Source organism: uncultured Maribacter sp. (genome assembly GCF_963975365.1).
In the GTDB taxonomy this organism is placed as follows: Bacteria; Bacteroidota; Bacteroidia; order Flavobacteriales; family Flavobacteriaceae; genus Maribacter.
Window position 1 is genome coordinate 173,014 of the sequence record NZ_CAXBGF010000004.1, and the last position, 115,343, is coordinate 288,356.

Annotated in this window: 104 protein-coding genes and 2 pseudogenes (1 of these 106 running past the window's edge); 48 read left to right on the forward strand and 58 right to left on the reverse strand. The window is 35.2% G+C overall.

The window, feature by feature from the left end:
• Positions 1 to 12: 12 nt before the first annotated feature.
• The 6 genes and pseudogenes from AACZ49_RS06930 to AACZ49_RS06955 all read left to right on the forward strand — a co-directional run.
• Positions 13 to 402, forward strand: coding sequence for a DUF2721 domain-containing protein (locus AACZ49_RS06930; RefSeq protein ID WP_339652914.1), 390 nt, complete (start codon positions 13 to 15; stop codon positions 400 to 402).
• 488 nt (positions 403 to 890) lie between these two features.
• Positions 891 to 1,568: a succinate dehydrogenase cytochrome b subunit gene (locus tag AACZ49_RS06935; RefSeq protein WP_339652916.1), complete on the forward strand. Its 678-nt coding sequence runs from the start codon at positions 891 to 893 to the stop codon at positions 1,566 to 1,568.
• Positions 1,569 to 1,580: 12 nt separating this feature from the next.
• Positions 1,581 to 3,596: a fumarate reductase/succinate dehydrogenase flavoprotein subunit gene (locus tag AACZ49_RS06940; RefSeq protein WP_339652918.1), complete on the forward strand. Its 2,016-nt coding sequence runs from the start codon at positions 1,581 to 1,583 to the stop codon at positions 3,594 to 3,596.
• A 71-nt stretch (positions 3,597 to 3,667) separates the two neighbouring features.
• Complete coding sequence (locus AACZ49_RS06945; RefSeq protein ID WP_339652920.1) at positions 3,668 to 4,414, forward strand: succinate dehydrogenase/fumarate reductase iron-sulfur subunit; 747 nt, start codon at positions 3,668 to 3,670, stop codon at positions 4,412 to 4,414.
• Between the two features lie 97 nt (positions 4,415 to 4,511).
• A complete protein-coding gene (locus AACZ49_RS06950) occupies positions 4,512 to 4,961 on the forward strand; it encodes a very short patch repair endonuclease (protein WP_339652922.1) in 450 nt (149 codons plus the stop codon).
• A gap of 176 nt (positions 4,962 to 5,137) precedes the next feature.
• A pseudogene (locus AACZ49_RS06955) lies at positions 5,138 to 5,464 on the forward strand (DJ-1/PfpI family protein); the annotation flags it as partial.
• Positions 5,465 to 5,513: 49 nt separating this feature from the next.
• On the opposite strand, the pseudogene AACZ49_RS06960 reads toward AACZ49_RS06955, so the two are convergent.
• Positions 5,514 to 5,878 (reverse strand): annotated as a pseudogene (locus AACZ49_RS06960) (integrase core domain-containing protein); the annotation flags it as partial.
• Positions 5,879 to 6,087: 209 nt separating this feature from the next.
• On the opposite strand from AACZ49_RS06960, the gene AACZ49_RS06965 reads away from it, so the two are divergent.
• Together AACZ49_RS06965 and AACZ49_RS06970 are read left to right on the forward strand one after the other, a co-directional pair.
• The gene (locus AACZ49_RS06965; RefSeq protein ID WP_339652924.1) at positions 6,088 to 6,213 is read left to right on the forward strand and encodes a hypothetical protein; all 126 of its coding nucleotides are present in this window, start codon (positions 6,088 to 6,090) and stop codon (positions 6,211 to 6,213) included.
• 35 nt (positions 6,214 to 6,248) lie between these two features.
• A complete protein-coding gene (locus AACZ49_RS06970; protein WP_339653092.1) occupies positions 6,249 to 7,085 on the forward strand; it encodes an IS3 family transposase in 837 nt (278 codons plus the stop codon).
• A gap of 45 nt (positions 7,086 to 7,130) precedes the next feature.
• On the opposite strand, the gene AACZ49_RS06975 is transcribed toward AACZ49_RS06970, so the two are convergent.
• From AACZ49_RS06975 to hflX, 3 genes are all read right to left on the reverse strand, one after another.
• Complete coding sequence (locus tag AACZ49_RS06975; RefSeq protein ID WP_339652926.1) at positions 7,131 to 7,268, reverse strand: hypothetical protein; 138 nt, start codon at positions 7,266 to 7,268, stop codon at positions 7,131 to 7,133.
• Positions 7,269 to 7,580: 312 nt separating this feature from the next.
• Positions 7,581 to 7,973 (reverse strand): hypothetical protein, encoded by a 393-nt coding sequence (locus AACZ49_RS06980; RefSeq protein ID WP_339652928.1) that lies wholly within the window; start codon positions 7,971 to 7,973, stop codon positions 7,581 to 7,583.
• Positions 7,974 to 8,272: 299 nt separating this feature from the next.
• Positions 8,273 to 9,484, reverse strand: a complete 1,212-nt coding sequence (hflX, locus tag AACZ49_RS06985; RefSeq protein WP_339652930.1) for a GTPase HflX — start codon at positions 9,482 to 9,484, stop codon at positions 8,273 to 8,275.
• A 73-nt stretch (positions 9,485 to 9,557) separates the two neighbouring features.
• On the opposite strand from hflX, the gene AACZ49_RS06990 reads away from it, so the two are divergent.
• Positions 9,558 to 10,535: an endonuclease/exonuclease/phosphatase family protein gene (locus tag AACZ49_RS06990; RefSeq protein WP_339652932.1), complete on the forward strand. Its 978-nt coding sequence runs from the start codon at positions 9,558 to 9,560 to the stop codon at positions 10,533 to 10,535.
• A gap of 166 nt (positions 10,536 to 10,701) precedes the next feature.
• Complete coding sequence (locus tag AACZ49_RS06995; RefSeq protein ID WP_339652933.1) at positions 10,702 to 12,903, forward strand: S8 family serine peptidase; 2,202 nt, start codon at positions 10,702 to 10,704, stop codon at positions 12,901 to 12,903.
• 2 nt (positions 12,904 to 12,905) lie between these two features.
• On the opposite strand, the gene AACZ49_RS07000 is transcribed toward AACZ49_RS06995, so the two are convergent.
• Together AACZ49_RS07000 and AACZ49_RS07005 are read right to left on the reverse strand one after the other, a co-directional pair.
• Entirely contained in the window at positions 12,906 to 13,364 is a 459-nt protein-coding gene (locus AACZ49_RS07000) for a DUF3124 domain-containing protein (protein ID WP_339652934.1), read from the reverse strand.
• A gap of 165 nt (positions 13,365 to 13,529) precedes the next feature.
• Positions 13,530 to 14,249, reverse strand: coding sequence for a 3'-5' exonuclease (locus AACZ49_RS07005; RefSeq protein WP_339652936.1), 720 nt, complete (start codon positions 14,247 to 14,249; stop codon positions 13,530 to 13,532).
• Between the two features lie 169 nt (positions 14,250 to 14,418).
• On the opposite strand from AACZ49_RS07005, the gene AACZ49_RS07010 reads away from it, so the two are divergent.
• Complete coding sequence (locus tag AACZ49_RS07010) at positions 14,419 to 15,549, forward strand: hypothetical protein (RefSeq protein WP_339652938.1); 1,131 nt, start codon at positions 14,419 to 14,421, stop codon at positions 15,547 to 15,549.
• Between the two features lie 176 nt (positions 15,550 to 15,725).
• Here AACZ49_RS07010 and AACZ49_RS07015 read toward each other — a convergent pair whose 3' ends face one another.
• The 5 genes from AACZ49_RS07015 to AACZ49_RS07035 are packed head-to-tail and all read right to left on the reverse strand — an operon-like array spanning position 15,726 to position 19,904.
• Positions 15,726 to 16,202 (reverse strand): methylated-DNA--[protein]-cysteine S-methyltransferase, encoded by a 477-nt coding sequence (locus AACZ49_RS07015; RefSeq protein ID WP_339652939.1) that lies wholly within the window; start codon positions 16,200 to 16,202, stop codon positions 15,726 to 15,728.
• A 15-nt stretch (positions 16,203 to 16,217) separates the two neighbouring features.
• Entirely contained in the window at positions 16,218 to 17,345 is a 1,128-nt protein-coding gene (locus tag AACZ49_RS07020; RefSeq protein WP_339652941.1) for a hemolysin family protein, read from the reverse strand.
• 37 nt (positions 17,346 to 17,382) lie between these two features.
• Positions 17,383 to 18,726, reverse strand: coding sequence for a serine hydrolase (locus tag AACZ49_RS07025; RefSeq protein WP_339652942.1), 1,344 nt, complete (start codon positions 18,724 to 18,726; stop codon positions 17,383 to 17,385).
• Between the two features lie 15 nt (positions 18,727 to 18,741).
• Complete coding sequence (gene hemB, locus AACZ49_RS07030; protein ID WP_339652943.1) at positions 18,742 to 19,731, reverse strand: porphobilinogen synthase; 990 nt, start codon at positions 19,729 to 19,731, stop codon at positions 18,742 to 18,744.
• A 20-nt stretch (positions 19,732 to 19,751) separates the two neighbouring features.
• On the reverse strand, positions 19,752 to 19,904 hold the full coding sequence (locus tag AACZ49_RS07035) for a hypothetical protein (protein ID WP_339652944.1): 153 nt from the start codon (positions 19,902 to 19,904) through the stop codon (positions 19,752 to 19,754).
• Between the two features lie 157 nt (positions 19,905 to 20,061).
• Between AACZ49_RS07035 and AACZ49_RS07040 the strand changes: the two genes are divergently transcribed.
• From AACZ49_RS07040 to AACZ49_RS07055, 4 genes are all read left to right on the forward strand, one after another.
• Positions 20,062 to 20,505, forward strand: a complete 444-nt coding sequence (locus AACZ49_RS07040) for a DEAD/DEAH box helicase family protein (RefSeq protein ID WP_339652945.1) — start codon at positions 20,062 to 20,064, stop codon at positions 20,503 to 20,505.
• A 48-nt stretch (positions 20,506 to 20,553) separates the two neighbouring features.
• Positions 20,554 to 21,000: a hypothetical protein gene (locus tag AACZ49_RS07045; RefSeq protein ID WP_339652947.1), complete on the forward strand. Its 447-nt coding sequence runs from the start codon at positions 20,554 to 20,556 to the stop codon at positions 20,998 to 21,000.
• Positions 21,001 to 21,033: 33 nt separating this feature from the next.
• Entirely contained in the window at positions 21,034 to 21,342 is a 309-nt protein-coding gene (locus AACZ49_RS07050; RefSeq protein ID WP_339652948.1) for a hypothetical protein, read from the forward strand.
• Between the two features lie 86 nt (positions 21,343 to 21,428).
• On the forward strand, positions 21,429 to 21,596 hold the full coding sequence (locus AACZ49_RS07055) for a hypothetical protein (RefSeq protein ID WP_339652949.1): 168 nt from the start codon (positions 21,429 to 21,431) through the stop codon (positions 21,594 to 21,596).
• 76 nt (positions 21,597 to 21,672) lie between these two features.
• On the opposite strand, the gene AACZ49_RS07060 is transcribed toward AACZ49_RS07055, so the two are convergent.
• The 8 genes from AACZ49_RS07060 to hemA all read right to left on the reverse strand — a co-directional run bounded on the left by AACZ49_RS07060 (position 21,673) and on the right by hemA (position 29,206).
• Entirely contained in the window at positions 21,673 to 22,461 is a 789-nt protein-coding gene (locus tag AACZ49_RS07060) for a PhzF family phenazine biosynthesis protein (RefSeq protein ID WP_339652951.1), read from the reverse strand.
• Between the two features lie 12 nt (positions 22,462 to 22,473).
• Positions 22,474 to 23,388 (reverse strand): DUF4421 family protein, encoded by a 915-nt coding sequence (locus AACZ49_RS07065; protein ID WP_339652952.1) that lies wholly within the window; start codon positions 23,386 to 23,388, stop codon positions 22,474 to 22,476.
• 20 nt (positions 23,389 to 23,408) lie between these two features.
• Positions 23,409 to 24,311, reverse strand: coding sequence for an oxygen-dependent coproporphyrinogen oxidase (gene hemF, locus AACZ49_RS07070; protein WP_339652953.1), 903 nt, complete (start codon positions 24,309 to 24,311; stop codon positions 23,409 to 23,411).
• Entirely contained in the window at positions 24,301 to 24,843 is a 543-nt protein-coding gene (locus tag AACZ49_RS07075) for a GNAT family protein (protein WP_339652955.1), read from the reverse strand. The genes hemF and AACZ49_RS07075 overlap by 11 nt, the downstream gene beginning before the upstream one ends.
• Positions 24,844 to 24,898: 55 nt before the next feature.
• Positions 24,899 to 25,930 (reverse strand): uroporphyrinogen decarboxylase, encoded by a 1,032-nt coding sequence (gene hemE / locus AACZ49_RS07080; RefSeq protein ID WP_339652956.1) that lies wholly within the window; start codon positions 25,928 to 25,930, stop codon positions 24,899 to 24,901.
• A 138-nt stretch (positions 25,931 to 26,068) separates the two neighbouring features.
• A complete protein-coding gene (locus AACZ49_RS07085) occupies positions 26,069 to 26,323 on the reverse strand; it encodes a four helix bundle protein (RefSeq protein ID WP_339652957.1) in 255 nt (84 codons plus the stop codon).
• Positions 26,324 to 26,372: 49 nt separating this feature from the next.
• A complete protein-coding gene (gene hemC, locus AACZ49_RS07090) occupies positions 26,373 to 27,953 on the reverse strand; it encodes a hydroxymethylbilane synthase (protein ID WP_339652958.1) in 1,581 nt (526 codons plus the stop codon).
• Entirely contained in the window at positions 27,950 to 29,206 is a 1,257-nt protein-coding gene (gene hemA / locus AACZ49_RS07095; RefSeq protein WP_339652960.1) for a glutamyl-tRNA reductase, read from the reverse strand. The genes hemC and hemA overlap by 4 nt, the downstream gene beginning before the upstream one ends.
• Before the next feature lie 191 nt (positions 29,207 to 29,397).
• Here hemA and AACZ49_RS07100 point away from each other — a divergent pair, with 191 nt between their 5' ends.
• Positions 29,398 to 30,288, forward strand: coding sequence for an AraC family transcriptional regulator (locus tag AACZ49_RS07100; protein WP_339652962.1), 891 nt, complete (start codon positions 29,398 to 29,400; stop codon positions 30,286 to 30,288).
• An 8-nt stretch (positions 30,289 to 30,296) separates the two neighbouring features.
• On the opposite strand, the gene AACZ49_RS07105 is transcribed toward AACZ49_RS07100, so the two are convergent.
• Together AACZ49_RS07105 and AACZ49_RS07110 are read right to left on the reverse strand one after the other, a co-directional pair.
• Positions 30,297 to 31,139: an N-acetylmuramoyl-L-alanine amidase-like domain-containing protein gene (locus AACZ49_RS07105; protein ID WP_339652963.1), complete on the reverse strand. Its 843-nt coding sequence runs from the start codon at positions 31,137 to 31,139 to the stop codon at positions 30,297 to 30,299.
• A 9-nt stretch (positions 31,140 to 31,148) separates the two neighbouring features.
• A complete protein-coding gene (locus tag AACZ49_RS07110) occupies positions 31,149 to 32,213 on the reverse strand; it encodes a mechanosensitive ion channel domain-containing protein (RefSeq protein ID WP_339652965.1) in 1,065 nt (354 codons plus the stop codon).
• 167 nt (positions 32,214 to 32,380) lie between these two features.
• Here AACZ49_RS07110 and hemH point away from each other — a divergent pair, with 167 nt between their 5' ends.
• From hemH to AACZ49_RS07125, 3 genes are read left to right on the forward strand one after another with little or no spacing between them, the layout of a single operon-like run.
• Positions 32,381 to 33,424: a ferrochelatase gene (hemH, locus tag AACZ49_RS07115; RefSeq protein ID WP_339652966.1), complete on the forward strand. Its 1,044-nt coding sequence runs from the start codon at positions 32,381 to 32,383 to the stop codon at positions 33,422 to 33,424.
• Positions 33,425 to 33,460: 36 nt separating this feature from the next.
• The gene (locus AACZ49_RS07120; RefSeq protein WP_339652967.1) at positions 33,461 to 34,234 is read left to right on the forward strand and encodes a DUF3050 domain-containing protein; all 774 of its coding nucleotides are present in this window, start codon (positions 33,461 to 33,463) and stop codon (positions 34,232 to 34,234) included.
• A 44-nt stretch (positions 34,235 to 34,278) separates the two neighbouring features.
• Positions 34,279 to 35,667: an MATE family efflux transporter gene (locus tag AACZ49_RS07125; protein WP_339652968.1), complete on the forward strand. Its 1,389-nt coding sequence runs from the start codon at positions 34,279 to 34,281 to the stop codon at positions 35,665 to 35,667.
• Between the two features lie 82 nt (positions 35,668 to 35,749).
• Here AACZ49_RS07125 and AACZ49_RS07130 read toward each other — a convergent pair whose 3' ends face one another.
• The gene (locus AACZ49_RS07130; protein WP_339652969.1) at positions 35,750 to 37,054 is read right to left on the reverse strand and encodes a dienelactone hydrolase; all 1,305 of its coding nucleotides are present in this window, start codon (positions 37,052 to 37,054) and stop codon (positions 35,750 to 35,752) included.
• A gap of 349 nt (positions 37,055 to 37,403) precedes the next feature.
• Here AACZ49_RS07130 and AACZ49_RS07135 point away from each other — a divergent pair, with 349 nt between their 5' ends.
• The 7 genes from AACZ49_RS07135 (at position 37,404) to AACZ49_RS07165 (ending at position 49,356) form a co-directional block, all read left to right on the forward strand.
• Positions 37,404 to 40,514: a glycosyl hydrolase gene (locus AACZ49_RS07135; protein WP_339653094.1), complete on the forward strand. Its 3,111-nt coding sequence runs from the start codon at positions 37,404 to 37,406 to the stop codon at positions 40,512 to 40,514.
• 74 nt (positions 40,515 to 40,588) lie between these two features.
• Positions 40,589 to 43,714 carry a glycosyl hydrolase gene (locus AACZ49_RS07140; protein WP_339652970.1) on the forward strand — a complete coding sequence of 1,042 codons (3,126 nt, stop codon included), beginning with the start codon at positions 40,589 to 40,591 and terminating at the stop codon, positions 43,712 to 43,714.
• Between the two features lie 49 nt (positions 43,715 to 43,763).
• Complete coding sequence (locus AACZ49_RS07145) at positions 43,764 to 44,315, forward strand: CopD family protein (RefSeq protein WP_339652971.1); 552 nt, start codon at positions 43,764 to 43,766, stop codon at positions 44,313 to 44,315.
• Between the two features lie 137 nt (positions 44,316 to 44,452).
• Positions 44,453 to 45,865 carry an ATP-binding protein gene (locus AACZ49_RS07150; protein ID WP_339652972.1) on the forward strand — a complete coding sequence of 471 codons (1,413 nt, stop codon included), beginning with the start codon at positions 44,453 to 44,455 and terminating at the stop codon, positions 45,863 to 45,865.
• Positions 45,866 to 45,885: 20 nt separating this feature from the next.
• Positions 45,886 to 46,668: an enoyl-CoA hydratase-related protein gene (locus tag AACZ49_RS07155; RefSeq protein WP_339652973.1), complete on the forward strand. Its 783-nt coding sequence runs from the start codon at positions 45,886 to 45,888 to the stop codon at positions 46,666 to 46,668.
• Between the two features lie 17 nt (positions 46,669 to 46,685).
• Positions 46,686 to 48,248: a hypothetical protein gene (locus AACZ49_RS07160; protein WP_339652974.1), complete on the forward strand. Its 1,563-nt coding sequence runs from the start codon at positions 46,686 to 46,688 to the stop codon at positions 48,246 to 48,248.
• Positions 48,249 to 48,282: 34 nt separating this feature from the next.
• Positions 48,283 to 49,356: a PA0069 family radical SAM protein gene (locus AACZ49_RS07165; protein ID WP_339652975.1), complete on the forward strand. Its 1,074-nt coding sequence runs from the start codon at positions 48,283 to 48,285 to the stop codon at positions 49,354 to 49,356.
• Between the two features lie 60 nt (positions 49,357 to 49,416).
• Here the strand turns inward: AACZ49_RS07165 and AACZ49_RS07170 are convergent, their stop codons facing one another.
• The 7 genes from AACZ49_RS07170 to AACZ49_RS07200 all read right to left on the reverse strand — a co-directional run bounded on the left by AACZ49_RS07170 (position 49,417) and on the right by AACZ49_RS07200 (position 55,006).
• Positions 49,417 to 50,448, reverse strand: a complete 1,032-nt coding sequence (locus AACZ49_RS07170; protein WP_339652976.1) for an alpha/beta hydrolase-fold protein — start codon at positions 50,446 to 50,448, stop codon at positions 49,417 to 49,419.
• A gap of 11 nt (positions 50,449 to 50,459) precedes the next feature.
• A complete protein-coding gene (locus AACZ49_RS07175; protein ID WP_339652978.1) occupies positions 50,460 to 50,684 on the reverse strand; it encodes a hypothetical protein in 225 nt (74 codons plus the stop codon).
• Between the two features lie 81 nt (positions 50,685 to 50,765).
• Positions 50,766 to 52,103 carry an acyclic terpene utilization AtuA family protein gene (locus AACZ49_RS07180; protein WP_339652980.1) on the reverse strand — a complete coding sequence of 446 codons (1,338 nt, stop codon included), beginning with the start codon at positions 52,101 to 52,103 and terminating at the stop codon, positions 50,766 to 50,768.
• Positions 52,104 to 52,105: 2 nt separating this feature from the next.
• Positions 52,106 to 53,437: a citrate:proton symporter gene (locus AACZ49_RS07185; RefSeq protein WP_339653095.1), complete on the reverse strand. Its 1,332-nt coding sequence runs from the start codon at positions 53,435 to 53,437 to the stop codon at positions 52,106 to 52,108.
• Between the two features lie 146 nt (positions 53,438 to 53,583).
• Positions 53,584 to 53,721, reverse strand: a complete 138-nt coding sequence (locus AACZ49_RS07190) for a hypothetical protein (RefSeq protein ID WP_339652981.1) — start codon at positions 53,719 to 53,721, stop codon at positions 53,584 to 53,586.
• A 7-nt stretch (positions 53,722 to 53,728) separates the two neighbouring features.
• The gene (locus tag AACZ49_RS07195; protein WP_339652982.1) at positions 53,729 to 53,893 is read right to left on the reverse strand and encodes a hypothetical protein; all 165 of its coding nucleotides are present in this window, start codon (positions 53,891 to 53,893) and stop codon (positions 53,729 to 53,731) included.
• A gap of 3 nt (positions 53,894 to 53,896) precedes the next feature.
• Entirely contained in the window at positions 53,897 to 55,006 is a 1,110-nt protein-coding gene (locus AACZ49_RS07200; protein ID WP_339652984.1) for a glycoside hydrolase family 2 TIM barrel-domain containing protein, read from the reverse strand.
• A gap of 375 nt (positions 55,007 to 55,381) precedes the next feature.
• Between AACZ49_RS07200 and AACZ49_RS07205 the strand changes: the two genes are divergently transcribed.
• Entirely contained in the window at positions 55,382 to 56,815 is a 1,434-nt protein-coding gene (locus AACZ49_RS07205) for a glycosyltransferase family 2 protein (RefSeq protein ID WP_339652986.1), read from the forward strand.
• Positions 56,816 to 56,906: 91 nt separating this feature from the next.
• On the opposite strand, the gene AACZ49_RS07210 is transcribed toward AACZ49_RS07205, so the two are convergent.
• From AACZ49_RS07210 to AACZ49_RS07220, 3 genes are all read right to left on the reverse strand, one after another.
• Positions 56,907 to 57,596, reverse strand: a complete 690-nt coding sequence (locus AACZ49_RS07210; RefSeq protein WP_339652987.1) for an HD domain-containing protein — start codon at positions 57,594 to 57,596, stop codon at positions 56,907 to 56,909.
• Positions 57,593 to 58,177 carry a lysophospholipid acyltransferase family protein gene (locus AACZ49_RS07215; protein WP_339652989.1) on the reverse strand — a complete coding sequence of 195 codons (585 nt, stop codon included), beginning with the start codon at positions 58,175 to 58,177 and terminating at the stop codon, positions 57,593 to 57,595. The genes AACZ49_RS07210 and AACZ49_RS07215 overlap by 4 nt, the downstream gene beginning before the upstream one ends.
• A gap of 222 nt (positions 58,178 to 58,399) precedes the next feature.
• A complete protein-coding gene (locus tag AACZ49_RS07220) occupies positions 58,400 to 58,810 on the reverse strand; it encodes a BrxA/BrxB family bacilliredoxin (protein WP_339652991.1) in 411 nt (136 codons plus the stop codon).
• Between the two features lie 129 nt (positions 58,811 to 58,939).
• Between AACZ49_RS07220 and AACZ49_RS07225 the strand changes: the two genes are divergently transcribed.
• The 4 genes from AACZ49_RS07225 to AACZ49_RS07240 all read left to right on the forward strand — a co-directional run bounded on the left by AACZ49_RS07225 (position 58,940) and on the right by AACZ49_RS07240 (position 62,451).
• On the forward strand, positions 58,940 to 59,680 hold the full coding sequence (locus AACZ49_RS07225) for a TerB family tellurite resistance protein (protein WP_339652992.1): 741 nt from the start codon (positions 58,940 to 58,942) through the stop codon (positions 59,678 to 59,680).
• Between the two features lie 24 nt (positions 59,681 to 59,704).
• Positions 59,705 to 60,289 carry a HupE/UreJ family protein gene (locus AACZ49_RS07230; protein ID WP_339652993.1) on the forward strand — a complete coding sequence of 195 codons (585 nt, stop codon included), beginning with the start codon at positions 59,705 to 59,707 and terminating at the stop codon, positions 60,287 to 60,289.
• 84 nt (positions 60,290 to 60,373) lie between these two features.
• Complete coding sequence (locus AACZ49_RS07235; RefSeq protein WP_339652995.1) at positions 60,374 to 60,811, forward strand: dCMP deaminase family protein; 438 nt, start codon at positions 60,374 to 60,376, stop codon at positions 60,809 to 60,811.
• A 14-nt stretch (positions 60,812 to 60,825) separates the two neighbouring features.
• The gene (locus tag AACZ49_RS07240) at positions 60,826 to 62,451 is read left to right on the forward strand and encodes a S41 family peptidase (protein WP_339653097.1); all 1,626 of its coding nucleotides are present in this window, start codon (positions 60,826 to 60,828) and stop codon (positions 62,449 to 62,451) included.
• On the opposite strand, the gene AACZ49_RS07245 is transcribed toward AACZ49_RS07240, so the two are convergent.
• Together AACZ49_RS07245 and AACZ49_RS07250 are read right to left on the reverse strand one after the other, a co-directional pair.
• A complete protein-coding gene (locus AACZ49_RS07245) occupies positions 62,448 to 62,651 on the reverse strand; it encodes a hypothetical protein (protein WP_339652997.1) in 204 nt (67 codons plus the stop codon). The two genes, AACZ49_RS07240 and AACZ49_RS07245, sit on opposite strands and share 4 nt — an antisense overlap.
• Before the next feature lie 37 nt (positions 62,652 to 62,688).
• Positions 62,689 to 63,267 (reverse strand): MarC family protein, encoded by a 579-nt coding sequence (locus AACZ49_RS07250; RefSeq protein ID WP_339652998.1) that lies wholly within the window; start codon positions 63,265 to 63,267, stop codon positions 62,689 to 62,691.
• Between the two features lie 114 nt (positions 63,268 to 63,381).
• Here AACZ49_RS07250 and AACZ49_RS07255 point away from each other — a divergent pair, with 114 nt between their 5' ends.
• Positions 63,382 to 63,951 (forward strand): DUF3109 family protein, encoded by a 570-nt coding sequence (locus AACZ49_RS07255; RefSeq protein ID WP_339653000.1) that lies wholly within the window; start codon positions 63,382 to 63,384, stop codon positions 63,949 to 63,951.
• On the opposite strand, the gene AACZ49_RS07260 is transcribed toward AACZ49_RS07255, so the two are convergent.
• Together AACZ49_RS07260 and AACZ49_RS07265 are read right to left on the reverse strand one after the other, a co-directional pair.
• Complete coding sequence (locus AACZ49_RS07260; RefSeq protein WP_339653001.1) at positions 63,944 to 65,917, reverse strand: tetratricopeptide repeat protein; 1,974 nt, start codon at positions 65,915 to 65,917, stop codon at positions 63,944 to 63,946. The genes AACZ49_RS07255 and AACZ49_RS07260 overlap by 8 nt on opposite strands.
• A gap of 8 nt (positions 65,918 to 65,925) precedes the next feature.
• Positions 65,926 to 66,660 (reverse strand): LytTR family DNA-binding domain-containing protein, encoded by a 735-nt coding sequence (locus AACZ49_RS07265; protein ID WP_339653003.1) that lies wholly within the window; start codon positions 66,658 to 66,660, stop codon positions 65,926 to 65,928.
• A 528-nt stretch (positions 66,661 to 67,188) separates the two neighbouring features.
• Here AACZ49_RS07265 and AACZ49_RS07270 point away from each other — a divergent pair.
• The 3 genes from AACZ49_RS07270 (at position 67,189) to AACZ49_RS07280 (ending at position 71,818) form a co-directional block, all read left to right on the forward strand.
• Complete coding sequence (locus AACZ49_RS07270; protein WP_339653005.1) at positions 67,189 to 67,554, forward strand: hypothetical protein; 366 nt, start codon at positions 67,189 to 67,191, stop codon at positions 67,552 to 67,554.
• Between the two features lie 628 nt (positions 67,555 to 68,182).
• Positions 68,183 to 69,163 (forward strand): ribonucleotide-diphosphate reductase subunit beta, encoded by a 981-nt coding sequence (locus AACZ49_RS07275; protein WP_335635663.1) that lies wholly within the window; start codon positions 68,183 to 68,185, stop codon positions 69,161 to 69,163.
• A 171-nt stretch (positions 69,164 to 69,334) separates the two neighbouring features.
• Entirely contained in the window at positions 69,335 to 71,818 is a 2,484-nt protein-coding gene (locus AACZ49_RS07280) for a ribonucleoside-diphosphate reductase subunit alpha (RefSeq protein WP_339653009.1), read from the forward strand.
• Between the two features lie 577 nt (positions 71,819 to 72,395).
• Here AACZ49_RS07280 and AACZ49_RS07285 read toward each other — a convergent pair.
• The 3 genes from AACZ49_RS07285 to AACZ49_RS07295 form a co-directional block, all read right to left on the reverse strand.
• On the reverse strand, positions 72,396 to 73,313 hold the full coding sequence (locus tag AACZ49_RS07285; RefSeq protein WP_339653010.1) for a TIM barrel protein: 918 nt from the start codon (positions 73,311 to 73,313) through the stop codon (positions 72,396 to 72,398).
• An 83-nt stretch (positions 73,314 to 73,396) separates the two neighbouring features.
• Positions 73,397 to 74,044 (reverse strand): gluconate 2-dehydrogenase subunit 3 family protein, encoded by a 648-nt coding sequence (locus AACZ49_RS07290; protein ID WP_339653012.1) that lies wholly within the window; start codon positions 74,042 to 74,044, stop codon positions 73,397 to 73,399.
• Positions 74,044 to 75,756 carry a GMC family oxidoreductase gene (locus AACZ49_RS07295; RefSeq protein ID WP_339653013.1) on the reverse strand — a complete coding sequence of 571 codons (1,713 nt, stop codon included), beginning with the start codon at positions 75,754 to 75,756 and terminating at the stop codon, positions 74,044 to 74,046. Before AACZ49_RS07295 ends, AACZ49_RS07290 begins: the two co-directional genes overlap by 1 nt.
• A 171-nt stretch (positions 75,757 to 75,927) precedes the next feature.
• On the opposite strand from AACZ49_RS07295, the gene AACZ49_RS07300 reads away from it, so the two are divergent.
• The 4 genes from AACZ49_RS07300 to AACZ49_RS07315 all read left to right on the forward strand — a co-directional run bounded on the left by AACZ49_RS07300 (position 75,928) and on the right by AACZ49_RS07315 (position 79,899).
• The gene (locus tag AACZ49_RS07300; RefSeq protein ID WP_339653015.1) at positions 75,928 to 76,920 is read left to right on the forward strand and encodes a sugar phosphate isomerase/epimerase family protein; all 993 of its coding nucleotides are present in this window, start codon (positions 75,928 to 75,930) and stop codon (positions 76,918 to 76,920) included.
• A gap of 17 nt (positions 76,921 to 76,937) precedes the next feature.
• Positions 76,938 to 77,381, forward strand: a complete 444-nt coding sequence (locus tag AACZ49_RS07305) for a DinB family protein (RefSeq protein ID WP_339653017.1) — start codon at positions 76,938 to 76,940, stop codon at positions 77,379 to 77,381.
• Positions 77,382 to 78,611: a nucleoside permease gene (locus AACZ49_RS07310; RefSeq protein ID WP_339653019.1), complete on the forward strand. Its 1,230-nt coding sequence runs from the start codon at positions 77,382 to 77,384 to the stop codon at positions 78,609 to 78,611. It abuts the gene before it with no gap.
• A 148-nt stretch (positions 78,612 to 78,759) separates the two neighbouring features.
• Positions 78,760 to 79,899 carry a Gfo/Idh/MocA family oxidoreductase gene (locus tag AACZ49_RS07315; RefSeq protein WP_339653021.1) on the forward strand — a complete coding sequence of 380 codons (1,140 nt, stop codon included), beginning with the start codon at positions 78,760 to 78,762 and terminating at the stop codon, positions 79,897 to 79,899.
• A 70-nt stretch (positions 79,900 to 79,969) separates the two neighbouring features.
• Here the strand turns inward: AACZ49_RS07315 and AACZ49_RS07320 are convergent, their stop codons facing one another.
• Together AACZ49_RS07320 and AACZ49_RS07325 are read right to left on the reverse strand one after the other, a co-directional pair.
• A complete protein-coding gene (locus tag AACZ49_RS07320) occupies positions 79,970 to 80,428 on the reverse strand; it encodes an ASCH domain-containing protein (RefSeq protein ID WP_339653023.1) in 459 nt (152 codons plus the stop codon).
• 57 nt (positions 80,429 to 80,485) lie between these two features.
• A complete protein-coding gene (locus AACZ49_RS07325) occupies positions 80,486 to 82,189 on the reverse strand; it encodes a GMC family oxidoreductase (RefSeq protein ID WP_339653025.1) in 1,704 nt (567 codons plus the stop codon).
• Between the two features lie 159 nt (positions 82,190 to 82,348).
• On the opposite strand from AACZ49_RS07325, the gene AACZ49_RS07330 reads away from it, so the two are divergent.
• From AACZ49_RS07330 to nadD, 6 genes are all read left to right on the forward strand, one after another.
• Entirely contained in the window at positions 82,349 to 83,401 is a 1,053-nt protein-coding gene (locus tag AACZ49_RS07330) for a sugar phosphate isomerase/epimerase (protein WP_339653027.1), read from the forward strand.
• 11 nt (positions 83,402 to 83,412) lie between these two features.
• Complete coding sequence (locus AACZ49_RS07335; protein ID WP_339653029.1) at positions 83,413 to 84,150, forward strand: DUF1080 domain-containing protein; 738 nt, start codon at positions 83,413 to 83,415, stop codon at positions 84,148 to 84,150.
• 14 nt (positions 84,151 to 84,164) lie between these two features.
• Positions 84,165 to 84,986 carry a DUF1080 domain-containing protein gene (locus tag AACZ49_RS07340; RefSeq protein ID WP_339653031.1) on the forward strand — a complete coding sequence of 274 codons (822 nt, stop codon included), beginning with the start codon at positions 84,165 to 84,167 and terminating at the stop codon, positions 84,984 to 84,986.
• A 136-nt stretch (positions 84,987 to 85,122) separates the two neighbouring features.
• Positions 85,123 to 85,980, forward strand: coding sequence for a YicC/YloC family endoribonuclease (locus AACZ49_RS07345; RefSeq protein ID WP_339653032.1), 858 nt, complete (start codon positions 85,123 to 85,125; stop codon positions 85,978 to 85,980).
• Positions 85,981 to 86,562: a guanylate kinase gene (gene gmk / locus AACZ49_RS07350; RefSeq protein ID WP_339653033.1), complete on the forward strand. Its 582-nt coding sequence runs from the start codon at positions 85,981 to 85,983 to the stop codon at positions 86,560 to 86,562.
• A gap of 6 nt (positions 86,563 to 86,568) precedes the next feature.
• Positions 86,569 to 87,153, forward strand: coding sequence for a nicotinate (nicotinamide) nucleotide adenylyltransferase (nadD, locus tag AACZ49_RS07355; protein WP_339653034.1), 585 nt, complete (start codon positions 86,569 to 86,571; stop codon positions 87,151 to 87,153).
• Here the strand turns inward: nadD and AACZ49_RS07360 are convergent.
• From AACZ49_RS07360 to AACZ49_RS07370, 3 genes are all read right to left on the reverse strand, one after another.
• A complete protein-coding gene (locus AACZ49_RS07360; protein WP_339653036.1) occupies positions 87,150 to 87,869 on the reverse strand; it encodes a DUF6503 family protein in 720 nt (239 codons plus the stop codon). The two genes, nadD and AACZ49_RS07360, sit on opposite strands and share 4 nt — an antisense overlap.
• 36 nt (positions 87,870 to 87,905) lie before the next feature.
• The gene (locus AACZ49_RS07365; protein ID WP_339653038.1) at positions 87,906 to 90,173 is read right to left on the reverse strand and encodes an inorganic phosphate transporter; all 2,268 of its coding nucleotides are present in this window, start codon (positions 90,171 to 90,173) and stop codon (positions 87,906 to 87,908) included.
• 241 nt (positions 90,174 to 90,414) lie between these two features.
• A complete protein-coding gene (locus AACZ49_RS07370) occupies positions 90,415 to 90,813 on the reverse strand; it encodes a carboxypeptidase-like regulatory domain-containing protein (protein WP_339653039.1) in 399 nt (132 codons plus the stop codon).
• 176 nt (positions 90,814 to 90,989) lie between these two features.
• On the opposite strand from AACZ49_RS07370, the gene AACZ49_RS07375 reads away from it, so the two are divergent.
• Positions 90,990 to 92,333 (forward strand): deoxyguanosinetriphosphate triphosphohydrolase, encoded by a 1,344-nt coding sequence (locus AACZ49_RS07375; RefSeq protein ID WP_339653041.1) that lies wholly within the window; start codon positions 90,990 to 90,992, stop codon positions 92,331 to 92,333.
• Here AACZ49_RS07375 and AACZ49_RS07380 read toward each other — a convergent pair.
• Together AACZ49_RS07380 and AACZ49_RS07385 are read right to left on the reverse strand one after the other, a co-directional pair.
• On the reverse strand, positions 92,330 to 93,448 hold the full coding sequence (locus AACZ49_RS07380; protein ID WP_339653042.1) for a DUF3078 domain-containing protein: 1,119 nt from the start codon (positions 93,446 to 93,448) through the stop codon (positions 92,330 to 92,332). The two genes, AACZ49_RS07375 and AACZ49_RS07380, sit on opposite strands and share 4 nt — an antisense overlap.
• Positions 93,449 to 93,453: 5 nt before the next feature.
• On the reverse strand, positions 93,454 to 95,220 hold the full coding sequence (locus AACZ49_RS07385; protein ID WP_339653044.1) for a 1-deoxy-D-xylulose-5-phosphate synthase: 1,767 nt from the start codon (positions 95,218 to 95,220) through the stop codon (positions 93,454 to 93,456).
• 64 nt (positions 95,221 to 95,284) lie between these two features.
• Between AACZ49_RS07385 and AACZ49_RS07390 the strand changes: the two genes are divergently transcribed.
• Complete coding sequence (locus tag AACZ49_RS07390) at positions 95,285 to 95,728, forward strand: nucleoside deaminase (protein ID WP_339653045.1); 444 nt, start codon at positions 95,285 to 95,287, stop codon at positions 95,726 to 95,728.
• A gap of 70 nt (positions 95,729 to 95,798) precedes the next feature.
• Here the strand turns inward: AACZ49_RS07390 and AACZ49_RS07395 are convergent, their stop codons facing one another.
• The 4 genes from AACZ49_RS07395 to aspS form a co-directional block, all read right to left on the reverse strand.
• Positions 95,799 to 95,990, reverse strand: a complete 192-nt coding sequence (locus AACZ49_RS07395) for a cold-shock protein (protein WP_339653046.1) — start codon at positions 95,988 to 95,990, stop codon at positions 95,799 to 95,801.
• 95 nt (positions 95,991 to 96,085) lie between these two features.
• Positions 96,086 to 96,328 (reverse strand): hypothetical protein, encoded by a 243-nt coding sequence (locus AACZ49_RS07400; RefSeq protein WP_339653047.1) that lies wholly within the window; start codon positions 96,326 to 96,328, stop codon positions 96,086 to 96,088.
• Positions 96,328 to 98,112, reverse strand: a complete 1,785-nt coding sequence (locus AACZ49_RS07405) for a chloride channel protein (RefSeq protein WP_339653048.1) — start codon at positions 98,110 to 98,112, stop codon at positions 96,328 to 96,330. Before AACZ49_RS07405 ends, AACZ49_RS07400 begins: the two co-directional genes overlap by 1 nt.
• A gap of 248 nt (positions 98,113 to 98,360) precedes the next feature.
• A complete protein-coding gene (gene aspS, locus AACZ49_RS07410) occupies positions 98,361 to 100,112 on the reverse strand; it encodes an aspartate--tRNA ligase (protein ID WP_339653049.1) in 1,752 nt (583 codons plus the stop codon).
• A 257-nt stretch (positions 100,113 to 100,369) separates the two neighbouring features.
• Here aspS and AACZ49_RS07415 point away from each other — a divergent pair, with 257 nt between their 5' ends.
• The gene (locus tag AACZ49_RS07415; RefSeq protein ID WP_339653050.1) at positions 100,370 to 100,717 is read left to right on the forward strand and encodes a nicotinic acid mononucleotide adenyltransferase; all 348 of its coding nucleotides are present in this window, start codon (positions 100,370 to 100,372) and stop codon (positions 100,715 to 100,717) included.
• 70 nt (positions 100,718 to 100,787) lie between these two features.
• Here AACZ49_RS07415 and AACZ49_RS07420 read toward each other — a convergent pair whose 3' ends face one another.
• The 8 genes from AACZ49_RS07420 to AACZ49_RS07455 form a co-directional block, all read right to left on the reverse strand.
• On the reverse strand, positions 100,788 to 104,288 hold the full coding sequence (locus AACZ49_RS07420; protein WP_339653051.1) for an efflux RND transporter permease subunit: 3,501 nt from the start codon (positions 104,286 to 104,288) through the stop codon (positions 100,788 to 100,790).
• A 6-nt stretch (positions 104,289 to 104,294) separates the two neighbouring features.
• On the reverse strand, positions 104,295 to 105,461 hold the full coding sequence (locus AACZ49_RS07425; RefSeq protein ID WP_339653053.1) for an efflux RND transporter periplasmic adaptor subunit: 1,167 nt from the start codon (positions 105,459 to 105,461) through the stop codon (positions 104,295 to 104,297).
• Positions 105,462 to 105,486: 25 nt separating this feature from the next.
• A complete protein-coding gene (locus AACZ49_RS07430; protein ID WP_339653055.1) occupies positions 105,487 to 106,827 on the reverse strand; it encodes a TolC family protein in 1,341 nt (446 codons plus the stop codon).
• Positions 106,828 to 107,433 carry a TetR/AcrR family transcriptional regulator gene (locus AACZ49_RS07435; protein WP_339653057.1) on the reverse strand — a complete coding sequence of 202 codons (606 nt, stop codon included), beginning with the start codon at positions 107,431 to 107,433 and terminating at the stop codon, positions 106,828 to 106,830.
• Positions 107,434 to 107,895: 462 nt separating this feature from the next.
• Positions 107,896 to 109,599, reverse strand: a complete 1,704-nt coding sequence (locus AACZ49_RS07440) for a CRTAC1 family protein (RefSeq protein WP_339653059.1) — start codon at positions 109,597 to 109,599, stop codon at positions 107,896 to 107,898.
• Positions 109,589 to 110,857: a phosphatase PAP2 family protein gene (locus AACZ49_RS07445; RefSeq protein ID WP_339653061.1), complete on the reverse strand. Its 1,269-nt coding sequence runs from the start codon at positions 110,855 to 110,857 to the stop codon at positions 109,589 to 109,591. Before AACZ49_RS07445 ends, AACZ49_RS07440 begins: the two co-directional genes overlap by 11 nt.
• Positions 110,858 to 110,964: 107 nt before the next feature.
• Positions 110,965 to 114,225, reverse strand: a complete 3,261-nt coding sequence (locus tag AACZ49_RS07450; RefSeq protein ID WP_339653062.1) for a VCBS repeat-containing protein — start codon at positions 114,223 to 114,225, stop codon at positions 110,965 to 110,967.
• Positions 114,226 to 114,390: 165 nt separating this feature from the next.
• Positions 114,391 to 115,343, reverse strand: the 3' portion of a protein-coding gene (locus tag AACZ49_RS07455; protein ID WP_339653064.1) for a RagB/SusD family nutrient uptake outer membrane protein. Its footprint extends 925 nt past the window's final position; only the last 953 of its 1,878 coding nucleotides appear in the window; its start codon lies off the right edge, out of view; its stop codon occupies positions 114,391 to 114,393.

Genomic DNA, 115,343 nt, shown 5'->3' on the forward strand with positions numbered 1-115,343 from the left:
CTATAAAAACATATGGAACTTACTTTAGGAATACCTGCTTTACTATTCCCCGCAATTTCTTTGACCATGTTAGCCTATAATGCTCGATACCTAGCCATTGCGGCTCTAATTCGTCAATTGCACCAAAAATATCAAGAAACAGCTTCACCATCTATTGGCTTACAAGTTCAAAAATTACGCAAAAGACTTACCATTATAAAGAACATGCAAGCAACCGCTATATTCAGTTTTTTACTTGCTGTAATTACAATGTCGCTCCTATTTTTTGAATATGTGATTTTAGCCAAAATAGTATTTGGTATTAGTCTATTTGCTTTGATCCTTTCTTTAATTTTAAGTTTAATTGAAGTTCAACTTTCCACCAAAGCACTATCAATTCAATTAAAGGATATGGAAAAATAAAGCGTGTAAAAGAGCTTGAGTTACAAAAGGAGATTAGGGAATTTGATTTTGGTATTTTCTGTTTTTAAAAAAGGAATTATTATTTCAGAAATGGGCAAAGGAGCTCTTTTCAGATGTTTAGACGCTTCGAAAGTTGTTACAGAAGCTTAAAACAGACATAAAATATCCTTTAATGGGTGATGGGACAAACTACTGGTAGTAGGGCACGTTTACTCTTAGATCTATTTTTCCTTTAAAACTCTTTTGTCCAATTCAAAAATTTAGATGAAGGTGTACTTTGGGCCTTAGAAAAATCACAATTAAAAACTTATCAATTATCACATTAGATTTTTGTTCAAGATATTTAATCCTTTTAGCAGAATAATGTAATAATTCTTCAACACTATAAAATTGATTCTTAAAATGAATCTAAATTGATATACTAAAGCTCTTGAAAACTTGTTAATAACTGGCGTGTGATGTAAATTCGCGTATAAAATTAACAACTAATGAGCGGATTTTTTAAATCTTCGATTGGTAGAAAGTACGCAATGGCCCTTTCTGCTTTCTTTTTAATGTTTTTTCTACTTCAACATTTTGCAATTAATATTTTATCGATTTTCAGTCCTAATGCGTTCAATGAAGCTTCGCATTTCATGGGTACTTTTTGGGCGGTACAATATCTTTTGCAACCTGTTTTAATCTTTGGTGTTATCTATCATTTTGTAATGGGTTTCATTCTTGAAATTAAAAACAGAAATGCTAGAGCGGTGAATTACGCTAAAAACAATGGTTCAGCTAATTCTAGCTGGATGAGTAGAAACATGATTTACAGCGGATTGGCAATTTTAGCCTTTTTAGTGCTGCATTTTATTGATTTCTGGTTACCAGAAATCAATACCAAATTTATTCAAGGCGATATGTCTGGTTTATTAGCAGAGGGTGAAGGTTTTCGCTACTATGAAGAATTGACGCATAAATTTGTAAATCCGATTAGAGTTGCTGCTTACGTATTGGCCTTTGTGTTTTTATCATTACACCTTATGCACGGATTTAGTTCTGCTTTTCAGTCTGCTGGTGTAACATCAATGAGAAAGAAAAAGCTTCAAACTTTTGGTAAGGCATATGCTATCATAATTCCATTAGGCTTTATTTTCATTGCCCTTTATCATCATTTTAATCATTAATACCTTTTACTTATGTCTGTATTAGACTCAAAAGTACCTAAAGGTCCATTGAAAACGAAGTGGACCGATTATAAGAACCATATAGATTTGGTAAACCCTGCCAATAAACGAAACATTGATGTTATTGTTGTTGGAACAGGATTAGCTGGTGGTTCTGCTGCGGCTACCTTGGCAGAATTAGGGTATAACGTGAAAACGTTTTGTTACCAAGATTCACCAAGAAGAGCGCACTCTATTGCAGCACAAGGTGGTATCAATGCTGCTAAAAACTATCAAGGCGATGGTGATTCTACTTACCGTTTATTTTATGATACGGTAAAAGGTGGTGATTACCGCTCAAGAGAGGCGAACGTTTATCGTTTGGCTGAAGTTTCTGGAAATATAATTGATCAATGTGTTGCCCAAGGCGTACCCTTTGCACGTGATTATGGCGGACTATTAGACAACCGATCATTCGGTGGTGTTTTAGTTTCGCGTACTTTTTATGCAAAAGGTCAAACAGGACAACAACTATTATTAGGGGCATATTCTGCAATGAACAGACAAATCGCTCGTGGTAAAATTACCCCGTTCAACCGTCATGAAATGCTAGATGTTGTAAAAGTAAATGGCAAGGCAAGAGGAATTATTGCCCGTAACCTGATAACAGGAGAAATTGAGCGTCATTCTGCTCACGCAGTCGTAATTGCTTCTGGTGGATATGGAAATGTATATTTCCTTTCAACCAACGCCATGGGCTCTAATACTACCGCTGCTTGGAAAATTCACAAGAAAGGGGCATTTTTCGCAAACCCTTGTTATACTCAAATTCACCCAACATGTATACCTCGCTCAGGAGATTATCAATCTAAATTAACCTTGATGTCAGAATCATTACGCAATGATGGTCGTATTTGGGTTCCTAAGAATATGGATGATGTAATCGCAATACGTGAAGGCAAGAAAAAGCCGACCGATTTGTCTGAAGATGAAAGAGATTACTACTTAGAAAGAAGATACCCTGCATTCGGTAACTTAGTGCCACGTGATGTTGCATCAAGAGCTGCAAAAGAACGATGTGATGCTGGTTACGGAGTAAATGCTACCGGTGAAGCTGTTTATTTAGATTTTGCCTCTGCCATAGAACGTTATGGTATAGAACAAGCTAAGATTCATAATATTGAAAATGCATCTAAAGAAAAAATATACGATTTAGGTAAGGCTATAGTCGAAGCTAAATACGGGAACCTTTTTCAGATGTATGAGAAAATTGTAGATCAGAACCCTTACAAAACCCCAATGATGATTTATCCGGCGGTGCACTATACCATGGGTGGTGTTTGGGTAGATTACAATTTAATGACCACGGTTGAAGGTTTATACTGTATCGGTGAAGCCAATTTCTCTGATCACGGTGCTAACAGACTTGGAGCCTCTGCTTTAATGCAAGGTTTAGCTGATGGATATTTTGTATTGCCTTATACTATTGGCGATTACTTATCACAAGAAATTAGAACAGGAAAAATTCCGACGAATACGCCTGAGTTTGATGAAGCTGAAAAATCTGTAAACGATAAAATTAATTTCTTTATCAATAATAAAGGTTCGCACTCCGTTGATTATTACCATAAAAAATTGGGTAAAATCATGTGGGATAAATGTGGAATGTCTCGTAATGCCGAAGGTTTAAAAGAAGCAATGGCTGAAATTAAAGCACTACGTGAAGATTTCTACAAGAACGTTAGTGTTCCTGGAACTGCAAATGAACTTAATGCCGAACTTGAAAAAGCAGGTCGTGTGGCCGACTTTTTAGAATTGGGAGAATTATTTGCTAAAGATGCATTAGAAAGAGCAGAATCTTGTGGAGGCCACTTTAGAGAAGAGTCCGTAGAAATTGGAGGGGAGCAAGAAGGTGAAGCAAAACGTAATGATGTAGATTTTGCATTCGTTTCTGCTTGGGAATATAAAGGTGAACCTGCTGATGCTGTTTTACATAAAGAACAGTTAGAGTTCAACGAAATCGAATTAAAACAAAGAAGTTACAAATAGTTGATGGTTGCTAGTTGCTGGTCTTTAGTATAAACCATCAACGAACAACGAACAACCAAAAACTAAAAAATATGAATCTTACATTAAAAATCTGGAGACAAAAAGACTCAAAATCCAAGGGTCAAATGGTCGAATATAAAGTAACTGAAATATCTGAACATATGTCTTTCTTAGAAATGATGGATGTTCTAAACGAACAGTTAATTAACAAAGGTGATGAGCCAGTCGCCTTTGACCACGATTGTCGAGAAGGTATTTGTGGCATGTGCTCAATGTTTATTAATGGTGAGGCACACGGCCCAGATAGAGGCGTTACGACATGTCAATTGCATATGCGTATGTTCAAGGATGGCGACACTATTACTATCGAGCCATTTAGAGCAAAGGCTTTTCCTGTATTAAAAGATTTAGTAGTTGACAGAAGTTCTTTTGATCGTATTCAACATGCCGGTGGTTATATTTCTGTAAATACTTCAGGAAATACTCAAGATGCCAACGCAACACTTATTTCCAAGCATGCTGCAGATGAAGCAATGGATGCTGCTACTTGTATTGGTTGTGGTGCTTGTGTCGCAAGTTGTAAAAATGCCTCTGCAATGTTATTTGTAGGTGCAAAAGTTTCACAATATGCTTTATTACCACAAGGCCAAATTGAAGCCGTAGACCGTGTTAAAAATATGGTTGCCCAAATGGATCTAGAAGGATTTGGAAATTGCACAAACACTGGTGCTTGTGAGATTGAATGTCCAAAAGGCATTTCTTTAGAAAATATTGCTCGTATGAACCGCGAGTATTTAAGTGCCAATGTAAAAGGATAATCTCCATTTATAATAAATATTAAAAATCCCATGCCTTAGAGCATGGGATTTTTTATTTTAGTACATTCCCGAAAATTACAAAGAAGAACGAATAAAAGTGCCACGATTCAACGAGGAATCTGGTTTCTATACTACACCACAGCGCTCAAAAATTATGAGCAAAATACGCGGGAAGAATACCAAACCTGAACTTGCATTTCGTAAAGCACTATATGCGGCAGGTTATCGATACCGAATCGATTATAAAAAATTAATTGGAAAGCCAGATATAGCATTACCAAAATATAAAACCGTCATATTTATAGATGGGGAATACTGGCATGGTAAAAATTGGGAAGAAAGAAAACTTAAAATAAAAACCAATAGAGAATTTTGGATTGCAAAAATTGAACGTAATATACAACGCGATAAAGAAGTAAATACAGAATTAGCAAGACTTGGTTATACCGTAATTAGATTTTGGGAAACTGAAATCAAAAAGAATTTGTCGATATGTTTAGAAAAGACAACTACACATCTAAACTCGGTGCATTTGAGCACAAAATGAAATTTACAATGTCTATTTATTAAATTTTATCCCTTGCAAACCCTTATTTAATAGACCTTTAACGAAAATAGTTTTCTATGATTTGTAATTTAATGTCAAACAAAATTATTTAGCTTAAAACTAAATATTTGAAGAGGATAGCAATATTAGCTACGAATGTATTTGAGATTACCACAGGGGGCGTTATTAATCCGGATCTATTAAGAAGAGAAGTAGATGCATTAAATGTTGTACGAGATTTCTTTAAGATGAAAAAACCTGTAGCAGCTATATGCTACGCTCCTTGCACTTTAATTAGTGCAGGTGTTGTAAAAGGCAGAAAAATGACATCGTTTAAATCTATTAAGGATGATTTAGTAAATGCAGGAGCCAATTGGGTAGACCAAGAGGTGGTAGTGGATGAAGGATTCGTTACCAGTAGAAATCCAAATCATATACCAGCCTTTAATTCCAAATTGATTGAAGAGATCAAAGAGGGTAAACATGAAATGCAATATGCATAATTTAATTCCTTTATTTTAGTCGTCCTAAAATAGGTTGAGAGTTTTTAAATTATTGAATCAATCCTGTGAAGCTAGCTTCACAGGATTTTTTGTTATGTATAAAGTTAGGTGTTTCATAGTTAAGACTCAAGTGTGGTCTTTTGTTGTTATATGTGTTTATTGATTCTTTTATTAGTTTTTTGAGCTCCATTCCCGTGTTGCATCTATGAAAGAGGAACTCCCCTTTTAGATACCGTTTATACGTTCCGCCAGGGCATTTTGATAACAGTCGTACCCATCGGTCATCGACGGTATTGTACCAAACCTCCGAAGTTCGCTCTGGTAAACCGAAGAACAATATTGAAGGCCTCGATCGGAATGGTGAATAAGTTCGTTTGAGGTCATCCTGTTTTTATTCGCCATTTTCATTGCTTCTGTAGGCTTCCCCAAAAATAGGACAGTTTAAAATTCGAATTTATTAACTTTAAATTCAAACTGTCACAATGAAAAGCAGCAAGTTTAGTGAGAGCCAGATTATCAAGGCTCTAAAGGAAATCGAACAGGGGCGTAGTGTTCCTGAAGTATCAAGGGAATTGGGAATCGACAAGAGCACCATCTATTATTGGCGCAAGAAGTATTGAGGTATGGAACAGCAACAGTTAAAACGTTTAAAGGAACTTGAAGAAGAAAACGTTAGGCTCAAGCAAATGTATGCTGATGTGAGTCTTGATAATAAGATGCTAAAAGACGTACTTTCAAAAAAGTTCTAAGGCCTTCCGACAAGAGAGTTCGGGCAAAGTATCTCATCAAAGAATATGTAATCCCGATCGTTCGTGCTTGTGACGTTGTAGGATTGAGCAGGTCGATGTGGTATTACCAGAGCAAAAGGGACGATAGTGAGGTTGTGGATAAGCTGACTGAATTGGCCGAAGCCTATCCTACCCGAGGTTTTGATGAGTATTATTGCAAGATCCGTCGTGAAGGCCTAAAATGGAACAGAAAACGTGTGTTGAGAGTATATCGTGATATGAAGCTTAGGCGTAAGCATAAAAAACGCTTGGTAAAGCGTGTTAAACAACCTTTAGAGACCCCATCGCCACTCAATGAATGTTGGAGCATGGATTTTATGAGCGACACATTGGCCGATGGAAGAAAGCTACGTGTATTAAATGTTATGGACGATTGCAACCGCGAAGCTATTGCCATTGAGGCGGGACTCACTTATCCGGCAAGGGCAGTAGTGGAAACACTGGAGAACTTAAAAGAGGAAATAGGAATTCCTAAATATATTAGATGCGATAATGGCCCTGAGTTTACCTCTAGGACATTTATGAACTGGTGCAAGAAAAACTATATAGAAATTAAATATACCCAACCGGGAAAACCAATGCAGAACGGTTACATAGAACGCTTCAATAGATTCTTCAGAGAGGATATATTGGACGCTTATTACTTTAATGATATATACCAGCTTCAAAAGATAAGCGATAACTGGCGAGAGGATTATAACTTTAACCATCCGCATAAATCCCTAGGCAAGAAATCGCCTAAAGAGTTTATGCCCAGGTTTGATGAAGAATTTAAATTCTTCATCAAACCTGACCTAAATAATAATTATTTATCGAATTTAGAGGTGTCCTAAAAAAGGGAAGCCTACACTTCCACTACATTTTCGGCCGACATATCGTCACTTAAATGATACCCCTATTATTTTTCTGCTAAAAGCATCCGTTACCAATGAGAGGTAATGGGTTCTTTCGCTACTCTTTATGTAGGTGATGTCGCTTACAAAGTACTGCTGCGGACTTACCGTTACGTCCTTCATCAGGTTCGGGTATTTCCTTAGCCAATGTTTGGAGTCAGTGGTCTTCAATATTTTTCTTCGGTCTTATCAGCATTGATTCGGATCGCAGGTAATCAAATAGGGCATCCCTACCTATTTTGGCCTCAAGTCTTTCAAATTCTATTTTAAGAAGGTAATATAATTTACGTGTACCGAGCCGGGGCATGTCCTGTCGTATTCCCAAGATCAGGGGCTTGACCAAGGCAAGTTCGTCAGATTTCTGTTTTCCTCACTTTTCCGCTTGATAAATAGCCTGTCTGCTTATCCCAAACAATCTACGGCAACGGGACAGGCTCAGCCCTTGTTGTTGTCGGATCCGTTGGATCGATTGGGCAAATACTTTTTTCTGATGGAAGTTCCATATTGCCGATCGGATATGTCGATCATAGTGTTGAGAACTTTATTCTTTAATTTCTCATTGGACAGCTCTCGTTCCAAACGTTTGAACTTCTGCGCCGGGGTCTCTTTTGGTTTAGGCATTTGGTAGTCGATAGGATTTGTCCAATCTAAGGTACCATGTTTTCCCAACCATACCAAAACGGTGCTCCTTCCTAGGATACCATAAGCTTTTTCAGCCTGTTTATAGGTCACCTCGCTCTTTTCTACCTGAGATACCACAGAAAGCTTAAAGCCTAGATTGTAATCGCGTTGGGTACGATACTTCCTTGGTTTTCCTGAATGATTCATAAATAAGTCGAATTTGTGTCAACTTATTTCAGGACGGGACAGTTTTAAAAATAAAAAAGCCCTCTATATAGAGGGCTTTTTTCGGTTAAGTAATTATCGTAAAATTTGGGATTTTTCTTTTAGTCTTTATAAGTTAAATATCGATTTGTGGTCAACACTTATACTTGAACACATGGTAAAATTAGCCCAATACCTTTGTTTTTGATAATTTATGTTGTGAACACAACTTAAAATGTGGTGAGATTTATCAATGGTTTAAATTCATCGATGAACTACACATTTTACATTATAATTAGTAATCAATATTCGTCTAAATGTTCTGGATATAGAAAATTATTATACGGAAAACGGGTCACATGAATATCTCTAACCTCGTCATAAACGCGTTTTCTAAATTCATCTAGATTCTCTTTGTTCAAGGCAGAAATAAAAAGCGCTCTGTCTCCCACTTTTTCCATCCATGTATTTTTCCAGTCAGCAATGGTAAAATGTCTTCCGGTGCGCTCAGTAATTAAATCATCTTCATCAATAGTTTCATGTTCGTATTGATCGATTTTATTGAATACCATAATCACTTTTTTATCCGAACTTTTGATTTCGGACAAAATTTGGTTTACAGATTCGATATGCTCCTCGAATTGAGGGTGAGAAATATCTACAACATGCAATAGTAAGTCTGCTTCGCGCACTTCATCTAAAGTACTCTTAAAGCTTTCTACCAGTTGGGTAGGTAACTTTCTAATAAATCCTACTGTATCACTTAAAAGAAATGGAAGATTGCCGATAACTACTTTTCTTACCGTGGTATCTAAGGTTGCAAAAAGCTTATTTTCTGCGAAAACATCACTTTTGCTAATTACATTCATTAAGGTAGACTTGCCAACATTCGTATACCCAACAAGTGCCACTCTTACCAAAGCCCCTCGGTTACCTCTTTGGGTTTCCATCTGACGGTCAATCTTGGTCAATTTCTTTTTAAGTAATGTAATACGATCACGAACTATACGCCTATCTGTTTCAATTTCCGTTTCCCCAGGCCCACGCATACCAATACCACCTTTTTGACGCTCTAAGTGAGTCCAAAGCCCGGTTAGTCTTGGTAGTAGATATTCATATTGTGCTAGTTCTACTTGAGTACGAGCATAGCTAGTCTGTGCCCGTTGTGCAAAAATGTCAAGAATTAAACTGGTTCTATCAATTATCTTGCAGCGCAGTTGCTTTTCTATGTTCCTTTGTTGGCCAGGGGTAAGTTCATCATCAAAAATTACCGAACCGATTTCATGCTCTACAACATATTTTTCGATTTCCTCCATTTTCCCTGTTCCAATCATGGTTTTGGGGTTAGGGATGTCCATTCGTTGTGTAAAGCGTTTCAAAACCTCTCCACCGGCAGTGTAGGTTAAAAACTCCAGTTCATCTAGATATTCCTTAACCTTTTCCTCATTCTGATCTTTATTGATTATACCAATAAGAACCGCTTTTTCATAATCTGTACTCTTCTTTTCTATCATAATTCCGTAAAGTGCAAAATTAAGCAATTAGCCATAAGCTATTTCGTATTTTTATTCAACAATACAAAGCTCCATGCGTATACCATTTTTTAAAAAAAAAGTTAAGAAACAACGATATACTATTGCATTCTACAATTTAGAGAATCTATTTGATCCAGAACAAAATAAAAACACCTTAGACAAGGATTATACCCCCATCGGATTAAAAAGGTGGACTGTAGAACGGTATCGACGTAAGCTTGCTAAACTATCTAAAACTATTATTAGAATTGGAGAAGAAGAACATCCATATCCACCTGTATTAATTGGTGTTGCCGAAGCGGAAAACAAAAGTGTTCTTCAGGCTCTTCTAAATACAGATTCGATGGAGGATTTAGGTTACGCATTTATACATTTCGATTCGCCTGATGAACGGGGTATAGATACAGGACTTATCTATCGTAAAAATTTTTTTAAATTAATATATGCCGAACCTTTAGCCTTAATGGTCAATAATATTGAGGGTATTAGAGATACTACTAGGGATATACTTTATGTGAAAGGTGAATTAAATAAAGAATTAGTGCACATTTTTGTAAATCATTGGCCATCTAGGCGCGATGGTGATGTTGAAACTGAATACAAAAGAGTAATTGCTGCTGAAGAAATCATTCAAAATATTAAAAACATTAAGCTGCAAGAGCAAGACCCGAACATTATTGTAATGGGAGATTTTAATGATGATCCGTCCTCAAAGAGTATTCAAATACTGAAAGAAGGAGCAGGTTTGTTCAATGCTATGGAGACCTTACATATTCCTGATAGTAGAGGTACTTCTGTCTATGGTGGTAAGTGGAACATGTTCGACCAAGTCTTGATTTCAAATTCATTCTTCAACTATGAAAAGAACACACATAGTTTTGATACTGCCGGTATATTTGATCATAAATCTCTGAAGGAAAAGAAAGGAAAATATATAGGTACTCCATATAGAACCTTCGTATCACATAGATATATGGGTGGATATAGCGACCATTTTCCAGTATATGCTGTATTTACCTTTAATTCATGACATATTTAAAAAGAAAGAAAATACTTACACAACATAAATTGATGTTTTCACAACAAGTTCACTGTAATGTATAGGTAATTCATCGAATAAAAGTGTTCAATTATCGAACAAAGTTGTTGGTATATATATATTTGTAGTCCAAATCTTACACTTATATAACCTAACGATGAATACAAAAAACTATACCCACAGCGCAAGTAGTATTCTAATAGTACTTTTTTTAGTGTTCTCAGCAGTTGCTAACGTTAACGGTCAAACGACAAAACAACGTTTAAAGATAGCTTCTAGCAACAAGAGTATCGAATTAGCTAATTTTAAATCTAATTTGGTTTCGGATTATGAAATAAAAAGAACACAATTGAAAGAAGTTGCTAAACAGAACAATTGGAAAATTAAGGAAACTCTTGCAAACGGTAAAAAAATTGAGTTACAAGAAATAGGTGAAGATGGTAGTCCTTTATATTATGAGACCTATTCTGACGAAGCTGGTTTTGTATCTAGAGCCAGTACATTAAATACAAACGGTATGTTGGGCCTTAATTTAGATGGTGATGGTATGCAGGTAGGTGTTTGGGATTCAGGTGTTGCCTTAGAAAACCATGTTGAATACACATCTAGAATTATAATAGGTGACGCTGATACCGAAGTGGACTCGCATGCAACCCAAGTAACTGGGAGTATTATTTCTTCAGGGTATAAGAAGGATGCAAAGGGAGTAGCTAGTATGGCAAGCGTTGTATCTCATGATTGGACTAGAGATAAAATTGAAGTTACTGAAGCTGCTGCTAATGGACTTTTACTTTCTAACCACTCTTATGGTATAAAGGCGGATCGCGTACCAGATTGGTATTTTGGTGCTTATACTAAAGTAGCTCAAGATTGGGACAAGATTATGTACAACGCACCTTACTACTTAATGGTTTCTGCTGCAGGTAATGCGCAAAAAAGTAGGGACAACGAGTCACCTACTTTTGGTACAACTGCAGATGGTTTTGATGTGCTGCTAGGTTTTACATTGGCTAAAAATGGAATTACAGTAGCTGGTGCAAATTCTAAAATTGATGGAAATGGTAACTTGAAAAGTGCAACTGTTTCTGCTTACAGTAGTTTTGGCCCTGTTGATGATGGGAGAATTAAACCAGATATTGCCGGTAATGGTGGATCAGTGCTTTCTACAGACTCTTCTAGTAATACGAGTTATAATACTTCTTCTGGTACTTCAATGGCAACACCAGGTGTTACAGGTTCTTTATTGTTGTTGCAACAGTATAATGAAGAATTATATGGTTCTTATATGAAAGCTGCTACTTTAAAAGGATTGGCTTTGCATACTGCAGATGATGTTGATGCACAAGGGCCTGATTATAAAATGGGTTGGGGCGTTATGAATGCTAAGAGCGCTGTTGAGGTTCTTTATAACAAAGATTTTACCAGTCATGTTGCCGAAGAGTCATTAGAAAACGGAGAAACATTTTCTTTGACTGTTTCAGCTGAAGGAAACAAGACCTTAATAGCTTCAATTTCTTGGACAGATATAGAGTCTAGCTTTATTAATAGAGGTGAGTTAAACAATACCACTGCAGCTTTAATTAATGATTTAGATATTAGAATTACGCAAAACGGTAAAACTTTTTTACCTTGGAAATTGAATCCTGCACAGGCTAGTAATGCTGCCATCAAAGGAGATAATAAGGTAGATCCTTTTGAGCGTATTGAGATACCAAATGCAAATGGCACCTATACCATTACAGTGACACATAAGGGTGAATTACAAAACAACACTCAAGATTTTTCTATCATTCTTTCAGGGGTACTGATGACCACGTGTTCAATTGATGCTCCAGAACAAATTTCTTTAGTAAAAACCGAAATTTCTAGCGTAGACCTTACTTGGGGTGCTACTACAGATGGACTTTATGAAATACAGTATAAAGAAGTTCACCAACAAGAATGGGCTACAGAATACATTACTATCAATAATTTTGCTTGGAACGGATTAATTTTTGATAATACATATTCATTTCGAATTAGAACTTTTTGTTCTCAAAATATAGCTTCTGAATATAGCGACCCAGTTACTTTTATCTTTCAAGGTGAAGAGACTGTATTGGAAACATTTAATACGTTAAATGTTGATTCTGAAATTCCTTTTAGTGTATTTCCTAACCCTGCTGTTGACGAAATTCAATTGAACATAGAAACTACCGATAGTACCGTGTATCGAATCGTGAGTACAAGTGGCGTAGCGTTGAAAATGGATTCTGCTATCAATTCTAGAATAAATGTTTCTGATTTACCTACAGGATTATATGTATTGCAAATTCAAGATTTTGATGTAAACAAGAGCACAAAATTTTATAAATATTAATATTATTTAATTCTTCGAGATTGTGTTGTAAATGAAAGCCCTTGTTGACCAATCGTTGAATTCATAACCCCTTCAAACAAAGGCTCTGTACAATCTTTTGGAGCCTTCCATTCAAATATAAAGTTAGACTCGGTGCCACTTTCTACATCCATCTCATCAATAATACTTTCAGCAGTTTCTAATGGCGCTAAATAAATAGGATGGTTGAAATAGCTTCTCAAAGAAGTGCCATGGGTGTCATAATATTCAGCCTTTAAAAGATAAACAGTATCCTTATCACCAGTGTTTCGTAAACTAACCATAGCTGTTAAATTATATGTCTTATGCTCAGAACTACAGTAAATTGGAGAATAAATAGACAGGTAAGATTTTCCATAGTCCAATGAATCCGTAGTATTTAAGGTGATTTTTCTTTTAGACCAATTTTCAGGATTTATAGAACTGATTTCCTTTTCTTCCATACAACCGAATAGCATTATGGTTACATAGAATTACAGAATAAACTTTTTCGTGGTTAAGGGAGGTTTAGAACAAATAGCAATGTTCACAAAATTAAATCATTCATACTATTTTTAGAGTGTTGATTCCTGTTTTTAGTCAGAATTGAACCGTATTGATTATTTGATCTATTTAGTTACTTTCTTTACTTCATCATCTTCTAATAATGATTCATTTCGTAATCTTAAATAAACTTGTGCAGTAGTTAAAACATCTAACTCGCAATAGTTTACAATTCGTTTTAAATCATTTTCCTCATAATAGACGGCTTTTACCATACTACCATCAATATCTTCTTTTGGCGAAGGTATACCTAGAACATGGGCCATTAATTTTAAGGACGTATAATGTTTGTAATCTCCGAATTTCCAAAGCTCCATGGTATCTATATGTGGAATTTCCCAAGGTTTTTTACCAAATAGGTCTAACTTATTAGGCAGAGAAATACCATGAATAATCATTCTACGCGCTATATAAGGAAAATCGAATTCCTTACCATTATGAGCGCATAATATGTTTTTAGTATGGTTGAAATGTTCGTTTAATAATGTTTGAAATTCTTGCAATAATTCGACCTCCTCCCCGTAAAAAGTTGTGAGTCTAAAACTTCTATTTTTCCCTTGAAAGGTAAAATAGCCAACAGAAATACAAATGATTTTACCAAACTCTGCCCAAATTCCTGCACGATCATAAAATTCTTCGGCTGTAAATTCTTCTTTTCGTTGGTATTGCGATTTGTGTGCCCAAAGTTGTTGGGTGGTATCATCTAATTGGTCAAAAGACCTTTTTTCTGGTACGGTTTCAATATCTAAAAAAAGAATGTGTTCTAATTGGATCTTATCTGGCATAGAGATGTAAATTGCTATGAAATAGGAATTTAAGATAATTTATTTGATTATAAAGCTAATTTATTTCGTTTCAAAAAAAGGGTATCTTTAAAACTGGATATCAATTGCTTTAAAATCGTATAAGTTGATTTTTGCTAAATATTCTACTGAACTGTTTTTAATAACACAAATGATATTTATAAATTTTGGTACTAAGCGCCTAATCGTTTTTATTTTTTTTATCACGACACTTTTGTTTTCGTGCAGTAATGATGATGTTCAAGAGACTGAGAATATTCAAGATTTAAATCTTACTATTATTGGTGAAGACTTGCAAGATGTTTACCAGTACAACTTTGAAAGTTTAAATAATATAGAAACCCAGATCAATCTTTCTAGCGAATTAGGTATACAGAACAATTACTTAACCCTGCGCGAATTTGAGGGTTCGTTGTCTTTTTATTCTTTTTCAAATGGCGCAATTTCTCTTACTCAAAAGAATTTAGCCACAGGTAGAATAACTTCTTTTCCTGATTTTTACACTATTAGCGCCGAAAGGTCTTTGGTTTGGGGAATTAATGATGAAAATTCAGTTTATTTTGGACTGTATAAGCCTCTTGGTTCTACTAATTTGACATTACGAGTTGTTTCATTTACCGACATGCAGGGTTTTGATATATCGTTAGAGTTTGGAATATCAAGTTTGTTCGAACCTTTGTATGATAATGGAAATTTATTTATCACATATCTAACTGGTAGTGAAAATTATAAATTACTCGTGTATAATGTGAATGCTAAGGCTATTGTGAAGACCTTTGAGTTTGGTAAGGAAAAACCAAGTTTTCTAATAACAGACTTGGGTGATTTGGCAGTTTTCACTCAAGATGTTAGTAATAATACCAAATTTGAATTGTTTGATCCTTTTAGTTTTCTTAGTATTTCGAACTCGATGTTGCCAATTCCTCTTTCTTTTCCAGCAGGTCCTATAAATGGATCAATAGTGAAAGAAAAATTATATTATCAATATGTCAATACACAGCCTTTTGAAATTGAAAACGGACCTGCATTTTTGGACTTAAATTCTGGGGATAATACGATTTTAGATATTGTAGGACTAATCAATAAAGTAAACAATGATGAAGGAATACTAATTCGACCATTATTTGGTCAGTATCTTTCTGATATTAATCTCTTTGCAATTTCATATGCTCTTCAAAATGCGGTAGGAGAAGAAATAGGAGGTTTTTTATTGGTTTCTTTAGATGGTAATTTGGTCGTAAAAAGAAATTTAAAATTCTTGCCGACCCATTTTGTTGAATAAGGGTTTGCCGACTACCTAGTCAGTTTTTTAACCGTAAATGAAGAGAAGTATATAAAAAAGTGAAGATGGGAAACTCAATTTTATCGACTAAAATACATTTATCTGTAGAAAACTAAGTTTTTCATTGACAAAACAAACTAAATAGTCTGTTATGTAATACCTAAAAAATGGTCGTGTTAGAATAAACGCTGCTGTTTGTGCGGACTTTCATGTTCCAATAACCACTTTTTTCGATGTAGACCACCGGCATAACCGGTAAGAGAACCGTCACTACCAATAACTCTATGGCAAGGAACTACGATCCATAGTGGGTTTCTACCATTTGCAGATCCTACCGCTCTAATGGCTTTGGGGTCGCCAATCAATTTGGAAAGCTCCATATAAGAAGTAGTTCTTCCATAAGGTATGTTTTGAAGTTCTAACCAAACCTTTTTTTGAAATTCCGTACCCTCAGGATTTAAGTCTAATTGAAATTTTGTTCTAATGCCTTCAAAATATTCATTCAGTTGATAAACGGTATCTTCCAATGATTCTGGTATAACATCGGTAAGTGGCTCTTCAAAATCTAGGACAATGATAGAGGAAAGGCCTTCAGAGCCGCCAGTTATTTTGGCAACCCCTAACGGTGTATTCATAAAAGCCACATCCTCCATAGTAACAATTTAATTTTATTCGTCAGGTGAAACACTAGGTTTTTCAATAACTCCGGAAGCTTTTGCGCGTATTCCCCAATTTTTTCGAGCTAATACCTGTAAATCTGCGATATTATCGCTCTCATCCATTATCTCTAGTCCTAATAAGGTTTCTATAACATCTTCCATAGTAACTAAACCACTTACAGAACCATATTCATCTATTACAAGTGCAATAGCTTCACGTTTTTCAATTAGGGTTTCAAATAATGTTGGAATAGGAGTGCTTCTTCTAGTGACAAGTATTTCGCGTTTAATCTCTTTTAATGGAATTTCTCCATTTTGATTGATCATTTCTTCGAGAACGTTGTCCTTCAAAACAAATCCGGTAATATTATCCATCTTTTCTGTATACACAGGAATTCTAGAAAAACGTAATTTTTGATTATCCTTGAAGAAATCTGCTATTGATTTCTCTTCAGAAGCTATTTTCATTACGGCCCTTGGAGTCATAATATCCTTTACAAGAATATCATCAAATCGCAGTAAATTTTTTATGATAGTTGATTCAGATTTTTCAAATACCCCTTCTTCATGGGCCATATCGGTCATGGCATGAAAATCTTCACGACTTAGAACACTACCATGATGTTTACCGCCACCGACCATTTTCGTAAATAAGCGTAATACCCAGAGTAACCCCGTGTATTTTAAGCCTATTACCATAATATTCAAGGTTTTTGCCGAAAAATTAGCGAGTTGTTTCCAGTAGGTAGCACCAATAGTTTTAGGAATGATTTCTGATGCAACTAATATAAGAATGGTCATTAATGTGGATACTACACCTACCATAAGGTCTTCAGTAAATTCTATACCAAAAACCGAACGACTTTCATTACCATATAATTCGGCATAGGCCGCCTTTGCCTGTACACCTACTAAAATTGCACCAACTGTGTGGGCGATTGTGTTAATGGTAAGTATGGCTATCAAAGGTTGATCTACATCTTTTTTAAGAACTTCTAATGTTTTGGCAAAAGATTTCCCCTCTTTCAATTTTACATTTATAAAAGTTGGTGTAATGCTTAATAATACTGCTTCTAATATGGAACATAAGAATGAAAAGAAGATAGAAATGAATGCGTAAAATATTAATAGTCCCATAGCATGGTTTTAAAAATTGAAGATATTAATAAAATTACTAAGGTTTGCGCTGTTTTGCGTTCTCGAACTCCTGATAAAATACTTGTTGAATAGCTGGTCTGATGTTGAGGTCATAAATATTTCGATTTTCTCTAGTTGGATATACCCTATTTGATAGGAATATATATACTAATTTATGCTCTGGATCTGCCCAGACAAAGGTACCTGTAAAACCACTATGACCAAAACTATCTTGACCAACTTCTGGTGCTGGGTATGCATCGGGCAAAGAAAATTTATAATTATTCAAGTAGGGTTTATCAAAACCTAAACCTCTTCTATTGTCGTTTTCTGAAAATTGAGTTCTGGTAAATTCTTCCATTGTTTTTTCGGAGATATAGCGTTTACCTGAATAAATTCCTTTTTGAAGAAACAGTTGCATAATTATAGCTAAATCGTCTGCAGTTCCAAAGAGTCCAGCATTGCCTGAAATGCCGCCTAATAACGAAGCATTTTCATCATGTACCCAACCTTGGGTTAACGTATGTCTATACATAGTATCTACCTCGGTTGGGACAATTTTGTTTGTAAAATTTTTAGTGCTAGGTAGAAACCCAAAAGTTTTCATACCAAGTGGTTTGTAAAATTCCTTGGCCATATATTCCTCATAAGGCATTCCTGTAATTTGCGAAATTAACTCTGGAAAGATTAGAAAAGTTAATCCTGAGTAGGTATACTTTTTATCAGTTGAAACTTCAGAACGATTTATCATTCTGTACATTTTCCTATTGAATCTATTTTTTACATAGATATTTTCATAGGCTTTATTCTGAAATCTTTTGTTTGCTTTATCACGTAAAAACCTTTTTTTAAACCTACCGTTATATTTTATAGTTTCATTAAGAAAAACAATGTAAGGCTGTAAACCGGATTGATGGGCTAGAATCTCTCTAAGCGTAATGTTTCTTTTGTCTTTCCTGTATTTCCAGGACTTCCAATAATTGCTAAAGGGGCTGTCTAAGTCTAGTTTCCTCTCATCAATTAATTTCATGATTGCAGGTAATGGCCCTAAGATTTTGGTAACCGAGGCCAAATCATAAATGTCATTTAGTGCAGCAGGTTGAATGCTATCATAAGTATGGTAACCATACGCTTTATGAAAAATTATATTTCCTGCCTTGGCTATTAAAATTTGTGCACCCGGAAACGATTCATTTTTTATACCATTCGTTATTATACTATCTACCTTTTGGTAAATGTGTAATGAGTCTAATCCAAAATGAGCTAAAGAAGATTTTTGTAAACTTGACCCTTCTGGCAACAATAAAAAATTCGATTCATTTTCTTGCGCACTAAGTCCAATAAATAATAAACCAAATAGTATTATATGAATTTTTTTCATGAAAAGGTCAAATAATTAGCCCATAATCCGTATTACATCTTTTGCAAAGTAACTTGCGATGATATTGGCGCCCGCTCTTTTTATCGCAGTTAATTGTTCCATTACAACGGCATCGTGATTTAACCAGCCCTTTTCTGCAGCAGCTTTAACCATGGCATATTCACCTGAAACTTGATATACGGCAACAGGCACATCTACTTCATTTTTTATTTCGCGTACAATATCTAAATAACACAAACCTGGTTTAACCATAACAATGTCAGCTCCTTCTTCAATATCCATTTGAGTTTCTCTAATGGCTTCAAAACGATTTGCAAAATCCATTTGGTAGGTATTTTTATCTTTAGGTACGTTTTTAATAGCTACAGGTGCTGAGTCTAAAGCATCTCTAAATGGTCCATAAAAGGCACTAGCATATTTCGCGCTATACGCCATAATCCCGGTATTGAGATATCCTTCATCTTCTAATGCCTCACGAATACTTAAAATACGGCCATCCATCATATCGCTTGGTGCTACAAAATCAGCTCCTGCTTTAGCATGTGATATGCTCATTTCTGCTAGCACTTCTACACTTTCGTCATTTAGAATTTGACCGTTAGCCACAATGCCATCATGACCATATGATGAGTAAGGGTCAAGGGCAACATCGGTCATCACTAACATATCTGGACAAGCATTTTTCACCGTTTTAATAGCCAATTGCATTAAGCCATTCTCATTCAATGCTTCTGAACCACTATTGTCCTTTAAATTATCAGGAACTTTTACAAATAATAAGACGGAGTGCAAACCCATTTTCCATAGTTCTTTTACTTCTTTGGTTAAATTGTCAAGACTGAGACGGTAATAGTTCGGCATAGAAGAAATTTCCTCTTTAATACCTTTGCCTTCTACCACAAATAGAGGGACCAAAAAATCACTTGGGCTAATTATTGTTTCACGGACCATATTTCGAATGGCTTCTGAACTTCTTAATCTTCTATTTCTTATAAGTGGATACATAATTCTATTATTTATTTCCTTTAGTTCTTAGATTCCTGACTTTTTCTAATGATATTCTTTAGCCGTTCTTTTCTTAGCTCGGCTTCTTTTTTCAATTTGTTCTTTTTCCTATTCATTAGCTTGGCATGCTTTGCTTTGTTCAATGTATTTTTAGTCTTGCCCTTTTTTGCCATACCTGAATATTTATTTTCAAACGCTTTATCGCTTTGATCTTCTAGTTTTTAAGTAATCAAAACGTATGTATCATGAAGTTTTACAAAAATAGGGGAATTTGAAGAATAGCTACAGCGGTTATTACTTATTTTTATGGGCTTAGCCGCTAAATGATTCTTGATCCAAAAAATACGTGAAGTCTTAAAGTTCAAATATACCTGGAGAACCTATCAACAGCAATTTTTAGATGGTTTTCAAGAGCATATTAAAGATGAGCACTTACACGTATTTGCACCGCCTGGTTCTGGTAAAACGATACTCGGTTTAGAAATTTTGACCCGAATAGATAAGCCTACTTTGGTATTGGCTCCAACATTGACTATAAGAAATCAATGGCGATCTAGGTTGCTGGAATTTTTTACTACTACGCAGGACTTTAAGTTGTTTTCCCTTGATATCAAAAAACCCGATTTCATTACCTTTTCAACCTATCAGTCGCTTTATGCGCTAACGAAATCTTTCGATGATAATGGGAAAGAAATTTTGGTGGAATTTATAAAATCGCATGGTATACAGACTTTAGTTTTAGATGAGGCGCATCACCGTAAAAATGAATGGTGACATTGCCAATATCATCTTAAAAAAATTGAAGGGTTAACAGTTGTTTCCTTGACCGCTACACCACCATACGACAGTTCTACCACTGAAATCAACCGTTATTTTAGTTTATGCGGACCTATTGACGACGAAATTGCAGTACCGGATCTTATAAAGAATGGAGATCTTTGTCCGCATCAAGATTTTATCTACTTCTCTAAACCAGAAGAAGCCCAAATAAAGTATATCGTTAACTACAGGGAGCAGGTATTAAATTTCACCAAAAATCTTATTGCAAATAAGGGGTTGCAGGAAAAATTGATTACGCAATATTTCTACGTGAACCCTAAAGAATCGTTGGATTATATTTATCAATATCCAACCTTTTTCTCTTCGATTATTATTTACCTGAATTCTTTTGGGTATGCTGTAAATGAACAGTACCTTAAAATACTTGGCTTTGCTACTAACGAAGTTACCTTCCCTATTTTCACGTATGAATGGTATGAAGCATTGTAGCAAAATTTGTTGGTGGATCAATGCGAAACTTTTATGGCATTTGAGGATATTTTGATGCCATTAGAAAAGGAATTGAAGCGAATAGGTATATTAGAGAATAGGTGTGTAAATTTTGAAGGTGATGATGTATTGTACCGAAACTTATCAAATAGTCCCAGTAAGCTAGAAAGTATATTCCAAATTGTTAATAATACAAAGAATTGCTTTGACGATCCAGCAAGAACGGTAATCTTGACAGATTTTATCCGTAAAGAATTTTTAAATATTGAGGTTAGCGATTCAAAAACCCTGAATAAGTTGGGTGTTATTCCTATTTTCAAATACTTGTTGCTATTTACTTAAAGGATGCAAGTCAGCAAGATAGTAATTTGTTTATTTCTTTATTGGAAGAAATTATGGCTCCAATAGATAATCCTAAATAGCTATTAATGAATGGTAATTGGTTAAAAGGGAAGTTGGGAATACGTAATTACTACGTAGTTCCAAAGGCCATTGGAAGAATAAAAAAAGAGGCATTGCAGTTTCAAAAATATTGGAACCAACATGTTGATGGTTCAAAAATTATATTTACCAGAACCCTTAAAGAAAGAAAATAACTTTTAAAAGCCAGATTCTCACATCTTAAATATCAATTTGAGGAAGTTGCTAAAAAAGCAATTACTTGTAAGTAACTTAAATTACAATCTCACCAATTAAATAACAAATCGCATTTCCAGATATTTTTACACGATCACCCAAATACTCACAATGTATATTTCCGCCTCGTTGCGATAGTTGTTTGGCAGTTAACTTTGTTTTATTAAAGACTTTAGACCAATAAGGGGTTAAAGTGGTATGTGCAGAACCTGTTACAGGATCTTCAGGAATACCGCATTGAGGCGCGAAAAAGCGAGATACAATATCAACATCATTTCCTTTAGCTGAAACAATTACACCTCTACAATCCAATTCATTTAATAAATGTAAATTGGGTTGCATAGCCTCAATTTCTTCTTGAGAGTTATAGATTAATAAATAGTCGGTTTTTCCTTTATACGTTTCTAGCGGTTGTTTTCCTATAGCTTTTGATATATCGATTTCCTCTGAAACAGCGATTAAATCATCGGTAGGAAAATCCATAGTTAGGAGTCCGGTTTCATCTCTCTCAACCAATAACTCACCACTTCTTGGTGAAATAAACCGAAGTGTATGTCCATTGTAATCGTAGTAATTGTATAGTACAAAAGCAGTCGCTAAAGTGGCATGACCACATAGATCCACTTCTATTTCTGGTGTAAACCAACGAAGCTCGTAATGGTCATCTTTAGGCACCGCAAAGGCAGTTTCAGCTAAGTTGTTTTCAGCCGCTATGTTTTGCATCAATTCAGAACCTAACCATGTATCAAGAATACAAACGGCTGCTGGGTTACCACCGAATAACTTTGTGGTAAAGGCGTCAATCTGATATATTTTTTGTGTCATGGGATAATCTTATCAATCTATCCCAAATTTACGACTTATCTCATCTGCTTTGGCAATCCACTTTTTAGGTGCGTCAAACCTATATCCCACATAAAATTCAAGAAAGCTAATAGAGTCGTCTAACACAAAATTTTCTGAAGAGTTGTTGGTCAGAATTTGTGTGTTGATATTTATACCGCTGAAGAATTTTTCTGAATTATAACCTCCGGTTACTCTAAATACCATTTGGGCAAGTCCTGTCAGTAAAGTTTCACCTTGTGATTTGGATATGTTAAAGCCTAAACCTCCCGTTGCACCTGCTGAAAGAATATAATTCTCATCGAATACCCAATTGTAATAATATCCTGGTCCAACCGCTAATTTAAAAGAATGTTCAATTTGGGTTTCTATATTAGGGTCTTCAAGTTTAAACTTTGTATAGTAATAAGAAATACCAGGTATAAAACTGCCTACACTTTTTTTCTGCCATTCATTTTGAAACCCAATGGCTCGAAATGAAAAATCTTGATTAAAAATATAACTAGAAGTACCACCAATTTTAAATGTTTTTAATTCATCAATCGGTAAGGTTAAATCTTGTGTACGAATGAAGAACCCCTTTTGTTTATAAATATCAACGGTCTGCATAAATTGACCAAAAAATGTGCGAATATTAAACGTGATCAATTTCGAATCTCCGTTATCTTTATTCTCAGACAAAAAATTGGGCGCGTAACCAAAATCAACCTCTAAAAAACGGAATAGAACCGATAGGCCCAAATAGCTTTTGTCATTAGGGATAAACTCTGTTTTATTTCGTGTTATCTTGTCTCTAAGCGTAAAATTATTGGATGTGGTCTGTAAGGCCATCCTAAAGGTAATTTTATCAGGAAATGCTTCTTTATACCTTGAATCTTGCGCAATGGTATATTGGGCTATACATAACATGCAACAAAATAGAATTGTTCTTAAACCCACTCTTTAGGTTTCATTAATACATTCAATAATCGTTCTTCTTCACTGCCTTTTTCAGGTTGATGATCATAACGCCATTGTACATGTGGTGGAAGGCTCATTAGTATACTTTCAATTCTCCCGTTGGTCTTTAAGCCGAAAAGGGTTCCCTTGTCGTGTACCAAATTGAATTCTACGTATCTACCTCGTCTAATTTCTTGCCAATCTCTTTGTTCAGCAGAATAGTTAAGTTCTTTTCTTTTTATAACAATTGGGACATAGGAATTTATAAAGCTATTTCCAATTTCGGTAACGAAGTTATACCAAGCTTGCATATTCATTTCTGGTGATCCTTTGCAGTAATCAAAAAATAATCCGCCAATACCACGCGCTTCATTACGATGGGTGTTCCAGAAATATTCGTCGCAACGTTTTTTATAAGTATTGTAAAAAGTAGCGTTGTGTTTGTCGCAGGCTGTTTTGCATACGTTATGAAAATGAATAGCATCTTCATCAAAAAGATAGTAAGGGGTTAAATCTTGACCACCACCAAACCATTGGTCTACAATCTCACCATCATTTCCATACAATTCGAAATAACGCCAATTGGCATGAACCGTGGGCACCATTGGGTTTTTTGGATGTAAGACCAAGCTGAGTCCACATGCAAAAAAATTTCCTTCCTTTACATTGAAATAGGTTTTCATACTATCGGGCAGTTCCCCGCGTACCCCTGATATATTCACGCCACCTTTTTCAAAAACAGCTCCGTTTTCAATAACTCGGGTTCTACCGCCTCCACCTTCTGGGCGTTTCCAAATATCTTCTTGGAATGTAGCTTTGCCGTCTACCTCTTCCAATTTAGAAGTAATCGCATCTTGAAGTTGTTGTATGTAAGCGTAAAATTTATCTTTCATTTTCTAAGACGTAAAGTTCCATATCTAACGGGTCTTCGTTAGGTGGTGTATATGCTTTAATTAAAGTTCTATTCCAAAGATAGCCACAATTTTGTGCTACTTTAAGACTACCAATGTTAGATTTGTGAACTATTATTCTTAATTGTTCGAGCTTAAGTTGGGTAAATGCCCACTCAGAAATAGTTTTAACCGCTAGGGATGTGTATCCTTTGTTCTTATGCGCGTAGCCGATACAATAAGCGAGTTCTGCCTCATTTTTAACCTTATCAATCTCTTTTACATAGATTAGACCTATAATCTTTCTATATTCAGGTTCTTTTAGGGTAAAAAGAAACTCCTTGCCAGAAGCGAACTCCAAAACCTTTTGTGCAACAAATAACTCGGATAACGTTGGGGTTAGGTTTGAAGCCAGGGTGACTGGAAAAAATCGCTTAAGATGTTCTTCATTGGCGGAAATAAAGTCGCATAACCTCCACCCATCTCGTTCTGAAATCGGATTTATTTCGAAATCTGGTAGTTGAATGGAATTCATAGTGCTACTGTAATTTCGGAAATTCTACATAGAGAACTGAAATAATCAGTAGAATTTAAGCCGGCTTGTATTCTTTCACCGCATCAATAAACGCTTTTGCATTTTCAACGGGCACATTTGGTAAAATACCGTGACCTAAGTTTACTACGTAGCTATCTTTGCCGAATTCATTAATCATTTGATGAACCATTTTCTTGATCTCTGCTGGTGGCGAAAGCAAACGGGCAGGGTCAAAATTACCTTGTAACGTAATTTTTCCACCACTTAAATAACGTGCGTTTCTAGCGGAGCAAGTCCAATCGACACCTAATGCAGATGCGCCTGATTTTGACATATCACCTAAGGCGAACCAACATCCTTTACCGAAAACGATTACTGGAGTTTCGTCTTTTAAAGCATCGATTATTTGTTGAATGTATTGCCAAGAGAATTCTTGGTAATCTGTTGGGGACAACATGCCGCCCCAAGAATCGAATACTTGCACTGCATCAACACCTGCGGCAACCTTCGCTTTTAAATAGGCTATTGTAGTATCTGTAATTTTTTGTAAAAGCTCATGGGCAACCAAAGGTTGAGTAAAACATAATTCTTTGGCTTTGTCAAAGGTTTTACTTCCTTGACCTTGTACACAGTAGCATAGAATAGTCCATGGTGAACCGGCAAAACCTATTAAAGGAATTTCATCATTCAATTTTTCCTTCGTCGCTTTTATGGCTTCCATTACATAGCCCAATGTTTCATGAACATCTGGTACGATAACGCTATCTAAATCTTTTTGAGTGCGAATTGGATTCGGCAAATACGGACCAAAATTCGGTTTCATTTCCACATGAATGTTCATTGCTTGTGGAATCACCAAAATATCACTAAATAAAATAGCGGCATCCATACCATATCTGCGGATAGGTTGAACCGTAATTTCGGATGCCAATTCAGGAGTCTGACAACGAGTAAAGAAGTCATACTTTTCCTTAATCGCCATAAATTCTGGTAAATATCTACCAGCTTGGCGCATCATCCATACTGGCGGTCTCTCTACGGTTTCACCTTTTAAGGCTTTTAGAAATAAGTCGTTTTTTAAGCTCATATTCATTAATAGCTTTTAGCTGCTGGCCATTGGCTTTTAGCTATTCTTTATTTTACTAATTAGACTATTGATCATTTTAGATTCTTTTTGAATCAATTCAAAAATTGACTTCAAGTCTTTGCTATCTAAAAATTTCAATTATTTTGATATTATTAATTGAGTTTCAACTTCAAAAAGAGAACCTAAGGCAATCTCTAAAAATCGTTTAAATTCAACTTCACTATTTCGGCTGCATCCTTCTGCAATATTAGAAGGATCAGAGACTGCAGCTCTTGATATTTGACTTTTAAGTCCGAATTTTTCTTCGTTCGGCAATTTTTGAACTAAACTATAAACAAGCTTAACTATGGTGATTCCATTTTTCCATATTTCAAGCTTTTTAAAATCTCTCATAATTTATTAAAAAACTAAAGGCTAGCGGCCAAAAACTAAAGGCGATTTATTAATCTTGATAATCGCTGTTTACCAACTCAATAACACTTTCTACCGTAGGTATTTTGGCAACCTTTACTTCTTTGAAATGTTCTCTAGCCGCTTTTGCTGTAGTTTCTCCAATACAGTACGCAACACGGTCAGTTGAATTTTCTTTTAAGTAGCTCTCTACGTTAGACGGACTGAAAAACAAAATGCCTTTAGTGCTATCTGGTATAGATTTTCCCGAAAGTTTTGTTCTGTATGCCTCAATAGCATTTACGGTAATATTGTTTTCCTCTAAAATATTTGGTAACTCTTCTAAGCTTAGATTACCATGAAAATAGGTGACTTCGGTGCCTTCAATAAATTCTACCAAATGTTTAGCTAGATCTTTAGCGTTGTTTTCATAATGCGTTACTTTACCAAACTTGTTTTTGATGAATCGACGTGTTTTTCTACCAACACAATAGATGTTTTCGAAATCAAGCTCCACAGCGCTGCTATTTGTTAAAACAGCCTCTACTGCATTTTTACTTGTAAATACTACGTTTTTATGTTTCTTCTTTAAAACAATCGGTGAAATTCTATTCGGACTAATCTTTATAAAATCGTCTGAATCGGCATTAACCGAAATGTTAAGTAGAAGTTGCTGTGGCGGAGTCAATTTCTTGGTAGAAAAAATATTTATTTCTAAACCGGAATTAGCTAATTCAGACATTAACCTTTTACCGCCTCTGGCTAGAATGCTTTTAGCACAGTCTATACCTAAATTTTTGTGTTTTCCTAACGGCGCAGTTAATTCTGCCTCTAGCTTTTTGCTTCCATCGACATTTAATAAAACACCTTTTAAAGTGACAATGTTTTCTTTGTTGACATATGCCAATGCTCCAATCGGAGCGCTACAACCACCTTCTAATTCTCTAAGAAATTCTCTTTCAAGACTTACACAAGTATCGGTTTCTTCATGGTTTAATTGTGCACAGGCTTCAAGAATTTCTTCATCGTCCTGCATGGCAACGATCATAATGGCACCTTGTGCAGGTGCAGGTAGCATCCAAGTTAGTCCGATAGTGTTTTCTGGTTCTAAACCAATACGTTCCAAACCGGCAGCGGCGAAAATGGCACCGTTCCAATCATTCTCGTAGAGTTTTTCTAATCGTCTATTTACGTTACCCCTTAAATCGACAACCGTATGCGTTGGGTATCTATTTAGCCATTGTGCTTGTCGACGCAAACTACCAGTAGCGATTACTCCGTCGCGTGAACCTAAAAATTCTTCATTGTCCTTAAATGCCATGATATCCATGTAATTACCCCGTTTTAAAACAGCGGCTTTTACAATGCCTTGTGGTAAGGCTGTAGGTACATCTTTCATAGAATGTACCGCAATATCAATATCACCATTGATCATGGCAACATCTAGTGTTTTGGTAAACACTCCCGTAATTCCTAATTCATATAAAGGTTTATCTAAAATTAAGTCTCCGGTAGATTTTACCGGTACTAATTTTACTTTATGTCCTAATGCTTGAAGTTGACTTTTAACGGTATTCGCCTGCCATAGCGCTAATTCGCTATCACGCGTGCCTAATCGTATTACTTTACTCATTTTTGGTCCAATTCTAATTGAAATACTTTTTGGATAAATTCTAAACTTGAATTGGAATCTACCGTGTCATCTTTAAGATGATTTGCAAATTGTGTAGTTATTTTTTGAATGATGCGATTGGTAATCACATCTGCTTGATCTGCGTTGAAATTAATTGATTTCTTAGATTGATAATCAAGCTCTTCGTCTTTCATGGTCTTCAGCTTTTTCTTCAATGCTTTAATGACAGGGGCAAACTTTCTGGTTTCTAACCATTGGTTGAAATCATGCATTACCTCGTCATTAATAGCTTCAGCTTCAGGTATGAATAGTTTTCTTCGTTCTAAAGTTTCATCGGTCATTTGTGATAAATGATCCAAATGAATTACCGTTACGTTATCCATTTCTGAAATGGAGTCATCCACATTTTTAGGAACGGATAAGTCTAATATCAGTAATGGTTTCTTTGTATAAATTAACTCTTTGGTAATTGTTGGTTTCTGTGCGCCTGTCGCTACAACCAATATATCAGATTTTCTAATTTCTGATTGTAAGTCACCGTAATCTTTCACCATAAGGTTAAACTTCCCGGCAATTTGTTCAGCCTTGCCTTTCGTTCTATTAATTAACGTGATGTGCGGATTCTTGGTGTGTTTTATAAGGTTCTCACAAGTGTTACGGCCTATTTTACCGGTTCCAAAAAGAAGAATGTTCTTTTCTGAAACGTTCGATACATTTCGTAAAATATATTGAACAGAAGCAAAAGCTACAGAAGTTGCACCTGAAGAAATTTCCGTTTCATTTTTAATACGTTTGCTTGCCTGTATAATGCTGTTACATAGACGTTCTATAAAAGGATTGGCAATACCCAATTCTTTTGATCGTTTAAAACTTTGCTTTAATTGACTAATAATTTCAAAGTCCCCAAGAATTTGACTATCCAATCCGGTACCTACACGAAATAGGTGATTGATTGCTTCTTTGTTTTTATATACATAGGCAACTTCTTGAAACGCTTCAACGGTTCCGTTAGAATGGTCGCACAATAGTTTTATAAGCTGAAAAGGATGTTGGGCAAATCCATGCAGTTCTGTACGGTTACAAGTAGATGTCGCTAGTAGACCATCAATACCTTGATTTTTCGCTTCTATTAAAAGTTTGTTGACTGCAACTTCATCTAAACTAAATTTACCACGTACCACGGCATCAGCCTTTTTATAGTTAAGGCCAATTGTGTAAAAAGAGTTGTGTTTAGAAATATGATAGTCCTTCATAAAGCGGATACAAAAGTATGGCCGTCAATCAAATAAAAATAACGCTTGCGGTACAATTAATGTCGTCTGCAGAATTTTTGGATGAAAAATGATATTTATCAGTTTAATAGCATAATTTTATTGGGTTATCAGACAAATGCAAACTATTTATTTAGATGCTTTCTAAATAAGTTAAAAATTATTTTACGAATATGGAAGTTAAAAATAACGCTCAAAGGTCGTATGATGAGGTGCTAATTGAAGACGGTTTTTACGTCCTAAAATTTCAGAATGAGGAAGAATCCAATGTTAATTATTCTCGTGAGATTAATAAGAAATTTATCCAATTTCATTTTTGTTTGAAGGGTAAGGGTATATTTTCGTTTAATCAAGGTAGTTATAGTTTAAATGTTACTGAAGAAAACTCATTACTGTTATATAATACCCAATTAGACTTACCGCTGGATTTAAAATTAGAGCCAAAATCTTCTATAGTTTCAGTAGTAATGACCTTACGAAAATTTCATTCACTATTTACTGCAGAAGCTGATTATATTCCTTTTCTAAGTACAGATAATAAAGAGAAAAAGTATTATGCTCAAGAACCATTTTCACCTTCTATTGCGGTTATTTTGAGTCAAATTATTAACTATAATTTGCATCCTTCCATAAAGGCTTTATATGTAAAAGGGAAGATTTATGAATTAATAGCCTTGTATTTTAATAAAAGTCCGAATGCAGATATAGAGCAATGCCCTTACTTGGCAGATGAAGAAAATGTACAAAAGATAAAAAAGGCCAAAGACATTATTCTTGCAAATATGGCCGAACCGCCTACATTGACAGAATTGGCAAGTGAAATTGGACTAAGTCTTAAGCGCTTAAAAGAAGGTTTTAAGCAAATTTATGGAGATTCTGTTTACAGTTTTTTATTCGACCACAAAATGGATTATGCTAAACGCTTATTAGAAACAGGACAGTATAATGTTAATGAAATTGGGTTAAAAGTTGGTTATAGTACTGCTAGTCATTTTATAGCAGCGTTCAAGAAAAAATACAATACCACTCCAAAGAAATATTTAATGGCATTAACAGGAAATTAAATGGCTGGTTAAAGAGGCCTAGCCACCATAATTCCGGTATTGCTTTTAATTCCTTTTAAATAATCCACTAAAGGTAATTTGGAAACTTCAACTTCCATTGAACCTGTCGATGCATGTAGTAAATGAATTCTACCATCTTTTTCTCGTGTTGCAATACCTGTATGGGTAACATCTAGTCCATTTATTGAGGTTGCTAAAGCAATAATATCACCAGATTGAATAAGGTGCTCTTTTTCTGCAATTTTATCCTGTGTCAAAACACATATCGCTTGACGGTTCAGGTAATTTTCCGAAGCCTTTATTTTTTTAAAATTAGCGTCATCGGCCAAGAACGGATATAAATCTCTGTGCGTACTCATAAAATTAATGTCCTTGGTGATTTCTGCACCACCAATTTCACCGGTTATATTTTTAAGTAGTCCTTTTTCGGCATTGTTGGCAATCCATTCTGAGAAGTAGTGCAGGCGTGAAGCGTAACCATCTAGCGCCCCATCTTTATAACGAATAGCTTCTAGGTTTTTAATGAAGGCATCAAACAAAAGGTCTTTTTGTTGCAGTAACTTGGAAAATGCTAATACATTCTCAACAAATGTGGTACAATCCAATCCTTGGAGGTTTACCACCAATGTTTCCGTATCTCCAATTTCTAATGTATTAGCTACGTATGGAGTTTTTATGAAGGTTTTACCAACGCTTACTAAAGTTTCGCCAAATTCACTTTGAAGCATTTCGTCAATCTCAATTAGCTTATTTTCAACTGCGGATTTATTAATTGGTGAGCAGGTGATTTGTTGGGAGTAACCCAACTGAGAGTTGACAAGTATAATAATTATAAGTAAGATATATTGCATTATATAAAATTATGAATTATTACTTTCCGTAGTATTGTTTTCCATTTGAACTCTTGTCCGAACAATACTCTCAGGATAATTTTTCTGTAAAAAAATAATTAGTTTTTCACGTACAAAAACGCGTAAATCCCAAAGGGTAGATGCGTCTTTTGCACTGACCATTGCTCTGATTTCAACACAAGTTGGTTTAGAGTCGGTTACCTGTATATTCTGGTTTAGGCCATCCCATAAATCGGTGGTTGTCAAAATTCGTTCCAGTTCTTTTCTAAGGGCATCAAATGAAACCCTATAATCAGTATACAAATAAACGGTTCCTAAAAGGTCGGCCGATTTCTTTGTCCAGTTTTGAAATGGTTTTTCTATAAAGTAAGATGTAGGCACAATCAATCTTCGTTTATCCCAAATATTTAGGACCACATAGGTTAAGGTAATTTCCTCGATTCTACCCCATTCACCTTCAACTATAACTACATCATCAATTTTTATAGGTTGGGCAATGGCAATTTGTATGCCTGCTAAAATACTAGCAATCATTTTTTGGGCAGAAAGACCTACAATAATACCTGCAACACCTGCAGAAGCAAAAATGCTGACTCCGATTTCACGTATGCTTTCAAAACTCATTAGGACGATACTTACCCCTATGATGATAATGACGAACATGATTATTCGCTCTAAAATATTGAATTGGGTATATACCTTGCGTGCCCTGTAATTATCGACCGAATTTACATCGTAATTTTTAATGATTTTCCGCTTGGTAATTTTTAATCCAATTATTAGCAGCCAGGTGAAGGCAAAAATTATTGAGATAGTACTGATTTTACTTAGGGCATAGGTAATCTCTTCAAAACCTAGTAGGCTATGAAATGTTTTAACACGAATGGCAATGGCAATAAATATAATAAAGATGGGCTTTGTTATATTTTTAATATCCTCCTTGTCAAGAAGATATTTAGGGTTTTTTCCTAACCTTCTCAACAATTTAACAGTAATCAATTGAAGCAATAACAATGCTAAGATCGCACCAAAGATGTATGCTAATAGTATCGGATTCTTGGTTAAATTCTGCATTTTGATGTTGCTTTCATGAAGTGAAATCAAATTTAGGCATTTAAATATGCAAATAGGGAAGGTTAAACACTATCAGATTTACTTATACATAGATTTGAAACTTTTTTGGCTTCACAAATGTGGGTAGTATTACTTGTGTTATTTTTGCAATTGCAAAATCAAACGCTATGAAAGGAGTATTATTGGTCAATTTGGGTTCACCGGAAAGTCCTACCGCAAAAGATGTAAAGCCTTATTTAGATGAATTTTTAATGGATGAAAGGGTAATTGATGCCCCTAAATGGTTACGCGCTTTTCTTGTAAAAGGAATTATTTTACAAACCAGACCAAAAAAATCTGCTAAAGCCTACGCTAAAATTTGGTGGGAAGAAGGTTCGCCGCTAATTGTGCTATCTGAACGTTTTGCCAATAAAGTACAGCAACACACTAATATGCCGGTTGCACTCGGTATGCGCTACGGCAGAATGACTATTAAGAATGCATTGCAGGAATTAAAGGATAAAGGAGTTGATGAGGTTCTTTTGGTTCCTTTATATCCTCACTATGCTATGTCTAGTTTTGAAACAGTTGTGGTTAAGGTTTTGGAGGAACAGCAGCAATATTTTCCTGAAATGGAAGTAACTACCTTGCCTGCTTTTTATAAAAATGCAGATTATATTCAAGCCCTCTCAGAAAGTATTAAAGACGGATTAAAAGATTTTGATTACGACCACATATTATTTTCATACCATGGTATTCCAGAACGTCATATTCGCAAAAGTGATCCAACACGTTTTCATTGTAAAATTGATGGCAGTTGTTGTAAGATTAACTCAGTAGCACATAATACTTGTTACAGACATCAAGTTTATGATACTACAGAAATGGTTAAGGCGTATTTAGGATTGCCTGAGGAACAAGTAAGTTCTTCATTCCAATCTCGTTTGGCAGGGGACCCTTGGTTAAAGCCTTATACAGATTTTGAATTTGTACGTTTGGCCAAAGAAGGCAAAAAACGGTTAGCAGTTATTACTCCTGCTTTTGTTAGTGATTGCCTAGAGACTCTTGAGGAAATTGCTATGGAGGGAAAAGAACAGTTTATGGAAGCTGGTGGTGAGAATTATAAGCACATACCTTGTATGAACGATAATGAAGCATGGGTGAAGGTTATGGCCAAATGGGTAAATGAGTGGGAGGCAACAGGGGTTTTGGCTGTTACGCCAAGCACTTAAAATGAGCAAATAGTAAACTCTTAGAAAATCACTGCTATGAAAATCGAAGAAATTGAAGCATCATTATTGCCATTAAAAGAGCAATTGCGTAAACATGAGTTATATGAAAGATTAAATTCCTTATCGGATATTAAAATATTTATGGAGAGCCATGTTTATGCTGTTTGGGACTTCATGTCTCTTTTAAAGGGTTTGCAAATTCACTTAACCTGTACAAGTTTGCCTTGGTTACCAGCAAAGAATACCAATACAGCTCGATTTATTAATGAAATTGTTTTGGAGGAGGAAAGTGATCGAAATGAGGAGGGTGTTTTCAAAAGTCATTTTGAAATGTATTTGGATGCGATGGAAGAAGTTGGGGCAAGTACAATTAAAGTTGATGAATTTTTGGCGAAAATTACCGTAATCGATAATGTATTACAGGATATTGAGCATTCAGAATTAAACAGGGCAGTAAAAGAATTTTTGAGATTTACTTTCGAAATACTTCAAACCAAGGCACCACATAAAATAGCCGCTGCGTTTACCTTTGGTAGAGAAGAGCTGATTCCAGATATGTTTCTCAAAATAATAGAACAAGCTGGGGAAGAAGCATACCCTAAATTAGGCTATTACCTTAAAAGACATATTGAACTAGACGGTGATGAGCATGGTCCACTTTCCTTAAAAATGATTAAAGAACTTTGTGGTTCGGATAATGAGAAATGGCGAGAAGTTGCTGAGTGTTCGCGAAAAGCTTTAAATAAGAGAATCGAGCTTTGGGACCATATTTTGTTTGAAATTAAAGAGAAAGCTACGGTTATAGCATAGCATTAATAAAAAGATTTTGTTATCGAATAACTAAGCTAAATGGAATGGCAAATGTATCTGCTGAGCAATTAGGTTCAGAATCTATCTCAAGTTTGCTTATTAAACAAGCATTGCCTGCCAGTGTTGGTATTTTGGTAATGTCCCTTAATGTTTTAGTAGATTCAATCTTTGTAGGTAATTGGATAGGGTCCATTGCCATTGCGGCAATAAATGTAGTGCTTCCGGTTTCTTTCTTTATCGGTGCTTTGGGTATGTCTATAGGTATTGGTGGCGCAAGTATTATATCCCGGGCATTAGGGGCCAATAATAAAAAAAAGGCTCTACGCACTTTTGGCAATCAAATTAGCTTTACACTTTTAGTCACCATATTAATGGTTGTGTTAGGGCTTACCTATGTTGATAGCTTTATTCCAGCTTTTGGTGGTAAAGGGGGCATTTTTGAAATGGCTAAAATCTACTATGTTATCGTATTGTATGGCGTGCCACTTCTAGCGCTAAATATGATGGGTAATGCGGTTATTAGGGCAGAAGGCAAACCTAAGTTCGCTATGATTGCCATGATTATTCCATCCGTAGGTAATCTAGTGATGGATTATCTCTTTATCAATGTATTGGATTATGGTATGGAAGGTGCTGCATGGGCAACAACCATTAGCTACTTTTTATGTTTTTGTTACATCTTTTATTTTTTTCTCTCCAACAATTCTGAGCTTAAATTAAATCTGTATGATTTCGGAATCAATTTTGGAATTCTCAAGGAAATAAGCTCTTTAGGGTTTGTGACACTTTCTAGACAGGCCGTTGTAAGTATCATTTATCTTTTAATGAATAATATTCTATTTGATTTGGGTGGAGAAGCTATGGTCGCTGTTTATGCCATTGTTGGAAGAATGTTGATGTTTGCTCTTTTTCCTGTTTTTGGAGTTACACAAGGATTTTTACCTATTGCCGGATTTAATTATGGAGCTGGAAAATATGATAGGGTCAAAGAGTCTATTTATACCGCAATAAAATATGCAGTGATATTGGCCACTGTTGTTTTTGCTGGCTTGATGATTTTTCCGGAGGCAATTGCTTCGCTTTTCCTAAGTCATAGACCAGGCATAAGCGCTGTAGAATTAGCGACTAATAAATTTGTTCTTGAAAATACTCCGTCAGCTATGCGTTGGGTGTTTGCCGCTACACCAATTATTGCCTTACAACTAATTGGAGCAGCATATTTTCAGGCAATTGGTAAGGCGGTGCCTGCCTTGTTATTAACGTTATGCAGGCAAGGATTTTTCTTCATTCCACTAATTCTTATTCTTCCAAGTTACTTAGGTGAATTAGGGGTTTGGATATCTTTTCCTATTGCCGATGTACTGGCAACAATCGTAACTGGTTATTATTTGCGTAAAGAGGTGAATAGAACTTTGGTTTCCGAAGAAATATAAGAAAACCAAGTCTCATGATTTTTTTTCCAACGTAGCTTTAGAAATACCAAAGAACACAAGTATGAGTTTTGTTTTACCTTAATCAATTAGCTGGGCTAGCATGTAGCAATTCCATTCCGGTGGAAGATCTTGGCTTAAATCCTATCCAATCCTTTTCGTTTGAATTTTCTTGTAGTTCTAAATACTTGGCGTTATCCTGATTTTTAAGATGAATGCCTAGAAAGGCAGTAACAAAATGTTGATTAACGTTGTTCAATTTTCGTGAGTCCCATGATGGTTCGGCATATCTGAAATATTCATCTATAGGTAACCCTGGCGCTAGTGCCTCTGATGGTGGAGGATTAGGTGCTACGTTATGACGTGCATTTTTGTAGGTCAACATAAATCGGTCTGCATTTACGGCTCCTTCATATATTGCTTTAATTCCTTTCTCATAGCCGGAAATATCATCTTGACTACCGGCAACTAAGAATGTGGGGATTTTTAATCCCTTTAATCCTTCAGCATCCCAAACACCGCGTTCCATTCCCCATGGGGCAAAAGCAACAATAGCTTTAATTCTGTTGTCAGCTAATTTTTTATACTCTTCATTATTGGCCGTATTGACAGAAATAGAAGAACTACCGCCTGTCATTCCTGAGAAAAACCCTGCTAACGCTTCGCTATAACCTGCACCGCCAACATTAAGAACGCCATAACCTCCCATAGAATATCCGATGATGCCTGTGTTATTTGAATCAACTAAATCTTCTAAGTTGCTTTTAGAACCTTGAGCTCCTAATTTTTCCATTTCGTTTATGACAAAGCGAATATCTTTTGGTCTGTTTAAAAGTGTGCTTTGAAATGCATTGGCGTCTTCAAAAGTAGAATCAGTATGATCTATTGCTGCTACAATATATCCTTTAGAAGCTAAGTTTTCGGTTAAATAAGTCATTAAATAACGTGAGCCAACATAACCATGTGATATTACTACCAAAGGGAATTTAGTACCGGTTTTCGGCTGTGCATCTCTATATGCTCTTCCTTTAAAGGTAAAAGGAGTTAAAGGCCTTAAGGTATCACTTGCGGTTCCCATTACTTCGTCGTAAATTACAGTTTTAGCATCGTCACCTACACTTGCAGGATACCAAACCTCAATAGTAATAGGGCGGTCGTATAAAGGGTCTTTGCCCTCTTTTGAATTAAGAATATCTACTTGATTCTTGTTGACAAGATTAATCGTTTGTACACCAACCTTAAACTCACCTCTAGCACTTAGCTCTGGGGCATCGGGCAAAGGGTCTCCGTATAAAAAGTCTTTTGTTTGTGCATTTATCGAAGTAATGGTAATCCCATTAAAAAGAAAAGCTATTAGCGATAAAGTAAAAAATAGCGGTCTAATTTTCATAATCATTAGTTTGTTGGTCTAAATATAGGAATACTTTAAACACTGGTTTCTTTATCTCAGTTTTGTTGAACTGTTTATTTAGAGAAATAAAGATTCTAGATGGTGTTAAATAGTATTAGAGAGCTGATAGCTAATCTGAAACCTAGATAATAATAGAAAATTTTTAAAAACCTTTTATGATAATTAATAACTAAAAGTATTCATAGATTGATAATTTGTTAAATGCAGTTCTGCATTACTCCTAATAAAATCTTAAAATCAACATTTTTACAACTATTTGTTTAATTTTAGAGAAGACTAATATCAAACTAAGAAAATGAAAAAGCAGCTTACCAATGCCGGCATTCTCATGCTGTTACTTTTACTATTGCCCTTATCCTTACGATCTCAAAAAAGGAACAAATCACAAAATAGCATACCAACTTATCCTGAAGAATTATACTCTAGTTTAGAGTATCGTTCAATTGGCCCGTATCGTGGAGGGCGTTCAGCTGCAGTAACTGGTGTGCCAGGCGAACCTAATTTATTTTATTTTGGTGCCGCTGGTGGTGGTGTATGGAAAACATTAGATGGCGGACGAACTTGGGATAATATTTCCGATGGCTATTTTGGTGGAAGTATCGGTGCCGTTGAGGTTGCAAAAAGTGATCCTAACGTAATTTATGTTGGTGGTGGCGAAAAAACCTTGAGAGGAAATGTTTCCTCGGGTTATGGAGTTTGGAAAACTGAAGATGGTGGCAAAACATGGACTACTGCCGGTTTAGAGAAAAGTAGGCATGTGCCTAGGCTTCGTGTACATCCAACAGATTACAATATAGTTTATGCCGCTGTATTGGGGGATATTTATAAGCCTACCAAAGACCGTGGTATTTATAAAAGTACCGATGGAGGTAAAAACTGGAAACAAGTTCTATTCGTGAACGAACAAGCGGGTGCCGTTGATTTAACTATCGACCCTAATAACCCAAGAATAATATATGCTTCTACATGGCATGCACAACGTACACCTTATAGTTTAATAAGTGGTGGAGACGGTTCGGCACTATGGAAAAGTATGGATAGCGGTGAAACTTGGACAGAAATTTCTAAGAATGAAGGTTTTCCAAAAGATACCTTGGGTATTATTGGTGTAGCTGTTTCTCCAAAAAACTCTGAACGAGTTTGGGCAATTGTTGAAAATAAGAACAAAGGAGGTCTATATCGTTCAGAAGATGGTGGCAAAACCTGGTCTGTTGTTAATGAAGAACGTAAAATTAGACAACGTGCTTGGTACTATACGAGAGTATATGCCGATACACAAGATGAAGATGTCGTTTATGTGCTGAACGTAAATTATCACAAATCAACCGATGGTGGAAAGTCATTCAATACGTTCAATGCTCCCCATGGCGACCATCATGATTTATGGATTTCACCTGAAGATTCGCAACGTATGATTATTGGTGATGATGGGGGTGCACAAATCTCCTATGATGGGGGTGAAACATGGAGTACGTATTATAACCAACCTACCGCACAGTTTTACCGCGTTACTACCGATAATTCGTTTCCGTATAGAATTTATGTGGCCCAACAAGATAATTCTACACTACGTATAGATCATAGAAGTGATGAAAATTCTATTGATAAGGGCAATTGGGAAGAAACCGCTGGCGGTGAATCTGCCTGGATAGCTGTTGATCCTAAAAACGACGACATTGTTTATGGAGGTAGTTATGACGGATTCTTAACTCGTGTAAATCATAAGACCGGAACGGTTAGAGGTATAAATGTATGGCCAGATAACCCAATGGGTGCTGGTGCAGAAGCCATGAAATATCGTTTTCAATGGAATTTTCCTATTCTGTTCAGCAGACATAATCCGAAAAAACTATACACTTTTTCTAATTATGTACATGTAACGGAAAATGAAGGTCAGAGTTGGGAAGTATTAAGTGGGGATTTAACTCGAAATGACCCTACGAAATTAGGCTCTAGTGGTGGTCCAATAACACAGGATAACACTAGTGTAGAATACTATTGTACCATTTTTTCGGCGAATGAAAGTCCGTTGAAAGAAGGTCTTCTTTGGGTTGGAAGTGATGATGGATTAATTCATGTTTCTAAAGATGCTGGTGCAACATGGGATAATGTTACCCCTACCAATATGCCTGAATGGAATATGATCAATAGTATAGAACCATCGGCTTTTGATGAAGGAACCTGTTATATAGCGGCTACAAGATACAAGTTGGGTGATTTTCAACCGTATTTGTATAAAACAACAGATTATGGCAAGAGCTGGACAAAAATCACTGACGGAATTCCGGCAGAACATTTTACCAGGGTAGTACGTGAAGATCCAAAAAGGAAAGGCTTATTATATGCAGGTACCGAAACCGGTATGTATATTTCTTTTAATGATGGTGCTAGCTGGAGCCCTTTTCAGATGAATTTACCAATTGTACCAATTACTGATTTGGCGGTGAAAGATGATAATTTAATTGTGGCAACGCAAGGGCGTAGCTTATGGATTATTGATGATTTAACAGTGCTTCATCAATTAGATGACAGCAAGAAAGTTCAAAATACAATTCTGTTTAAGCCAAGAGATTCATACCGTACGAAAGGAAGAGCGTCTAAAAAGCCTTCTAAAACATCGGGGCAGAATTTAGAAAATGGCGTAATCACACATTTTCTATTGAAGAATTATTCTGAAAAGGATACTGTTCAGTTGACCTATACAAACATGGCTGGTGATACTTTGGCTAACTACAATTCGTCTGCTAAGAAAAAAGACAAAAAATTAGAAGTAAAAAAGGGCGGTAATACATTTGTATGGGATACCCGTGGTAAGGGAGCTGAAAAATTAGAAGGTATGATTTTATGGTGGGCCAGTTTAGACGGTGCTAAAGCGGTACCCGGAGATTACAAAGTGCATTTAAATGTTAATGGGAACAATAGCTCCGAGACTTTTACCATTTTGCCAGACCCAAGGGCAGAAAGTTCGGTTGCCGAAATGCAAAAACAGTTCAATTTTATTACCGATATCAATACCACCATCGAAAAAGCACATCAATCTATAACAAAGATTAGAAATGTAACCGAACAGTTAAATGCTTTTACCGAGCAGTATAAAGATGATGACAGAACAAAGGATCTGGTAGAAAGGGCTAAGGTAATGAAAGATAAGTTGGGTGAAGTAGAAAAAGCATTGTACCAGACACAGAACAGAAGTGGCCAAGATCCATTGAATTTCCCTATAAAACTGACAAATAAATTGGGTCATTTAAATAGCTTAGTTTCTATAGATGATTTTCCGCCTACGGAACAAGATATTGCGGTTAAGAATGAATTGACTGTTAAAATAAATAAGGAGCTCAGCATTTTTAACGAAGTGGTTTCATCAGAATTGAAAGCCTTTAATGCAGCATTCAATGAATTAAAGTTGAATTATTTATTCATTGATGAAAGTAAATAAAATATTAAATAAATCCTCTCTAGAAATAGTGGGGATTTTTTTTAAAGTCAACAATAAGGACCAAACAAAATATAATGAATAAACAACTACTATTTTTTATGGCGGTACTCTTGACCACCATAACTTTTGCACAGACAGCCAATGATTATTTTAAACCTTTGAAATTTCGGAATATAGGTCCGTTTAGGGGTGGACGTTCCGTAACCGCAACAGGGGTTATTGGTAATCCTATGACTTATTATATGGGAACTACAGGGGGTGGAGTATGGAAAACAGAATCTGCTGGACAACAATGGGAGAATATTTCGGACGGCTTTTTTGAATTAGGTTCTGTAGGAGCTGTTTCTGTATCTGCATCTAACCCGAACATTGTATATGTTGGTATGGGCGAACATGCGCCACGTGGGGTAATGACATCATATGGAGATGGTGTATATAAATCTACAGATGCTGGTAAAACGTGGAAAAAATTAGGACTTGAAAAAACCCAGCATATTTCTCGCATAATCATACACCCAACAAATCCTGATATCGTTTATGTCGCTGCTCAAGGAGCACTTTTTGAAGGTAACCCAGAGCGAGGTGTTTATAAATCTATCGATGGGGGTAAAACTTGGACAAATACCCTTTTTGTAAATAATTTAACGGGTGCTTCCGAACTATCTATGGATGCTAATTATCCTGAAATTATGTATGCTGCCATGTGGGAACACCAACGAAAGCCAAATATGGTTGTTAGTGGGGGTGTCGGTAGCGGACTGTATAAATCTACCGATGGCGGAGATACTTGGAAAAAAATACACAAGGGTCTTCCTGAGGAAAAAGGTAAGATGGCAATAGCGGTTAGTCCATCAAACTCAAACAAAGTATATGCATTGATTGAAAGTGATTCGGATGCTGATAAAGGCGGACTTTTTGTGTCAAACGACACAGGGGAATCTTGGTCTATGATAAGTGGCGATAATCGTTTAGTGCAACGTGCTTGGTACTATATTGAGGTTTTTGTGGATCCTAATGATGAGGATACTGTGTATGTGTTAAGTGCACCCGCGCTACGTTCTGAAGATGGTGGTAAAACTTGGGAAAATGTTGAGGTTGCCCATGGAGATACACATGATTTATGGATTAATCCTAATAACTCAAAAAATATGATTTTGGCAGATGATGGTGGTGCTTCCGTTTCTTTTGATTACGGAAAAACGTGGTCTACCCAAAGTAATATGCCAACGGCGCAGTTTTATCGTATTAGCGTAGATAATTTATTTCCATATAATATTTATGGAGGTCAGCAAGATAACACGTCCGTAAAGATTGCTAGTCTTTCTATAGGTAGTGGAAGTATTTCTACCAGAGATTGGACCGATTCTGCAGGTGGGGAAAGTGCCTTTTTGGCTTTTGATCCAGATAATCCTAGATATGTAATGGGCGGTCAATATTTAGGTACTGTAGAGATAATGGATATGGTTTCAAAGGCTTCTACCCAAATAATGCAGGCACCGATTCAGTATTTAGGGCGTGAGGCAAGAAATATGAAATATTTATTTAATTGGAATGCTCCAATTATAGCTTCTACACATGAATTGGGAACTTTTTATCACGGTGCTCAATATGTATTTAGAACTAGTGATATGGGTGAAACTTGGGATAAAATCTCCCCAGATTTAACGCGTGATATCGATGCAAAACAAGGCAATGGAGGTGGGCCATATACAAACGAAGCGGTTGGTGCCGAGAACTATGGAACACTTTCATATATCTTTGAATCACCACATGAAAAAGGATATATATGGACAGGTAGTGACGACGGATTGGTGCATTTAACCAAGAATGGCGGAGAAACATGGGAAAATGTTACTCCTAAAGGGTTAAAAGAATGCTTGATCAATGCTATTGAAGTATCTCCTCATGATCCAGCAACAGCTTATATAGCTACAACAAGATATAAGTTTAATGATTATACTCCGGGGTTATATAAAACTTCAGACTATGGTAAAACCTGGACACCTATAAATGCCGGAATTCCTAATGGCGCATTCACACGCGTTGTTCGTGAAGATGAATTTGAAAAAGACCTTTTATATGCTGGTACTGAAAAGGGACTTTACGGATCATGGAACGGAGGTAAATCTTGGGAGCCTTTTCAGTTGAATTTGCCTAATACACCAATTACCGATATAAAAATGCATAAAGGTGATATGGTGGTAGCTACCTCTGGTCGTTCATTTTGGATTCTTGATGACGTAGTTGCATTGGGTCAATATCAGCCTTCTAAAAAAGGACTTCAAATTTTGAAACCAAAAGGTGCCTATAATGGATCTTGGGGCAGCCCTTTAAATGGCAATTCTGATAAGTTTACGGGAAGTGACATTTTTGATGGTATAAACCCTGCAAACGGAGTAGTGCTATACTATGAGCTTCCAAAATTAAAGGATAGTACTGTAATTACTTTAGAGATTTCAGATTCAAAAGGTAAAACTATAAGAACTATTAGCTCTGAAATAGACCCTACCTACAAACCGCATAATGGTGGTGGAGCTCCACCCGCACCAGTGCTATCTAAAAAAGAAGGGTTGAACCGATTTGTATGGGATATGAAATACCCAATTATGCCGGGCATACCAGATGTGTATATTGAAGCTGGTTTTAACGGACATACTGTTTCTCCAGGAAATTATACGTTTAAGTTAATGGTTGAAGGGCAAACAGTTTCTACAACCGGTTCTATTAAAGAAGTGCCAACCTATGAAACGAAACCGGGTCAATACGAGGAGTATGATGCTTTTATGACAACTGCTGAAGCTGAGTTGACTATAATGCATAATATGATCAATCAATTATATGCTGTTCAAGAAGATTTATCGAAGGTATTAAAGAAAGTTGCCGATGCTGCAGTTAAGAAGGAAGGAGAAAAACTATTAGCAGATCTAAAAGAGTGGGATAATAATATGGTTCAACGTAAATCTCAAGCATATGATGATGTGGAGAATTTTCCGAACAAGTTTTCAGCGGAATATATATTTATGATCAACCAGACGAACAGTAGTATACCAAGATTGAACCAATCAAGTATAGAGCGAAAAGCGGAATTAGATACACAATGGTCAGACTTAAAAATAAAAGGTAATCAATTCATTAATATTGCTATACCTGCCTATAATAAAGTGTTGTGGGAGGCTGGAATTGGAGCTATAAGATTATAACAAACATTCTATTCGCTTTTGCTAACTTTGAACCCGAACTTAGAATTTCATGAGCGAATATTACAATTACATAAAATCCCTGCATCTCATCTTCGTAATTACATGGTTTGCAGGGCTTTTTTATATCCCTAGATTGTTCATTTATCATATAGAAGCCGATCAAAAACCATCTCCCGAAAAAGAGATACTTTCTAAGCAGTTAAAATTGATGACCAAAAGACTTTGGTTTATCATTACATGGCCTTCTGCTGTATTGGCCACTTTTTTTGCTGTATGGCTTTTAGTTATTTACCCTGGTTGGTTAACACAACCATGGATGCACGTTAAACTAGGTTTCGTTCTATTATTGATTCTTTATCATTTAAAGAACCATCAAATTTTCAAGAAGTTTCAACGTGATGAAATCAATTACACATCGAATTATATGCGTATTTGGAATGAGGGAGCTACACTTATACTTTTTGCAATAGTCTTTTTGGTGATTTTAAAGCATTCTTTTAATTGGATTTTTGGAGTGGTTGGAATTATCGTTTTGGGGATTCTACTCATGCTGGGTATTAAAATATATAAGAGAATTCGAAATAAGAACCCTGAGGCTTAGAAGGTATTCATATATAAGTACCTATAATAACAAGTATAAACTGTAAACTCTATTTTGGTGCGATATTTGTTAACTTTAGACGAAAAAACAGAATCTTGTTAACGAGGATATCTTTAAGGTCACGTATTTTTTTCGCCATGATATTTTTGGTGCTTATTGCATCGGTATTAATTGCCGGGGTAACCGTGTACCAATACAGTGAGCAGTCTAAAGATTACCATGAAAATAGAATGGAGCGTAAAGAGGAGCAAATACGCCAAAGTATTGATCTCGCCATTCAAAAAACTACCTATCCGGTTACGACCGAAAATCTAGATCTTATTTTTAAAAATGAAATTTATGAGATTGCTGTTGTGCAGAACATGAATTTTAATATCTATAGTTTAGATGGTCAACTCATAAAAAGTTCACGACCTAAATTTGCTAACGATTCCATTTCTATGTGTTTAGATGCTGAGGTATTGAATAAATTAGAGATAAGTCCAGATAAAAGATATGTGCGTGAAAATGCTTTGGCAGGAGATAACTACCAGGCATCGTTTACCTATATAGCCGATCAAAAGTTTAAACCAATTGGTATACTGAACCTTCCTTATTTCGAGGATAATTCTTTTAATGATTATGAATTAAAGGAGTTTTTAATGCGCTTATCTGGCGTATACCTACTCATGTTGCTCATGGCTATTTTATTTGCCTTCTTCATTTCAAAATACATCACCCGATCCTTAGAGACTATTTCTGATATGATGGAACGTACAGACCTTAGCAAGCAGAATAAAAAAATATTTATAGAAAACCCAGGGGAGGAAATTGAGAAACTAATTTCTGCGTATAATGGTATGATTGATGAACTTGGCCATAGCGCAGTTAAATTAGCTAAGAGTGAACGTGAGCAAGCTTGGCGTGAAATGGCAAAGCAAGTTGCGCATGAAATTAAAAATCCGTTAACACCTATGCGTTTGAGTGTGCAGAGTTTTGAGCGTAAATTCGATCCTCAGGACCCTCAAATTGAAGAGAAAGTAAAGGAATACTCAAGTACGTTAATACAGCAAATCGATACCCTTAGTAGTATTGCCTCTGCATTCTCAAATTTCGCAGAAATGCCAGCACAGCAAAATGAGACCCTTAACGTGGTAAAAATTGTAAAATTAGCGTTGGATATTTTCAATGAGGACTATATTCATTTCATTGCCGATGAGGAAGAAATTATTGCGAAATTAGATCGCATACAATTAATACGGGTAGTAACGAATTTGGTAAAGAATGCTATACAGGCCTTACCAGATGTAACATCACCAAGAGTGTTGGTTTCAGTTGCTTCTGAGGGAAATATGGTGAAAATCTCTGTTGCTGATAATGGCATAGGTATTGAAAAAGAAAATGAGGAGAAAATATTTGAACCTAAATTTACCACGAAGACCAGTGGAATGGGATTAGGGTTAGGAATGGTTAAAAATATTGTGGAAAGCTATAGGGGCACTATAAAGTTCACCACTCAATTGGGAAAGGGGACGGTGTTTTGTGTAAAGTTTCCTAAAGAGAATATATAAAAAAGACAAAAACTACTACTATGTCATACAAGACTATTTTAATTGATAAAGTTGCACCAACGGCAATAGTTACCATCAACCGACCAAACAAGTTAAATGCATTGAACAAAGAAACCATTGGTGAATTGCAAGATGTTTTTAAGGAATTGCAAAAGGACAAAAGGATAAAAGCGATAATATTAACTGGTAGTGGTGAAAAGGCATTTGTAGCAGGTGCGGATATTTCAGAATTTTCAGATTTTAACGTAAAGGAAGGGAAAAGATTAGCAGCAAAAGGTCAAAAAAATCTTTTTGATTTTATAGAGAATTTATCGACTCCGGTAATAGCAGCTGTTAATGGTTTTGCTTTAGGTGGTGGTTTAGAATTGGCAATGGCCTGTCATTTTAGAGTGGCAAGTGAAAATGCTAAAATGGGACTGCCAGAGGTGTCCCTAGGCGTAATACCTGGTTATGGTGGCACACAACGCTTACCCCAGTTAGTAGGCAAAGGAAGGGCAATGGAAATGATTATGACCGCAGGTATGATTACTGCTGAACAAGCACATTTATACGGTTTGGTCAACCATGTAACTACACTAGAAGAATTATTGCCATTATGCCATAAGATTATCTCCAAGATTACCAATAACTCATCCGTAGCCATTTCTTATGCAATAAAAGCCGTAAATGCTGGTTTTAAGAATACTGTAAATGGTTATGAGCAGGAAATTGAAGCTTTTGGTGCCTGTTTTGGAACTGATGATTTTACCGAAGGTACTACCGCTTTTTTAGAGAAAAGAAAAGCAGATTTTCCAGGTTCATGACATAAACCAAATCGGTTATGTTAAATCGTAGTATTTTTTTATTTCTATTTGTAGTAGTTGGGTCATTGAGCGTTTTTGCACAAGAGGAACCAGTCACCTATACCATTGGTGAAAAATTCAGCGATAAATACCGGTATTCTAATATGTTGGCCATTGCAGATGATGGCAATGATGGCACAGTAGTCGTTCGTGCCTATTATACAGGTATTATTCTTCGTCCTAAAGGGTATTTCATTGAGCATTACAACAAAGATTTAGAGTTAGTTTCCGAATATAATTATAAACTAAAGGATGCTAATTTTATTGATGCCTATGTACGTGATGGACAGGTATATCTTTTGTTTTTAGAGTATAGTTATAAAAGTTACCATTACGAAGTACATAGAAGTCCGTTTTCTCAATTTCAATTTACCAAGGAGACTATTCTTTCAATTGAGTCTGATCCAGTAGAACAGCCATTAGATAGAAATTTTTATAATAGAAATTTCTCCTCAGGATTTACGACATCTGTTCTTTTCAACGACAATAAATCGGCATTTGCGATTACTACCCATTATAAGAAAAAAAAGGTAGATCAGCATACAATTCATGTATTCAATTCAAACTTGACTAAATTAATGGAACATGATTTTTCTGATGAGGTTGAGGAAAAGAATTATGCTTTCGAGAATATCCTATTCTCAAAAGATTTACAAAACGTTTATCTTGTAGGTAAAGCTTACTTTAAAAAGAAACGCTTTAATGCAACAGAACGTAAGTTTCAATATGAAATGGTTCGTATCTCGAAAGATAGCCGCAGTGTTCAATCTTTCTATTCTCCGAATAAATTTCCAGAAGCATTGAAGCCAATATTTAAAGGTGATGATTTATTGTGCATTGGTTTTTATGCAGACCGTAAGGATAATCGATTTAATGGTATTTCCTTTTTCAAATTAAATTCTATTACTTTAGAAATGGAGACGAGTAAGTTCAATCCTTTTTCAGAGCAGTTTATGCTAGATAAATTTGGTAGGGAAGATGATAAGTCGATTAAAAATTTAGTTTTTAAAGGAATGGATGTAACCAAAGAAGGAAATATTCTTTTTAATGCAGAAGAATATTTTACAAGTACAAGCGTACAGTCTAACTCTAGTGGAGGCAGAGTAATGGTAACTAGATATCACCATAATGACATCATTAGTGCAAAATTAAGTTCAAAAGGGGATTTGGTTTGGGCTCGAAATATTAATAAAACAGAAGTGACCCAAGGCGATGGAGCTTATGCTTCTTATAGTGCCTATACAAAAGGTGATACTACTTACTTTTTTATAAGCACATCAGCGGAAAATCCGCAACAAATGAGTGATGACCGTATCATGTTTAAACAAGGATTGAGTAGAAATAGAAATGTTTTCTTAATTCGTTTAGATGAACGGGGTCATATGACTTACAATAAGGTTATTGATGACACTGAAGTGCGATTACCTTTAATGGTTTCAGTACCCTATATTGATTATTTGAATGATGAATTAGTATTCTACGCAAAAAGAGGTACTAAAAAACAACTAGTACAAGTAGCTGTTAAACAACACTCTAATTAGGATTATTTCCATAATTTTGGAATAAATCCTAAGAATGAACGCTAATACTTTTTTAAAGGGGAGAGGTGCCCAACAGAATACCAACAATAAGTTTTCTGAATATAGTTACGAAACCCGAGATGATTTTTTAGAGTTCTGTCATTTAGAGGGTGAATCTGCAGATGCCAACAAGACTCAGTACCTTCCTATATTTCCTAAAACAATAGTTAATAAGGTTACGAGTCCAGACGTGGGCATGAGTTACTCCATGAACATGTATCAAGGTTGTGAGCATGGATGCATTTACTGTTATGCTAGAAATGCACATGAATTTTGGGGTTATAGTGCTGGGCTTGATTTTGAACGTAAGATTTTAGTAAAACATGATGCGCCAAAATTGTTGGAAGCAAAACTAAAAAGTAAAAGTTGGAAAGCTGCTACCATAGTAATGTCTGGAAATACAGATTGTTATCAACCCGCAGAACGAGAGTTTGAACTTACAAGAAAGTGTTTAGAAGTCTTTTTAAAATATAGGCATCCGGTAGGCATTATTACAAAAAATGCATTGATTCTGCGTGATTTGGATATTCTCAAAGAATTGAATGCTCACAATTTAATTGGTGTAAACATATCCGTCACGTCATTATCAGAAGAAACAAGAAGAATAGTAGAGTCTAGAACTACTACGATTAAAAAACGTTTGGAGACAATTAAAGTATTGTCTGAAAATGGTATTCCTGTAAATGCAATGTTGGCACCAATAATTCCAGGAATTAATAGTCATGAAATATTAAATTTGGCAAGGCAAGTCTCGGAACATGGAGCCTTGTCTATGGCTTTTACTATTGTTAGACTCAATGGCGCTATAGGTGAAATTTTTACTGATTGGATTAAGAAAACCTTGCCCGATAAAGCTGATAAGGTTTTACATCAAATACAAGAATGCCATGGTGGAAACTTAAATGATACCCGATTTGGTATGCGAATTAAAGGAGAAGGAATAATTGCCACTCAAATTCATGATATGATACGGTTGGCTAAAATGAAGTACTTCAAGGATAAAAAATTCCCTAAATTGAATACGAGTATGCACGATGTCTACAAAGACGGTCAACTGAAATTGTTTTAGTTTGAAGGTTTTTTCAAAAATACCAAAAGATCAAGGTGTTTTTACTATGAATTCTGAACCTTAGTCAAAGTCCAAATAATAATCAAAAAAAGGTAGAACCTGTTGAGGTATTCTACCTTCTTTTGTATAAATATTGCTGGTATGTGTACCTATGTATTCTTCGGAAAAATGTTCCACACCAACATTTTCTAATGCCTGACTAAACATTTTACATTGTATTGTAAACCGCTCACCTGCATTGCGACCCCAATCTAATTTTATAGCGTTTAATTTATTAAGGTTATCTATATAATCGGATACCATATAAAAAGGCATATTGGCATGCCATTTTTTTATAATAGCTTCATTTACTTTTAATGTTTCACCTTCATAAGAAAAGGGGACATCACAGAAAAATGGAGCATTTGATGCGTTGGCAGACCATGATCGGGCAAACGCTAGAATCACTTTGCCAAAATATGTTTTTGAGAGGTCTTCAATAGTTTCGGCTTTATCATATTGTACATAACTGTCGCTATTTGGCCCATATTCCCTAACGATGGCCAGTGCACCTGGACTAATAGCATACACGGCACAAAATATATCTGGATGCTTCATAGCAATCTTGATGGCACCATAGCCGCCCATACTATGGCCAGTAATGCCGCGACTGTCCTTTTTAGCCAAGGTTCTATAATTGGTATCCATATAAGTAACCAAATCAATTGAGGTAAAGTCCTCCCAATTTCCAAATATTCCCGTATTGGAATAAAAACTACCGTCATACGTAGTTTTTTGGTCTGGAATTACTAGAATAAATGGTTTAATTTTTTGTGCCGCCAAAGCATAGTCCAATAGTTCTTTCATTGGATTGATGAGATTATCATCATTCAAAAAGCCATGTAGGAAATAAATTACTGGATACCTTTTGTTTGTTGATGAGTAGTTGGGTGGCAGATATACCGAAATGGATCTTTTAGGATTTTCGCCCATCTGGTTCTCTAAGTTTTTCGAGTATAAGGAGTCCTTAATAACGGTACCGACCTGTTCTTTTTGTGCCGATAGGGTGAAGAATATAAAAACGGTAAAAATTAGTAGTAGAAAGTTACGCATAGTAAATAGATTTAATCAATTGTCATGTTAAGTAATTGTGCGCCAAGGGTCTTTCCATGTTTGTCCAATGCAGTTGAATTTGTAACACCGCCGTTCAAGGCATCATACATAACAAAATTAAGAGCTCCTAATTGTGGGAGCTCATACCGAATGATATCTCCTTTAACTTGGTCACCATACCATTGTTTTAAACGGGTGGTAGTTACCTTGTCCTTAACGAGTTTAAAGTTTTCCAAATTATGGACTGTGATTGAAATGTTACTGATATTTCCTTTGTCACCAGTTCTGGCGTGAGCTATTTCCCAAAGTTTCATAAGTTATAGGGTTGTATAGGTGATAGAGATTTGAATGTCTTTTTTAGGCACTAGAATAGAAGCTATGGCAATAATTTCAGAAACCTTTTTTGTTGCGCCACCACCTCCTGAAGGACCGTTTGTGTAAAGGGTTTCTACCTCGTTCGCAATCTGTTGTGCTTCTGTTTTAAGTATAGTTTTACCCGCTACCCTTAGTCGTACTTCATTTGGTTCGTTTGAATAATCTGATTTTGGCAAAAGCGAATTGATGCCTATCAAGTCTAAACGAAGATCCTTAATTGAAAAGGGCAATAACCCTAATCTTTTTTCAACGACGTCTTTCGCTAGCATAGCCCGTTTTAGACAATTAGCGCCACCATAGCTCATTTCACCTTCCCCTATAAATCCATTTTCATAACCGACACTAACTTTATAGGTTTCAGTGGCCGGCTTCGAACTTGCTCCTTTAAAGTAAACCACATCATTACTTTTTGGGGTGAAAATCACTTTTGAAAAATCAGCGGTACAGTCTGGTGTTATATAGTTTTCTGGGTCATGGATCTCATAGAGCAATTGTTCGGTACAAGTGGCTTTGGTTACCATACCGCCAGCATCTTGTAATTTAGAAATAAACCCCTCGCCATTACTCTTTATTTCAACAAAAGGGAAACCCAAATTCCATAGTTCAGGAACTTCTTTTTTTCCGGGATCTGCAAAATATCCTCCAGTTACTTGACCAGCACATTCCAATAGGTGACCTACTAAAGTACCGGTACCCCAATAATCGGCTTGAAGTTTTTCCCATCCAAATTCATAGATCATTGGGGCTAAAAATAACGAGGGGTCTGCCACTCTTCCTGTAATTATTATGTTAGCTCTATTCTGTAGTGCCTCTACAATACCATCGCATCCTAAATAGGCATTGGCAGAAATTATTTGTTCAGTTAGGTTGCTTAATGGTTTGCCTGTTTCTATAATGGGAAAATCTAAGTAATCTGATATGTTTTCATGAATATCGTCACCGATAACAGCAGCTATTTTTAGATTATTAAGATTCATTTTATGTGCCAATTTTGCAATATCCTCCATAGCGGATATAGGATTTGCAGCACCCATATTGGTAATAACCTTTACCTTATGTTTAATGGCCAACGGCAGCACTTGTTCCATTCTATATAAAAGAAGTTCATTGTACCCTTTTTTCGAATCTTCTTTTTTCGCTTTTTGCGCCAAAGCAATTGTTCTTTCGGCCAATCCTTCAAAACAGATATAGTCTAGCTCTCCTTTTTTTATAAGTTCTAATGCTGGTTCCAGACGATCTCCTGCATAACCTGCCCCGCTACCAATTCTTATTTTTTTCATATTTAAAGTGTAATTGCTCCGATCAATATGGAAACTGAAAGAATTATAAGGGTTATCAAAAATGCCAATGGAATTGTTTTTCTCTGATGTTCGCCTAATTCAACCCCTGTCAATCCAATCAACAAATAGGTAGAGCCGGTTAATGGGCTTACAGGAAAACCGGTGGTCATTTGGCCCATAATGGCTGCACGGCCTACTTCTACAGAATCTACTCCAAAATGGGATGCCGTTGTTGATAATAATGGGAGAATACCGAAATAAAATGAATCTGGATCAAATAACAAACTGGCAGGCATGGATAGCAATCCTGTTAGTATGGCCAAATGACTTCCAATGGACGGTGTTATAATAGACACAGAACTTGCGGCCATGGCGTCTATCATCCCAGAACCTTTTAGAATTCCCGTAAAGCAACCTGCGGCAAAAAGGATGCTTGCCATTAAAAGTGCTGCTTTTGCATGTGCATTAATTCGATCGCCCTGTTGTTTAGGGTTTGGATAATTGAGTGTTATAGCCAAGGCAAACGCAACCATAAAAATGATATGTGGTGGGGCTATACCACTAATTAATAAAGCTACAGCAATTAGAATCAAAGCAATATTAAAGTAAAAAAGTTTAGGCCTTTCTAGCTCTGAATCAAAGGAAAGTTCAGTATCCGATTTTTTTCTTTTTATACTTTCGGGCACATTTTTGCGTTCTTTTTTGCCTAGAATATAAGCGATGATGAGTACAGAACATAATCCAATAATCACAGGGATTAATATTGGATTAAACAAAGTAGTTACAGAAACTTCCAATGCAGATGCAGCACGTATTGTAGGACCGCCCCAGGGTAAAATATTCATGGTTCCAGCGGCCAACGCGGTTATAGTGGCCAACGTGGTACGTTTCATGTTCAAGCTGTCATAAAGGGGTAGAAATGCTGGTATGGTGACTAAAAATGTTACTGCCCCAGAACCATCTAAATGCACCATCATTGCCAAAAGTGCCGTAGCTACGGTAACTTTTGCCGGATCATTACCTGCAAATTTCAACAATCGTTTTATCATTGGTTTGAATGTACCTGCATCGGTAAGGATACCAAAAAATAGAATGGCAAAAATGAACATCACACCGGTAGGTGCAATTGTCTTTAGGCCTTCAGTTATAAAATTTATTATTTCACTTGTAAAACCAGCCATTAGGGCTGTAATGATCGGTACTAAAATTAAAGCAACCACAGCGGCCATTTTTTTTGTCATTACCAAGAACAAGAGCAACAAAATGGTAAGTAAACCCAGGCAAGCCAGCATATTTATAAGATTTCGCCCATAAGAGTCAATTATAGGGAGTATTAGTAAGGTTTAAAGATATTTATTTTTTTTGGATTAATCGATTGGCCTAGCAACTTCCATTTTCCATTAATTTTTTCTAGATTTTGAATTTCATATGTAAAGATGTTTACGCCTTCTTTGGAGGTCGATTCCTCATCATAACATACCTAGGCATTGTCACCATTAATATTCATTTTATAATTGGTATTTTTTGAAGAGCCACCATTACCTATCATATTTTCTGGTGGATATAGCATTATGTATGGCGGTACATCAATACTGTTGTCTTTCTGGGTAGAGACCAAAATTCTACTATATGGCTTTATTGACCAACAATCGGAATGGGCTTTTTACATCCCCAGAACACCAAGTAGCGGATTCTTTTTCCAACAATGCAATAATTGATTCTTCTTCTTCTTCAGATTGGGCGTATTCAACGGAAATTGGAAATAATAGTAGAAGGAATATTATTTCCATGTATTACTTCTTAACTTCCGTCAATTCCATTATTAGGTCAACCTCATCTTGTCGGTAAGGTGTACCATCATTTCTAAATATTTCATGGAACCAAAGATTTGGTTCAGAACCATCAGGAATGGGTTCGTCCCAAGCATACTTTGTATTTGATTTTCCATCCACAAGCCCCCAGTTAATTGCGCCAATATTTTCGTTCTTTAAAATGGGCATAATATTGCTGAATAAGCTATTGTGCTTTCTAGCCATATATTCTGTACATATAAGTGGGCGGTTGTATATTTTTAAAGAATCGATAGCGCTTTGGTGACTGATCTCATCATTATAGTTGTGATAAGTGATTACATCAGAATGTTCTACTTGAAATCTATTCAATTCTGGTAAATCCATACTCCAAACTCCAGCAGAAATAGGTTGGGTTGGATTTACTTCCCTAGCCCATTCAAATACACTTTTTAAAAGCGGCAATGATTTGTTTTTATAACCTGAATTACCAGGTTCATTGTACAGATCCCAAAGGATTATTCTTTTATCATCCTTAAAAGTAGAGAGAATATCTTTGGTATAGGTCTCAAGTAAGGGTAGTAAATCATCAGAAGTATAGAGTAAATCCCCCGGATCCCGTACCCAACCAGAATTGTGTATACCCGGTTTTGGTTCTGGTTGTTTCCCCGCTTTGTAAGTTGGGTTCCAACAATCATCAAAAATTACAAATATGGTGGCAATATTATGCTCTTCCGCAATAGATAGATACGTTTTTACACGTTCCTTAAAACCAGATTTATCTACTTCCCAAGCCAAATGATGCAGATAGACCCGCATACAATTAAGGCCTATATCCTGTGCCCAACCCAATTCCCTGTCAATGGTTTCTGGGTCAAAACTTTCACTTTGCCAAAACTCCAATTGATTAATAGTAGTACTCGGGTTAAAGTTGGCACCCCGTAGCCATGGTTTATTTGCTGCCCATGCATTCGCTTTTTCTTCTGTCCAACGTTGATTTATAACCAAAGGATTTTTGTTGGTCAAATCTTTTGTTTCTTTTTGTTTACAAGAGGAAACAAAACTCAGTATAATTAAACCTATATATAAATAGATGTTTTGTGTTTTTAGCATTCGTTATTTTAATGATTATTAAAATTTTTCCAGTAAGTTACGAAAAAGAGTCTTTAGATTTAAAGAGGTTCTACTGTTTCATAGCATATTAAAGAAAGTTATGAATTTTAGTTATTATCAATAGTAGAGACTTAGGATATTCAACCTTTTTACAATAGTTATATAACAAATATATTGGCTGAATTTTAATGAGGCTACCTGAATAGCCAAAAGAGTGAAAACAAATAAAAGGAGCTGTTTTAAACAACAGAAACATGCTTTATTCAGGATTAGTTTTGGTAAATGAGAAAAGTATTAGAAAGTTTTGTTAAGATAAGATCCAAAGAGGATTTATGAACGTATTTGACGTGTATGTAATAAATACTAGAACCATTTATGAAAACCAAGAGCACTACCAAAAACATAATGAATACTATTAAAAGGAAAAGTACTAACACCGAAAAGAAATCTTTTTTCGCTAAACTCAGACACCTAATTGAAAATGCCAATGCGTGGGGTATTTTTGTAATGGGCAGCACATTTGTGTTAATGTTCGGTTCCGCTTACCTCGCTTATATTTTGCAAAACGATTTTACTCAGTTACATTTAGAAAGAAGAAGCACTATGATAGGCTTAATTTTCATGGCAGTGGCGGCAGTATTTTTTGTTTTCAAACTAAGCTTTTTCATATACACTTTTATAAGATTTTTAAAGTATAAAGCGATACAATCTGTCTCGAATGAAGAATTGCCAACTGTTACCGTGATTGTTCCTGCTTACAATGAGGGTAAACAAGTATGGGCAACTTTAAAAAGTTTGGCAGAAAGTGATTATCCAGAACATAAGGTTCAATTATTGGCTATCGATGATGGTAGTAAAGATGACACCTGGAATTGGATGCTAGAGGCTAAGAAAGAATTAGGGGACCGCGTTTCTATTTGTAAACAACCAAAGAACATGGGTAAACGCCATGCATTGTATAGAGGTTTTAATGAAGGCATTGGAGAAATTTTTGTTACTGTTGATAGTGATTCAATTGTAGATAAAGATACTTTAAGAAATTTAGTAAGCCCTTTTATCGTTGATGAAAATTGTGGAGCAGTTGCTGGTAACATTCGTGTTTTGAATAACAATGATGCACTTTTACCTAAGATGTTAGATGTAAGTTTTGCACTTAGTTTTGAATTTGTACGTTCTTCTGAAAGCACTTTGAATTCTGTACTTTGTACGCCAGGAGCATTGGCAGCTTACAGGGCTACGGCAGTATTTGCTTGTCTTGATCAATGGATTAATCAGACATTTATGGGGCAACCTTCTGATATTGGAGAGGATAGAGCAATGACGAATATGATTTTGAAACAAGGATTTCATGTACTATTCCAAAGAAATGCCTACGCCTATACTAATGTTCCAGAGAAGTTTAAGGGATTATACAAAATGTTTATTAGATGGGGTAGAAGTAATGTTCGTGAGAATATTCAAATGTCTAAGTATGTATTCAATAATTTTAGAAAGGGACCAAAGGCTGGAACAAGATTATTATTCTTTAGCCAATTTTCGAGAATTGTACTATGTTACCCATTTGTCCTATTCATGCTGGTTTTTGTGGTTACACATCCACTTTTATTCATAAGCTCGACATTTGTAAGTATACTGGTATTATCTACTTTCCCGGTATTGTTTTATGCAAAGCGATATACATTAATAGAATCTTTTTGGGCATATTCTTATAGTGTTTTATATACTTTCGGTTTATTCTGGATTACACCTTACGCTATAGCGACTGCAAGTAGAAGGGGTTGGTTAACAAGAGAGTTGCCACAGAAATAATTAGAACTTTAAAAATTTTAAAAGGGTTTCAATATTTAAATATTGAAACCCTTTTTTATGAATTGCTGGTGACATATTTTATCCATTCAAATTAGGGGTTATACATTTTCTTAAAAGTCAATGGATCCCATTCTTTATAAAACTGCTCTAGATATTCTATCATAAATTGATGTCTCTCTTTTGCTAGCCGCTTACCTGTTTCGGTATTCATTTTTTCCTTTAATAGTAATAGTTTTTCGTAGAAATGATTAATTGTAGGTGCAGTTGATTTTTTGTATTCCTCTTTGGTCATTTGAAGGTTTGGGGGCGTGTTTGGGTCGTAGAGTAATCTGTTTTTAAAACCACCATAATTAAATGCACGAGCAATTCCTATAGCTCCGATGGCATCTAATCGGTCCGCATCTTGAACAACTTGCAGTTCTTTGGATCTAAATAGCTGCTTTTTAATCTTACCATCGCTCAATCCTGCTTTAAAAGAGCTTAACTTAATAATTTTAACCACATGATTGATGGTCTCTGTTGGTACATTTATTGAAAGAAGAAAATTTTCAGCCATGTTAGGACCTAATGATTCATCACCATCGTTAAATTTCGCATCCGCAATGTCATGAAGAAGTGCACCTAAACTCACAACTAAAATATTCACATCTTCTTCTTTAGAAATAAGAATAGAGTTGTTGAATACCCGCTGTATATGAAACCAATCGTGGCCTCCTTCTGCATTTTTCAGGGTTTCCTTAACAAACAGAATAGTTTCTTCTACAATCTCAGAGTTTGTCATTTAAAGCTGTTTACGCCATTTGTAACGGAAGACTCTATTTGAATGATAAGCTCATCTAAATCGCCTTTATTTTCAATTGGTTGTTGAACATCAAAACTTACTTTAGAGCCTAAACCCATTGGGAATTGACCAAATTGCACCAATTTCCAAGAATTATTAATACTTATAGGAACTATTAATGCAGAAGGCGCTTTTTTAAGAAGCATTTTCAAGCCCATAGGCTTAAAGGGTTTTGGGTGGCCATCTCTACTTCTTGTTCCCTCTGGAAAAATAACAGCGCTTCTCTTATACTTTTCAATATATGAGCCAAGTTTACCGATTTCTATTAATGCTGATTTTCCATCCTTTCGGTCAATTAATGCAGAACCACCATGGACTAGATTAAAAGATACGCTTGGTATGCCTTTTCCTAATTCTTTCTTACTTACAAATTTTGGATGGTGTTTTCGCATGTACCATATTAATGGTGGTATGTCGTACATACTCTGATGATTAGTGACAATTATTAAAGGCTTATTTGTAGGCAAATCATAATTGTTGGTAAACCTATAAGTTGTGCCTAATATGTTGGTACATCTCATTAAGCAAAAATTAAGCTTACTTACTACTGGTTTTAAGCCAGAATACCCAAATAATTTAAAACCCAACCATTGTAATGGATGAAATATGAGTAAACAGAGGCCGAAGGCTATAAAAAATATAGGTGTTATGAGGTATGAAATCAACTTCTGCATAGTGCAAAAATAAAAAACCGCTCTATTTAGAGCGGTTTTTTAAAACTATTATTTTATGATAAATAAATTCTAGCAAAACTCGTCGTAAGCTTGTGCTAAGTTTTGAGCTATCATTTCAGCTGGCCTACCTTCAATATGGTGACGTTCGATCATATGTACTAACTCACCATCTTTGAATAATGCCATTGAAGGAGATGATGGAGGAAAAGGAACCATAAGATTTCTTGCCGCGTTCACCGCTTCTGTATCTACACCAGCAAATACGGTAACAGCATAATCTGGTTTTTTATCGTTCTGCAAGCTCATTTTGGCTGCAGGCCTAGCATTTGCTGCTGCACAACCACAAACAGAATTTACAACTACCAAGGTGGTTCCTTCTTTTTTGATTGCATTTACTACCGCATCTGCTGTATATAATTCTTCAAATCCGGCAGATGCCAGATCATCTCTCATTGGTTTTACTAATTCCGCAGGGTACATATTGTTATATTTTAATTAATCTATTACAAAGATAATCAATTAGTCGTAGAGGTGCTCCACACCTTAACTTTTCATTGGCCTTACTTTCTGTTTGTAATATTTTATCTTTGGCGAAATTGGGAATACGAAATGATTAAATGGTTAGGAGCTGTAGTAGGCTTTTTTTTAAGAGGACTATCAGGAGCGGTATTAGGCTTTTTTGCGGGTAGTATTATAGATGGTTTTTTTGGTGATAATAAGAACAACGCACGTTCAGTCTTTCAAGATTATACAAGACCTAATGTATCGCCCGCAGATTTTGAGTTGAATTTACTTTCATTATGCTCTATCGTTATAAAGGCAGACGGACAAGTGAGTCAATCTGAAATGGATTACGTACGTCAGTATTTTGTTGGTACTTATGGTAAAGATAAAGCCAATGCTATTTTTAGAACCTTTAATGAAATTAATAAAAAGGGTGAAATATCTGCACAGCGGGTATGTACATTTTTAGCACAGCGTACACGTTATGAGGTACGTCTGCAGTTATTACACTTTTTATTCGGTATAGCTCAAGCAGATGGTAGCATTAGTAATCCTGAAATTCATAAAATACGCGAAATTGCTGGTTACCTTCGAGTGCCATTAAATGAATTTGACAGTATTAAGGCAATGTTCGTTAAATCTGCCAATAACTCTTATAAAATATTGGATGTTCAAAAATCGGCAACAGATGCGGAAGTTAAAAAGGCTTACAGGGAAATGGCTAAAAAGTATCATCCTGATCGTGTGAATACGCAAGATGAAGCTATAAAAAAAGGTGCTGAAGAAAAATTCAAACAAGTTCAGGAGGCATACGAGACTATTCAGAAAGAACGGGGTTTAAATTAATTGAAGACTTAAATCAACTCAATAATGCAAGATTTTTGGTTTTATATACAATTAGGTTTGCATCATGTATTAGATGTCAATGCCTATGATCATATTTTATTTTTATCTGCATTAGCACTACCCTTTACATTTAAAAGCTGGAAGAATGTATTGCTTTTGGCAACAGTTTTTACGGTCACGCATTGTTTGGCTTTAGTATTATCGGTTTATGAAATAATGCTTATTAAAGCTAGTTGGATAGAGTTTTTGATTCCGGTAACCATTTTATGTACTGCTATTTATAATTTAGTGGATAAGGAAGTGCAAAAAGGAACTAAAACCATTTGGTTTCATGCAATGGCAACAGGTTTCTTCGGATTAATACATGGCTTCGGATTTTCCAATTATTTCAAAATGATGATAATGGGAACTGATGAAAAATTGGGGCCGCTATTAGGTTTTGCTGCGGGTATTGAAATTTCACAAGTGGTCATCGTTTTGTTGGTTCTTGTATTGGCTTACATAGTTCAAACAATGTTTCATGTAAAACAAAGTTTATTCGTTATCGTAGGTAATATTTTAATAATGTTGATTACACTACCTTTATTATATCAAACATTCCCATTTTAAGATTGTTAAATTTAACACTAAGTTATTGTACTTGCCTTACAAAGCAGGTAACTTAGTACATTAAGCTTTTGAAAAGCTAGTAGAATGAAGAGAGAAAAACAATTGAAATACGACAGGGCCTATTTAAGAATGGCTAAGGAGTGGGGTAAACTATCTTCGTGCAAGAGAAAGCAAGTAGGAGCTATCATTGTTAAGGATAGAATGATAATTTCGGATGGTTATAATGGAACGCCTACCGGTTTTGAAAATTTTTGTGAAGATGACGATGGGTATACAAAATGGTATGTCTTACATGCAGAAGCTAATGCGATTCTTAAGGTAGCAAGTTCTACACAATCTTGTCAAGGTGCAACGCTTTATATAACATTATCACCTTGTAGGGAATGTAGTAAGTTAATTCATCAATCTGGCATTAAACGTGTAGTGTATCAAGTTGGTTATAAAGATGATTCAGGATTGAGATTCTTGGAAAAGGCTGGAGTTGAATTGGAGCACATGCCAGAAATAAATGTGACTATCTAACGTTTGTACTAATGATGAACAAGAAAAATAGTTTTCTAATGCCCTTAATAATTGCCTCGGCTATTGCTATTGGTTTTTTTTTAGGTGGAAAACTAAGTTTTAATGATTCACCAGAAAGACTTTTCTCTACCAATTCTAAAAAGGATAAACTCAATAGACTTATTGATTACATCGATTATGAGTATGTAGATGATGTTAACACAGATAGTATTGTTGATGTTACTGTAAATAGCATCCTCGAAAAGCTAGATCCCCATTCGGTATACATTTCAGAGAAAGAAATGGATCGTGTGTCCGAAAACATGAAAGGTGATTTTGTAGGTATCGGTGTAAATTTTTATGCTTATAAAGATACAATCACCGTTATTAAAACAGTAAAAGATGGCCCCAGTTTTTTAAAAGGCATTTTACCTGGCGACCGTATTTTAATGGCTGATAACGATACATTGTACGGAAAAGATTTTCCAAGTGAGGTGATTGTTGAAAAGCTGAAAGGTAAAGAAGGTACAACGGTTAACCTCAAGGTATTTAGAAAAGCAGAAAACAAAACATTCAATCTACAGGTTAAACGTGGTGTAGTGCCATTAAAAAGTGTAGAAGCTTTCTACATGTTGACCAAAGATATAGGTTATATAAAGGTGAATCGTTTTGCCGAATCGACGTATAAGGAATTTAAAAATTCACTGGTTGATTTGCAAAAAAGAGGAGCGAAAAAATTGGTTCTCGATTTACGTGATAATCCAGGAGGCTACTTAGGTATGGCAGAAGAGATGGCCGATGAGTTTTTAGAAGATGGTAAGCTTATTTTGTTCACTAAGAATAAGAAAGGCAAGATAAATAAAAGTTTTGCTACCGATGAAGGTAGTTTCGAAGATAAGCCAATCTATGTGCTTATAAATGAAAGGTCTGCTTCTGCAAGTGAAATAGTTGCAGGTGCTTTACAAGACAACGATATTGGCACAATTGTAGGACGTCGTTCATTCGGTAAAGGTTTGGTTCAACGTGAAATGGCACTGGGTGATGGTTCGGCCGTACGATTAACAGTTTCGAGGTATTATACGCCTACAGGTCGAAGCATTCAAAGAACATATGCCAATGGAACTAAGGATTATTACCAACGCTTTACAGACAGATTTCATAGTGGAGAGATGGTTTCAGTTGATAGCATCAAAGTAGCAGATTCTCTAAAATTTATGACTCCAAAAGGAAAGATTGTATATGGTGGGGGAGGCATAATTCCTGATGTATTTGTGCCTATCGGCAGCAATGAAGAAGAGGCTGTTGGGAGTATGGACAACTTAGGCTTCTTATCATTTTTTGTATTTGAACACTTAGAAGAGGATCGTGATAGATATTCGAACTATTTTCAAGAAGAGTATGTAAACGACTTTAAAGTTGATGATATACTTTTTGAAAAATTTGTAGAATATTCTCTAAATAGAAATTTAAGAATGAATTTCTATGATTATGAACAAAGCATAAAGCGGTTCTTAAAGGCCAGCATTGCTGAGCAGTTGTTCAACAACAATATACATGCGAAGATTAAGGCCGATGAAGACCCTATGCTTCAGAAGGTATTAGAATTGGATAGGAGTGTAGTAAAACAGCAAGAATCTAGCCTAATTAGAGCTAATAATTAATCCTTATTTATTTTGTCTTGAATCTTTTTACTTGTTACAAAAATCAAAAGAAGTGTAATGGCACATAGCGAAGCCATAATGCCAATAAGTGCTATTGTGCTATCTTTCTCAAATGGATCGGCAAAATCTACCATCGTTACGTTATAGGCAATTAAAGCTACTGCAATTGCTATGAAGATAATTGATAAAGTCTTGCTCATAAACTTGTTTTTTATAAAGTTACAACCTTCTTTCCTACTAGAAAAGCTGGTTTATATTGGCAGCGAATAATTTTACTGCAATTGCCATTAGAATAACCCCAAATACTTTTCGTATAACATTAACACCACCTGATCCTAGCATTTTCTCAATCTTAACAGAAGACTTAAGAACTATAAAAACGAAAATGATGTTTACGATAATTGCGATTATTATATTTTCAACATAATACTCAGCTCTTAATGAAAGAAGAGAGGTTAGGGTACCTGCACCGGCAATTAATGGAAAAGCGATAGGTACAATAGATGCACTTTCAGGCTCATCATCTCTATATAAAGTTATACCCAAAATCATTTCGATAGCTAAGAAAAATATTATAAAAGCACCGGCAACGGCAAATGAGTTAACATCAATACCTATAAGATTTAAAATTTCTTCTCCAAGAAATAAAAAGGCAACCATTATAATTGCGGCAACTACAGAAGCTTTTTCAGATTGAATATGGCCAACTTTATTTCTAAGTCCAATAATTATGGGAATACTCCCTAAAATATCAATAACAGCAAAGAGCACCATACTCGCTGTAATAATCTCCTTAAAATTAAAATGAAACTCCATGTTACAAATTTTTGCAAATTTACGTTTATAAATTTCGACTTGGTTGTTTATTCTTAAAATATTCTAAGACCTATACTTTTTAAAAAATGTATCTTGCGACCTTTAAATTAGGCCATGTTTCAATTAGGAAAAACTATCGTATCAGAAGAAATCATCGAGAATGATTTTGTTTGTAATCTTAGCGCTTGTAAAGGCGGTTGCTGTGTAGATGGCGAAGCTGGTGCACCAGTAGATGATTCTGAAACAGAAATTATGGTTGATATTTATGCTAAGGTAAAACCATTTTTACGCCCAGAAGGGATAAAGGTTATAGAAGAACACGGTGCATTTGTAAAAGGTGAAGATGGTGAATGGGAAACTCCATTAGTAAATGGTAGTGAGTGTGCATACGTTATTTTTGATGAGCGAAAAATTGCAAAATGTGGTATCGAAGAAGCGTATAATCAAGGTAAAATCAAATGGAAAAAACCTGTTTCTTGTCATTTATACCCAATAAGGGTTAAAGAATATACTGAATTAACTGCTGTAAATTATCATAAATGGCAAATTTGTGATCCTGCTTGTTCATTAGGTGAAGAATTAAAAGTGCCGGTTTACAAATTCGTAAAAGAAGCTTTAATTCGAAAATTTGGTGAAGTTTGGTATAATGAGTTAGAGGAGGTTGCTAAAGACCATCTTAAATAGTAGGTATATAGATAACTATTTGTGTGCCAATTGGGTTCGTATCGTCATCGAATTTATCAATGATTTCAACATGAAAATAGTTCTCATAATCACGTGAAAAATTTGCTAATCGCTCTTTGGTTATATCAATACCTACCGATTTTCTTTTTAAAACCTTACTGTCTTTAATCTTTTCAGCAGCATCTCGGCCAACTCCGTTATCGGTTATCTTTATTTCTATGAAACCATTTTTTCCTTTTTTAATCTCTAAGTCAATATTTTTTGCGCCATCTTTAGAAGATAGACCGTGCCATAAAGCATTTTCTAAAAATGGCTGTAAAATTAGAGATGGTATCTTAATATTGTGTGTGTTAATATCATCTTTTACATAAACATTAAAATTGATTTCGTTAGAAAATCTAATGTTTTCAATGTTCATATACAAGGAAACCGTTTCTAATTCTTCCGCTAATGATATTTCTCTTTGCGAAGAAGCTTCAAGTATTTTACGAACTAGTTTCGAAAATTTATTTAGATAATGAACGGCGTTTTTTTTCTCATTGTTTATAATATATAATTTAATCGAGTTTAAAGAATTGAATAGGAAATGAGGGTTCATTTGGCTTCTTAACATACTTTGTTCTAATGTCAATAATTTTTTCTCGGCATTTAACTGAGTTTGTCTGTATAGTATATAAAGTATGCCCATAAGTAGAATCAGGAAAATAGCAATAACTATTAAGATTGTCCTGTTTTTTCTAAGTTTCAAACGAACAGATTCGTTTTCTTCTGAAAGTCTTTGAGCTATCATTTGAGATTCATACCTTAAAATCATATCATTTACATACCTAAGGTTTAAAGAATTTGTAATGCGCTCTTCATATTTTCTAGACTCTTTATAATAGCCCATACCCTTTTTATAGTCATCTCGCTTGATCCAAAGTTCAGATAGGAACTTATTTGCTTCGGCAATTTCAGCATTTATCTCATACTTCCTAGCCATTGAAAGGCCAGTCTCTAAGTTCGTTTCTGCTAAGTCATAATCACCTAATTGTATAAAGGCCCAGCCAAGATTAATATAGATAATGGTTACTATTTTTTTGTCTCCTAAAGCAATAGCCTTGTTAAGATTTGTTTGCAATATGTTTACTGCTTCATTAATTTTTCCGTTGTGTATATAAACATGGGCAATGCTATAATTACAAATAATCTTTCCTTTTTCAGAATCTATAATTTCATTGTAGACTAGAGATTTCCTGAAGTTTTGAAGTGCAGGTTCTAACTTACCTTGAGCTTCATAGCACTCTCCTAAATTTTGGTGGTTAATTGCAAGACCTAATTTATTGTCTAGTTCTTTTTCAAGAATCATTGACTTTTCGAATTTATCGATCGCGAGATCATATTGCTCTAGCATTTGATAAATATTACCAATACTGTTAAGTGAGACATTTATACTGCGCTTTAGTCCTGTGCTAGGTTCGGGGACTGTTTCAGCTAATTCAAGTGCTTCTTGACTATAGTCGAGAGAAGATTTAATAGCTTCCATTTTTCTATAGACTACACTGATCATATTAAGACTATAGACTCTAAATTCTATACTATTCGCATTGATTGAGATTTTAAGTGCATCTTGAAATAAATCTAATGCTTTTGGATATGAAGAAATATCTCGATAAATTCTACCTAATTGATTTAGCGCATAAGCTTGCCCATATAAATATCCTTTATCTTCTGATCTATTATTTACGTATCGTAAAAGCGTACTGTCTTTTCTGAATTCTTTTAAAACTTCATCGATTTCTTGATAAGTTTTAGGTGCTACAGTTATTAAGCTATCAACTTTTTTTTTGAAAGTTGAAGGTATGGTTTGAGAATAACTGGAGTTTCTACAAAAAAAGATAATTAGAATACAAAATAAAAAATTGAGCCTGTTTTTATGTGCTGAATTTTCGTAGTAAGATGTATGTATTCGTAGTGGGTGAAGCATAAATTGGTTTACAACAAATCTAAAAAATCTGATTTCTTTTGTCTGGAAACCGGTATTTTGTGGTTCGATTTTAGTACCACATAACCATCAGTTTTCAAGAATTCTTTTATTTTGTTTAGATTGATAATATAAGAATTATGAATTCTAAAAAAGGAGTCTGACGGTAATAATTCGTTTACTTCTTTTAATTTTTTAGTGAGCACAATTTTTTGACCATCGGTTAAAAATATGGTACTATAATTCCCATCAGATTCGGCGTATAAAATTTCGTCACTCTCAAGAAAAAGTAATTTACCGTCTGTATTGAGTGTAATTCGTTTATGTATCGATCTTGAATTGAAATTGAACATTGCCATTTCTAATTTTTCAACAGAAAAATTTTTATTGTTGAACTTTTTTATTTTAACTATAGTTTCTTCAAGGTCATCGGTATCAATTGGCTTTAGTAGATAATCCAAAGCTTCATTTTTAATTGCCTTAAGGGCGTATTGATTATATGCAGTTGTAATAACAACAGGAAAGTTTTTATTGGTAAGTTTTTGTATGAATTGAAATCCATCCATTGTGGGCATTTCAATATCTAGAAAAAGACAGTCAGGAGTGTTTTTTTCTAAATAATCTAAAGCATCATGTGGGTTGGTGAACGAGGCTATAACATTGATTTCATCACTGAAATTTGTGAGTTCCCAGGTTAAACTTTGCAATGCTTTTATTTCATCATCAACAATTACTGCTTGTAGCATATTGAAATTATATCAGGTTAGAAAGTTAGGAAAAAATAGGAGGTTGTTTAGCTCTTAGGTACAAATTTGTATCAATGGATGAAATTCTCGTATAATCGGTTGAAAATGTAATAATGATGTTAAAATTCTCTGAATTTTAGAGTAGTTGAAAGGAAAGGATTATATATCTTAAGAAATGGGGTTCTCTTCAATATTCGTAAAGGCAGTTTACACAAAAAAAGGGACAGGTTATACAATACTACTGTAATGCTTTCCATCTTAATTTTACCTTTATAAAAATTTAGAATTAGTTTAATACCTAATAAACATGAGAAAATGCAGCATAATGTTCACGTTATTTATAGTTTTCTTGGTGATTGCTTCTAAAGCTTTTTAAGCTGAAAGTGAATTAAGCGAAAATTTGGTAATGGGTAATAAAATTATGGAACAACCAATAATTCGGCCATGAATGTTTTTTTACGTTAGCATGTAATCTATGATTCCAATAATAGGTAAGTATCTTAAATTATTTTTTTTGGTTTTATACCTTTGTTTCTGCTTTCTAGCGGTTCAAAGCCAATTTTAGATTACCCTGCTATTAAGAGTGGGGCTTGTAAGTTTAATATTACGGGTAAGTATAATTTAAAAATTGAAGGTATTGCGTCCTTTCAAAATAGTTTAGAAGAAGATGTATGGGGGAACAGTCATAATAGGTTAACACTAAATTTTGTTCCGAATGGTAATGCTGAAGTACAAACAATCGAATTTATAATTGCTTCGAACAAGATTGCTGAAAATGAAATATTTACTGGATCTTATAGAAGTAAAACCTTGAATGGGTTATTTCATGGGTTTGACGGTGTTTATGATTTTACGGATATAAATGGGTCTAATGAGTTTCCTTTTTTTTATTAGAAAAAGGAGATATTGGAATTCTTAAAAAACCTTGAAAATGCTATTGAAGGTAATCTAGAGGTACAGTTTAAAAATGTAAATGGAGAATCTTTAAATATTAAAGGTTCTTTTATTGATGAAATAAAAATATATTTGCAAAAAAAAGTTAGTACGGTTCTTTATAAAATAGTGTATGTTATTTTATTTCTGATGTTTTGAGCGCCAATATGCGTGAGGTTACGGATTATCCGTATAATTACATTCTAAGAAAAGGTTTCGGGGGAACTACCTTTAATTAGTCTTGGTGGGCATTATTCATAATATGATCATTAGAGGGGCCGTACATTTTTTGTCAATTCTTACACATTCCTAAATAGTTAACATTAATAAACCATCTAGTATCATTTTTTATACTTTTTGGTTTATATTTTTTTGTTCAATATTTGAAAAAGTTACACCAAAGAATAGATTAGTCTTAGGGTAATGAACATCACCTGTGAACCTAGATTTCAACATTTTGTGTTAAAAACTTTGTTGCCTAAATGATAAAACACCCTTTAAAAATTGAATGCATTTTTGAATCTTTGTTAGTCCCTACAAGAAGGTAGAATTCATCTTCTTTATAACTAATTTTTTAAAATTTAATTATATGTCCACAGCCCTAGAGCCTATTTTGGAAGAAAATGCAGACCGTTTTGTTATATTCCCTATAAAACACCATGATTTATGGGATTGGTATAAAAAATGTGAAGCTTGTTTCTGGACAGCGGAAGAAATCGATTTAAGCGAAGACTTAAATGATTGGAATAATAAGTTGAATGATGACGAGCGATATTTTGTTAAACACATCCTTGCATTTTTTGCCGCTTCTGATGGAATCGTAAATGAAAATTTAGCTGAGAATTTTGTAAGTGAAGTTCAATATGCAGAGGCCAAGTTTTTCTACGGATTTCAGATTATGATGGAGAATATCCATTCAGAAACATATTCTTTATTAATCGATACCTATGTGAAGGACGAGAAAGAAAAGAATATACTGTTTAAGGCATTGGAGAATTTCCCTGCAATTAAGAAAAAAGCAGACTGGGCCTTAAACTGGATAGAGTCTCCAAGTTTTGCAGAGCGATTAATTGCCTTTGCGGCCGTAGAAGGTATTTTCTTTTCAGGTGCGTTTTGTTCAATTTTCTGGTTAAAGAAAAGAGGATTAATGCCAGGCTTGACCTTTTCTAATGAGTTGATCTCTAGAGATGAGGGGATGCATTGCGACTACGCTGTGCATTTACACAACAAACATTTAATCAACAAGGTGCCAAAAGAGAGAATCACTGCGATTTTAACTGAAGCACTTGATATAGAACGTGAATTTATTACAGAATCGTTACCAGCAAGTTTAATAGGAATGAATTCTAAGTTGATGACACAGTATCTAGAGTTTGTTACGGATAGACTTCTTGTGGAACTAGAGTGCGATAGGGTTTATAATACGACAAACCCATTCGACTTTATGGATATGATTTCACTACAAGGAAAAACAAACTTCTTTGAGAAAAGAGTTGCTGAATATCAGAAGGCAGGGGTAATGAATAATGATGAAGAAGCTCAAAAAATCAGTTTCGATGCGGATTTTTAAGTATAATAAATATCCAATTATAACGAGTACAACTGGTAAGATTTTTGAACCATAGTAGAGAATAACAAATTTAATTTTGCCTACACTTTTTAGTAACGCTTACCCTAATAACTAAAACTTGTAAACATTGATGACCTATAGTAATAACCTTTAAAAAATAACAGTAGCCATATGTATGTAATAAAAAGAGACGGAAGAAAAGAGTTGATCATGTTTGACAAGATCACCGCCCGAGTAAGAAAATTATGTTATGGTCTTAATGGACTTGTAGATCCTTTGAAAGTTGCTATGCGAGTTATCGAAGGGCTTTATGACGGGGTTACTACTTCAGAATTGGATAATCTAGCAGCAGAAATCGCTGCAACAATGACGACGACACACCCAGACTACGCAAAATTGGCTGCGCGTATTTCAGTTTCTAATTTACACAAGAATACAAAGAAGTCGTTTTCTGAAACAATGGAGGACCTTTACTTGTATGTTAATCCAAGAACAGGAAAAAAGGCACCGCTATTATCAGACGAAGTGCACAAGGTTATTGCTGAGAATGCAGAGCTTTTAGATTCTACGATTATTTATAACCGAGATTTTGGCTACGACTACTTCGGTTTTAAAACGTTAGAACGTTCTTACCTTTTAAAATTGAACGGTAAAATTGCTGAACGTCCGCAACATATGTTAATGCGTGTTTCTGTTGGTATCCATTTAAATGATTTGGATTCAGCAATAGAAACCTATGAGTTGATGTCTAAGAAATATTTTACACACGCTACACCAACATTGTTTAATTCTGGCACCCCAAAACCTCAAATGTCATCATGTTTTCTTCTGGCTATGAAAGATGATAGTATTGATGGTATTTACGATACTTTGAAGCAAACTGCAAAGATTTCTCAATCTGCCGGTGGTATTGGTCTATCTATACATAATGTTAGAGCTACAGGTTCTTATATTGCTGGCACGAACGGTACCTCTAATGGTATTGTGCCTATGTTACAGGTGTTTAATGATACTGCTCGTTATGTTGATCAAGGAGGCGGAAAGCGTAAAGGAAGTTTTGCTATTTATATGGAGCCATGGCATGCTGATATTTATGAGTTTCTTGACTTGAAAAAGAATCATGGAAAAGAAGAAATGCGTGCTAGAGATTTATTCTATGCTATGTGGATTTCTGATTTGTTCATGAGAAGGGTTGAAGCAAATGAAGATTGGACATTAATGTGCCCTAATGAATGTCCGGATTTGTATAATAGACATAGTGAGGAGTTCGAAAAATTATATCTTAAATACGAAGAAGAAGGTAAAGGTCGAAAGAAAGTAAAGGCACGTGAATTATGGGAGAAAATCTTAGAATCACAGATTGAGACTGGTACACCGTATATGCTGTATAAAGATGCAGCCAACCGTAAGAGTAATCAGAAAAACTTAGGTACTATACGTTCTTCTAACTTATGTACTGAAATAATGGAATACACCTCACCAGATGAGGTTGCAGTATGTAATTTGGCCTCTATAGCGTTGCCAATGTTTATTAAGAACGGAGAGTTCGACCATAAAGAATTGTTTAAGGTTACAAAACGTGTAACTAAAAACTTAAATAAAGTAATCGATAGAAACTACTACCCGGTAAAGGAAGCGGAAAATTCGAATATGCGTCATAGACCAATTGGTCTTGGTGTTCAAGGTTTAGCTGATGCTTTTATAATGCTGCGTTTACCATTTACAAGTGATGAAGCTAAGAAGTTAAATCAAGAAATTTTTGAAACCTTGTATTTTGCTGCGGTAACAGCTTCTGTTGAAATGGCAAAAGAAGAAGGTCCTTATTCTACTTTTGAAGGTTCGCCAATGTCTAAAGGTGAATTTCAACATAATATGTGGGGAATTAAAGACGACGAATTATCTGGAAGATGGGACTGGGAAAAACTAAGAAAAGAAGTTGTAAAAAATGGTGTGCGAAATTCATTATTGGTTGCCCCTATGCCAACAGCTTCTACTTCTCAAATATTGGGTAATAACGAATGCTTTGAACCTTACACTTCAAATATTTATACAAGACGTGTACTTTCAGGTGAATTCATTGTGGTTAATAAACACCTTTTAGAGGATTTAGTTGGCTTAGGAATGTGGAACGAGAATATGAAGCAAGATTTAATGCGCGCAAATGGCTCAATTCAACATATAGAGACGATACCGAAAGATATACGAGATTTGTATAAAACCGTTTGGGAGCTAAGTATGAAAGATATCATCGATATGTCTAGACATAGAGGTTACTTCATTGATCAAAGTCAATCTTTAAATTTATTTATGGAGAACGCAAACTATTCTAAATTGACTTCTATGCACTTCTACGCTTGGAAAAGTGGTTTAAAAACGGGAATGTATTACCTACGTACTAAAGCGGCCGTAGATGCAATTAAATTCACTTTAGATAACTCTAAGAAGAAAGAAATACCTGTAGCAGAAGCTGTTGAAGCGGATGTTGTAACAGCTGTCGTTAATGGGGCAGTAGTAAATACAGAAGCAACTGTTTCTAAGGTTGCTCCACAAGCTGAGCTAGATATAAAACCAATGTCTCCACAAGAGATGAAAGAAATGATTGCAAGGGCGAAGGAAGGTCAAGCAGATGATGATTGTTTAATGTGTGGTTCTTAAGTAGTAATGCAGATACATAATAAAAAAAGACCCCTTTATTAAGGGGTCTTTTTTTATTTACGACCTAAGCCAAGGTTAAGTCAGGGGATTCTTATTTATCATTCTTGATATATGGCTTCAACACAGTTGAAAATAATAATGCAGCTGCATAGATTATCAAAATGGTGACATACTTTTCCATAGCTTAAGTATATTGATATAAGTTATATACGAATAAATACTCTTTTTGGATTACGGAAATTTAATGGTGTCATTAAATAAACTGTTAAATGTTAACCTAAGGGCGTTTTTAAAATTCGTCCACTTAAAGATTAGGTTTGATCGATATAATTTAAGGGAATCTGTTTTTATCATCTTATATATATAATAAGATAATTTTGAGGCCAAAAATAAACCGGCGTAAACAAGTAATGCTTGTAGATATGGGGACATATACAAATGTACAAATAAGTAGGTTGATTCTTACAAATTAATAATGCATTTTATCGAAATATTATAATATTTCGATAAAATGCATTATTACTATATCCTTAAATATATTGTTGAATGAGATTACATTAGAAGGTTTATAATGATGTTATAAAAAGTCATCCTCATGCTTGTAAGCGTTTATCACTGCTTGTTCGCCTTCTTTCCCATCTTTTGAGTTACCATGTTCCATTCCAAGAACTCCGTCGAAACCTTTTTTATGAATCCATTTAAAAACGTTTCGGTAATTTATTTCACCTGTAGTAGGCTCGTTTCTACCAGGGTTATCACCAATTTGTATATACGCTATTTCATCCCAGGTTAGGTTCATGTTGTGTATTAAATGGCCTTCATTTTTTTGCATATGATAGATATCGTAAAGTATTTTACAAGATGGACTATTAACGCCTTTACAAATCAAGTAAGTTTGCTCAGAGGTCTGCAAATGAAGATCAGGAGAATCTGACAAAGGTTCTAATACCATGGTCAGTCCATGAGGTTCTAAAATTTCAGCACCTCGGCGTAAAGCCTCAATAACATTGGCATTTTGAATACCAATGGGTAAGTTTCTCTCATATCCACCTGGTACAACTGTCATCCATTTAGCATTAACTCTTTTTGCCGTATCTACTGCCTTGCGACATCCGTTTAAAAAAATATCTAAATGTTCTTGTTTTCCTGCAGCAAGTGTATTTTCCATGTTTCCACCTTTGTCTACAACAAAAACTCCCATTGTCATACCTCGTTTAGCTAAAGTTTCGCCCATTTTTTCTTGTAGGGCTACATCTCTTTTCATCATGCCGTTATCCTCAAAGGCTTTGAATCCCTGATCGGCCATAAAATTTATCTGGTCTATAGGGTTATCTCCTGCTAAATTTTTAAACATGCCTATGTGTGGAGCATATTTCAGATTAAAATTATAAGAGTTCTTTGGACTATAAATCGTGTTTGCCTGCATTAATGAGCTGCCAACTGTAAAAGCGCCTGTGCTTAGTGCTGTTTTTTGAATAAAACTTCTTCTTTTCATTTTATAGGGATTAAAACTAAAAAAGCCAAGAGGTGGATTTTTTTTCTCACTCTTGGCTTTTTTAAATTAAATTTTTACTTGGTTTATAAAGACCATGCCTTTCCACCAGTAAGCTCTTGTACATCACCACATGCAATATACTCGCCAGGTACAGGAAGATATTCTAAAACTTCTTCTCCCACATATTCAGAAGCTTTATAGCCCCAAATGACCAAGCCTCGTAAATTATTTGCAAATGCAAACCTTGTAGTTTCGTCATCCAATGTAGAAGTTTTACCTTCTTCAATTGCTTCGGTGTACTTATTAATAGATTCAAGCATTGCTGTTTGGTCTTCTTTAGAGTACTTTAATGAACTAGCTACAACTGGCTCTAAATCTTCAGCGGTTAAATCATCTGCTTTTACTTTTCCAGAATCGGCCAAAGCTTTATCTAAAAATTTCCCCATCGACATTTTGAAAAGATCCTGTTGATTCTTTTCCATTACCTCATTGGCGAACTTGTCAATAAAAATATCGACCTGAACTTCTGATGCTGATAATGTGTCTGTTTTTGGTAAGATAATATCAACCAATTTAGTCAAAACACTACCTTCACTTTGAGTTAAGAAGTCAGGAGTCCATGTTATGGCTGGTTCATTTTTACAACTCTGTACAATGCTTAATAATGTTGGAGTTGCCACCATATATCCAAGTGACAGCCCCATATTTTTCAATACGCGTCTTCTATCCATTATATATTTCCTTTTTTAAGTTCCTTAACTGCATGGTCAGCAGCTCTAGCCGTAAAGGCCATGTAAGTTAATGATGGGTTTACACAATTTGCAGAAGTCATGAACGAACCATCTGTAACATAAACGTTTGGCACATCATGTAATTGATTGTTTCCATTTAATACAGAAGTTTTTCTGTCTCTACCCATACGTGCGGTTCCCATTTCATGAATACCCAAACCAAGTGCACCAGGATTATCATAAGGTGTAACATCCCTTAAGCCAGCTTTGGTCAACATATCTACGGCAGATTGTTTCATATCTTCACGCATCTTCCATTCGTTTTCTTTGAATTCTGCATCAAACGTAACCGTGGGTAAGCCCCAATCATCCAATTTGTCATAATCTAACGTGAATCTGTTTTCTTCGTAAGGAAGTACTTCACCAAATCCTGTCATACCAAATGTCCATCCGCCTGGTTTCAATACAGCATCTTTTAATTCTTTACCATAGGCCAATTCAGCGACGGTATCTTCCCAGTTTCCTCTTGAAGCTCCACCTTGATAACCAAAACCTCTTTTGTATCCTGGCATTTCAGATTTACCACCTAGGTTTCTAAATCTTGGTATATAGATACCACTTGGTTTACGACCTTTGTAATAATTATCTTCAAAACCGTCGAATTTACCACTTGCACCAACACCTAAATGGTGGTCCATGATGTTTCTACCTAATTGGTCAGACTCATTACCCATACCATTAGGGAAGGTATCGGATTTTGATTGCATTAATATTGATGTAGATGCAATAGCAGATGCACAAAGGAAAATTACTTTTGCCTTAAATTCAAACGTTTCTTTTGTAACTCGGTCAATTACTTTAACACCTGTAGCTTTTTTAGTGTTTGGGTCATACATTACTTCATGTACAATGGAGTCTGGTCTAAGAGTCATGTTGCCAGTTGCTTCTGCTGCTGGTAATGTAGATGATAGACTGCTAAAATATGCTCCAAAAGGACACCCCCTTATACATCTGTTTCTAAATTGACATTTACTTCTACCATCAAATTGTTTAGTTCCAGTTATATGCGCAGTACGGCCTGCTGTAACTACTCGGCCATCAAAATTTTCTGCTACTTTTTCTTTAAAATGTTGCTCAACACAGTTGAGTTCCATCATAGGTAAAAAATCACTGTCAGGTAACTGAGGTAAGTTTAGTGCTTCACCACTAACCCCTATATAATCTTCAACTTTAGAGTACCAAGGTGCTATATCCTTATACCTTACAGGCCAATCGATAGAAATACCTTCTTTTTTATTTGCATTAAAATCTATATCACTCCAACGGTAACTTTGGCGTCCCCACTGTAAAGAACGACCTCCTAAGTGATAACCGCGCATCCAATCGAAACGTTTAGTTTCGTTGTAAGGATGTTCATTATCATTTACAAACCACATATGGCTTGCTTGACTTGTAGTATACCCAGTTCTATTCTGCTTGGGCTGTTGCTCAATTATTTCCTTAGTTGCTTCACCACCATTAGGAAAGTCCCATGGGTCTTTATTTGCAGTAACGTAGTCATCTATATGTTTTACCATTCGACCACGCTCTAAAACTAAAGTCTTTAGACCGGCTTCACATAGTTCTTTAGCGGCCCAACCACCGCTAATACCCGTTCCTACAACTATAGCGTCGTAAGACTCTTGCTCTTCATTGTAATAAAATTTGCTCATAAAAGTTGTTTATTCTTTAAATTTATTAAATATAAAATTAATTCTATACATTTAATGTCCATTCTTCTTGCGAAATTCGCTAAAATTAGCATAAAGTAAGAGCAATTAACTATTTTAATATTTAAAAGTGACCCTTAATGTTATAATTAAAGTTTTACCAAACTATCAAATATGAAAAGAAAAAGTTTTATTCGAATTGCCTCAGTTGTAGGCATTGGAATCTCGTTATTAGGAACTTACGCTTGTAAGGAAACGAAAAAAGAAAAGGTTGAAAATTCTGAAATCGTTAAAAGTGACAGTAACTCAGAACCATTTTTTGAATTATCATTGGCTCAATGGTCAATACATAAAATGATTAATGAAGGTGGAGTAGATCCATATACATTTGCGGAGAAAGCCAAAAATTGGGGCTTTACAGGTTTAGAGTATGTAAGTCAGCTGTATAATCCGGAATTGTCCGATGCGGGTTATTCTGAAGAGGCAATGGCGAATTTTGTTGCTAAATCGAATGCAGAGGCAAAAAAGTACGGAATGAAGAATGTTTTGATCATGATAGATGGTCAAGGTAATCTTGCTGTAAGTGATGAGGCCGAACGAAATGAAACGGTGGAGAAACATAAAAAATGGGTCGATGCAGCTGCTGCAATGGGCTGTCATGCAATACGTGTAAATTTAAACGGAAGTAATATTCCCGAAGAATGGAAAGCTAATGCAGTAGATGGTTTAACAAAATTAGCTACTTATGCGAAAACCAAAAACATCAATATTTTGGTTGAAAACCATGGTGGCTTATCATCTAATGGTGAACTTCATGCAGAAGTGATGAAAACCGTGAATATGGATAACTGCGGAAGTCTGCCTGATTTTGGTAATTTTTGTATAGAACGTAAACCTGATAGTTGGGATTGTTTAAAGGAATATGATAAGTACAAAGGTGTAAAGGAACTTATGCCATACGCAAAAGCTGTAAGTGCTAAATCAAATAATTTCGATGCCGATGGATATGATACGGGTATAGATTATGTTAAAATGCTAAAAATTGTTAATGAAGCTGGATACACTGGGTTCATTGGTGTTGAATTCGAAGGTTCTGAAATAAGCGAGGAAGCTGGAATAATTGCTACCAGAGATCTATTGTTAAAAGCAGCAAAGGAAATAGAATAATCTAGACCGAATCGAATATGAAGGCCTTTTTTAATGAAATTTTTGATTACAATTTTCAGTGTAACAAAAAACTTATCGATGAATGTTTAGGACTATCTGAAGTGTCACCAAAAACCAAAAGTTTATTTGGTCATATACTAAATGCACATCATATTTGGAATGCTCGCATATTACAAAAGGCAACTGAGTATGATGTTTGGCAAGAACATGATATTAAAGATTGGGCTGATATTCATTATGAGAATCAACGCAGCTCTTTTGATATCTTAACCAATGCTGACAGATTTGATCAACGTATAGATTATGAAAATTCTGAGGGTAGACTTTTTACAAATACCTTAAAAGATATGCTGTTTCATATTATAAACCATTCTACAAATCATAGAGGACAAATAGCTGTAGAATTTAGAAGCAATGGTGTAACTCCCGTAAGTTTAGATTATATTCATTACAAAAGGTAAATGAAAAACAACGTCAGACTACAGCTTTGCTTTATGATGTTTTTAGAGTTTTTTATTTGGGGAGCATGGTTTGTTACCCTGGGTACTTTCCTTGGAAATAATTTAAAAGCTACAGATGGTGAAATCGCATTGGCATTTTCAACACAATCTTGGGGAGCCATTATTGCTCCCTTTGTTATTGGAATTATTGCTGATAGGTATTTTAATGCCGAACGTATTTTAGGAATTTTACACCTTTTAGGAGCTGTTCTTATGTACTTCATGTATCAAAGTACAGAATTTAATGTGTTTTATCTTTTAGTTTTGGGGTATATGATTTTATATATGCCTACCCTGGCCTTGGTTAATTCAGTATCCTTTAATCAAATGAAGAACCCTGCCAAAGAGTTTTCAATGGTTAGGGTGTTTGGAACTTTAGGATGGATTATTGCTGGACTATCCATTAGTTATGTTTTTAATTGGGATCAAGGGAAAAATATTGGAGACGGACTCCTTAGAAATACTTTTTTAATGACTTCGATTGCTTCTTTAATTTTAGGGATATTCAGTTTTACTTTGCCAAAAACACCACCTAGGGCTAAAAGTGAAAATAAGCTTAACCTGAAAGAAATATTAGGGTTAGATTCTCTTAGGTTATTCAAGGATAAAAACTTTTTAATTTTCTTTATTTCGTCGGTTTTAATTTGCATTCCATTGGCCTTTTATTATCAAAATGCGAATCCGTTTTTGGTAGAAGTAGGCATGGATAATCCGACAGGGAAAATGACATTAGGTCAAATTTCTGAAATAGTATTTATGCTGTTATTACCTTTATTTTTTACCAAATTCGGATTTAAAAAAACCATTCTTGTAGCCATGGCTACCTGGGTCGTACGTTATTTATTATTTGCATTTGGAGATGTAGAGGAATTAGGCTTTATGTTAATTATCGGCATTGCACTTCATGGTATTTGTTATGATTTTTTCTTTGTTTCCGGTCAAATTTACACCAATAGTAAAGCCGGAGAAAAATATAAGAGTTCTGCCCAGGGATTAATAACTTTAGCAACCTATGGAGTGGGAATGCTCATTGGTTTTTGGGTAGCTGGTAAGATATCAACAGCCTATTTGTTAAATGATGGAAAACACATTTGGGAAATGATTTGGTTATATCCAGCTGGTTTTGCATTAGTTGTTTTTGTTTTATTTTCGTTTTTCTTTAAAACCGAGAAAATAGACTATCAATCTTAAATAATTTCTTTAAATTAATCCCCTTAAAATAGAATAGAGAAAATAAATTTCATCTTTTTTAAAAAATGATAGTCTAATAAAAAAGGGATAAAAAAATAAATCTATTAGGATTTTTACATAAATATATTTTCAACTTAAACAGATAATAATGCCAAAGAAAATACGCTTAGGAATATTAGGAGGGGGAGGCGATTCCCTTATAGGAGTGCTACACAGAGTAGCTTCACATATTAATGATAATTATCAAATTACAGGTGCAGTTTTCAATCCAGATTTTGAAGCAAATGTTGATTTTGCGAAGGAAATAGATGTTCCTTTGAATAGAATTTATAAAGATTTTGATACTTTAATAGAAGAAGAATTAAAGTTGCCTGAAGATGAACGTATTCAAGTATGTTCGATACTAACACCAAACTTCTTGCACTATCCAATGGCTAAAAAATTATTGGATAATGGATTTCATGTTATCTGTGAAAAACCAATGACAACTTCTTTGGCAGAAGCGAAAGATTTACAAAAATCGCATCAGAAGTCAGGTACTGTTTTCGCTTTGACCCATACATACACAGGTTACCCAATGGTGCGTCAAATGCGCGAAATGATTAAAGCCGGTGCCTTAGGTAAAATTCACAAAGTAGATGCAGTGTATTATCAAGGTTGGATTAATACCATTATTCATGATAAAGAGAAGAGGTCTACTGTTTGGAGATTAGATCCAAAGAAAGCAGGTATAAGCTCGTGTATGGGTGATATAGGTGTTCATGCTTTTAACCTTGTAGAATATACTACAGGTCTTACGGTGAATGAATTACTTTGCGATTTTAATTATCTTTATGAGGACAATAAAATGGATGTAGATGGCACCGTACTTATACGTATGAGCGACCATGTTAAAGGTGTTATTAGAGGTAGTCAAGTTGCTACCGGTGAAGAGAATGGTTTGGCCATTTCTATTTATGGTGAGAAAGGTGCTTTTCGATGGGAGCAGGAGCGTCCAAACTTTTTATATAAATTGAGTGATACAGAGCCTACCCAAGTGTATAAGCCAGGTCATGCTTACAACTCTGAATTGTCATTGGATGGAACAAAACTACCTGCGGGTCACCCAGAAGGAATTTTTGATTCTATGGCCAATATTTATAAAGGAGCAGCAAGGGCTATAAGAGGAGAAAAATATAATGATGGCGAATTCCCTACAATGAAAGATGGTGTTCGAGGTATGAATTTTATTGAGGCTACAGTGGATTCTCATAAAAATGGAAATACTTGGGTTGCATTAGAGAAATAATCAACTATTATCAATATAAAAAAGAGCCGCGATTAGCGGCTCTTTTTGCTTAAAAAAATATTGATATAAATTAAAAAACTTTTTCAAATTCTTGACAAACGATTATCATACTTTCCCTAGGTTCTCTTCCAAATTTTTGTAACTCTCTAGTGTAGTATTCCCAATGGGTTTTTTTCCAGTAGTCGAGCGATTTGTCACCTTCACCCTCTAATTGTGCGTAAGATGCATCAATGCTGAAGTAAGGCTTGAGTTTTACTGCAGTTATACGAACAATACATTGAGCCTCACCTTTCCAATTTGTAATTACCATAAAGTCTCCAATTTTAGGTAGTTTTTCATCGCGGTTTTGTAATCCTAACAAAGAATGTGATATTGCCCTTTTTACACCTTGTTTTGTTAGATCTGCCAACGTATTGGCATCTATTTCATTATCACCAAAAAAAGTTGTCGATGGTGCATGTTCAAATGCATGTTCTAAATGTGCACTTAAATAATTACCCCACATATTTCTGGCCGAAGCATTTTCCATAAGCTAATGTTTACTTGACTCTAACCGAATTAGTTGTCGTTATAGTTTAAATTATAATTAAGAAAATTTTCCAGATTTTAATGACTCAACGGCATGTTCTGCAGCTCTTGCTGTAAAAGCCATATAGGTTAGTGATGGATTTACACAACTTGAAGAGGACATGAAAGCCCCATCCGTAACGTAAACATTTGGCACTAAATGTACTTGGTTGTTTTTGTTTAGAATAGAGGTTTTTGCACTATGTCCCATTCTTGCGCCACCCATTTCATGTATTCCTAGTCCTGGGCCTGTCACCTCATCGTAGGAATTTACATCTTTAAAGCCCGCGGCTTCAAACATTTTTATAATTTGCGCTTTAATGTCTTCACGCATGTTGTATTCGTTCTCCTTGAATTCTACATCAAAATCTAATTGAGGTAGGCCCCATTTATCTTTTTCCGTAGCACTTAATGTTACCCTATTATCATCATAGGGTAAAAATTCACCAAATCCCGTAACGCCAATGGTCCAATGGCCAGGTTTTAGAATTTCTTCTTTAAGTTCTTTTCCGTAGTTCAATTCAGCAATTGCTTCGGTCCAATCACCTCTACTGGCCCTGCCTTGATATCCAAATCCTCTCAAATATCCTTCTTTTTTAGTTTTGTCATCCAAATTAACAAATCGTGGGATATAGAAGCCGGTGGGTTGTCGTCCCTTATAATATTTATCCAAGTATCCGTCAACTTTTGCTGAAGCCCCTAATTTGTAATGATGGTCCATTATTCCTCTTCCCAATGCGTCGGAATCATTGCCCAATCCATTTGGGAATCGTTCAGATTTGGATTGAAGCAATATGCCTACAGAGGCCATTGCCGAAGCACATAGAAATATGATTTTAGCCTTAAATTCTATTTTTTCATTGGTCTCGGCATCAATGATTTTTACACCTGTTGCCATTTTGGTAGCATCGTCATAGATTATTTCATATACGATGGAATTAGGCCTCAAGGTCATGTTACCTGTTCGCTCAGCGGCGGGAAGGGTAGAGGAATTACTGCTAAAATATCCGCCAAATGGGCAACCTCTAGAACAACGATCACGATTTTGACAAGTGCCCCTACCTTCAATTGCGGCATTTGGGTCGGTAATATGCGCGGTACGTCCAATAGTTATTAAACGCCCATCATCAAATTGCGCTGCGGTTGCTTTTTTAAAATCTTCCTCTACACAATTTAACTTCATGGCAGGTTGATATTTACCGTCTGGTAAAACTGCTAAACCTAAATTTTCTCCACTTACACCAATATATTCCTCTACTTTATCATACCATGGTGAAATATCCTTATATCTAACGGGCCAATCTACACCAACACCTTCTTTTTTATTGGCTTCAAAATCAATATCGCTCCAACGGTAGCTTTGTCTGCCCCAGGTAAGTGACCTTCCACCAACTTGATATCCCCTGATCCAATCAAAACGTTTGGTCTCTACATAAGGGTGCTCCAGATCGTTTACGAAAAAATGTTTGTTATCATCTTTAGGGGCCCAGTTTACCCTAGATTGAACATGGTATTTTTTTGTGTCTTCTTGGGACAATTCTCCTTTAAACGGATAATCCCATGGATCGTCGTTCATGGTAGGGTAATCTTTTATGTGCGTTACCATTCTACCGCGCTCCAAAACAAGGGTTTTTAAACCATTCTCTGTTAATTCCTTAGCGGCCCATCCACCACTTATGCCAGTTCCGACTACAATTGCGTCGAATATTTCATTTTGATTCATGCTTGAATTTTTATCTTTTTCTATTGGTATTCCCTATATTTATAGCAAATCTTTAAGGTATTGTAACAAACTGGTTACAATTCTTAAATATAAGATAATTTAACATATTTAAAGTGTTGAATAGAGGAACTAATTCAAACAACAGACTAGTATATTATTATGAAAACAATCAAAGGACCGGCCGTATTTTTAGCACAATTTGTAGATGGTAAAGCACCGTTTAATACCTTGGATGGTATATGTAAATGGGCTTCTGATCTTGGGTATAAGGGAATTCAAATTCCTACTTGGGAAAATTTCTTAATCGATTTGGTTAAAGCGGCAGAAAGTCAAGATTATTGTGACGAGCTAAAAGGTAAGGTGAATTCTTACGGTTTGGAAATAACAGAACTCTCTACACATTTGCAAGGTCAATTAGTGGCGGTACATCCTGCATATGATTTGATGTTTGATTCTTTTGCGCCTAAAGAAGTACATGGTAAGCCAAAAGAAAGAACAAAGTGGGCTATTGAAACTGTAAAAAAAGCTGCAACTGCAAGTAGAAGACTTGGATTAAATGCCCACGCAACATTTTCTGGGTCATTGTTATGGCATACCATGCACCCATGGCCACAACGTCCTGCGGGTTTGGTTGAAATGGGCTTTGAAGAATTGGCAAAAAGATGGACTCCTATTTTAAATCATTTTGATAAAGAAGGGGTCGATGTTTGTTATGAAATTCACCCTGGAGAAGATCTGCATGATGGCGATACTTTTGAACGCTTCTTAGCGGCTACGGGAAATCATAAAAGAGTAAATATACTTTATGACCCAAGTCATTTTGTTTTACAACAACTAGATTATATTACCTATATAGATCATTATCATGAGTTTATAAAATCGTTCCATGTAAAAGATTCTGAGTTTAATCCAACTGGGAAGAAAGGTGCTTTTGGTGGATATAATGATTGGGGAAACAGAGCAGGTAGATATCGTTCTTTGGGTGATGGTCAAATAGATTTTAAGACCATATTCTCTAAATTAACACAATACGGGTGCGATGTTTGGGCTGTAATGGAATGGGAATGTTGTATTAAGAGTCCTGAACAAGGCGCTCGTGAAGGTGCAAAGTTTATTCAAGACCATATCATTGAGGCAACTGAGAAAACATTCGATGATTTTGCCGGTGCTGAAATTGATAAAGAGATGTTGAAAAAAATGTTAGGACTTTAAATAGAAATAGTATGAAAAAAGTAATTGTTAGTATTGCGTTTTTAATATTTTTCATCTCTTGTAAACAAGAAAAGAAAGAAACAACTGAAAAAGTAGTTGAGGAAATGGAAATGCCTGAAAGTGAATGGGAAATTTTATTTGATGGCACATCATTAGATAAATGGAAAGAGTTTCAGAATGATACCGTTGGTGATGTTTGGAAGATTGATGGTGATGCTTTAATTTACACTCCACCATCAGAAGGTGAAGATAACAAAAATCATGACCTTGTTACTAGAGATGAGTATACCAATTTTGTTCTTTCTTTGGAATGGAAAATATCAGAAGCTGGCAATAGTGGTGTTTTTTGGGGGGTGAATGAGGATGCTAAATATAGTACCGGCTATCAAACGGGTCCTGAAGTTCAGATATTAGATAATGATAAACATCCTGATGCAAAAGCTGGCACTACGCATCAAGCAGGTGCGTTATACGATATGGTATCGCCAGCTGAAGATGTTACCAAACCGATAGGTGAATGGAATACCATGGTAATTACTGTAAACCATAAAGATAATATGGGAAATGTTATTTTGAATGGTACTGAAATGGTCACCTTTCCTGTACAAGGCGAAGAATGGGATGCTATGGTGGCAGACTCTAAATTTGCAGGCTGGGATGGTTTTGGTAAGTTTACAACAGGTAAGATCGGATTACAAGACCACGGAAACATTGTGGCGTTTAGAAATATAAAAATCAAACAACTTTAAAAGCATAACCACGTATGAAAAATAAATATTCATTATTACTGTTAGTTACATCTTTTGGTATGATATCATGTCAAGAAAAAGTAGAACAGGTAGAGAAAGAGAAAACTATTGTAGAAGATAGCGTTATTGTATATCATGAGTATATGGGAGATGAACCTACTACGCCCGAAGAAACAGAATTTTATGAGCCAAAAGTGGCGGTAGTTACACCTGGTTCAATAGGCGCTCCGCCAAGTGATGCCGTTGTGTTGTTCAATGGTGCTAATTTGGATAATTGGATAAGCTCAAATGATAGTACCGCTGCCAAATGGCACCTGAATAAAGATGGTAGTATGACCGTTAATGACAAAACGGGCAATATACAGACCAAACAGAATTTTGGTGATATACAACTGCACATTGAATGGAAATCTCCATTGCCAATACAACGTGAAGGTCAAAATAGAGCAAATAGTGGAGTGTTTCTAAATGGTATGTACGAAGTACAGGTTTTAGACCAAAATGATAACCCAACATATGTAAATGGCCAAGTAGGTTCTATTTACAAGCAACATGTACCTTTGGCTATGGCATCTGTTCCAACAGGTGAATGGAATACCTATGATATTATTTATCATGCACCAGAATTTAATGCTGATGGTGGTAAAATAAAGTCAGGTGATATTACAGTAATGCATAATGGTGTTTTGGTTCAGGATCATGTAGAACTTAAAGGTACTACCCCTTATATTGGGTGGCCAAAAAATCCGGCACATGGTAAAGGACCATTATTATTACAAGATCATGGTGATGATAGTCGTGTGAGTTTTAGAAATATTTGGGTTAGGGAATTATAATCTACTTCAAAAAGTATAGTTTAAAGGAGTGAACAAGAGATTATTTTTGTTTGCTCCTTTCTTGTTTATGGATAACGACATGATTGAAATTAAATTTAACAATTATCTTACCTTTGTCTAAATCTAAAATGTATTCATGATTCAATCGATGACCGGCTTCGGAAAGTGTGTAGTTCAATTACCTAATAAAAAAATTACTGTGGAATTAAAATCACTTAACAGTAAAAGTATCGATTTAAATGCGCGTATGCCCTCGAGCTATCGTGAAAAGGAACTTGAACTAAGAAAGATTATCGCAAACTCGCTGCAACGTGGTAAGGTAGATTTTAGTTTATATGTTGAGCTAACGGGAGATGAAACTACTTCTCAAGTAAATGAGGTTGCTGTAAAACAATATATGGCACAGTTGAAAAATATTGCCACAGGTGATGATCTTAGATTGTTAGAAATGGCATTGCGTTTTCCAGATGCCATGAAAACAGCAAAAGAAGATATCGATGAAGAGGAATATGAAGCCATAAAGAAAGCATTACAAGGCGCGTTGGTTGAGATAAATGAATTTAGATCTGAAGAAGGTAGCGTATTAGAGCAAGATTTTTTAGATAGGATAGCTTCATTGAAAAATCTATTAGAAGAGGTGATTAAGATCGATCCAGATCGTCAAAGTACAATTCGTGAACGATTAGAAAAGGCAGTGCAAGATTTAAAGACCGATGTAGATGCCAATAGATTTGAACAGGAACTTATTTATTATTTAGAAAAATACGATATCACCGAAGAGAAAGTACGATTAGCGAACCATTTGGATTATTTTGGAAAAACCCTAAATTCTGACGAAAGCAATGGTAAAAAGTTGGGTTTTATTTCTCAGGAAATAGGTCGTGAAATCAATACCATTGGTTCAAAAGCGAATTATGCGCCAATGCAACAGATTGTGGTTCAAATGAAAGATGAGCTTGAAAAAATTAAAGAACAAATGTTAAATGTGCTATAGATGAAAGGAGGAAAACTTATAATCTTTTCTGCACCCTCTGGCAGTGGGAAAACAACAATCGTACGTCATCTATTGGCTCAACCTGAATTGAATTTGGCTTTCTCTGTATCCGCAACTTCAAGACCAAGAAGAGGCAAAGAGAAGAATAAAGAGCATTATTATTTTATGTCTGTTTCTGAATTTAAAAATCATATTAAAAATGATGATTTTTTGGAATGGGAAGAAGTATACCGAGATAATTTCTATGGCACTTTAAAAAGTGAAGTAGAGCGTTTGTGGGCAGAAGGCAAAAACGTCATTTTTGATATTGATGTTGTGGGTGGGCTTCGAATTAAAAAGAAATTTCCAGAACAAACTTTGGCTGTTTTTGTGAAGCCGCCTAGTGTAGATGAATTAAAAATCAGACTTAAGAAACGAAGTACTGAAAGTGAAGATAAAATAAACATGCGTATCGCAAAGGCTTCTGTTGAATTGGCTACAGCCCCTCAATTTGACAAAATCATTAAAAACTATGATTTAGATGTTGCTTTAAAAGAAGCAGTAGATTTGGTGGCCTCTTTCATTCAGGACGATAAGCAATAAGTGTAGATGAAAAAGGTGGGACTTTATTTCGGAACATTTAACCCGATTCACATTGGTCATTTGGTCATTGCGAACCACATGGTGGAGTTTTCCGATTTAAATGAGGTTTGGTTCGTTGTAACCCCTCAAAGCCCTTTTAAGACTAAGAAAACGCTTTTAGAAAATCATCATAGATATGAAATGGTCTATGAGGCCACAAAAGAATACCCAAAATTACATCCTAGTAAGATTGAGTTCGATCTTCCCCAGCCAAATTATACGGTGAATACCTTGGTGCATTTAGATGAGAAATATCCTTCTGGGTATAGTTTTTCATTGATTATGGGCGAGGATAATTTAAAAGGCCTGCATAAATGGAAGAATTATGAGACCATTTTAGAGAACTATACTATTTACGTGTATCCAAGAATTTCAGAAGGGACTTTAGAATCTCAGTTTATGCAACACAAGAGTATTCATCGGGTTAGTGCACCTATTATGGAAATATCTTCCACCTTTATAAGAAAAGAGCATAAAAACGGAAAGAACATAAAACCCATGTTACCTCCTGAAGTCTGGACTTATATTGATGAAATGAATTTTTATCGTTAGTCTAGTATTTTTCCTTTTACTAGTTTATCAGTTGCTAAATAAACATCCTCTTTATTATAATACCAAGCACGTACCTTCGGAATTTTAATACCGTTAACAGTAATCATCTCGGATAATAATATATATTCACCATCATTTTTACTTTCATCATGAAAGAATTGGTATACTTCCATAGCGTAGGTTTTTGGGTCAAAATAGAAATACCAAGTATCGCTACCAACTTCTTTTTCGTAACCTGCCTTAAGTACTAGATATTCTTTTCCTTTAAAGGTTTTTTTCTGAACTATGGGGTCTATTATAGTGCCAGGGTCCTTTAGCTTCATCGGAAGTCCATACAGATAGGTGTAATAATTTTTCATCATTTTAGCCCTGTCACATGAGATTTTTAGACTATCCTTAACCTTAGCTGAAATAGTAGTACTACCATCTAATTTTAAAGTGCACTCTTCATTATTTAATTCAGATTCTATGGTGAAATTATCTTTTTTAACGGTAGACTTAAAGTAGTTAGAAGGTAAGTCTATTTGTATTGTAGTGCTTCTTATACCGTTATTAGGACTTTCCATTTCAATCTGCATTATGGCGTTAAATGTCTTCCAGTTTCCATCTGGATCATGAAAAGCAATAGCGTGATTCAATAATTCTTCACCTGTTATGTCTTGTGCTTGATTTATAAAATTTAATAAAAGAAAAACAGTCAGTAAATAATACTTCATAAGTTATTTTTAGAAAGACGACATGTTTGTTCTAGTCTAGTCTAGTCTAGCTGGCACAATTTTTTCGTCATATTCTTTGTAGTACTGTTCAAGAAGATTCATTGTGGCAGTCATTAAGTCTTTTGTTTCCAATAAGATGCTAAAATAGAGGGTCGTATTTTTAGGACTTGATTCTTCTGTTCGAGTTCTTTCTACTTGTAATTTAATTTTTTGAGATACCAAATCGTACAATTCCTGTTTGTTATTAAGAATATTGCCAATTTTTTCAAATGAGCGCTCTTCAAAAGCATTGGAAGTGTTTTCTAAAATCTCAGCTAATTTATTATCGATTTGCTTCAATTCCTTAATTTGATTGTATTTTAATTTTTTATGATTATTGTTCACATGTTTGTGGCTAACCTTACCAATATATTCAAGCGATTGAGAAATATCTGTGAGGTGGCCCATGGCATTTATATAGAAATTACTTGCGCCAATATGTGCTTCTTCTAGATTTTTGATAAAATAGAAAGTATGATTTCTTAGGTCTTCGATTTCTGTAGCAAGTTTAGAACCTTGCTTTTTATTTTTCTTAAGTAAGTTTAAATCTTGTTTGGCTAGTCCGTTAATAGTATTGGAATATATTTTGCTGGTTCTTTTTACCACATTGGCTATATTCTTGGCGCTTTCTTCAATAACACCTTGAACGGAACTACTTTCTGCACGCTCAAGTTTTTCTTCTTCCTTGGATTCTTTTAATTTTTTTGTATGTGAAATGTAGTTTTTGCCAATTAAGACAAAGGCGAAGATTAAAAGTGCTCCTATTGCATAGATACCACCTAAATGAATGATATAAGCTGTCAATGCTGAAGCTACGAAGGCTACTATGGCTGTAAAGAACCATCCGCCTATAACATTCAAAACTCCTGCAACGCGGTATACTGCGCTTTCTGAACCCCACGCTCTATCTGCTAAAGAACTACCCATAGCTACCATAAAAGTGACATATGTGGTTGATAGGGGCAATTTTAATGAAGTTGCTAAAGAAATTAAAACACTCGCAACCATTAAATTAACGGATGCTCTAATTAAATCGAAAGCCGGTAGATCTTTTATTTTTGCTTTTTGCGCATATGATGTCGGCTTTTCAAATTGAACATTAATTCTTTTTTGAAGTGTGGTAGGAATTAGTCCATTTAAATTATCAGAAGCCTTAATAGAGAACTTTACAATCTGTCTAGATAGGAAATTCGGCTCAAAACGTTCGTCACCTTCATCTTGTCTTGATAAATCTACACTAGTTTTCACAACATTCTTTGCCTTTGAAGAGAACCATAATGTAACGACCATTACGACACCAGAGGCCAATAATAAATAAGTTGGGGTTTGTACCGAAACTGACAAACCTTGCATATTAAATTCTGAGGCTAATTGTCCAGAATTCGACCAGCTGACAAATGATTCATATGCTGCTAAAGGTACTCCTATAAAGTTTACAAGGTCATTTCCGGCAAAGGCCATTGCTAGTGCAAACGTGCCAAGAATTATAATAATAACGTATATATTCCAACTTAAAAAACGTGTCACTGCCCATGATAGGGTAAACCAAAGTATAAAATTACCAAGAATGAATATTTCTGGGTTATCTGAAATAAACATAGAAGTTTCAGGAGTAATTATAGATGTCCCTTTTAAACCTTTTATAAGAATGAAATATATAATCGCTGTAATGGCCATACCACCAAAAATGGCTCCTACCCACTTTGGTTTATTCTCAAATTTAAAGGATAGTAATACCCTTGTAAAGAATTGCACGAAAGCCCCTATGGTAAAAGCAATTACTACAGAGAGAAGTATTCCAAGAATAATTTCGGCAGCCTTATCGGTATTAATATAATCTGTTAGGTGAGTGAAGTTTCCGTCGCCAGCATAAATTTTAACTAAAGATATGGCAACTGCTGCTCCTAACAATTCAAACACTATAGAAACTGTCGTAGAAGTGGGCATACCAAGGGTATTGAAAAAATCTAGCAACAGAATATCTGTTATCATTACCGCCATGAAAATAATCATGATTTCAGCGAATACAAACTCAGACGGATTAAATATCCCCTTTCTGGCAACCTCCATCATGCCACTTGAAGAAACAGCCCCAAATGCTATCCCAATACTTGCAACTATCATAATAGTTTTGAAGGATATGGCTTTAGAACCTATAGCTGAATTTAAGAAGTTGACAGCATCATTACTGACCCCTACTATTAAATCAGTTACGGCTAAAACAGCCAACGCAATAATCATGAAGAAATATATATTTTCGCCCATCAAAAATTTAAATAAGAAACAAAAATGATGTTATAAATTATCATTAAGGTTAAAATAAGGTTATGAAGTTATATTAATACATTTTACCGCAATAGTTATTAATTTCTTGAGTCTTTTTAAAGAAGTGATGAAAATACTAATTTCTTTTCTGAAAATATGGTTTAGTTCAATTAGAAAAATTTTCAATAAAAAGGGTATTAAGAAATTTACTATTGATATGCTGTAGTAATGGCAGCTAAATTTATCTGGTTTTGTTGGCAGACAGTTCCAATTTGCTCATCGACACATCACTTATTGAACTTACTTTTGATAAAGATGGCAATGCAAGCGATTTTGCGTAAAGGGTTTCAAGAATTTCAACCTCATCACCAGCTTTAACATCTACAGTAAATTGGATGGATTTGTATCCTAGAAATTGAATTATAATTTCATGTGAGCCAGGTGTAATATCCGTGAATTCAAAATTACCACGAAAGTTGGTGCGTGTAGTTATGGGTGTGTCGTTTATAGAAATGGAAGCCATGATTAATGGCTCATTAAATTGTTCACCATCTAAAATTTTGCCTCTAATAGAACTAGTTTCCTGTGCAAAGGAAAAGGAACAAATGGTTACTATAAGTAGAAAAAATACTTTTTTCATCAACTGGGTTATTTTCTTTTGCAAAGAAAATGTGGTAAGGTTAAGTTAAGGTTATCTAAGGATTATTAATGTATGTTTTAAAGGTTAAGAATTATGCATTGTGATTTCCGTAAACGGATAAACTTCTCACTTTGAAAAATCAAAAAATGTATCTTGCAGACTTATAAAAGGAATATATGAATTGGGAGGAATTACTTTCTTTACGTAGGCAAGGAGATAAGAATAAACGTTTACGAAACGAGCAGGATGAGACACGATTGGGTTTCGATGTAGATTATGATCGTATAATTTTTTCTTCTGCTTTTAGAAGTCTACAAGATAAAACTCAGGTTATTCCCTTATCAAAGACCGATTTTGTACATACCAGATTAACCCATAGTCTAGAGGTATCTGTGGTAGGTAGAAGCTTGGGTAGGCTCGCAGGTAAGAAAATAATAGAAAAGCATCCTTATTTAAAAGAAGTGCATGGTTATAAGTTCAATGATATTGGAGCTATAGTTGCTGCAGCGGCACTGGCGCATGATATTGGTAATCCCCCATTTGGACACAGTGGTGAAAAGGCTATTGGCGAGTATTTTAAAACCGGTAATGGTTTAATATTCAAAGAGGAACTTTCTGAAGAGGAATACCAAGATATCATAGATTTTGAAGGTAATGCCAATGGGTTTAGATTAATGACTCAAGATAGGGCAGGAGTATCTGGAGGTTTACGGTTAAGTTATGCTACGTTGGGTGCTTTTATGAAATACCCAAAAGAATCGCTTCCGAAAAAACCTACGAAACATATTTGTGATAAAAAATTCGGCTTCTTTCAGAGCGAGAAATATATTTTTGAGGAAGTAGCTCAAGAATTAGGTTTGCCAACTAGAAGTAATAACGGTACGGTATCGTATGGTAGACATCCATTAACTTTTCTAGTTGAAGCTGCCGATGATATTTGTTATACCATTATTGATTTTGAAGACGGAATTAATTTAGGGCTTATATCTGAAGACTATGCTTTAGAATATTTAATTAAATTGGTTAAGAATACCATAAATACTAATAAGTATAATTCTTTGGAGTTTATGGAAGATAGACTAAGCTACCTACGTGCTTTAGCTATAAATACGCTCATCCAAGATGCAGTATCTATTTTTATTGAGAATGAAGAAAGTATTTTGAATGGAACTTTCGAATTTTCACTTATGGATAAAAGTGGTTATAAAGCGCAGATAGAGGATATCATTAGTTTAAGTGTCCAAAAAATATACCAATCTCAAGAAGTGGTTGAAAAGGAGATTGCGGGCTATACTATTATATCTGATATTTTAGATGTTTACATAGGTGCTCTAATCGGCAAAAAACACGAAACGGCATCTAATTACCACAAGCTAATGTTACGAACCCTACCAGGGTTTTATCAACAAACTAATAAATCAATTTATGACATATTATTGAATACATGTTGTTATGTTGCAAGCCTTTCTGATAGTGCAGCAGTTCATATTCACAATAAAATAAAAGGAAGGCAGCTTTAGAAGCCATAAAGAATACCTACTGCCAATATTTGTTTGAATTGTATTTTAGGTATACCTGGGTTTAAAATAGTACCGTTGTCATTTTTAACGACATCAAAAAGTATATCGTCATCATAGATCATTTGTGTACCTAAACTGGTGCTTATGAACTTATTTACCTTCATGTTTAGGTTAAGTTCCCAATCTACATCAATATTACCAAAACTTTTAATGTAATCGGTATATAGGTTAAGCCTACTTTTTAATTCGATGTTTTCGGCAACGTTATAATTAAAATTATTGGTGATAAGTATACCAAGTTCTAATAGATGATTTTCACCAGGGGTTATAATATTTCCGTCAGCATCCAGTATTGCTTCATTTACACCAAATGCACCATTGTCGGCCAAGTCTTGATCTAAAACAAAGGTCGATTTTTGTGTAAGGGGAGATAAATAAAGGTTGAATTTTTGATCTTTAGTAATAAATGAGGTTCCTGCTCCGAATAACAGGTAACCAGGAGCCATAAATCTTGAAATTGGAGTATCTCTATCTGGATATTTATAACCGTTCGAAAACTGGGTGTTAAAGTTAAGCTGAACGGAATAAAACCAATTGCTGATGGTGTCTTTTCGAAAACCTAAATTTGAGCTTAAACGAATTACATCTTCCGTTTTTCTAAGCTTTCGACCATCTTGTGCATTAAGGCCGTAGCGCAATTCTAAATTATTTTCCCATTGAAAGTTATTGAATTTATATTTTCGGGCAAATTTTAAAAACCCTAATCCACTAACGGCATTATCACCACCGGCATTCCAATTGACAAAGGCGACTTCACTTATATTGATACCAAAACTATTTTCTGTTTCCCAGAATGAGGGTACTCTAAAACGTTGAAAGCCTTTTTGTAAGGTTTTTGTCTTTTTGAAATCTATATTGGGTATTTGAAGATTTACGTTTTTTCTAGGTGAAAATATTTTGTCAACCGTTCTTCTTATGACAATGGTATCAATTACAACGCTGTCAACGACGATGCTGTCAACTAAAATAGGCGCGGGAATTGTGTCTTGGCCGAAAGACCAAAATGATACTAAAAGAAGTAAAGGGACTATAAATTTAATGCAGTGTGAACTCATTATTCTCATAGAAATTGTTGTACATATTTTTTTACGGACATCTTATCTATTCCTGCTTCTTTATATAGTCTTTCGGTATCACCGTGTGGAATAAAAAAATCAGGAATGCCAAATATCTTAATTATTTTATGGATTCCAATGCTATTTGCAAATTCTAATATGGCGCTGCCAAATCCGCCAATAGCAGAACCATCTTCTAAAGTGATAATATGATCAAATTTTTGAATTATTTGTGTTAGCAACTTTCTATCCAAAGGTTTAATGAAGGGAAAATTATAATGTGCAATACCTGAATTTGACCCAAGTTCATTAATGATTTCCGTTGCTACATTTCCTATAGGCCCGGTACTTAGAATGGCAATTTTACTACCTTGCTTTAAAAGTACACCTTTACCTATGGTCATTTTGCTCATAGATTTTTGCCAGTCTAAAATTCGACCTCTTCCTCTTGGGTACCTTATCGCAATAGGATGTTCTAATCCTAGTTGGGCGGTGTACATTATATTTCTTAATTCTATCTCGTTTATAGGAGAACAGATTATAAGATTTGGGATACATCTTAGGTATGCAATATCAAACACACCATGATGTGTAGGGCCATCTTCGCCAACCAGACCTGCACGGTCCAAACAAAAGATTACAGGTAGGTTTTGTATGGCTACATCATGAATAACTTGGTCATAAGCCCGTTGTAAAAATGTGGAGTATATATTACAAAATGGAATTAGACCATCAGCAGCCATACCTGCTGCAATGGTTACGGCGTGTTGTTCCGCTATACCTACATCAAAGGCTCTCTCTGGCAAGATATCCATCATAAATTTTAAAGAACTACCCGTTGGCATCGCTGGGGTAATACCTACAATCTTTTCATTTTTTAAAGCCAATTCTACCAAAGTCTTTCCGAATACATCTTGATATTTAGGGGCCAGTTGCTGAGGCTCTTTCTTTTGTAGTTCACCAGTTTGCTTGTTAAACTTACCAGGCGCATGATAAACTACTTGATTTTCTTCAGCACTCTTAAGTCCTTTTCCTTTGGTAGTAATTATATGTAATAATTTAGGGCCTTCTATCTTTTTTAAACGTTGTAGTTCTTTGATTAATATGGTTAAATCATGACCATCAATGGGACCGGTGTAATGAAAATTGAGACATTCAAAAATGTTTTCTTCTTTTGCGGTTCCCGTTTTTACATTAGTCAGGTATTTTTTTAAAGCCCCCACACTGGGGTCTATTCCCATGGCGTTGTCGTTTAAAACTATCAATATATTTGCGTTGGTTACCCCTGCATGGTTTAAACCTTCAAAAGCCATACCGCTAGCAATAGATGCATCGCCAATTACAGCAATATGTTGCCTATGAATATTTCCTTGTAATTGAGCTGAAAGTGCCATGCCTAAAAGCGCCGAGATAGAGGTAGAACTATGACCAGTGCCAAAAGAATCATAAATACTTTCTTCCATTTTTGGAAAACCACTTATACCTTCAAATTGTCTATTGGTTTCGAAAATAGATTTTCTTCCAGTAAGTATTTTGTGCCCATAAGCTTGATGGCCTACATCCCAAATTAATTTGTCTATTGGTGTATTGAAAACATAGTGAAGGGCAATCGTTAATTCTACAACACCTAAACTTGCACCTAGATGACCTTCTTTTACCGAAACAATGTCTATGATGAATTCACGAAGTTCAATAATCAATTGCTCTAAATCTTTAGTGTTTAAAGTTCTGAGGTCTTGAGGAGTATTGATATGTTCTATAATTGCTTTCAAATTACCTTTGTAATGGACAGCAAAAATACTTTTTTAAAAATGAAACTATCGTATTTTTGAGGCTATGGTTTTACCTTATGATGATGCTTATTTTATGAAAAAGGCGCTTCAAGAAGCGGAATATGCTCTAGAAGCCGGTGAAGTACCAGTGGGTGCCGTAATTGTTGTCCAGGACCGAATTATTGCAAGAGCACATAACCTTACCGAAAAATTGAACGATGTAACGGCACATGCAGAAATGCAAGCGATTACATCAGCTACTAATTTTCTGGGGGGAAAGTATTTAAAAGATTGTACGCTTTATGTTACCTTAGAGCCTTGCCAAATGTGTGCAGGCGCTTTATACTGGAGTCAGATTGGAAAAATAGTATTTGGCGCTACAGATGTACAACGTGGTTGTGGTGTAATGGGAACGACATTGCACCCAAAAACAAAGATAATAGGAGGAATTCTTGAAAATGAGGCGGCTTCCTTATTACAACGGTTTTTTCAAAAAAAAAGAAAGTAGTAGCTACGTTTTTAAGCAAAAAACCACGCATTTGCGTGGTTAAATTGATTTTAAACAAGAAAGAATATTTTTATAGTACTTGTATCTGTCCGGCTACAGTACCTTTTCTTCCTTCTTCTTCTTCATAACTTACTTTATCACCTTCTCTAATTTCTGTTCCATGTAAAGCGGTGGCATGAACAAAAATATCTTTTCCAGTTTCTTTGTTTGTAATAAACCCAAAGCCTTTAGATTCATTGTAAAATTTGACGGTGCCAATCATTGTATTAAAATTTAAATATTAACACTCTAATTTACAATATTTTAGGATTGATTGGAAGAGAATAGAATTATTAATTTGTTGAAGTATCTTGATTATCAGTGTTTTTTAGGTTTTTTTCCTTGCATTTTTCGAACGTTTTCATCGGTCAACATATAATCCTTGAACTTTTTGCCTTTGCTCGCTTTTATCAAAAAGAGTGGCATAGCGAGTAAAAACAATCCTAATGTGCCAGAGCCAATAAATTTGTTTGCCATTGCTTCTTGTTCGCCGTCTAGATTCAATCCGTATATGATTAAGCCAATAGAAATTAGAGTAATTGCAGTGATTAAATATTTCATTACTTAGTAAATTTTATTAGTTCTCTTCTGTATGCCGTTAATAATTTAGATTTCGATACAAACCCCATATATTCCCCATCTTTAACTACCGGAAGATTCCATGCACCACTATCCTGAAATTTTTGCATTACGGTCTGCATGCTGTCCTTTCCATAATAAATAAGGTCTGGTGCTTTATGGGTAAAGGTCTCAACCTTTGTTGTCGCATACAATTTAGTATCGAACATAAACTCTCGAATATCATCTAATAGAATAACACCTAAAAATTTATGGTACGTATCAACAACCGGGAATATATTTCGAGTCGATTTTGCAACCGAATCGTGCAGCATTTCTCCTAATGTCATTTCTGGGTGCACTGTCTTAAAGTTAGTTTCTATAACGGTATCCAATTCCATAAGGGTAAGCACTGCGTGGTCTTTGTTATGTGTTATCAGATTTCCACTTTCTGCTAGTTCTCTTGTATAAATGGTATAATCAATGGTGTTTTTTGTGATGATATATGAGATAGATGCTGTTATCATTAAGGGTACAAAAAGAGCATAACCACCTGTTATTTCAGCGATAAGGAATATGGCTGTAAGTGGCGCATGCTGAACCCCTGCAATTAGACCTGCCATACCTATTAAAGTGAAATTACTTTCAGATACTGAGAATCCTAGGCCAGAATTATTGATGAGTTTGGCAACGACATTACCTAAAGCACTGCCCATAACCATGGTTGGAATAAAAATACCACCAGCACCACCAGCCGCTAATGTAGTTGTCATCGCTACCGCTTTAAAAATGGTTATGCCAAATAGTAAAGCAATAATGACCCAGATGTTACTTCTATAAGCATCAAAAGGGGTTTTGCCCAACGCCTGAATATGATCGCCAATTAGTAGGTTATTTATAAATACAAATCCTTCACCATATAATGGAGGTATCATATATAACATAATGCCAATAGCAAGTCCGCCGACTAAAAGCCTGTATTTCGGACTTTTCAATGGTTTAAAGAGATTGATAATACCAAAGTACATTTTGGTGAAATAGATAGATGCAACAGCGGTACCGACGCCGAGTAGAACATAGAACAAGGTGTCTTTTACTTCAAAAGATTCGGTTATTTTAAAATTGAACAGTACCTCGTTTCCCATAAAAAAGTAGGAGGTAAGTACACCACTGATAGAAGCCAGTAATAGGGGTAGCATTGATATCATGGTGAGATCCAAACTAAATACCTCTACAGCGAAAATTATGGCAGCAATTGGTGATTGAAATATGGACGAAATTGCACCTGCAGAGGCACATGCAATTAATAAGGAACGGGTTTTTGAATTAATATGAAATAAGCGACCGAGGTTTGAGCTAATAGCAGCGCCTGTTGCTACTGCCGGACCCAATAAACCTACGGATCCACCGAAACCTACCGTTAAAGGCGCAATAATCAATTGTGTGTAAACTTGCTTTATGTCAATATTCCCTTTGTTTTTTGATAATGAAAATAGAATGGATGAAACGGCATGTTTCAATTTTTCTTTATGAATGTATTTCACATAAAGATATACAAGGGTAAGGCCGACTATTGGTAGAATAAAATATAGCTGATTACTAGAAAAAATGATACCTTTTTCTAGGGATGCCTCAATAAAATAAGTAATGTTTTTCAACGTTACCGCCGCTAAACCGGCCAAAAGACCGACCACAACACTTAAGATATAGATAAAGGTCTTTTGAGAGATATGTTTATACCGCCACTTATATATACGCCTTAAAATCTTGTTTTTTTGAATCGGCATTTTGTAACCATATCATTAATGGTGTTCAAAGGTATTTAATTACTGGCTAAGATTCTTAAAGAATTGAAGAAGAGTGTTTCTAAAAAACTAAAAATGAGTGCTTTCGGTTACGAAAGTATAATTAAAGAAAGAAGCATTTCGATTTATTTATAGGGATTTTAAATAGTTGTGATTGCTTTGCTCGAATTGTAGTAGTTAAAAATCCTGCACTAGGCAGGATTTTTAACTACTATTTTAGATGGTGTATTTTATTTCAAATCCAACTTCAAATTTAGTTCCTTCAATTGTGCGGCATCTATAGGGGCAGGTGCATCAATCATCACGTCTCTTCCACTGTTATTTTTAGGGAATGCGATGAAATCTCTAATGGTTTCTTGACCGCCTAAAATGGCAACAAGCCTATCTAGACCAAAAGCTAGTCCGCCATGTGGTGGAGCACCGTATTGAAAAGCATCCATTAAAAAACCGAATTGCGCTTTTGCTTCTTCAGTGGTAAAACCTAAATGCTTAAACATAGTAGCTTGTGTTTCTCTATCGTGGATACGAATAGAACCACCACCAATTTCATTACCGTTCAATACAAGGTCATAAGCATTGGCACGTACTGCACCCGGATCAGTATCCAACAATTCTAACTGACCAGGTTTAGGTGATGTGAATGGGTGGTGCATAGCATGGTAATGCCCTGTTTCTTCGTCAAGTTCCAATAATGGGAAATCAACTACCCATAATGGAGCGAATTCATTTGGTTTTCTTAGTCCAAGTCTAGTTGCCATTTCCATTCTAAGTGCGCTTAATTGTGTTCTAGTTTTATTGGCATCACCTGATAGCACGCAAATAAGGTCACCAGGTTGAGCACCTGTGGCTTCTGCCCATTTGGCTAAATCTTCTTGATCATAGAATTTGTCCACGGTCGATTTAAAACTTCCATCAGCATTGCACTTAACATAGACCATGCCTTTGGCACCAACTTGTGGACGTTTTACCCAGTCTACCAATGTATCCAATTCTTTTCTAGTGTACTCAGCAACACTAGGTACCGCAATACCAACGACTAATTCAGCATCATTGAAAACTGAAAATTCTTTATGTTGTGCGATGGTGTTCAATTCTCCGAATTCCATTCCAAAACGAATATCAGGTTTATCGTTCCCGTATTTTGTCATGGCATCATCGTAGGTCATACGTGGAAAAGAATCGATTTCAACACCATTCACCTCTTTTAAAAGGTACTTTGTTAAGTTCTCGAAAACGTTAAGAATATCTTCTTGCTCGACAAAAGCCATTTCACAATCTATCTGTGTAAATTCTGGCTGTCTATCGGCGCGTAAATCTTCGTCTCTAAAACATTTTACGATTTGAAAGTATTTATCCATACCACCTACCATCAATAATTGCTTGAAGGTTTGTGGTGATTGTGGTAGTGCATAAAATTGACCTTCGTTCATACGGCTAGGTACAACGAAATCTCGGGCACCTTCTGGTGTAGATTTGATGAGGTACGGGGTTTCCACTTCTATAAAGCCTTCGCCAGATAAAAACTTACGAACCTCCATTGTAACCTTACTTCTAAAAATAAGATTGTTTTTTACAGGGTTTCTACGGATATCTAAATATCGATATTTCATACGAAGGTCTTCACCACCGTCAGTTTCATTTTCTATCGTAAAAGGAGGAGTTTTAGATTCATTCAGAATAGTAAGTTCAGAAACCAAAACTTCTATGTTCCCTGTAGAAATATTAGGGTTTTTTGAAGCTCTTTCTATTACCTCTCCTTTAATTTGAATTACGAATTCACGGCCCAAATTTCTTGCTTGCTCTAATAGTTCTTTCGAAGTTCGATCCTCATCTAAAACAAGCTGTGTAATACCATAGCGATCTCGTAAATCTACCCAAACTACGAAACCTTTATCTCTAGTCTTGGCTACCCAACCAGATAGGGTAACGGTTTGGCCAATATGTAATTCTCTTAACTCCCCGCAGAAATGGCTTCTATACATAGTACTTACTTTATTAAAGGGCAAATTTAAGAAGTCTAATTCATTAACGATCTATTTATGATGTAGGTTTTATACTCAAGGTACTATTGATAAAGTAACATTGGATATTTTCGTAAATAGCTTAAAAATAGATAATTAAATCTTTAATGTAAAGTTAATGTAAACAAAAAGTTACCTAAATGTTGATAAATTAGAAAATAAATGTATATTTGTAACGTTACTGTTAAGCGATAAATTAATTAAAAAAAATATATACCATGAAAAAAATACTAATAATTGCTGTAATGGCATTGTCTTTTGGAGCTTATGCTCAAGTTGAACCTACCTTTGAGAAAGAAGGTGATATGGTAAAGGCGACATACTTCCATGCAAATGGAGAAAAATCTCAAGAAGGATATTTTTTAAATGAGAAATTAGAAGGGGAATGGAAAATGTTCAACGAAAAAGGAGAGAAAATCGCCATGGGTAACTATGAAAACGGTGTTAAATCCGGGAAATGGTTATTTTGGGAAGGTGATGTGAAAAGCGAAGTTAATTTTGATAATAACAGAATCGCTAGTGTTACTAAAGCAAGTGCAAAAGATCCTGTTGCTAGTAATAGATAACAATTAGCAATTATATAAAAAGCCCCGTATCAATTGATTCGGGGCTTTTTTGTTTCTGAGATTCCTTTAATTATGCAGCGCTGTCTAATTTTTTATTCTCATTGTTATTTTGATTACCCATACCTCTCAATTTTATTTTTATACGGTACACAATGTTAAAGAGTACCGGTACGATAATAAGGGTAAGGAATGTGGCTACTATTAATCCGAAGATTACCGTCCAAGCTAAAGGTCCCCAGAAAACAACGTTATCGCCACCAATATAAATCTTAGGGTTGAACTCTGAGAAGAGCGAAAAGAAATCAATGTTAAGTCCAATCGCTAAAGGTATCAACCCAAGAACAGTTGTTATCGCTGTCAAAATTACCGGTCTTAGTCTAGCTTTACCACCAACAATCATAGAATCGGTCGCATCTTCAATGGTTAAAAGATCACTGTCTTCCATTCCTAACCTTACCTTTTTACGATCGACCAAAATTTGGGTGTAATCCAGGAGTACTACTCCGTTATTTACCACAATACCCGCTAATGAAATAATACCCATCATGGTCATCATGATAACGAATGACCAGCCTGTTATCATTAACCCGCCAAATACGCCAATAAAGCTTAAGAAAATGGCAATCATAATAATCAATGGTTTTGAAATGCCACTAAATTGGAAAATTAAAATAAGCATAATTAAACCTAGTCCTGAGAAAAAGGCACCCACCAAAAAAGCTTGTTGTTTTGCCTGTTCTTCTAACTGACCTGTATAATCTATTTTGACTGTAGCCGGAGTACCGTTAAAACTTTGCATTTCTCTTTGAATCTCAGCAACAATGGCACCTGCATCTGTAAAGCCTGGTTTTAAGCCTGAGTAAACTGTTACTACTCTTTCACCATCTCTATGCTTAATTGCACTAAAGCCAGATGTGTTTTTCTCGGTGGCAACTGCAGAAATCGGAATTTCTTTAATTTGACCATTTGCTGGATCTCTAAAGATTATATTCTGATTGAACAAGGCACTTTTATTATACCTTAAATCTTCATTGAACCTGATATTTATATCGTAATCTTCACCATCTTCTTTATAAACACCTGCTTTTTCTCCGAAAATAGAACGTCTTAATTGACTGCCGACCTGGCCAACTGCCACACCAAGTTCACCCGCTTTTTCACGATCTACAATTACCTGCATTGCCGGTTTGCCTTTGTTTACATCAATCTTCAATTCTTCAATACCAGCAATGTTTTTGGTATTGATGAAATTTTTGATGTCCTCAGCGGTGTTGATCAGTTCATCGTAATCTTTGCCTTCAAGCTCAATATTAATTGGAAAACCAGCTGGCGGACCATTGGCATCTTTCTCAACTGAAATAGCAACACCTGGGTAAATACCTTGCAAGGCAGTTTGTACTCTAGCCCTTATATCTTCGGTATTTAAGCCGTCTCTATATTTGTATTCGCTAAAATTTATGGTCAATTTACCTTTATGGGGCATTTCTGCCGATGAGCCACCGTCGGTAAGCGGGTTGCCCGCACCTTCTCCAACTACGGATACAGCAGAAGTCATCATAAAGTTTTTACCGTCTTTTTGATATTTTGGGTCGTTCATTATGGCGTATACCTGATTTTCGACCTCTTTGGTAATCTCATTGGTTTTCGTAATCGACGTGCCTTCAGGATACTCTACATACACATATATTTCATTCGGTTTATTATCTGGGAAAAATTCGATTTTGGTCCGCTTATTTTCTACAGAATAGCCAAATAGTCTAAATACAACAATCAACAATAAAAATGTAACACTGAAATACCAATAAACATTACGACCACTTAGTGCATGTTTTAAGCGACGTTCGTACCAATTTTCAAAACGTGACATCGTTTTTTTCTGGAATTTGATAGCAGTGCCCTTAATGACATACTTATAGGCCCAGAACATGATTCCTGTTAATATTAAAACAGAACCTATACCACGCATTGCACCACCAAATACTAATATTAACGTACCTAAAACACCTAAAATCACACTCATTCTAATAAGCTGCTTTAGGGTAAGTTCTTTTTCATCGGTGCTCATAAATTTAGAAACAAGCATCGAGTTCATGAAAATTGCTACAAATAACGATGAACCTAAAACAACAGATAATGTAATTGGGAAATAGATCATAAATTGGCCAAATATTCCAGGCCATAATCCTAACGGAACGAATGCTGCCACTGTAGTGGCGGTAGAAATAATAATTGGGTAAGCAATTTCACCAATACCTTTTTTAGCGGCATCGATACGAGACATACCCTCGTCCATAAGACGATATACATTTTCAACCACCACAATACCATTGTCCACCAACATACCTAGACCCATAATCATTCCAAAGAGAATCATGGTGTTTAGGGTGTATCCAAGCCATGAGAGTATTACAAATGACATGAACATTGACATCGGTATGGCAAACCCAACGAAAAGGGCATTTCTAAATCCTAAGAAGAACATTAATACCGTAACAACAAGGATAATTCCAAAAATAATATTGTTCACCAAGTCATCTACTTGATTCAATGTACGGGTAGAGGAATCATTTGCAATAGAAATATTAAGGTCTGGTGGAAAGTAATTTGCCGTCTCATTCTTAACAATTTCTTTTATTTTATCTGCTGCAGAAATAGAGTTTCTACCTGCTCTTTTTTTAACATCGAGCATAACCACATTGTCACCGAATTCGCGGGCATACGTAGTTTTATCTTTTGCTTTAAAATTAATACTTGCAATGTCTTTTAAATAAACCGCCCCATTTTCAGATTTAACTACAAAGTTTTTAAGTTCATTCGGATTTTCTATTTCCCCTAAAATGCGAATCGTACGTCTTTGCCCAACGGTTTTAAGATTACCCGCAGACATGGTCATGTTACCGTTGCTAATAGCACTAATAACATCTTGAAAACTGATTTTAGCAGCCATCATTTTATAAATATCAACAGCAACCTCTACTTCTTTATCTTGAGCGCCACGAATATCTGCTTTTTTGATTTCAGGTAGATCTTCAATTTCGTCTTGTAAGTATTCTGCAAATTCTTTCAACTTTTCTACGGGATAATCACCAGTAAAGTTGATATTCATAATAGGAACTTCTTCAGAAAAATTTAAGTCAAAAACATTCGGCTCAACCTTGGCACCATTAAAGGTAGGCCAATCTTCACTAGCCTTTTCACTATCGACTTCATCCTTTACTTTTTGCTTAGCCTGTTCTACGGTAATTTCCTCATCGAATTCTACCGTTAAAATGGCATAATCTTCTTGTGAGGTAGAGGTGACTTCGACAACATTACTAATGTTCTTTAATCTATCTTCTAATGGATCGGTAATTAGTTTTTCAATATCCTCAGCTGTGTTACCAGGGTAAGGGGTGCTTATGTAAATTTTAGTCTCTACAATTTCTGGAAAATCTTCTCTAGGCATGGCCATATAGGCATTGAAGCCTAACCATAAAAATATGCCGATCATCACATAAATAACCGACGGATTATCAATGGCCCAAGAAGATAAACGGAATTCTTTATCAGCGTTTTTTTGTACTTTGCTCATCGATTTCTATTTTTTAATTTTTACTTTTTGACCATCTTTTACACTTCGAGCACCTTCTTTTATAATAAGATTTCCATCTACTAGGCCAGTAAGCACCTCTATTTTAGCTCCTTGTGTTTTACCTGTGGTAATGATGGTTCTTTTTACTACTGCTTCATCCTCTGAGTTTAGTTCCTCTGCAACGTATACATATTGTTCTCCTTCGGCATTTTCAGATATAATACTGGTAGGTATTAAAATGGCATTTTCACTGGTATAATCATTTAAATTAACCTTTGCCGTTAGGTTAGGTTTAATTTTACCTTCTTTATTTGGAACTGGAATTTCAACTTCGAACGATCTGTTCGATGGATTTATGAAATTACCTGTTTCTCTAATCTTTGTGATAATACTGTCACCTAAAACAGGAAAATATACCAAAGCTTCTTTTCCTTTTACAACACTACCTAAATATGTTTCTGGAACCTCTACTTCAATAAACATATCAGATAGGTTCACTAGACGAAACACTTCAGAACCTTGACCAGGTGCTACTACAGTACCTTGATCTTTTATAACATTATCTATAATACCTGAAAAAGGAGCTCTTATACTAGATTTTCCTAATTGACTTTGTGCTTGGGAAACCATATTTTCGGCTGACTCATAGTTTGTCTTAGCTTGTAAATATTGAATTTCTGAACCTATGTTTTGTTTCCATAATCGTTCTTGGCGTTCGAATGTCGTTTTCGCAAGTATAGCTTGAGATTTTAATTGACTAAGTTGACTAGACATACCACCATCATCAATGGTGGCCAATAATTGTCCTTTAGTTACTTGATCACCTTCTTTTACATATACTTTTTGTAGCGTACCTGCCATTTCTGGGTAGATCAATACATTTTGTTTTGTACTGACATCACCTTGTAATTCTAGATAATGGTTAAAGACTTCTTTCTTAGCAGTCATTGTATTAACAAGTGGAAATTTTTCTTCACTTCCTAAAATTGCAATGGCCGAATCTAATGATTTAAGCTGTGCTTCAATTTGATTTTGTTGAAGAGTGATTTCGGTCTTCTTAGCTCTTATTTCTTCTAGGTTACGCCTTTCAATAATTCCACTTACCGACTGGTCTCCACCACCACAAGAAAATAGGCTGATGGTTACTATTAATAAAACTATTACTTTTTTCATGATTATATTTTTAATGATTGATTATTTAGGCTTTAGTATTTAATATGATTTCCAATTCGGTTTTTTTATTAATCACTTCTACCATGGATTGTAGGAATTCTTGTTGAGTTGTATATAGTTGTATTTGTGCCTGTCTCAGTTCAAAACTTGTTGCAAATCCTTCTTTATATTTTATCTGATTTTTATTTTCAATACGTTCAGAAAGGGTAAGATTTTGTTTTGCAGTTTCGTAATTGGCTATAGCAAGGGTGTAATTATTTTTTGCATTCTCTAACTGTAATCTTATTTGCTGTTCTGCCTCTGTTAATTGAGTCTTTGCTTTTTCTAAAGCAATTTTTGCCCGTTGTGTACTTGCATTTCTTCTTAAGGAACTAAAAATTGGAATGTTTAGGTCGAAACCCATTATAGATGAATCGAACCATTGTTGGTCGCCACTAAAAAAATCAAAAGAATCTGAAAAGGAGGAACTTCCATAATTAACAAATGCGTTCAATGTCGGTAGGGCTCTGCTTTTGGCTAGTTTCCATTCGTAGTAGCGTTGTTGGTTTAAATTTTCAGCTATTTTAAAGTCGACATTATCATTAATATTAAGGTCATAATTAAGTAGCCCTAGATCAATTTTCGATACCGTTAAATCTTCAAGATTTTCTTTGAGTTGAGTTGGTGCGCTCAAGTCTAAGCCCATGCTTATGTTCAACATTTGTAAAGTAATTTCTTTTAATCTTAAGGCATTTTGTAATTGGTTTTCGATAGATGAAAGTGTAATTTGTAGTTGATCTACACTTTCTTGATCCCCAAGTCCGTTTTCGTAAAGTTTTGAAGTTTCAAATACATTTTTCTCAAGGGTACTTTTATTTTTTTCTAGAATTTCAACACTTTCTTCTGCCAAGAGCACATTTCCGTAGGCTTCAACAACTTGTTTTCTAATTTCTAATGTTGTTTTCTCTTTGTTGTTATTACTATAGCTTAGAAACGCTTTTGTAGCTTGAACACCAACAATGTATGAGCCATCGAAAATTTGTTGTTTTAAGGTAGCTGTTGCTGTTGCTGTTTGTGGTTGTCCAAAGACAACTTCTGCGAATGTACCAGGTTCCCCACCAAATATTTCTGCTGGTATAACACTTACCGGTTGCTTTAATTGATTTTGATAACTTAATGCACCGCTTATTTGTGGTAGACCATCGGCAATAGTTTCCCATTTTTGTTTTTGGGCATCAATAATGTCCCTATCCGCATTAATAGCTGCATAATTGTTTTCTAGCGCAAACTGTATAGCTTCTTCTAATGTGAAACTATAGGTTTGTTCTTGTGAGTAACTAAGGCTAAAGCTAAGTAGAGTTAATAGTAGTACTAGTTGATTTCGCATTTATTCTTGATTTGAATTGATGATTGTATTTAATATTTTTCTTCCTTTTGGAGTAACAATTCCCCGTAAATGATATTCTAAGAATGAGTCCATTAATTTTGATACCGGAAATAATGGTAATGGAAATAAGTTTTGATCTTTGATGCTGTTCATGCCGGTATAATAAATTCTGGCAACAAATTCTGAGTCCAAATTATCCCTATAGATTTCTTGTTGTTTGCCGCGTTCCACATTTAGTAAAACACATTTTTGCATTTTACTAAAATGCATTGCTTTCATATTCTTATGAATCTTAGGATAGTATTTCATTAGCTGAAATTGTGGTGAGGTTTTTTCATCATTAAGATGAGACATCACGTATCTTTTAATTTCATAGAGCTCTACAATCGGGTTTTTCTGTAAGGCTACTATTAAATCTATACCCTCGCTTAGAGCGCAATATTTGTTCATTACACAATCTTCAACTAACTCCGTTTTATTGCTATACTCGTTATATATAGTTTTTTTCGACATGCCAATTTCATTGGCGATGTCATCCATTGTAATACTTTTGAAACCGCGTTCCAAAAAAAGTTGGGTAGCAGTGTCTCTAATTTTTTCTTTCATAATGGGTGCAAATATATGGCGAGAAACTTTAAAAACTAAAAAAGTTTCCAAAGTTTACAATTGTTTAATATTCGCCCATAATTATCACAAATTGTCGAAAGAATGATTTTGGTTTACATAATTCTTGTACGCTAGATTGCCTTTCTTTTCCCAATATTCATCGTAATACTTCCATTGTGAATAATTTTTTCTCATTGAGCTACATGGGATGACATTGAATCGCTCTTTAGGTTTTTTATGTTTATTGTGGCTATTTTCCCCACCAAATCCAAATATGATTTTAGATAGAATATAGCGACTAAGCGAGTTATATTCTTCTTCAAAAACTGTTTAGGTTAGTATTATATTTTTGATTAAATGCCATCCAAGGGTTTTTCAATTGGTCTTCAATTATAAAGACGCAAATTTTGAAGGCTATTGCATTTTTGGGGAAAATTTTTGCTTTTTTTGAAATAAAACACTTTATTTTTTTGCTAGCATTCTTTTGCGATACAGAATAAAAGCTATTATAAGCATTAAAATAGTGCTTAAAAAGTACCAAAAATAAGATTGGTCTTTTGCTGGCGTATTCATTTCTACTATGTCTATTAGTTGGTTAGCATCTACTTGGGTTAAAATTTGTTGCTTACCACCTGTCCAATCTACAATTACAGAATCAACCACTTTATTTACACCTAAGCCGAAATGGGCTATCACTGAATTTTGCGAAAGATGGCTTGATCCGCCACCATCAATTTCACGAATTATTTTTTTTCCATTCGCAATAATACTTACTCTAGAACCAATACCATTAGCTTCTGCATCTATACCTTTAAGTGCCACTTTCAGCCAATTGCCTTTGGCTATGTCATTTCGAAAGAGCTTCGTTGTAGACGGAATAGGATAATTTAATATAGGTTTTTGATTTACTACCAACAAATCCATATCCCCATCATTATCCATATCAAAAATCACAGAACCTCTACCGATACCATAGTCATTGATGGCTAATTCTCTTCCTTTTTCAGTAAAGGTATTTTTGTTGTTCTCGAAATAGAAGTTACCCATGGGTGTACAATTCGGATTTAAATCTCCATTAGAGACAAAAAGGTCTAAGTCTTCATCATGGTCGAAATCAGCAAAATTTGCACCCCAACTTATAGCTAAATTATAAGTGCCCAGTTCTTTTGCTTTGTCAATAAAGGGCAAACCTTTACCCTGGTTCTCCATTAGCATATTGAACTTTATGTTGGTAATATAATAATCCATCCATCCATCATTATTATAATCACCAACAGCTGCGCCCATGGCATTAATCTTAAGGTCCATACCTGTTTCTTTACTAACATCTTCGAAATGTTCGTTAGGATATTCATTTCTGTAAAGAAAATTTGGCACTGCTTTATATCCAAAATCTTGATTCACCAATAAATCTTGGTCTTGATCATTATCAAAATCTGTAAATACGCCACCGAAACCAAAACCCTTATGGCCTAAGCTATAATCTTCATAGATGTTTTCAAATTTTTCGCCATGGTTATTTTGTAATAAATAGCTTTTAGCTGTTTGGTTGGCGCTAACTATAGTTGCGTCCTTAATTATTCCGAGCTTTCCGGTAAATTCTTGAAAATAATTACCAACGAATAGGTCTGGATAACCATCTGCATTAAAATCTCCAAAACTAGGTCCAGTGCTAAAGGAGTTTAAATCTTCTAAGCCATATGCATCGGTAACATCTTTAAAAGTAGAGTTACCTAGATTTAAGAATAATAAATTTTTCGCTCTAGGGATGATATTCTTTCCATCTGTAGTAGTAATCGTAGTAATAAATAGATCTCTGAAGCCATCTTTATTCACGTCGGCACTAACCACACCTTGTGTTACATATTCATTTGTTAACTCTAATCCAGATCCTTCAAATATATCTTTAAAAGTTCCATTCCCATTATTTAGATATAGCCTATCCGATTTTATTCCGCCTGTAATATAAAGGTCTTCAAAACCATCATTATTTACATCAAATACGGTTACGCCACCACCGAATGTTCCTTCATAAACTTGGTATTCATGATCAATACCAGAAGATTTTGTAATGTCGGTAAATGTTTGTTGCGCTACACTTGTCATTCCTAAAGAAAGAAAGAAAATAATAACGTGTATCGTTTGTAGGGTTAAGTTATTTTTCATTTGTTTTTTTCCATTCTAAGGCATTTATATTCTTTGCTATCTCAATACCTTTCTCCAAGCCTACTTCATTATCTAACTTTGTGTGAATACCACCATAAAATCTAGAATCTGCAGTTTCTTGGGCAGCTTCCCAGAAAGAATCAAATGATCTAATAACAAAATCTGTTTCTTTAAGTTCGTCTCGCTCTCTACCTTCATGAGCCCTGTCGGTAAATGTGAATTTTTTTCCGAAATTATGTTCTAAAACAGTGGCCGCAGTCGCAGCTTGAATTGCGTGCCCTGAAGGAAAAGACGGAAAAGGTGGGTCTGGCCAAAATGATTCCCATTCTTCATCAATATATTTTGGTATAAAGGTATTTGGTCGTTCCGTAAAAAACTGATATTTCCATTTCCAACAATTGATAAAGGCATCTGCTACGGCCATGCCTACTTGAGCATACACCTGTGCACATTCTATCAAAGTTGAGTCATGACCTTCTAGCGCTAAAGTTGCAAAGTAATAGGAATGCCCAGGTGGAGTAAAACTCACATCTGGGTCGTCGCCCCACCAAATGGCAGCTTCTTTTTCTAGCTGGGTCAATTCTAAATCTTTTAAGTATACATTTTCAAATTGTTGATAGTAAGGTGAACCCGGAGTGGTATCGTAAGGAATTATTTGTGGGTCAGATATTGTCTCATTCATTGCGGCGAAAGTCCTATTTTCTCCCCAATGTGGATGCAATGGGTGATGGCTAAAAGATTGTGCGAATAATGGTGGTTTCCAAGATCCAGGTCTATCTGGATGTACCATAGTTTTGTCAAAATTATGAAGATACCCTCTATGTCCACCATCGGTTTTTGACCACTCAAAGATTGCATGGGCTACTGATTTTCCATAGGAGACAGAACGCAAAACCGTTTCATTATCAATATCGTGTTGTACTTGATTAAAAACAAGTTGTTCAAGCGAATCAATTTTTTGAATATTTTCGCCGGAGGTTTGAACGTATATTTTTTTTAAGATTTCTGATTGCCCTGCATTTAGGGAAAGTGCCCAATTATATTCTTTTGTAGGGTCAATTTTAGGAAGTAATTCAAGACCATTTAGTTGCCCATTCATAGAGTTATATTCTATAAAACCCGGAACAATGGATTCATACATTGTTAGTCCTATATAACCAAATGCTCTTGAGGCAAAAGTAGGGGAGTTAGAAGGTGTGTATCGGGTAATATACAAAGTCATATTTGCCCATTCTAAAGCTACATCTTTATCGTCCATTTTAGCTTGTTCTGTAGTAGAACATGCTATTGAAAATATGAGCAGAAGAAATAGGGGTAACCTGTTTATGATATTTATTTTTGAAATAATCATTGTAGCAATAAAAGTTATTTTAAGAGTTTATAAGTTTCGGTAGCTAACCCATAACTGGTAAGTATCAAATCATCATTTATAAATAACGCATGGGTGTTACTTCCTTTTATAGAGAGACCTGAATTGGTTTGAGTAACATAATTAAAATTCCCTTTACCATCACCCAAAAGAACAGTACCGTAGTTAGCGTCAAATTTTCCTATCCTTAATTTATAATAGTCATTGTTACCTAAAAATAAAATATCAATATTACCATCTTTATTAAGGTCTATTGTTAATATTTCTGAAATTGGTGAAAATTGAGCTTGCACTGGTAATGTTGCCATTTTATACTTTTCTGTAACGGTACTTAATAAAACAGTAGTCTCTTGATGTGTGCTTGATAATTTTTTGGTATTTTGTAATTCGACTTCATTAAAGAAGTCTGACATTCCCGCATCTGAATATTTCTCATAACTTGTAAAGCGCTGTCGTAAACTTGATAACTGGCCTAAAAGCTCATCTCTTGTTACATACGGATAACTTTTACCGTCAATATAAAAATTTAATATGGGGTCTATAGAGCCATTATTATCGAAATCTGAATAGTATATTTCTGCAGGGGTCTCAGCGCTTAATTTAAATTGGGTATTAGTGCCGATATTTCCAGCAATTATATCTGGTTTTCCATCTTTATTTAAATCCGTAAGTTTTAGCCTAGTCCATAATCCAGATAATGGTTCTTCGTAAAATCTATTGGTTTCGTTCAATAATTTTCCATTCTTGTTTAGATATATGGATATGGGTGCCCACTCTCCTAATACGACAAGGTCCTCTATTTTGTCACCATCCATGTCTGCCCATGAGGCGTCTGTAATGATACCAGGATTTTCTAGAGCTGGTTGAATTTCTTTTGTTTTATCTGCATAGTTCCCTTTGCCATCATTAATTAAAATAAAGCTTCTTGATATTTCTGGATATCTACCCGGAACAACATAGCCGCCTACAAAAATATCGATGAATGAATCGTTATTGATGTCTGATACTGAAACCGTACCTGTGCTTACGTTCATAATCGGTAAAGCCGATTCAGTTTTGATAAAATCGCCTTTTCCATTGCCGATATAAAGTCTGTCTTGAAGTTTGGTGTCATTTTGAGAGAAATCATGATAACCCCCACTGGCAATATAGATATCTAAATTGCCATCTGAATTTGCATCTAATATGGCAATATCAGCGTCAAAACTATTCTTGTCCAATTCAAAATCGGGAATATCCTTTGGAATGAATTTCTTAGATTTTGTTTGGAAAAACAAGCTTGTCGCTTGCCCTACACCACCAGCAATTATAATGTCTTCAAGACCATCTTTGTTTAGGTCTGCCTTTTCCATTGCTGGACCATCATGTGATAGTTGTTTTAATAAAAGCGATTGCCTTTTAAAATCATTAATGGTAGATGATTTATGTTTATAATTAATTAGAGATTCTGTTTTGGCAAATAGTTGGTCAGGGTTGACCACTTTTGATTTTAATAGCGTAGCATTACTTTCTTCCAGAACCAATAATTTGTTTGCGGAAATGTCTTTTAATGTTTCTTTTTTACCTGAATTCCATTCTACTATCAATGAATCAATTTTAGCATTCTCACCAAAACCAAAATGTAATATGGGAGATACGGTAGACAAATACCCTTTAGTTGGCATCTGCTCTAAAACCTGTATGTGTTCGTCCGAGAATACACTAATTTTTGTTCCAATACCATTAGTGTTTTTGTTTTCTCCTTTAAGTTCAATATTTAAAAAGGTATCGTTCTTTTTAGAACTATCATTTCGATAAATAAAAGCTGGTTTGTTAATATTGTTGACCACTAAGTCTAAGTCGCCATCATTATCTAAATCGGTGTAAATAGCACCATTACTATTTGCTGGTTGGTCTATTCCAGCATATTTAGTGTTGTCTGTGAAATTGATGCCATCGGTATTGGTGTAATAGAAATTTGTTAAGTCTGAGGCAGGCATTTTTTTAATAAGTTCTAAAACATCTTGTCGTTGTAACCTTCCTTTAGATTGCACAAAATCTTCCATGTAATTAATGAAGTCTAGATTGGTGTAATCCCGGTAATATCCATTGGTGATAAATAAGTCTTTTAAACCATCGTTATCAAAATCTGCAAATAGTGGAGCCCAACTCCAATCTGTATTAGAAATGCCAGAAAGCTGGCCTATTTCGCTGAAAGTGTTGTCACCATTATTTAATTGTAGCATGTTCCGCATATACTGATGATGAAATCCACTTCTAATATTTAAATCGAATTTCTCATAGTTGTCAGGCGACAGTAATAATTTTTGACGTTTATTATTTTTAGGAAGCATATCTAAAGTAAAGATATCTTGCCAGCCATCATTATTTATATCGGCAACATTGTTACCCATTGAGAAATGACTCGTATGCCCAATTTGTGAACCTAATAGGTCTGTAAAAGTTCCATTTTTATTATTTATGTATAAATAATCAGGAACAGTATAATCGTTCGAAATATAGAAATCTTGCCAACCATCATTATTTATGTCACTAATGGCGATACCTAGACCATACGTTAAAGCAGAACCGCTAACGCCGGATTTTTCTGTAACATCATAAAATTTATTCTCTATTTGCTCAAATAGACGTGTACCTTGTAATGGATTATCTTTTTTTAAAAATTCTTTTGTGCTTACTTCGTTTAGAACTGGTAATGATTTAGGATTATGGTTTAATAAAAGCATATCTAAGTCCCCATCTTTATCATAATCAAAGAAATAACCTTGATTGCTATAAGCTGCACTCGCTAACCCATATTCTTCAGCTTGTTCTTTAAAAATGGGAATATTGTTGACGTCGTTTCCTTGATTAATAAAAAGTTGATTTTTTCTTTTAACATCAGGGAGAGCTCCAGAATAGCATAAATATAAATCTAACTTTCCGTCCCCATTTACATCGGCAGAGGTAATACCAGTTTTCCATGGGCCAGGTCTACCATCAACTTTCGATGTTTTAGTTACATCTTTAAACTTTAAGTCACCTTCATTTAAATAGAATTTATTCTCCCCCATATTCGAAGAAAAATATAAATCTTGTAGACCATCATTATTAAAATCACCTGAAGCTACACCGCCTCCATTGTAAAGGTATTCATATACCAATACATTGGCATTTAACCCTTCTTTTAAAGTATTTTGAAAAGAAATATTTGTTTCTCCTTCAGCTAAAAGAGTAAAAAGCGATGCTTTTTTTTCAATTTTTAGCTTAGAAGTCATTTCGTTTTTTTTTGTATTATTTGTACAACTTTGAAGCAGTAGAAATAAAATAAAAAGTAAGGAAACTAGATTTTTCGCCATTTGCTTAAAAGTAAAAAATCTATCCCAATAAGGGATAGATTTTTTCATTAACTCAATTTAAAATTAACTCAACAAATAATTTATTTAATAACCAGGATTCTGAACTAATAATTCATTTCGGTTAATTTCATCTCTGCTTATTGGCATGAAGTACATTTTGTCATCCCAAGTTCTTGTCTCGTTATCATTATTATCTACAACGGTATAGGTGTAATCATATACTGTTGGGTCATGTTGATAAGGAGTTCTTGGTGTAGCGCCAGCTTTTAGCGTTGCAGTAACTTTCATCACTTTAATGCCACGACCTAATGTTTGATCAGCTATCATCCATCTTCTTGCGTCATGATATCTATGTTCTTCATATGCCAATTCAATTCTTCTTTCGTTTATATAGGCTTCTAATAAGTCTGCACCAGATGAGGTAATTGCGGGCATGCCTGCTCTAAAACGAAGTTTATTCAGCCAATTTCTAGCTTCACCTTCATCTCCAGTAGCTATAGAAGCTTCAACATAATTAAGAACTATTTCAGTATATCTGATAAATGGCCAAGGAACTACTTGTGCACTAGATTGGTTGTCTACCACAGCCGGATCAGCATCAATAAATTTTCGAACATAATAGCCTGTTCTACTTCCGTTCCAGTTTTCAATAGGAGAGTCACGCATATCGACACCATTTATTATTCCACCAGAACCATCGGCGTACGTACCGGTTTGAATCTCATCATAAGGGTCGATTGCAGCAACATCTGATGGTCTTGGTTTCCATCCAGAACCGTCATAAAGTATTGTAGCCGAAAGCCTAGGGTCTCTGTTTTCATAAGGTGCTGCAGCATGCTCAGGATTGCTCCAGTCAAATTCAGAACCATCCATCATTTGATAATCATCGACCAATTGCTGAATAGGAGTATTACCTGCCCAGTTATGATAACCGTTAGGGCCGTTGTTTATACCTTGGTGAATACCACCTAAAGGCCAATTACTTTCCACGGTAAATAACGGTGTATGTGTACGTTCAAACAGTAACTCTGCTCTTG

Excerpts from the sequence above, each read along its gene's own strand:
- AACZ49_RS06990 (WP_339652932.1), top strand. The coding sequence starts at position 9,558 with ATGCGTATACCATTTTTTAAAAAAAAAGTTAAGAAACAACGATATACT.
- AACZ49_RS07060 (WP_339652951.1), bottom strand. The coding sequence starts at position 22,461 with ATGACACAAAAAATATATCAGATTGACGCCTTTACCACAAAGTTATTC.
- hemE (WP_339652956.1), bottom strand. The coding sequence starts at position 25,930 with ATGAGCTTAAAAAACGACTTATTTCTAAAAGCCTTAAAAGGTGAAACC.
- AACZ49_RS07105 (WP_339652963.1), bottom strand. The coding sequence starts at position 31,139 with ATGCAATATATCTTACTTATAATTATTATACTTGTCAACTCTCAGTTG.
- AACZ49_RS07280 (WP_339653009.1), top strand. The coding sequence starts at position 69,335 with ATGTATGTAATAAAAAGAGACGGAAGAAAAGAGTTGATCATGTTTGAC.
- AACZ49_RS07310 (WP_339653019.1), top strand. The coding sequence starts at position 77,382 with ATGAAAAACAACGTCAGACTACAGCTTTGCTTTATGATGTTTTTAGAG.
- AACZ49_RS07210 (WP_339652987.1), bottom strand. The coding sequence starts at position 57,596 with ATGACAAACTCTGAGATTGTAGAAGAAACTATTCTGTTTGTTAAGGAA.
- AACZ49_RS07005 (WP_339652936.1), bottom strand. The coding sequence starts at position 14,249 with ATGCCAGATAAGATCCAATTAGAACACATTCTTTTTTTAGATATTGAA.
- hemC (WP_339652958.1), bottom strand. The coding sequence starts at position 27,953 with ATGAGTAAAGTAATACGATTAGGCACGCGTGATAGCGAATTAGCGCTA.
- AACZ49_RS07200 (WP_339652984.1), bottom strand. The coding sequence starts at position 55,006 with ATGCTAAAAACACAAAACATCTATTTATATATAGGTTTAATTATACTG.
- AACZ49_RS07315 (WP_339653021.1), top strand. The coding sequence starts at position 78,760 with ATGCCAAAGAAAATACGCTTAGGAATATTAGGAGGGGGAGGCGATTCC.
- hemA (WP_339652960.1), bottom strand. The coding sequence starts at position 29,206 with ATGAAGGACTATCATATTTCTAAACACAACTCTTTTTACACAATTGGC.
- AACZ49_RS07345 (WP_339653032.1), top strand. The coding sequence starts at position 85,123 with ATGATTCAATCGATGACCGGCTTCGGAAAGTGTGTAGTTCAATTACCT.
- AACZ49_RS07420 (WP_339653051.1), bottom strand. The coding sequence starts at position 104,288 with ATGAGCAAAGTACAAAAAAACGCTGATAAAGAATTCCGTTTATCTTCT.
- AACZ49_RS07435 (WP_339653057.1), bottom strand. The coding sequence starts at position 107,433 with ATGAAAGAAAAAATTAGAGACACTGCTACCCAACTTTTTTTGGAACGC.
- AACZ49_RS07205 (WP_339652986.1), top strand. The coding sequence starts at position 55,382 with ATGAAAACCAAGAGCACTACCAAAAACATAATGAATACTATTAAAAGG.
- AACZ49_RS07110 (WP_339652965.1), bottom strand. The coding sequence starts at position 32,213 with ATGCAGAATTTAACCAAGAATCCGATACTATTAGCATACATCTTTGGT.
- AACZ49_RS07430 (WP_339653055.1), bottom strand. The coding sequence starts at position 106,827 with ATGCGAAATCAACTAGTACTACTATTAACTCTACTTAGCTTTAGCCTT.
- AACZ49_RS07085 (WP_339652957.1), bottom strand. The coding sequence starts at position 26,323 with ATGAGAGATTTTAAAAAGCTTGAAATATGGAAAAATGGAATCACCATA.
- AACZ49_RS07365 (WP_339653038.1), bottom strand. The coding sequence starts at position 90,173 with ATGGGCGAAAATATATATTTCTTCATGATTATTGCGTTGGCTGTTTTA.
- AACZ49_RS06930 (WP_339652914.1), top strand. The coding sequence starts at position 13 with ATGGAACTTACTTTAGGAATACCTGCTTTACTATTCCCCGCAATTTCT.
- AACZ49_RS07375 (WP_339653041.1), top strand. The coding sequence starts at position 90,990 with ATGAATTGGGAGGAATTACTTTCTTTACGTAGGCAAGGAGATAAGAAT.
- AACZ49_RS07195 (WP_339652982.1), bottom strand. The coding sequence starts at position 53,893 with ATGGAAATAATATTCCTTCTACTATTATTTCCAATTTCCGTTGAATAC.
- AACZ49_RS07000 (WP_339652934.1), bottom strand. The coding sequence starts at position 13,364 with ATGGAAGAAAAGGAAATCAGTTCTATAAATCCTGAAAATTGGTCTAAA.
- AACZ49_RS07230 (WP_339652993.1), top strand. The coding sequence starts at position 59,705 with ATGCAAGATTTTTGGTTTTATATACAATTAGGTTTGCATCATGTATTA.
- AACZ49_RS07140 (WP_339652970.1), top strand. The coding sequence starts at position 40,589 with ATGAATAAACAACTACTATTTTTTATGGCGGTACTCTTGACCACCATA.
- hemF (WP_339652953.1), bottom strand. The coding sequence starts at position 24,311 with ATGAAAGATAAATTTTACGCTTACATACAACAACTTCAAGATGCGATT.
- AACZ49_RS07035 (WP_339652944.1), bottom strand. The coding sequence starts at position 19,904 with ATGGCAAAAAAGGGCAAGACTAAAAATACATTGAACAAAGCAAAGCAT.
- AACZ49_RS07275 (WP_335635663.1), top strand. The coding sequence starts at position 68,183 with ATGTCCACAGCCCTAGAGCCTATTTTGGAAGAAAATGCAGACCGTTTT.
- AACZ49_RS06935 (WP_339652916.1), top strand. The coding sequence starts at position 891 with ATGAGCGGATTTTTTAAATCTTCGATTGGTAGAAAGTACGCAATGGCC.
- AACZ49_RS07245 (WP_339652997.1), bottom strand. The coding sequence starts at position 62,651 with ATGAGCAAGACTTTATCAATTATCTTCATAGCAATTGCAGTAGCTTTA.
- AACZ49_RS07405 (WP_339653048.1), bottom strand. The coding sequence starts at position 98,112 with ATGCCGATTCAAAAAAACAAGATTTTAAGGCGTATATATAAGTGGCGG.
- AACZ49_RS07285 (WP_339653010.1), bottom strand. The coding sequence starts at position 73,313 with ATGAAAAGAAGAAGTTTTATTCAAAAAACAGCACTAAGCACAGGCGCT.
- gmk (WP_339653033.1), top strand. The coding sequence starts at position 85,981 with ATGAAAGGAGGAAAACTTATAATCTTTTCTGCACCCTCTGGCAGTGGG.
- AACZ49_RS06975 (WP_339652926.1), bottom strand. The coding sequence starts at position 7,268 with ATGAAGGACGTAACGGTAAGTCCGCAGCAGTACTTTGTAAGCGACATC.
- AACZ49_RS07155 (WP_339652973.1), top strand. The coding sequence starts at position 45,886 with ATGTCATACAAGACTATTTTAATTGATAAAGTTGCACCAACGGCAATA.
- AACZ49_RS07415 (WP_339653050.1), top strand. The coding sequence starts at position 100,370 with ATGAAAAAAATACTAATAATTGCTGTAATGGCATTGTCTTTTGGAGCT.
- AACZ49_RS07025 (WP_339652942.1), bottom strand. The coding sequence starts at position 18,726 with ATGAAAAAAATTCATATAATACTATTTGGTTTATTATTTATTGGACTT.
- AACZ49_RS07450 (WP_339653062.1), bottom strand. The coding sequence starts at position 114,225 with ATGACTTCTAAGCTAAAAATTGAAAAAAAAGCATCGCTTTTTACTCTT.
- AACZ49_RS07180 (WP_339652980.1), bottom strand. The coding sequence starts at position 52,103 with ATGAAAAAAATAAGAATTGGTAGCGGGGCAGGTTATGCAGGAGATCGT.
- AACZ49_RS07295 (WP_339653013.1), bottom strand. The coding sequence starts at position 75,756 with ATGAGCAAATTTTATTACAATGAAGAGCAAGAGTCTTACGACGCTATA.
- AACZ49_RS07325 (WP_339653025.1), bottom strand. The coding sequence starts at position 82,189 with ATGAATCAAAATGAAATATTCGACGCAATTGTAGTCGGAACTGGCATA.
- AACZ49_RS07250 (WP_339652998.1), bottom strand. The coding sequence starts at position 63,267 with ATGGAGTTTCATTTTAATTTTAAGGAGATTATTACAGCGAGTATGGTG.
- AACZ49_RS07235 (WP_339652995.1), top strand. The coding sequence starts at position 60,374 with ATGAAGAGAGAAAAACAATTGAAATACGACAGGGCCTATTTAAGAATG.
- AACZ49_RS07255 (WP_339653000.1), top strand. The coding sequence starts at position 63,382 with ATGTTTCAATTAGGAAAAACTATCGTATCAGAAGAAATCATCGAGAAT.
- nadD (WP_339653034.1), top strand. The coding sequence starts at position 86,569 with ATGAAAAAGGTGGGACTTTATTTCGGAACATTTAACCCGATTCACATT.
- AACZ49_RS07135 (WP_339653094.1), top strand. The coding sequence starts at position 37,404 with ATGCTGTTACTTTTACTATTGCCCTTATCCTTACGATCTCAAAAAAGG.
- AACZ49_RS07150 (WP_339652972.1), top strand. The coding sequence starts at position 44,453 with ATGATATTTTTGGTGCTTATTGCATCGGTATTAATTGCCGGGGTAACC.
- AACZ49_RS07120 (WP_339652967.1), top strand. The coding sequence starts at position 33,461 with ATGAAAATCGAAGAAATTGAAGCATCATTATTGCCATTAAAAGAGCAA.
- AACZ49_RS07050 (WP_339652948.1), top strand. The coding sequence starts at position 21,034 with ATGGCATTTGAGGATATTTTGATGCCATTAGAAAAGGAATTGAAGCGA.
- AACZ49_RS07125 (WP_339652968.1), top strand. The coding sequence starts at position 34,279 with ATGGCAAATGTATCTGCTGAGCAATTAGGTTCAGAATCTATCTCAAGT.
- AACZ49_RS07130 (WP_339652969.1), bottom strand. The coding sequence starts at position 37,054 with ATGAAAATTAGACCGCTATTTTTTACTTTATCGCTAATAGCTTTTCTT.
- AACZ49_RS07260 (WP_339653001.1), bottom strand. The coding sequence starts at position 65,917 with ATGCTTCACCCACTACGAATACATACATCTTACTACGAAAATTCAGCA.
- AACZ49_RS07075 (WP_339652955.1), bottom strand. The coding sequence starts at position 24,843 with ATGAATTCCATTCAACTACCAGATTTCGAAATAAATCCGATTTCAGAA.
- AACZ49_RS07100 (WP_339652962.1), top strand. The coding sequence starts at position 29,398 with ATGGAAGTTAAAAATAACGCTCAAAGGTCGTATGATGAGGTGCTAATT.
- AACZ49_RS06940 (WP_339652918.1), top strand. The coding sequence starts at position 1,581 with ATGTCTGTATTAGACTCAAAAGTACCTAAAGGTCCATTGAAAACGAAG.
- AACZ49_RS07425 (WP_339653053.1), bottom strand. The coding sequence starts at position 105,461 with ATGAAAAAAGTAATAGTTTTATTAATAGTAACCATCAGCCTATTTTCT.
- AACZ49_RS07020 (WP_339652941.1), bottom strand. The coding sequence starts at position 17,345 with ATGGGACTATTAATATTTTACGCATTCATTTCTATCTTCTTTTCATTC.
- AACZ49_RS07010 (WP_339652938.1), top strand. The coding sequence starts at position 14,419 with ATGATATTTATAAATTTTGGTACTAAGCGCCTAATCGTTTTTATTTTT.
- AACZ49_RS07055 (WP_339652949.1), top strand. The coding sequence starts at position 21,429 with ATGAATGGTAATTGGTTAAAAGGGAAGTTGGGAATACGTAATTACTAC.
- AACZ49_RS07015 (WP_339652939.1), bottom strand. The coding sequence starts at position 16,202 with ATGGAGGATGTGGCTTTTATGAATACACCGTTAGGGGTTGCCAAAATA.
- AACZ49_RS07400 (WP_339653047.1), bottom strand. The coding sequence starts at position 96,328 with ATGAAATATTTAATCACTGCAATTACTCTAATTTCTATTGGCTTAATC.
- AACZ49_RS07445 (WP_339653061.1), bottom strand. The coding sequence starts at position 110,857 with ATGGACGATAAAGATGTAGCTTTAGAATGGGCAAATATGACTTTGTAT.
- AACZ49_RS07160 (WP_339652974.1), top strand. The coding sequence starts at position 46,686 with ATGTTAAATCGTAGTATTTTTTTATTTCTATTTGTAGTAGTTGGGTCA.
- AACZ49_RS07370 (WP_339653039.1), bottom strand. The coding sequence starts at position 90,813 with ATGAAAAAAGTATTTTTTCTACTTATAGTAACCATTTGTTCCTTTTCC.
- AACZ49_RS07340 (WP_339653031.1), top strand. The coding sequence starts at position 84,165 with ATGAAAAATAAATATTCATTATTACTGTTAGTTACATCTTTTGGTATG.
- AACZ49_RS06995 (WP_339652933.1), top strand. The coding sequence starts at position 10,702 with ATGAATACAAAAAACTATACCCACAGCGCAAGTAGTATTCTAATAGTA.
- AACZ49_RS07165 (WP_339652975.1), top strand. The coding sequence starts at position 48,283 with ATGAACGCTAATACTTTTTTAAAGGGGAGAGGTGCCCAACAGAATACC.
- AACZ49_RS07240 (WP_339653097.1), top strand. The coding sequence starts at position 60,826 with ATGAACAAGAAAAATAGTTTTCTAATGCCCTTAATAATTGCCTCGGCT.
- AACZ49_RS07330 (WP_339653027.1), top strand. The coding sequence starts at position 82,349 with ATGAAAACAATCAAAGGACCGGCCGTATTTTTAGCACAATTTGTAGAT.
- AACZ49_RS07170 (WP_339652976.1), bottom strand. The coding sequence starts at position 50,448 with ATGCGTAACTTTCTACTACTAATTTTTACCGTTTTTATATTCTTCACC.
- AACZ49_RS07300 (WP_339653015.1), top strand. The coding sequence starts at position 75,928 with ATGAAAAGAAAAAGTTTTATTCGAATTGCCTCAGTTGTAGGCATTGGA.
- AACZ49_RS07265 (WP_339653003.1), bottom strand. The coding sequence starts at position 66,660 with ATGCTACAAGCAGTAATTGTTGATGATGAAATAAAAGCATTGCAAAGT.
- AACZ49_RS07290 (WP_339653012.1), bottom strand. The coding sequence starts at position 74,044 with ATGGATAGAAGACGCGTATTGAAAAATATGGGGCTGTCACTTGGATAT.
- AACZ49_RS07225 (WP_339652992.1), top strand. The coding sequence starts at position 58,940 with ATGATTAAATGGTTAGGAGCTGTAGTAGGCTTTTTTTTAAGAGGACTA.
- AACZ49_RS06965 (WP_339652924.1), top strand. The coding sequence starts at position 6,088 with ATGGAACAGCAACAGTTAAAACGTTTAAAGGAACTTGAAGAAGAAAAC.
- AACZ49_RS07335 (WP_339653029.1), top strand. The coding sequence starts at position 83,413 with ATGAAAAAAGTAATTGTTAGTATTGCGTTTTTAATATTTTTCATCTCT.
- AACZ49_RS07380 (WP_339653042.1), bottom strand. The coding sequence starts at position 93,448 with ATGAGTTCACACTGCATTAAATTTATAGTCCCTTTACTTCTTTTAGTA.
- AACZ49_RS06945 (WP_339652920.1), top strand. The coding sequence starts at position 3,668 with ATGAATCTTACATTAAAAATCTGGAGACAAAAAGACTCAAAATCCAAG.
- AACZ49_RS07145 (WP_339652971.1), top strand. The coding sequence starts at position 43,764 with ATGAGCGAATATTACAATTACATAAAATCCCTGCATCTCATCTTCGTA.
- AACZ49_RS07215 (WP_339652989.1), bottom strand. The coding sequence starts at position 58,177 with ATGAGATGTACCAACATATTAGGCACAACTTATAGGTTTACCAACAAT.
- AACZ49_RS07395 (WP_339653046.1), bottom strand. The coding sequence starts at position 95,990 with ATGATTGGCACCGTCAAATTTTACAATGAATCTAAAGGCTTTGGGTTT.
- AACZ49_RS07065 (WP_339652952.1), bottom strand. The coding sequence starts at position 23,388 with ATGTTATGTATAGCCCAATATACCATTGCGCAAGATTCAAGGTATAAA.
- AACZ49_RS07320 (WP_339653023.1), bottom strand. The coding sequence starts at position 80,428 with ATGGAAAATGCTTCGGCCAGAAATATGTGGGGTAATTATTTAAGTGCA.
- AACZ49_RS07305 (WP_339653017.1), top strand. The coding sequence starts at position 76,938 with ATGAAGGCCTTTTTTAATGAAATTTTTGATTACAATTTTCAGTGTAAC.
- AACZ49_RS07220 (WP_339652991.1), bottom strand. The coding sequence starts at position 58,810 with ATGTACCCTGCGGAATTAGTAAAACCAATGAGAGATGATCTGGCATCT.
- hemB (WP_339652943.1), bottom strand. The coding sequence starts at position 19,731 with ATGTATCCACTTATAAGAAATAGAAGATTAAGAAGTTCAGAAGCCATT.
- AACZ49_RS06980 (WP_339652928.1), bottom strand. The coding sequence starts at position 7,973 with ATGAATCATTCAGGAAAACCAAGGAAGTATCGTACCCAACGCGATTAC.
- hflX (WP_339652930.1), bottom strand. The coding sequence starts at position 9,484 with ATGATAGAAAAGAAGAGTACAGATTATGAAAAAGCGGTTCTTATTGGT.
- hemH (WP_339652966.1), top strand. The coding sequence starts at position 32,381 with ATGAAAGGAGTATTATTGGTCAATTTGGGTTCACCGGAAAGTCCTACC.
- AACZ49_RS07440 (WP_339653059.1), bottom strand. The coding sequence starts at position 109,599 with ATGAAAAATAACTTAACCCTACAAACGATACACGTTATTATTTTCTTT.
- AACZ49_RS07360 (WP_339653036.1), bottom strand. The coding sequence starts at position 87,869 with ATGAAGTATTATTTACTGACTGTTTTTCTTTTATTAAATTTTATAAAT.
- aspS (WP_339653049.1), bottom strand. The coding sequence starts at position 100,112 with ATGTATAGAAGCCATTTCTGCGGGGAGTTAAGAGAATTACATATTGGC.
- AACZ49_RS07390 (WP_339653045.1), top strand. The coding sequence starts at position 95,285 with ATGGTTTTACCTTATGATGATGCTTATTTTATGAAAAAGGCGCTTCAA.